Annotated in this window: 109 protein-coding genes (1 of these 109 running past the window's edge); 68 read left to right on the forward strand and 41 right to left on the reverse strand. The window is 63.9% G+C overall.

Annotated features, from left to right (window positions below):
• The 3 genes from KOM00_RS02705 to KOM00_RS02715 all read right to left on the reverse strand — a co-directional run.
• A protein-coding gene (locus KOM00_RS02705; RefSeq protein WP_216497297.1) for a sigma-54-dependent transcriptional regulator crosses the window boundary here: on the reverse strand, positions 1–98 show its 5' portion. The gene continues 1,318 nt to the left of window position 1, outside the view; 98 of the gene's 1,416 nt are visible here — the first part of the coding sequence; the start codon lies at positions 96–98; its stop codon lies beyond the left edge, outside the window.
• A 4-nt stretch (positions 99–102) separates the two neighbouring features.
• Complete coding sequence (locus KOM00_RS02710) at positions 103–2,415, reverse strand: hybrid sensor histidine kinase/response regulator (RefSeq protein ID WP_216497298.1); 2,313 nt, start codon at positions 2,413–2,415, stop codon at positions 103–105.
• Between the two features lie 210 nt (positions 2,416–2,625).
• Positions 2,626–4,032, reverse strand: coding sequence for a sigma-54-dependent transcriptional regulator (locus tag KOM00_RS02715; RefSeq protein ID WP_216497299.1), 1,407 nt, complete (start codon positions 4,030–4,032; stop codon positions 2,626–2,628).
• Between the two features lie 559 nt (positions 4,033–4,591).
• On the opposite strand from KOM00_RS02715, the gene KOM00_RS02720 reads away from it, so the two are divergent.
• From KOM00_RS02720 to KOM00_RS02760, 9 genes are all read left to right on the forward strand, one after another.
• Complete coding sequence (locus KOM00_RS02720) at positions 4,592–4,843, forward strand: hypothetical protein (protein ID WP_216497300.1); 252 nt, start codon at positions 4,592–4,594, stop codon at positions 4,841–4,843.
• 109 nt (positions 4,844–4,952) lie between these two features.
• Positions 4,953–5,339, forward strand: a complete 387-nt coding sequence (locus tag KOM00_RS02725; protein WP_216497301.1) for a response regulator — start codon at positions 4,953–4,955, stop codon at positions 5,337–5,339.
• A gap of 84 nt (positions 5,340–5,423) precedes the next feature.
• Positions 5,424–5,672 (forward strand): hypothetical protein, encoded by a 249-nt coding sequence (locus KOM00_RS02730; protein ID WP_216497302.1) that lies wholly within the window; start codon positions 5,424–5,426, stop codon positions 5,670–5,672.
• A 39-nt stretch (positions 5,673–5,711) separates the two neighbouring features.
• Positions 5,712–5,888 (forward strand): hypothetical protein, encoded by a 177-nt coding sequence (locus tag KOM00_RS02735; protein WP_216497303.1) that lies wholly within the window; start codon positions 5,712–5,714, stop codon positions 5,886–5,888.
• A gap of 61 nt (positions 5,889–5,949) precedes the next feature.
• A complete protein-coding gene (locus KOM00_RS02740; RefSeq protein WP_216497304.1) occupies positions 5,950–6,474 on the forward strand; it encodes a cytochrome c3 family protein in 525 nt (174 codons plus the stop codon).
• Between the two features lie 46 nt (positions 6,475–6,520).
• Complete coding sequence (locus KOM00_RS02745) at positions 6,521–7,438, forward strand: 4Fe-4S dicluster domain-containing protein (protein ID WP_216497305.1); 918 nt, start codon at positions 6,521–6,523, stop codon at positions 7,436–7,438.
• A complete protein-coding gene (locus KOM00_RS02750) occupies positions 7,435–8,790 on the forward strand; it encodes a polysulfide reductase NrfD family protein (RefSeq protein WP_216497306.1) in 1,356 nt (451 codons plus the stop codon). Before KOM00_RS02745 ends, KOM00_RS02750 begins: the two co-directional genes overlap by 4 nt.
• A gap of 123 nt (positions 8,791–8,913) precedes the next feature.
• Entirely contained in the window at positions 8,914–9,756 is an 843-nt protein-coding gene (locus KOM00_RS02755) for a cytochrome C (protein ID WP_216497307.1), read from the forward strand.
• A 34-nt stretch (positions 9,757–9,790) separates the two neighbouring features.
• A complete protein-coding gene (locus KOM00_RS02760; RefSeq protein WP_216497308.1) occupies positions 9,791–10,351 on the forward strand; it encodes a menaquinol oxidoreductase in 561 nt (186 codons plus the stop codon).
• Between the two features lie 9 nt (positions 10,352–10,360).
• Here KOM00_RS02760 and KOM00_RS02765 read toward each other — a convergent pair whose 3' ends face one another.
• The 3 genes from KOM00_RS02765 to KOM00_RS02775 all read right to left on the reverse strand — a co-directional run bounded on the left by KOM00_RS02765 (position 10,361) and on the right by KOM00_RS02775 (position 15,279).
• Positions 10,361–10,597, reverse strand: a complete 237-nt coding sequence (locus KOM00_RS02765; protein ID WP_216497309.1) for a hypothetical protein — start codon at positions 10,595–10,597, stop codon at positions 10,361–10,363.
• 141 nt (positions 10,598–10,738) lie between these two features.
• On the reverse strand, positions 10,739–13,210 hold the full coding sequence (locus KOM00_RS02770) for a molybdopterin-dependent oxidoreductase (protein WP_216497310.1): 2,472 nt from the start codon (positions 13,208–13,210) through the stop codon (positions 10,739–10,741).
• Between the two features lie 56 nt (positions 13,211–13,266).
• The gene (locus KOM00_RS02775; RefSeq protein WP_216497311.1) at positions 13,267–15,279 is read right to left on the reverse strand and encodes an FAD-dependent oxidoreductase; all 2,013 of its coding nucleotides are present in this window, start codon (positions 15,277–15,279) and stop codon (positions 13,267–13,269) included.
• A 362-nt stretch (positions 15,280–15,641) separates the two neighbouring features.
• Between KOM00_RS02775 and KOM00_RS02780 the strand changes: the two genes are divergently transcribed.
• Both KOM00_RS02780 and coaE read left to right on the forward strand, forming a co-directional pair.
• Entirely contained in the window at positions 15,642–17,279 is a 1,638-nt protein-coding gene (locus tag KOM00_RS02780; protein ID WP_216497312.1) for a DUF342 domain-containing protein, read from the forward strand.
• A 16-nt stretch (positions 17,280–17,295) separates the two neighbouring features.
• Positions 17,296–17,904: a dephospho-CoA kinase gene (gene coaE / locus KOM00_RS02785; protein WP_216497313.1), complete on the forward strand. Its 609-nt coding sequence runs from the start codon at positions 17,296–17,298 to the stop codon at positions 17,902–17,904.
• Positions 17,905–17,971: 67 nt separating this feature from the next.
• Here coaE and KOM00_RS02790 read toward each other — a convergent pair whose 3' ends face one another.
• A complete protein-coding gene (locus tag KOM00_RS02790; RefSeq protein ID WP_183345626.1) occupies positions 17,972–18,754 on the reverse strand; it encodes an IclR family transcriptional regulator in 783 nt (260 codons plus the stop codon).
• 326 nt (positions 18,755–19,080) lie between these two features.
• Here KOM00_RS02790 and KOM00_RS02795 point away from each other — a divergent pair, with 326 nt between their 5' ends.
• The 6 genes from KOM00_RS02795 to KOM00_RS02820 all read left to right on the forward strand — a co-directional run bounded on the left by KOM00_RS02795 (position 19,081) and on the right by KOM00_RS02820 (position 24,265).
• Entirely contained in the window at positions 19,081–20,706 is a 1,626-nt protein-coding gene (locus KOM00_RS02795; protein ID WP_216497314.1) for a sensor histidine kinase, read from the forward strand.
• Between the two features lie 186 nt (positions 20,707–20,892).
• Complete coding sequence (gene thiS, locus KOM00_RS02800; protein WP_216497315.1) at positions 20,893–21,102, forward strand: sulfur carrier protein ThiS; 210 nt, start codon at positions 20,893–20,895, stop codon at positions 21,100–21,102.
• A gap of 103 nt (positions 21,103–21,205) precedes the next feature.
• On the forward strand, positions 21,206–21,988 hold the full coding sequence (locus tag KOM00_RS02805) for a thiazole synthase (RefSeq protein ID WP_216497316.1): 783 nt from the start codon (positions 21,206–21,208) through the stop codon (positions 21,986–21,988).
• The gene (thiE, locus tag KOM00_RS02810) at positions 21,985–22,644 is read left to right on the forward strand and encodes a thiamine phosphate synthase (protein ID WP_216497317.1); all 660 of its coding nucleotides are present in this window, start codon (positions 21,985–21,987) and stop codon (positions 22,642–22,644) included. The genes KOM00_RS02805 and thiE overlap by 4 nt, the downstream gene beginning before the upstream one ends.
• Entirely contained in the window at positions 22,645–23,598 is a 954-nt protein-coding gene (locus tag KOM00_RS02815) for a TIGR01212 family radical SAM protein (protein ID WP_216497318.1), read from the forward strand.
• A 10-nt stretch (positions 23,599–23,608) separates the two neighbouring features.
• On the forward strand, positions 23,609–24,265 hold the full coding sequence (locus KOM00_RS02820; RefSeq protein WP_216497320.1) for a fumarylacetoacetate hydrolase family protein: 657 nt from the start codon (positions 23,609–23,611) through the stop codon (positions 24,263–24,265).
• A gap of 281 nt (positions 24,266–24,546) precedes the next feature.
• Here KOM00_RS02820 and KOM00_RS02825 read toward each other — a convergent pair whose 3' ends face one another.
• The 7 genes from KOM00_RS02825 to glyQ all read right to left on the reverse strand — a co-directional run bounded on the left by KOM00_RS02825 (position 24,547) and on the right by glyQ (position 34,557).
• Positions 24,547–26,775: a putative bifunctional diguanylate cyclase/phosphodiesterase gene (locus KOM00_RS02825; protein ID WP_216497321.1), complete on the reverse strand. Its 2,229-nt coding sequence runs from the start codon at positions 26,773–26,775 to the stop codon at positions 24,547–24,549.
• The gene (locus KOM00_RS02830; protein ID WP_216497322.1) at positions 26,772–27,602 is read right to left on the reverse strand and encodes a PstS family phosphate ABC transporter substrate-binding protein; all 831 of its coding nucleotides are present in this window, start codon (positions 27,600–27,602) and stop codon (positions 26,772–26,774) included. The genes KOM00_RS02825 and KOM00_RS02830 overlap by 4 nt, the downstream gene beginning before the upstream one ends.
• A gap of 201 nt (positions 27,603–27,803) precedes the next feature.
• Complete coding sequence (locus tag KOM00_RS02835; protein WP_216497323.1) at positions 27,804–28,253, reverse strand: YaaR family protein; 450 nt, start codon at positions 28,251–28,253, stop codon at positions 27,804–27,806.
• A gap of 84 nt (positions 28,254–28,337) precedes the next feature.
• Positions 28,338–28,538, reverse strand: a complete 201-nt coding sequence (locus KOM00_RS02840) for a cold-shock protein (RefSeq protein WP_216497324.1) — start codon at positions 28,536–28,538, stop codon at positions 28,338–28,340.
• Between the two features lie 159 nt (positions 28,539–28,697).
• On the reverse strand, positions 28,698–31,433 hold the full coding sequence (ppdK, locus tag KOM00_RS02845) for a pyruvate, phosphate dikinase (RefSeq protein ID WP_216497325.1): 2,736 nt from the start codon (positions 31,431–31,433) through the stop codon (positions 28,698–28,700).
• A 185-nt stretch (positions 31,434–31,618) separates the two neighbouring features.
• Positions 31,619–33,682 (reverse strand): glycine--tRNA ligase subunit beta, encoded by a 2,064-nt coding sequence (gene glyS / locus KOM00_RS02850; RefSeq protein WP_216497326.1) that lies wholly within the window; start codon positions 33,680–33,682, stop codon positions 31,619–31,621.
• Positions 33,682–34,557, reverse strand: a complete 876-nt coding sequence (gene glyQ, locus KOM00_RS02855; RefSeq protein WP_236026710.1) for a glycine--tRNA ligase subunit alpha — start codon at positions 34,555–34,557, stop codon at positions 33,682–33,684. Before glyQ ends, glyS begins: the two co-directional genes overlap by 1 nt.
• A gap of 263 nt (positions 34,558–34,820) precedes the next feature.
• On the opposite strand from glyQ, the gene merA reads away from it, so the two are divergent.
• Both merA and KOM00_RS02865 read left to right on the forward strand, forming a co-directional pair.
• Positions 34,821–36,227 carry a mercury(II) reductase gene (gene merA / locus KOM00_RS02860; protein ID WP_216497328.1) on the forward strand — a complete coding sequence of 469 codons (1,407 nt, stop codon included), beginning with the start codon at positions 34,821–34,823 and terminating at the stop codon, positions 36,225–36,227.
• 159 nt (positions 36,228–36,386) lie between these two features.
• Entirely contained in the window at positions 36,387–37,424 is a 1,038-nt protein-coding gene (locus KOM00_RS02865) for an HD-GYP domain-containing protein (protein ID WP_216497329.1), read from the forward strand.
• A gap of 6 nt (positions 37,425–37,430) precedes the next feature.
• Here the strand turns inward: KOM00_RS02865 and KOM00_RS02870 are convergent, their stop codons facing one another.
• The 5 genes from KOM00_RS02870 to def form a co-directional block, all read right to left on the reverse strand.
• Positions 37,431–38,297, reverse strand: coding sequence for an NlpC/P60 family protein (locus KOM00_RS02870; RefSeq protein WP_216497330.1), 867 nt, complete (start codon positions 38,295–38,297; stop codon positions 37,431–37,433).
• A 100-nt stretch (positions 38,298–38,397) separates the two neighbouring features.
• A complete protein-coding gene (locus tag KOM00_RS02875) occupies positions 38,398–39,321 on the reverse strand; it encodes a polysaccharide deacetylase family protein (RefSeq protein ID WP_236026711.1) in 924 nt (307 codons plus the stop codon).
• 46 nt (positions 39,322–39,367) lie between these two features.
• Positions 39,368–40,138, reverse strand: coding sequence for a DUF116 domain-containing protein (locus tag KOM00_RS02880; protein ID WP_236026712.1), 771 nt, complete (start codon positions 40,136–40,138; stop codon positions 39,368–39,370).
• Positions 40,128–41,084, reverse strand: coding sequence for a methionyl-tRNA formyltransferase (fmt, locus tag KOM00_RS02885; RefSeq protein WP_216497332.1), 957 nt, complete (start codon positions 41,082–41,084; stop codon positions 40,128–40,130). Before fmt ends, KOM00_RS02880 begins: the two co-directional genes overlap by 11 nt.
• Complete coding sequence (def, locus tag KOM00_RS02890; RefSeq protein ID WP_216497333.1) at positions 41,081–41,599, reverse strand: peptide deformylase; 519 nt, start codon at positions 41,597–41,599, stop codon at positions 41,081–41,083. Before def ends, fmt begins: the two co-directional genes overlap by 4 nt.
• A 272-nt stretch (positions 41,600–41,871) precedes the next feature.
• Between def and KOM00_RS02895 the strand changes: the two genes are divergently transcribed.
• Positions 41,872–42,072 carry a hypothetical protein gene (locus KOM00_RS02895; RefSeq protein WP_216497334.1) on the forward strand — a complete coding sequence of 67 codons (201 nt, stop codon included), beginning with the start codon at positions 41,872–41,874 and terminating at the stop codon, positions 42,070–42,072.
• Between the two features lie 9 nt (positions 42,073–42,081).
• On the opposite strand, the gene KOM00_RS02900 is transcribed toward KOM00_RS02895, so the two are convergent.
• From KOM00_RS02900 to KOM00_RS02910, 3 genes are all read right to left on the reverse strand, one after another.
• Complete coding sequence (locus KOM00_RS02900) at positions 42,082–42,693, reverse strand: flavodoxin family protein (RefSeq protein ID WP_216497335.1); 612 nt, start codon at positions 42,691–42,693, stop codon at positions 42,082–42,084.
• 108 nt (positions 42,694–42,801) lie between these two features.
• On the reverse strand, positions 42,802–42,963 hold the full coding sequence (locus KOM00_RS02905) for a hypothetical protein (RefSeq protein WP_216497336.1): 162 nt from the start codon (positions 42,961–42,963) through the stop codon (positions 42,802–42,804).
• 92 nt (positions 42,964–43,055) lie between these two features.
• Positions 43,056–44,657 carry a thiolase family protein gene (locus KOM00_RS02910; RefSeq protein ID WP_216497337.1) on the reverse strand — a complete coding sequence of 534 codons (1,602 nt, stop codon included), beginning with the start codon at positions 44,655–44,657 and terminating at the stop codon, positions 43,056–43,058.
• 118 nt (positions 44,658–44,775) lie between these two features.
• On the opposite strand from KOM00_RS02910, the gene KOM00_RS02915 reads away from it, so the two are divergent.
• The 13 genes from KOM00_RS02915 to KOM00_RS02975 all read left to right on the forward strand — a co-directional run bounded on the left by KOM00_RS02915 (position 44,776) and on the right by KOM00_RS02975 (position 56,132).
• Positions 44,776–45,129, forward strand: coding sequence for a VOC family protein (locus KOM00_RS02915; protein ID WP_216497338.1), 354 nt, complete (start codon positions 44,776–44,778; stop codon positions 45,127–45,129).
• On the forward strand, positions 45,126–45,698 hold the full coding sequence (locus KOM00_RS02920; RefSeq protein ID WP_216497339.1) for an SH3 domain-containing protein: 573 nt from the start codon (positions 45,126–45,128) through the stop codon (positions 45,696–45,698). The genes KOM00_RS02915 and KOM00_RS02920 overlap by 4 nt, the downstream gene beginning before the upstream one ends.
• 239 nt (positions 45,699–45,937) lie before the next feature.
• The gene (locus KOM00_RS02925) at positions 45,938–47,242 is read left to right on the forward strand and encodes a pyridoxal phosphate-dependent aminotransferase (protein ID WP_216497340.1); all 1,305 of its coding nucleotides are present in this window, start codon (positions 45,938–45,940) and stop codon (positions 47,240–47,242) included.
• A 257-nt stretch (positions 47,243–47,499) separates the two neighbouring features.
• Positions 47,500–48,330, forward strand: a complete 831-nt coding sequence (locus KOM00_RS02930; protein ID WP_216497341.1) for a CheR family methyltransferase — start codon at positions 47,500–47,502, stop codon at positions 48,328–48,330.
• Between the two features lie 43 nt (positions 48,331–48,373).
• Positions 48,374–49,660, forward strand: a complete 1,287-nt coding sequence (locus KOM00_RS02935) for a methyl-accepting chemotaxis protein (RefSeq protein ID WP_216497342.1) — start codon at positions 48,374–48,376, stop codon at positions 49,658–49,660.
• Positions 49,657–50,109 (forward strand): chemotaxis protein CheW, encoded by a 453-nt coding sequence (locus tag KOM00_RS02940; RefSeq protein WP_216497343.1) that lies wholly within the window; start codon positions 49,657–49,659, stop codon positions 50,107–50,109. Before KOM00_RS02935 ends, KOM00_RS02940 begins: the two co-directional genes overlap by 4 nt.
• Positions 50,109–50,474, forward strand: coding sequence for a response regulator (locus tag KOM00_RS02945; protein WP_216497344.1), 366 nt, complete (start codon positions 50,109–50,111; stop codon positions 50,472–50,474). Before KOM00_RS02940 ends, KOM00_RS02945 begins: the two co-directional genes overlap by 1 nt.
• Positions 50,475–50,477: 3 nt before the next feature.
• Positions 50,478–52,109 carry a chemotaxis protein CheA gene (locus tag KOM00_RS02950; protein ID WP_216497345.1) on the forward strand — a complete coding sequence of 544 codons (1,632 nt, stop codon included), beginning with the start codon at positions 50,478–50,480 and terminating at the stop codon, positions 52,107–52,109.
• A 63-nt stretch (positions 52,110–52,172) separates the two neighbouring features.
• Positions 52,173–52,772, forward strand: coding sequence for a chemotaxis protein CheC (locus KOM00_RS02955; protein ID WP_216497346.1), 600 nt, complete (start codon positions 52,173–52,175; stop codon positions 52,770–52,772).
• A gap of 118 nt (positions 52,773–52,890) precedes the next feature.
• A complete protein-coding gene (locus tag KOM00_RS02960; protein WP_216497347.1) occupies positions 52,891–53,598 on the forward strand; it encodes a LolA family protein in 708 nt (235 codons plus the stop codon).
• Between the two features lie 182 nt (positions 53,599–53,780).
• Positions 53,781–54,266: a YajQ family cyclic di-GMP-binding protein gene (locus KOM00_RS02965; protein WP_216497348.1), complete on the forward strand. Its 486-nt coding sequence runs from the start codon at positions 53,781–53,783 to the stop codon at positions 54,264–54,266.
• A 16-nt stretch (positions 54,267–54,282) separates the two neighbouring features.
• A complete protein-coding gene (gene rimO / locus KOM00_RS02970) occupies positions 54,283–55,629 on the forward strand; it encodes a 30S ribosomal protein S12 methylthiotransferase RimO (RefSeq protein WP_216497349.1) in 1,347 nt (448 codons plus the stop codon).
• An 83-nt stretch (positions 55,630–55,712) separates the two neighbouring features.
• Positions 55,713–56,132 (forward strand): TraR/DksA family transcriptional regulator, encoded by a 420-nt coding sequence (locus tag KOM00_RS02975; RefSeq protein ID WP_015721986.1) that lies wholly within the window; start codon positions 55,713–55,715, stop codon positions 56,130–56,132.
• Between the two features lie 207 nt (positions 56,133–56,339).
• Here KOM00_RS02975 and KOM00_RS02980 read toward each other — a convergent pair whose 3' ends face one another.
• The 5 genes from KOM00_RS02980 to KOM00_RS03000 all read right to left on the reverse strand — a co-directional run bounded on the left by KOM00_RS02980 (position 56,340) and on the right by KOM00_RS03000 (position 62,624).
• Positions 56,340–57,332 carry a 4Fe-4S binding protein gene (locus KOM00_RS02980; RefSeq protein WP_216497350.1) on the reverse strand — a complete coding sequence of 331 codons (993 nt, stop codon included), beginning with the start codon at positions 57,330–57,332 and terminating at the stop codon, positions 56,340–56,342.
• Between the two features lie 177 nt (positions 57,333–57,509).
• Positions 57,510–58,277, reverse strand: a complete 768-nt coding sequence (gene ttcA, locus KOM00_RS02985) for a tRNA 2-thiocytidine(32) synthetase TtcA (protein WP_216497351.1) — start codon at positions 58,275–58,277, stop codon at positions 57,510–57,512.
• A gap of 50 nt (positions 58,278–58,327) precedes the next feature.
• Positions 58,328–59,014: a nitrite/sulfite reductase domain-containing protein gene (locus KOM00_RS02990; RefSeq protein WP_216497352.1), complete on the reverse strand. Its 687-nt coding sequence runs from the start codon at positions 59,012–59,014 to the stop codon at positions 58,328–58,330.
• Positions 59,015–59,081: 67 nt separating this feature from the next.
• Positions 59,082–60,977, reverse strand: a complete 1,896-nt coding sequence (locus tag KOM00_RS02995; protein WP_216497353.1) for a bifunctional homocysteine S-methyltransferase/methylenetetrahydrofolate reductase — start codon at positions 60,975–60,977, stop codon at positions 59,082–59,084.
• Complete coding sequence (locus KOM00_RS03000) at positions 60,978–62,624, reverse strand: putative manganese-dependent inorganic diphosphatase (RefSeq protein WP_216497354.1); 1,647 nt, start codon at positions 62,622–62,624, stop codon at positions 60,978–60,980.
• Positions 62,625–62,773: 149 nt separating this feature from the next.
• Between KOM00_RS03000 and KOM00_RS03005 the strand changes: the two genes are divergently transcribed.
• The gene (locus KOM00_RS03005; protein WP_216497355.1) at positions 62,774–63,385 is read left to right on the forward strand and encodes a DedA family protein; all 612 of its coding nucleotides are present in this window, start codon (positions 62,774–62,776) and stop codon (positions 63,383–63,385) included.
• A 93-nt stretch (positions 63,386–63,478) separates the two neighbouring features.
• On the opposite strand, the gene fsa is transcribed toward KOM00_RS03005, so the two are convergent.
• Genes fsa through folK form a run of 3 tightly spaced genes read right to left on the reverse strand, consistent with a single transcriptional unit; the run spans position 63,479 to position 64,878 of the window.
• The gene (gene fsa / locus KOM00_RS03010; protein ID WP_216497356.1) at positions 63,479–64,123 is read right to left on the reverse strand and encodes a fructose-6-phosphate aldolase; all 645 of its coding nucleotides are present in this window, start codon (positions 64,121–64,123) and stop codon (positions 63,479–63,481) included.
• A 19-nt stretch (positions 64,124–64,142) separates the two neighbouring features.
• A complete protein-coding gene (locus KOM00_RS03015; RefSeq protein ID WP_216497357.1) occupies positions 64,143–64,379 on the reverse strand; it encodes a YHS domain-containing protein in 237 nt (78 codons plus the stop codon).
• A gap of 10 nt (positions 64,380–64,389) precedes the next feature.
• The gene (gene folK / locus KOM00_RS03020) at positions 64,390–64,878 is read right to left on the reverse strand and encodes a 2-amino-4-hydroxy-6-hydroxymethyldihydropteridine diphosphokinase (RefSeq protein ID WP_216497358.1); all 489 of its coding nucleotides are present in this window, start codon (positions 64,876–64,878) and stop codon (positions 64,390–64,392) included.
• Positions 64,879–65,087: 209 nt separating this feature from the next.
• On the opposite strand from folK, the gene KOM00_RS03025 reads away from it, so the two are divergent.
• Together KOM00_RS03025 and KOM00_RS03030 are read left to right on the forward strand one after the other, a co-directional pair.
• The gene (locus tag KOM00_RS03025) at positions 65,088–65,573 is read left to right on the forward strand and encodes a tetratricopeptide repeat protein (protein ID WP_216497359.1); all 486 of its coding nucleotides are present in this window, start codon (positions 65,088–65,090) and stop codon (positions 65,571–65,573) included.
• Positions 65,574–65,659: 86 nt separating this feature from the next.
• A complete protein-coding gene (locus KOM00_RS03030; protein ID WP_216497360.1) occupies positions 65,660–66,058 on the forward strand; it encodes a secondary thiamine-phosphate synthase enzyme YjbQ in 399 nt (132 codons plus the stop codon).
• Here KOM00_RS03030 and thiL read toward each other — a convergent pair.
• Genes thiL through KOM00_RS03045 form a run of 3 tightly spaced genes read right to left on the reverse strand, consistent with a single transcriptional unit; the run spans position 66,055 to position 69,921 of the window.
• Entirely contained in the window at positions 66,055–67,035 is a 981-nt protein-coding gene (gene thiL / locus KOM00_RS03035; protein WP_216497361.1) for a thiamine-phosphate kinase, read from the reverse strand. The genes KOM00_RS03030 and thiL overlap by 4 nt on opposite strands.
• A complete protein-coding gene (lon, locus tag KOM00_RS03040) occupies positions 67,032–69,470 on the reverse strand; it encodes an endopeptidase La (RefSeq protein ID WP_216497362.1) in 2,439 nt (812 codons plus the stop codon). The genes thiL and lon overlap by 4 nt, the downstream gene beginning before the upstream one ends.
• Positions 69,471–69,480: 10 nt before the next feature.
• On the reverse strand, positions 69,481–69,921 hold the full coding sequence (locus KOM00_RS03045) for an Hsp20/alpha crystallin family protein (protein WP_216497363.1): 441 nt from the start codon (positions 69,919–69,921) through the stop codon (positions 69,481–69,483).
• A 320-nt stretch (positions 69,922–70,241) separates the two neighbouring features.
• Between KOM00_RS03045 and KOM00_RS03050 the strand changes: the two genes are divergently transcribed.
• Positions 70,242–72,167, forward strand: a complete 1,926-nt coding sequence (locus KOM00_RS03050; RefSeq protein WP_216497364.1) for a tetratricopeptide repeat protein — start codon at positions 70,242–70,244, stop codon at positions 72,165–72,167.
• Positions 72,168–72,394: 227 nt separating this feature from the next.
• Here the strand turns inward: KOM00_RS03050 and KOM00_RS03055 are convergent, their stop codons facing one another.
• The 4 genes from KOM00_RS03055 to mqnB all read right to left on the reverse strand — a co-directional run bounded on the left by KOM00_RS03055 (position 72,395) and on the right by mqnB (position 77,040).
• Positions 72,395–72,847, reverse strand: coding sequence for a septal ring lytic transglycosylase RlpA family protein (locus KOM00_RS03055; RefSeq protein ID WP_216497365.1), 453 nt, complete (start codon positions 72,845–72,847; stop codon positions 72,395–72,397).
• Positions 72,848–72,953: 106 nt separating this feature from the next.
• Positions 72,954–75,152 (reverse strand): PAS domain S-box protein, encoded by a 2,199-nt coding sequence (locus KOM00_RS03060; RefSeq protein ID WP_216497366.1) that lies wholly within the window; start codon positions 75,150–75,152, stop codon positions 72,954–72,956.
• A 73-nt stretch (positions 75,153–75,225) separates the two neighbouring features.
• Entirely contained in the window at positions 75,226–76,083 is an 858-nt protein-coding gene (locus tag KOM00_RS03065; RefSeq protein WP_407931674.1) for a 1,4-dihydroxy-6-naphthoate synthase, read from the reverse strand.
• Positions 76,084–76,299: 216 nt separating this feature from the next.
• Positions 76,300–77,040 (reverse strand): futalosine hydrolase, encoded by a 741-nt coding sequence (gene mqnB / locus KOM00_RS03070; protein ID WP_216497368.1) that lies wholly within the window; start codon positions 77,038–77,040, stop codon positions 76,300–76,302.
• Positions 77,041–77,536: 496 nt separating this feature from the next.
• On the opposite strand from mqnB, the gene gspC reads away from it, so the two are divergent.
• The 21 genes from gspC (at position 77,537) to KOM00_RS03175 (ending at position 96,181) form a co-directional block, all read left to right on the forward strand.
• The gene (gene gspC, locus KOM00_RS03075) at positions 77,537–78,436 is read left to right on the forward strand and encodes a type II secretion system protein GspC (RefSeq protein WP_216497369.1); all 900 of its coding nucleotides are present in this window, start codon (positions 77,537–77,539) and stop codon (positions 78,434–78,436) included.
• 66 nt (positions 78,437–78,502) lie between these two features.
• Positions 78,503–78,883 (forward strand): four helix bundle protein, encoded by a 381-nt coding sequence (locus KOM00_RS03080; RefSeq protein WP_216497370.1) that lies wholly within the window; start codon positions 78,503–78,505, stop codon positions 78,881–78,883.
• Between the two features lie 32 nt (positions 78,884–78,915).
• On the forward strand, positions 78,916–80,844 hold the full coding sequence (gene gspD / locus KOM00_RS03085; RefSeq protein ID WP_216497371.1) for a type II secretion system secretin GspD: 1,929 nt from the start codon (positions 78,916–78,918) through the stop codon (positions 80,842–80,844).
• A gap of 16 nt (positions 80,845–80,860) precedes the next feature.
• On the forward strand, positions 80,861–82,423 hold the full coding sequence (gspE, locus tag KOM00_RS03090; protein WP_216497372.1) for a type II secretion system ATPase GspE: 1,563 nt from the start codon (positions 80,861–80,863) through the stop codon (positions 82,421–82,423).
• A complete protein-coding gene (gene gspF, locus KOM00_RS03095; protein ID WP_216497373.1) occupies positions 82,404–83,606 on the forward strand; it encodes a type II secretion system inner membrane protein GspF in 1,203 nt (400 codons plus the stop codon). Before gspE ends, gspF begins: the two co-directional genes overlap by 20 nt.
• Before the next feature lie 38 nt (positions 83,607–83,644).
• Positions 83,645–84,088, forward strand: coding sequence for a type II secretion system major pseudopilin GspG (gene gspG / locus KOM00_RS03100; protein WP_275423218.1), 444 nt, complete (start codon positions 83,645–83,647; stop codon positions 84,086–84,088).
• A gap of 95 nt (positions 84,089–84,183) precedes the next feature.
• On the forward strand, positions 84,184–84,705 hold the full coding sequence (locus KOM00_RS03105; RefSeq protein WP_239027591.1) for a prepilin-type N-terminal cleavage/methylation domain-containing protein: 522 nt from the start codon (positions 84,184–84,186) through the stop codon (positions 84,703–84,705).
• Positions 84,702–85,046 (forward strand): prepilin-type N-terminal cleavage/methylation domain-containing protein, encoded by a 345-nt coding sequence (locus KOM00_RS03110; RefSeq protein ID WP_216497374.1) that lies wholly within the window; start codon positions 84,702–84,704, stop codon positions 85,044–85,046. Before KOM00_RS03105 ends, KOM00_RS03110 begins: the two co-directional genes overlap by 4 nt.
• On the forward strand, positions 85,036–85,677 hold the full coding sequence (locus KOM00_RS03115) for a type II secretion system protein GspJ (protein WP_216497375.1): 642 nt from the start codon (positions 85,036–85,038) through the stop codon (positions 85,675–85,677). Before KOM00_RS03110 ends, KOM00_RS03115 begins: the two co-directional genes overlap by 11 nt.
• On the forward strand, positions 85,674–86,603 hold the full coding sequence (gene gspK / locus KOM00_RS03120; protein ID WP_216497376.1) for a type II secretion system minor pseudopilin GspK: 930 nt from the start codon (positions 85,674–85,676) through the stop codon (positions 86,601–86,603). Before KOM00_RS03115 ends, gspK begins: the two co-directional genes overlap by 4 nt.
• On the forward strand, positions 86,603–87,892 hold the full coding sequence (gspL, locus tag KOM00_RS03125) for a type II secretion system protein GspL (protein ID WP_216497377.1): 1,290 nt from the start codon (positions 86,603–86,605) through the stop codon (positions 87,890–87,892). Before gspK ends, gspL begins: the two co-directional genes overlap by 1 nt.
• A complete protein-coding gene (locus KOM00_RS03130; protein WP_216497378.1) occupies positions 87,889–88,431 on the forward strand; it encodes a dehydroquinate synthase/iron-containing alcohol dehydrogenase family protein in 543 nt (180 codons plus the stop codon). The genes gspL and KOM00_RS03130 overlap by 4 nt, the downstream gene beginning before the upstream one ends.
• Positions 88,432–89,268, forward strand: coding sequence for a type II secretion system protein GspN (gene gspN / locus KOM00_RS03135; RefSeq protein ID WP_216497379.1), 837 nt, complete (start codon positions 88,432–88,434; stop codon positions 89,266–89,268). It abuts the gene before it with no gap.
• A 118-nt stretch (positions 89,269–89,386) separates the two neighbouring features.
• Complete coding sequence (locus tag KOM00_RS03140; RefSeq protein ID WP_216497380.1) at positions 89,387–90,121, forward strand: amino acid ABC transporter ATP-binding protein; 735 nt, start codon at positions 89,387–89,389, stop codon at positions 90,119–90,121.
• 178 nt (positions 90,122–90,299) lie between these two features.
• On the forward strand, positions 90,300–91,118 hold the full coding sequence (locus KOM00_RS03145) for an ABC transporter substrate-binding protein (protein ID WP_216497381.1): 819 nt from the start codon (positions 90,300–90,302) through the stop codon (positions 91,116–91,118).
• Between the two features lie 311 nt (positions 91,119–91,429).
• Positions 91,430–92,302, forward strand: coding sequence for a cytochrome C (locus KOM00_RS03150; protein WP_216497382.1), 873 nt, complete (start codon positions 91,430–91,432; stop codon positions 92,300–92,302).
• A gap of 110 nt (positions 92,303–92,412) precedes the next feature.
• Positions 92,413–92,808, forward strand: a complete 396-nt coding sequence (locus KOM00_RS03155; protein ID WP_216497383.1) for a DUF948 domain-containing protein — start codon at positions 92,413–92,415, stop codon at positions 92,806–92,808.
• Positions 92,809–92,813: 5 nt separating this feature from the next.
• On the forward strand, positions 92,814–93,128 hold the full coding sequence (locus KOM00_RS03160) for a YtxH domain-containing protein (protein WP_216497384.1): 315 nt from the start codon (positions 92,814–92,816) through the stop codon (positions 93,126–93,128).
• Positions 93,129–93,226: 98 nt separating this feature from the next.
• Positions 93,227–94,573 carry a YhjD/YihY/BrkB family envelope integrity protein gene (locus tag KOM00_RS03165; protein WP_216497385.1) on the forward strand — a complete coding sequence of 449 codons (1,347 nt, stop codon included), beginning with the start codon at positions 93,227–93,229 and terminating at the stop codon, positions 94,571–94,573.
• 33 nt (positions 94,574–94,606) lie between these two features.
• Positions 94,607–95,938 (forward strand): penicillin-binding transpeptidase domain-containing protein, encoded by a 1,332-nt coding sequence (locus KOM00_RS03170; protein WP_216497386.1) that lies wholly within the window; start codon positions 94,607–94,609, stop codon positions 95,936–95,938.
• Positions 95,939–95,944: 6 nt separating this feature from the next.
• The gene (locus tag KOM00_RS03175; protein WP_216497468.1) at positions 95,945–96,181 is read left to right on the forward strand and encodes a CxxCxxCC domain-containing protein; all 237 of its coding nucleotides are present in this window, start codon (positions 95,945–95,947) and stop codon (positions 96,179–96,181) included.
• Here the strand turns inward: KOM00_RS03175 and KOM00_RS03180 are convergent.
• Positions 96,178–96,891, reverse strand: coding sequence for a UDP-2,3-diacylglucosamine diphosphatase (locus tag KOM00_RS03180; protein WP_216497387.1), 714 nt, complete (start codon positions 96,889–96,891; stop codon positions 96,178–96,180). The two genes, KOM00_RS03175 and KOM00_RS03180, sit on opposite strands and share 4 nt — an antisense overlap.
• A gap of 75 nt (positions 96,892–96,966) precedes the next feature.
• On the opposite strand from KOM00_RS03180, the gene KOM00_RS03185 reads away from it, so the two are divergent.
• From KOM00_RS03185 to KOM00_RS03205, 5 genes are all read left to right on the forward strand, one after another.
• Positions 96,967–97,401, forward strand: a complete 435-nt coding sequence (locus KOM00_RS03185; RefSeq protein ID WP_216497388.1) for a UPF0158 family protein — start codon at positions 96,967–96,969, stop codon at positions 97,399–97,401.
• 125 nt (positions 97,402–97,526) lie between these two features.
• On the forward strand, positions 97,527–98,027 hold the full coding sequence (locus KOM00_RS03190) for a rhodanese-like domain-containing protein (RefSeq protein ID WP_216497389.1): 501 nt from the start codon (positions 97,527–97,529) through the stop codon (positions 98,025–98,027).
• Positions 98,024–98,485, forward strand: coding sequence for a MauE/DoxX family redox-associated membrane protein (locus KOM00_RS03195; RefSeq protein ID WP_216497390.1), 462 nt, complete (start codon positions 98,024–98,026; stop codon positions 98,483–98,485). The genes KOM00_RS03190 and KOM00_RS03195 overlap by 4 nt, the downstream gene beginning before the upstream one ends.
• A 65-nt stretch (positions 98,486–98,550) precedes the next feature.
• Entirely contained in the window at positions 98,551–99,168 is a 618-nt protein-coding gene (gene plsY / locus KOM00_RS03200) for a glycerol-3-phosphate 1-O-acyltransferase PlsY (protein WP_216497391.1), read from the forward strand.
• A gap of 230 nt (positions 99,169–99,398) precedes the next feature.
• Entirely contained in the window at positions 99,399–100,421 is a 1,023-nt protein-coding gene (locus KOM00_RS03205; RefSeq protein ID WP_216497392.1) for a peptidylprolyl isomerase, read from the forward strand.
• A gap of 61 nt (positions 100,422–100,482) precedes the next feature.
• On the opposite strand, the gene rpoH is transcribed toward KOM00_RS03205, so the two are convergent.
• Positions 100,483–101,334, reverse strand: coding sequence for an RNA polymerase sigma factor RpoH (gene rpoH, locus KOM00_RS03210; RefSeq protein WP_216497393.1), 852 nt, complete (start codon positions 101,332–101,334; stop codon positions 100,483–100,485).
• Between the two features lie 215 nt (positions 101,335–101,549).
• Between rpoH and KOM00_RS03215 the strand changes: the two genes are divergently transcribed.
• On the forward strand, positions 101,550–102,623 hold the full coding sequence (locus KOM00_RS03215) for a branched-chain amino acid aminotransferase (RefSeq protein WP_216497394.1): 1,074 nt from the start codon (positions 101,550–101,552) through the stop codon (positions 102,621–102,623).
• A 181-nt stretch (positions 102,624–102,804) separates the two neighbouring features.
• Here KOM00_RS03215 and KOM00_RS03220 read toward each other — a convergent pair whose 3' ends face one another.
• On the reverse strand, positions 102,805–103,371 hold the full coding sequence (locus KOM00_RS03220; protein WP_236026713.1) for a hypothetical protein: 567 nt from the start codon (positions 103,369–103,371) through the stop codon (positions 102,805–102,807).
• A 244-nt stretch (positions 103,372–103,615) separates the two neighbouring features.
• On the opposite strand from KOM00_RS03220, the gene clpB reads away from it, so the two are divergent.
• From clpB to glgA, 4 genes are all read left to right on the forward strand, one after another.
• Positions 103,616–106,207, forward strand: coding sequence for an ATP-dependent chaperone ClpB (gene clpB / locus KOM00_RS03225; RefSeq protein ID WP_216497395.1), 2,592 nt, complete (start codon positions 103,616–103,618; stop codon positions 106,205–106,207).
• A 120-nt stretch (positions 106,208–106,327) separates the two neighbouring features.
• Positions 106,328–107,182 carry a DNA-binding protein gene (locus KOM00_RS03230; RefSeq protein ID WP_216497396.1) on the forward strand — a complete coding sequence of 285 codons (855 nt, stop codon included), beginning with the start codon at positions 106,328–106,330 and terminating at the stop codon, positions 107,180–107,182.
• A gap of 165 nt (positions 107,183–107,347) precedes the next feature.
• Positions 107,348–108,607: a M48 family metallopeptidase gene (locus KOM00_RS03235; RefSeq protein WP_216497397.1), complete on the forward strand. Its 1,260-nt coding sequence runs from the start codon at positions 107,348–107,350 to the stop codon at positions 108,605–108,607.
• An 88-nt stretch (positions 108,608–108,695) separates the two neighbouring features.
• On the forward strand, positions 108,696–110,258 hold the full coding sequence (glgA, locus tag KOM00_RS03240) for a glycogen synthase GlgA (protein WP_216497398.1): 1,563 nt from the start codon (positions 108,696–108,698) through the stop codon (positions 110,256–110,258).
• Between the two features lie 854 nt (positions 110,259–111,112).
• Here glgA and KOM00_RS03245 read toward each other — a convergent pair.
• Positions 111,113–113,155: a sodium-translocating pyrophosphatase gene (locus tag KOM00_RS03245; RefSeq protein WP_216497399.1), complete on the reverse strand. Its 2,043-nt coding sequence runs from the start codon at positions 113,153–113,155 to the stop codon at positions 111,113–111,115.
• Positions 113,156–113,193 lie beyond the last annotated feature (38 nt).

Raw genomic sequence — 113,193 nt, forward strand, 5'->3', positions numbered from 1 at the left:
GTCATAGCGCAGCTCGTTTCGTGCCCGGCACGCTTGCCCACCAGGGACATGGACTGGCAGACAGTCTCCTCGTCGTCGATGATCAGGATCTTCGCCATCTCCTCATGCCTCCCCGGCCGGTGCCATTACCCGGTGTATCATCGCCGTCATCTCCTCGCGGTCCAGCGGCTTGTAGGCCACCTCGCGGACCCCCGCCTGCTCCGCCTCCTCGCGCTGTGCGGTACGGTCCACCCCCGATCCCAACCCGGTGCAGAGAATGACCGGCAGGTCGGAGCGGACGGCGACGAGTTCGCGGGACAGCTCGATCCCCGTCATGCGCGGCATGGTCTGGTCGGTGATGACCAGGTCCACGCCTCGCGGGTCCGCGCGGAAGATTTCCAGCGCCTCCATGCCGTCGCGGCCGGTAACCACCTGGTACCCAAGCCGCTCCAACATCTTCTTCCCGGCAAAGACGACATCCTCCTCATCGTCGACAAAGAGGATCCTGCCGCTGCCGGCCACCGGAACTTCCTCCGGCTGCAGCAGGCAATCCTTCTGCACGGCGGCGGTCCGGGGCAGAAACACCTCGAAGGTGGCTCCCAGCCCTGGCCTGCTGCTTACCGTGATCCCCCCGCCGTGGTTCCTTACGATGCCGTGCACCACCGACAGGCCGAGCCCGGTACCCTCGTTGTGCCCCTTGGTGGTGAAGAAAGGATCGAAGATCTGCTCCATGGTCTTCTGGTCCATGCCGTGCCCCGAGTCCTTGACCGTCAACTTCAGGTACGGTCCGGGAGGGAGATCGGGTGCGCCGAAGGAATCGGCGTCGAGATTGGCGTTTTCCAGCGCCAGCTCGAGGGTCCCCCCCTTGAGCCTCATGGCATGGCTCGCGTTGGTCACCAGGTTCATGATGATCTGGTGGATCTGGGTCGGGTCGGCCATGATCATGCCGAGGTCCGGTTCCAGATGCGCGTGCACCGTTATCGAGGAAGGGATCGACGGGCGCATCAGGTTCAGGCACTCGCTCATGATCGACTCGACCTGGACCGGCTGCCGCTCCTGCTCCCCCTTGCAGCAGAAGGTGAGGATCTGCTTCACGAGCTTGCGCCCCCGGTAACTCGACTTCAGCACCACGTCCAAAAGCTCGCGCAGGGGGCTTTCCGGCGCCACGTCGTCCCGCGCCATCTCGGTACAGGTGATGATGGAGGCCAGGTTGTTGTTGAAGTCGTGGGCGATGCCGCCGGCCAGGGTCGCGATGGCCTCCATCCTCTGGGCCTGGCGCAGTTGCCGCTCCAGTTGCAGTTCGTGGGTCACGTCGCGCACCAGGGCGGCGTGGTTCTTCACCGCACCGCAGGTATCCGAGATGGACCAGAAGGTGATGTCGATCTCGTAGCACTCCCCATCTTTGCCCTTCTGGATAAAGTGCCCCCCCGTCCGCCGCTCCCCCTTGGTCAGGTCGGCCCACACGAAACGATAGAGCTCCACGCCGCCGTCGCCGTCGCCCAGAGCAGCGACGTTGCGCCCGACCACGCACTGGGCGTCGTGCCCGGTGATGGTCTCGATGGCCGGGTTCACGTACTGTATCAGCCCGTCGCTGTCGAAAAGGATGAGCCCTTCCTTGGACTGTTCGATCACCGAGGCGAGCAGCATGATTTCCTGTTCCGCCTTCTTGCGCTCCACGTTCATGCGCAAGGTCGCGATCCCAAATGAGAGATCGTCCGCCAGTTGCTCCAGGAGCTTGACCTCCTGTTTCCCGAAGGCCCGCTTTTCCCCGGCGAAGATCACCAGCGCTCCCAAGGGGCGCCCTTCGTTTATCAGCGGCAGAGATATCGACGCGGCGAAGCCATGTTTCAGCGCCTCCTCCCGCCACAGGGTCCAACTGGCATCGTAGCGGATATTCTGGGCGATGCGCGTGGTGCCGGTCCTGATGGCGGTGCCGGTGGGGCCGCGCCCCCGGTCGATGTCCGCCCAACTCATGTCCAGCTTGGTGAGGTAGCCCCCTCGGTCGCCCCACTGCGCCACGGGGCGCACCGTCTTCCAGTCGTCATGCACGGCCATCCCCACCCAGGCCAGCTTGTACCCCCCAGTCTCGACGATGGTGCGGCAGACGTCCTTCATCAGCTGCAGCTCATCCGTGGCCCGCACCAGAGCCTGGTTGCAGCCGCTGAAGGTCTTCAGCGCCCGGTTCACCCTGAACAGCGATTCCTTGCCGCGCACCACGTCGCCTTCACTGCGGCTGATCAGGAGGTAAAGCAGGGCAGCCGTGGCAAGTATGAAGAAGGCATGGTTCAGGGTCTCCACGGAAGTGTACATGAAGCTTTTGTGTGCCAGCACGGCGGGGAACAGGCAGGAAGCGGCGCCCCAGAGGACACCGACTACGGCATAGACGATCGTGATATTGAGGGGGGTCAGCTTTCTTTCACTGTTGATCTGTTTCATGCACGCTCTCCCCTGCCGTTCGCGGCCGTTAAGAGAAACCCGCATTGAGTTTAACACATTGGAAAAAGCTCGCCATGAGTCTGCGCAGAATTAAAGAGAAGAGCTGTGAGGAAGTCAGGGGAAAAGCGGCGACGCAGAAACAGCATCTGCCGCGGTGGTAGCTGTCGGGGGGAGCGTCTCGTGCAGCGACGGGAGACCGGCCGGGCTACCCTACCGCCCGAAATAGTCCTTAACGGAGATGCCCAACCGCTTCAACATGGTCTGGAAATTGGGGCGCAGCATGCCGGTTTCCTCGGCGGCGCGGGAGATGTTCCAGTTGTTGCGCTTCAAGGCCTGAATCACGAACGCTTTCTCGACGTTCTCGACGGAGCGGTCGCGGATGTGGCGCTTCATCTCCTTGAGGGCCTCGGCGCTGGTCGGGACGAAGCCGTCGAACCCGGTGCTGCAGACCTCGGCCGCCTCGCCCAATTCCAGATTTTCCTTCTGGATCACGTCCCCCTCGCACAGGACCACCGCGCGCTCGATGGTGTTCACCAGTTCGCGGACGTTGCCCGGGTAGGCGTAGTTCTCCAGAAAGTGCATCGCCTCCGGGGAGATGCCCCGCAGGTCCTTGCCGACCTCCTCGACGAACTTGTGCATGAAATGGCGGATCAGGAGCGGAATGTCCCCTTTACGCTCGCGCAGCGGGGGGAGTTCCAGGGGGATGATGTTGAGACGGAAAAAGAGGTCTTCCCGGAACTTCCCCTCGGCCACCATGGTCTTCAGGTTGCGGTTGGTGGCGGCCACGAGGTGGATGTTGAAGGAGACCGGCTGGGTGCCGCCGATCGGGGTGACCTGGCGCTCCTGCAAGACGCGCAAGAGTTTCGCCTGGGTGGAGAGGCTGATGTTGGAGACCTCGTCGAGGAAGAGCGTCCCCCCGTCGGCGACCATCAACAGGCCCATCTTGGTCTGCATGGCGCCGGTGAAGGAACCTTTCACGTGGCCGAAGAGCTCGCTTTCCAGGAGGTTTTCCGCCAGCGCGGTGCAGTCGACGGCGACGAAGGGCTGGTCGCGCCTGGAACTGTGCTTGTGGATGGCGCGGGCGGCGAGCTCCTTGCCGGTGCCGCTCTCGCCGGTGATCAGGACGGTGCTGTCGGTGGAGGCGACCTGGATGATGCGGCGGTAGACCTTCTGCATCTCCCGACTTTCCCCGACGAAATCGTCGAAGCCGTGGTGGCAGTCGATCTCCTTCTTCACCACGATGTCTTCCACCGTGGTCTTCTTCTGTTCCAGCGCGAGGTGTACCTTCTCCAGGATCTGCTCGGGCGTGAAGGGCTTGACGATGTAGTCGACGGTGCCGTTTTTCATCGCCTCGACGGCGGTCTCCACCGTGGCGAACCCCGTGATCATGATCACCGGAGTGTCCGGCTGCAGTATCTTGACCGCGTTCAGCACCTCGAACCCGCTCATGCCCGGCATCTTGAGGTCGGTGATTATCAGATCGAACTGTTTCTGCTGCAAAAGCTCTATGGCAGCATGCCCGTTCTTGGCGGCATCTACGGTGAAGGAATCTCCTTCGAGAATTCGTGACAGGCCATCCCTAATAACAGACTCATCATCAACGATAAGAATATGCATAGAATCACCATGTTATATCCAGCTATAGATGCACCGCGCCTATCGGTTTTTCGAGCCCGCTGAAGCAGGACGGCCCCACGCGTCATCCTCTGCCATTGAGAGGCTCCCACGACGGAGTCCGCCCGCTGTATCAATAGCCCACAAAGGGTTCTCTGTCAACAAAAAGACATGAAAATACTTTCACTGCATTGCCTGTGACTGAGCTGCCGTTTCGCCTCCGGCTGCGGCCGACGACCGACCTTGAGCGCGCCAATGCACCCGGATTTATTAGTGTATGCCGGAACAATACACCGCGCCCCGCCCCCTTGTACGCCGAAATCATTGCGTTTTTCCTGACCGCCGCAACAAGCCCGCTCCTGGGGGAGCCGCGGCATGTATAGGGCGGCTATACATTGGACCGCCCCGGCCGCCCCCAAGAGGAAACGCATCCGCCAACAAACACACGGAAAACCAGCAACTTATAACTTTTTCTCGCGGATGGCACGTTGGATGCTTAGTAAGGTCATCAGGCAGGTTAGCTGACCAGGTTCGCAGGCACACCAAAGGAAAGGAGACTATCATGAAGGTTCTAACCGTAACGACAGCCTCGCTGGTGATGGACGGAACCCAGGCTATGGCATCTCCCGCCGCAACGGAAAGCGCGGGGCTCGGGCTGGGCGCGATCGTCTTTATCGCATTCGTAGCCATGATGATCCTGTTTCAGCTGGTCCCCGGCCTCACGATGTTTTTCCGTATCTTCAAAGGGATCTTTTCCACCGAAGCCGAGCGGCGCGCGAAAGAGGCTGCCAAGAACAACAGGACCAGCCTATGACCGCTGGCCGGCTGGCGGGGCGGGACTTCCGCCGGCGCGCCCCCGGTGTCGGCGGTGCACAGCCAAGCTACAGCGGAACCGATGCTCCCAGCCGTGTGAGGGTAAAGCTATGCAAGGACTTCTCATCGTGGACGAAGACATGGACTGCAGAAAACAGATGGCCGAGATGTTCATCGAGTCCGGCTACAACGTGATCGTCACCAACTCCATAGAAAGCGCCCTTTCCGGGATCCTGAAAAGAACCGCGCAGGTGGTGCTCCTGGGGACCAAGTTCGACGAGTTCTCGGCATCGGAGATCATCCCGCTGCTGAAACAGTGCAACCGCAAACTGTCAATCATTCTCATAGCCGCCGGCACCTCGCTGCCGCTCTCCAGAAAGCTCAGGAGCGAGGGGATCTTCTATCACGCGCTGAAACCGGTTAATGCCGAGGACCGCGCCGAGATCAGACAGGCAGTTCAGTGTGCCTTCGACAGCCTCAAGTTGCAGATGGCCTAAGGGTAACAAAGGGGGCAGGCACCGGGAGGCCCCGAAGATAAAACGACCGAGTCTTTCACATCAACGCCCCAAAAGGAGAAAACCATGAAAACCAAGATGCGTCTGCCAGCCTTAGTGAACACAGCCGTTGTTTTTCTCATGACGACAGCCAACGCTTTCGCCGCCTCGACCAGCAAGGTCTTCGTCAGCAAGATGGGGATCCTGCTTTTCCTCGGTTTCTGCGCCCTGGTGCTGGTGGTCCAGCTGATCCCTGCCCTGATCACCCTGTACGGCATGCTGAAGGGGATCGGCAAAGAGCAGGAAAAATCCCCCTCCCGCGTCAAGAGCCACTAGCGGCGATGGAATTCAACCTGATCGCAAAGGAGCCAAGCCATGACACTGGACACCATAGGACAGATAAAGGAAGTCTTCACGCTGGTCGACTTCTACCAGTACATCAAAGGAGTGGAGTACCTGATCTGCGTAGCCTTCTTCATCGGGTTCCCCATGTTCTACCGCTACCTGCACAAGCGTGAGCAGGAAGAAGGCAAGGAAGCGGCGCGCCACTAGCATCGGACCAGGCAGCAAGGGAGTGAGCCTCCCCACTACTACAGAGCCAGGAGAACATGACATGTCCTCTTACAAACATCTTATAGTTGCCGCGCTTTCCATAGGCGCCATCTCGGTGTCCTCCCCTGCTGCGCTGCAGTGCGCACCGGTGCCGGACTCCATCACCTTGAACCCGAACGGCAAGCTGTTCAGCCCGTTCACCTTCAACCACAGCAAGCACATCCAGTCGATCAAGGAATGCGCGGACTGCCACCACCACACCACCGGCACCCTGGTCCTGGACCCCAACTGCGTGCGCTGCCACCAGAACTCGAGCCCGACCGCCGTCGTCTCCTGCAAGGGGTGCCATTCGGCCACCCCGTTTTCCCCGGAGACCCTGGCCGCCAAGCGCGCCGACAAGCAGCGCTACCACCTGGACAAGATGGGACTCAAGGGGGCCATGCACCAAAACTGCATCGGCTGCCACACCAAGGTGGGCAACGGCCCGACCGGGTGCCAGGACTGCCATCCGCGCACCAAAGAGGGCGCCGCCTTCTACAGCACGAACCGCAAGGGAGCCAAACCCGCCCATGCAGAAGAGGAATGAGATGCACCAACTACAGCAGCTCATCATGAATTGAGGAGGAACGCTGATGAAACGAAGAAACTTCCTGAAGGCGTGCCTGATAGGCGGGACCACGATAGCGCTGGGCAAGACCAACAAGGGTTATGCCAGCGGTTCCTTTGAGGGATACCCCGAAGCCATGGGCGTCCTGGTCGACACCACCCGCTGCATCGGCTGCCGCAGCTGCGAGGCTGCCTGCAATAAGGAACAGAAACTGCCGGAACCGGATACCTCCTTCGACGATCCGTCGGTATTCGAACACGACCGGCGCCCGACCGCGAAGGCCTACACGGTGGTGAACCGCTACCAGAAGGAGCAACCGTCGGGACCCGTGTACCGCAAGGTGCAGTGCAACCACTGCAACGAGCCCGCCTGCCTCACCTCCTGCTTCGTGAACGCCTATACGAAAACCCAGGAAGGGGCGGTGATCTACAACTCCAAGGTCTGCGTCGGCTGCCGCAACTGCATGATCGCCTGCCCGTTCAACGCACCGGGCTACGACTACGACAGCGCGACCAACCCGGTCGTCAAGAAATGCATCCTGTGCTACGACACCAGGCTCAAGTACGGCAGGCCCCCGGCATGCGTCGAGATCTGCCCCCAGGAGGCGCTCACCTTCGGGCACCGCGCCGACCTGATCAAACTGGCGCACGAGCGCATCCGTGCCACTCCCGACCGCTACGTGGACCACGTCTACGGCGAGAAGGAGGTCGGCGGGACCAGCTGGCTCTACCTGGCCCCGGTCGGGTTCGACAAGCTGGGCTTCGACACCACGCTGTCAAACGATCCCATCATCTCCAACGTGAAGGATTTCCTCGGCATGGTGCCGATGGTGCTTTCCATCTGGCCGGCGCTGTTCTCCGGCATCCACCTGCTCTGCAAGAACCAGGAGCACGGTGAGCATGGGCATGATACCGATTCCAACCAGGAGGATACCAAGCCATGAAAAAAATGATCCAGCACGGTTTGGCAATAGTGGACTCACCCTACGACGATGAAGGCAAGAAGCGCACGCTGGTCAACAAGCTCCTCTTGGGGCTCACCCCGAGCCAGTACCTGCTGCAGGCCTTCCGGAACCCCTTCAACTGGATCCTGGCGGCGATCTTCGCCATCGGCATCCCGATCCTGATCGGCCGGTTCTTCTTCGGGTTGGCCTGGGCCACCAGCGGCTCCAACGACTACCCCTGGGGGCTGTTCCTCGGTTTCGGCCTCTTCGCCATGGTGCCGCTCTCCTCCTCGGGCTTCCAGCTGGGGACCGCCTGCGAGATCTTCGGCAGGCACGACCTGGAGCCGATCGAGCGCCTGGCGCTTCTGAACGGCCTGTTGGGCTACTTCTTCGCGGTCATGTACCTCCTGGCGGACCTTGGCCAACCCTGGCGCCTCCCCTACCCGATGGTGGTCTCCTTCGGCCCGGCCGCGGTCCTGTTCCTGGTCGCCTGGCACGTCGCCACCTACCTCTCGGTGCAGGTGGCCGAGGTGTCGACCGCCTTCTTCGAGTGGATCGGCTTCCCTGCCGGCAAGCGCGCCATCCGCAAGATTACCCTGGGACTCACCGTTTCCGGCATCATCCTGTCGACCCTGCACCAGGGGGCGCTGGGTGCGCTCTTCACCTACGCGCCGGGCAAGGTGCACCCGCTTTGGTACTCCTCTTCGTTCCAGTGGCTGCACTTCTTCGTCTCCTCGCTGCCTGGCGGCCTGTGCATGGTGATCACGGTGAGCACCATCGTGGCCAAGACCATGGCATGGCGCGGCGACAGCCGCTTCCACGAGAAACTGGACAAGGTGACCGTGTCGCTCGCCAAGGGCGCCTGCATGGGGATCGCCACCTACATCACCATCAAGCTGATCGGCATCGCGCACGACAACAAGTGGGCCTACCTGGACACCGGCTGGGGGCAGTGGTTCATGTTCGAGATCATCGTCGGCTTCATGCTGCCGCTCACCCTGATGACCTACGGCGTGCACACGAGGAAGATGGCCATCGTCCGCATCGGCGCCTTCATGACCGTGTTCGGCGTGGTGCTGAACCGGGTCAACACCGCCATGATCACCTTCAACTGGAAACTGCCGCACCGCGAGATCCCGCCCTGGCGCGAGGTGATCATCAGCCTGACCATCTTCGCCACCTACATCGTGGTTTACCGCTTCATCCTGTACCGGCTCCCGATCCTGTACAAGTGGCGCCGGCAGGAGCAGGAGGAGACCGTGCCCGAGGCGGTGCCTGCAGCGGCGCGGGGCCGGCGCGAGGCGAGCACCGTACCGGTGGCGAGCTACAGCCGCATGACCAAGCTGGACTGATGGGGAAAGGATGTCGGATGGGGCGCCGGTCTCAGGCCGGCGCCCGGCAGGCTAAGAGGTACGTGCGGCAATAGCAGGGCTGACGGCGGCAGCAAGCCGGCGACCCAGATTGGAGATGGAGCCATGTTCGACAAGATCGCAGGAAGGGCCTTGGTTCCCGTAGGGATAGTGGTTACCGGATTTCTGGTGGTCTGCTTCGTGCTCCTCTACGCGGCCATCAAGCAGGTGGTGATCCGCGATTCCATCACTCAGGCGAACAACCTGGCCGGCGTCGTGCTGAAGTCCACCCGTTACGCCATGATGAAGTCGGACTCGGAGCTGAACAGCGCCATCATCCGCAACATCAGCGCCCAAAACGGCGTGCAGCACGTGCGCATCTTCAACAAGAAGGGGGTGGTGGCATTCTCCTCGAAACCCGAGGAGGTGAACCGCCAGGTGGACAAGAAGGCGGAGGGGTGCGTGGTCTGCCATGAGAAGGCGGCGCCGGTCACCACGCTTGGGACCATGCAGAAAGCGCGCACCTTCAAGAACACCGCCGGGGAGGAGATCCTGGCCATCACCGCGCCGATCTACAACGAGCCCGAATGCGCCAACGCCGCCTGCCACTTCCACCCCGCCGAGCAGCGGGTACTCGGAACGCTGGACATCGGACTGTCACAGGAGGCGACCCTGCACTCACTGGCGCTGATCCGGATGCAGATGCTGATCTTCTCTATCCTGACCCTGTTCCTCACTATCGCAGGCGTAATCACGCTGCTAAAGATGATCGTGCTGGTTCCGATGAGGAAACTGCAGGAGTATACTGAGAGGGGCCAGGAAGGAAACGGCACGTCTCGGCCGCCGAATCTTCCCTATGAGCTTGACAAGATCGCCCAATCTTACTACTTTATCAGAGCCAAATTAAACGAAATTGAGCAAAAGCCATTTCAGACGACGGAGAAAGGTCCCGTCTGCCAACACAAGTGAACCATTTCTGCGGCTGAAAGTAAGCGAGCGATCGATGGAGCAGGCGGAAAACAACAAGACGGGGACCATGGGGGAACGGGCGCGTGACGCGCAGGGGGAGTTGCGCCAGGGACTTCTGGACGAGATAGGGCGCCTGAAACGGTTCTCCAACCGGGGACTTTGGGCGCTTTCCCTGTTCCTGCTCCTGAGCACCGCCGCCTGGCGCGACTTCTGGTTCCTCCCCAGGCCGCAGGAGGTGGTGGCGACACTGGGGGCGGCGCCCAAGCCCCTCATGATCAGCCTGGTGCTGGTGCTCTACACCTTCTCCGCCATCATACTGAGCCTCTCCCGCATGATGGGCGGCGTGCGCCATCCAAGCAGCTTCTGCCACGTCGGCTACCTGGCCGGCTTCTACCTCTTCTACTACTTCGCCGAGGCGCTCCAGGACAACTACTGGGCCGTCTTCGGTGCCGGCTTCACCATCCTCTGCCTGGAAAGCTACCGGATCTGGACCTTCTGCAGCGACCAGATCGGCAAGCGCAGCGAACAGCTCGCCTTCTTGGAGCGAAACGGCAGGATGCCCCCTGAAGAAGACGAAGAGTCCCTCTACGACTGACCTCCCGCCTCAGTTCTCCGCCGCGCTCAGCTTCTCGTAGCTGCTGCAGGGCTGCCCGGTCTTCATGCGCGGCACGTCCAGCACCGTGTAGATAGTGCAGCGTCCCTTCTCGTGCAGCTTGCAGTCTTCGTAGCTGCAGACCATGTAGGCACGGTCGTTGGGGCCGGTGAGCATCTGCTCCAATTTCTCGGCGATCTTGTCGTTCTTTCCCGCCAGTGCCGCTATCTGAGCAAGTTTGTCGTCCATGGGCATCTCCCCTTGAGAAACAGCTGGCTATCGGACCGCCACTGAGCCCGAAGACTAGCATCATACGCGCCGGGCCGCCATAAAAAAAAGGCCCCGTACCATCGGACGGGGCCCCTTCGTCAGTCACGCCGTCACGGCGGGTTACGCTTTTTCAACCTTCACTTCCACCAGGTTGCAGTTCCCCTTGAGCAACGCGTTGGCGTTCAGGTCGCGGAAGTGCGAGGGGGCGAAGAGGAGCCCCGGCTGCAGCTTCGCGCTGATCTTCGCCGCAGCGGTAAGGGCGCCGTTGCCGGAGCTGAGCTTCACGCTCGCCCCTTCGGCGATCCCGAGTGCCGCCGCATCGGAGGGGTGAAGTTCCACGAAACCGGCAGGCGCCACGTCGAGGTTGGCGTCGGAGCGGGTGGTGGAGGTGCCGTTATGGAACCCGATGGGGCCGACCAGGAGCTGGAACTTCGCCTGGGCGGGTGCCGCGGGCTTGGCGACCGGCGCCAGGGGGGCGTCGGTTCTGGCGGCGCTCCCACCCTTGATGACGCCGTTGCGGGAGCCGTCGAAGGGCTGGTACCCCTTGGCCGAGCCCTTGATCTCCGCCATGAGGCCGGCCGGGGTGATCGCCTGGGCGTTGTCGGTCAGCCTGCCGTAGAGATCGGCCAGGATGGCCCAGTCTTCCCTGGCCTGGCCAGGGGCGTCGACGGCCTTGAAGATGGCCTGTACCCGGTTGTCCAGGGAGGTGAAGGAACCGCTCTTCTCGGCGGCGGCACCTGCCGGGAGCACGACGTGGGCGTAGTCGAGGGAGTCCCCCTGGAAGACGTCCTGCACCACCAAGAGTTCCAGTTTGCCGAGCGCCTTGCGGATGCGCTGGTTGTCCGGGAGGCCGGACAGGTCGCAACCCAGGAGGTAAAGGGCCTTGATGCTCCCCTTCTCGATCCCCTCCACGATGCCCCAGATGTCCTTGCCGTCGCCGCCCGGGGCGACCCCCATGTCCAGCATGCCCACGGTGTTGTTCTTGGCGTCGATCGGGAAGATGCCTCCCCCCTGCTCGCTTGCCGAGCCGGTGATGACGGCGAGGTCGGCCAGGGCCGCGATCTTCCCGGAGGCGTCGGCGCTCCTGATCAGGTCGGCGCCGAAGACGATGGCCACGCGGCTCATGCCGGCGAGCTGCCGCACCGCGTTCTCGACCGCGGCCACGGTGACCCCGGCCTGCTGGCAGAGCTCGTCCATGGAGAGCTGGGCGAGCCCTTCCTTGATACCCTCGGCCCCGGCCGGAAGCGCTACCCCCGCCTCGATGAGCCCCTTCATCAGTGCGTAGATGACCTGGAGTTCGGCGCCGGGGAGGTGCTTCAGGTGCGCGTTGGAGAACTTCCTGAGTTTCACGTCGCGCATGTTCACCAGCACGAGACGTGCGTCCTTCTTGGTGGCTGCCTTGATGACGCGGTATTCGGCGCCGGTCGCCTCGGCGTTCAGGTCACAGCCAAAGACCAGGATGGCCTGGGCCTCGTCCAGGGCGTCCAGCTGTTTGCTGGCCCCGGTGAAGCCGAAGCGCCTGAGCATCTGGGCCTGGGCTTGCGCGAAGCCAAGCCCGGCCTCGGAGTCGAGGTTGGAGCTCCCGAGCGCCTCGCGGAAGAGTTTCTGGAACAGGAAGCTCTCCTCGTTGGTCACCCTCGGGGACCCGATCCCCGCCACGGCCTTGCCGCCGTCGCGCGCCACGATCTCCTTGAGCTTCGCGGCCGCGGCGGAAAGGGCGGTATCCCAGTCGGTCTTGGCGAGCGCCCCGGAGTCGCCGCGCAAAAGCGGATCGGCGAGCCGCTCCAGGGAGTGCAGGTAGCGGTAGCCGAAGCGGCCGTTGATGCAGAGGTTGCCGTTGTTGTAGCTGTCGTCCTCGCTGGTGACCCGCTCAACGCGGCCCTCCTTGGCGTGGTACTCGATCTGGCAGCCTGCGCCGCAGAAGGCGCAGACGCTGGGGATGCGGTTGAAGGTCCAGGGACGCCCCTTGAACTTGAAGGGCTTGGTGATCAGCGCGCCGGTCGGGCAGGCCGCGACGCAGTTGCCGCAGAACTCGCAGTTGAGCGGCTTGCCGTCCACCGTGTCGATGATGGCGTCCTCACCCTTGTTGACCACCTCGATGGCGTCGCAACCGACGATCTCGTGGTCCACCTTCACGCACTTCTCGCACAGGATGCAGCGGTTGGGGTCGCTTTCGATGAGCGGCCAGTCGTAGCGGATCGCCTTGCGCTCCAGGATCGCCGAGTAATCCTGCTTGGTCGCGTTCAGCGCGTAGCAGGAATCCTGCAGGTCGCACTCGCCGCCGGCGTCGCAGACCGGGCAGTCCAGCGGGTGGTTCACCAGCATGAGCTCCATGATCTTGCGGCGGGCTTCCCTCAGGGCCGGCGTGTCCGTGGTGACCTCGATCCCCTCCTTGACCGGCGTGTTGCAGGCGGTCATGGTACGCTCCACACCCGCCACCTCCACCGCGCAGACGCGGCAGGCGCCGGTGGGGGAGACCTTCTTGAGCCAGCACAGCGTCGGGATGGTGATCCCTACCGTGGCTGCGGCCTCCAGTATGGTGGTACCTTTCTCGACCTGCACGCTTTTGCCATCAATGGTTAAGCTGACCATATAAAAACCTCAGTATTCGGTGTGATGAATTGCAATAGGTCCGGGCGCTGCCGCCCCTAGACGGCCACCATGGCGACCCGGTAGCAGCGCAGGCACCTCTCGGCCTCCCGCACCGCCTGGCTGTTGGCGTAGCCCAACTCCACCTCGCAGTAGTTCTTGTAGCTCGCCCTCTCCTTGCCGTGCACCTCCTTCTGGTGCTCGCGCGAGGCGCCGTCCAGCCACTGCACGTTCTCGTTCTTGTCGTAGACGCCGAAGTAGGTGAGGATGTCCTCCATCCGCTCGTCGTCGGTGAGGTCGACGCCCTTTCCTTCCAGGTAGCGCTGGATCACCTTGGCGGCACGGTGGCCGTTGCCGACGCAGGCCACGACGGTGAGCGGGCCGATCTCGGCGTCGCCCGAGGCGAAGACGCCGTCGCAGTCGGTGATCAGGGTCCTGGAGAGCATGTTGCCCATGCCGTCCTTCAGGTCCTTGCCGTCGTGCCCCTTGAGCGGCACGTACTTGGTGACGATGGTGCTCCACTTGGTGGTGTCGATCCCCGCGTCGGCCGGGATGAAGGAGAGGTCGGCGTCCTGGCCGATGGCCGGGATGATGGTGTCGCACTCGATGATGAACTCGGAGCCCGGCACCGGTTCCGGACGGCGGCGCCCGGAGGCGTCCGGCTCGCCGAGTGCCATCCTGATCAGCTCGACCCCGGTGACCTCGTTGTTCTCGTTGGCGATGACCTTGGTCGGGAGCACCTGGAACTCGAAGCGTACCCCTTCCTCGTCCGCCCCGTCGACCTCCCAGACGTCGGCCGGCATCTCGTTGCGGGAGCGGCGGTAGACCAGCACGCTCTCCTCGGCCCCCTCGCGCAGCGCAACCCTGACGCAGTCGATAGCGGTGTTGCCGCCGCCGACCACGAAGACTTTCTTGCCCATCCCGGTGGGAAGGCCCAGGTACACGTTTCTCAGGAAGTCGATGCCGCCGGTCAGGAAGCCCTTGTACCCCTTGTCCTCCCCCTCGACACCCATCGGCTTGGAGCGGTGCGCGCCCGGCGCGAGGAGCACTGAGTCGAATTTCTGCCTCAGCTCGTCGAGGGTGATGTCCTTGCCCACCCGGGTGTTGTAGATGATCTCGACGCCCAGTCCCTGGATGATGTCGATGTCGCGCTGCAGCAGGTGGCGCGGCTGGCGGTAGGGGGGGATGCCCACGGCGACCATGCCGCCGCCCAAGGGAAGCGCTTCGTAGATGGTGACCGGGTACCCTTCCAGGGCCAGGTAATAGGCGGCGGCGAGACCGGCCGGACCCGCGCCCACCACGGCGACCTTCTTGGACTGCTTCGCCTTGGGAGCCATGGGCGGGAGGTGGCCGTGCTGCCATTCGTAGTCGGAGGCGCTGCGTTTGAGCACCATGATGTTGATCGACTCGTCCACGTTCTTCCTGCGGCAGGCGGTCTCACACGGGTGCGGGCAGACGCGGCCGCAGACCGAGGGGAGCGGCATCGACTCGCGGATGGTCTCCAGCGAATCGCCGAAACGGTAATCCTTCACCGACTCGATGTAGGCGGGGATATCGATGTGTGCCGGGCACTTGTCCATGCAGGGCGCGGTGTACTTCTCGATGTAGCGGAATTCCGAGGAGAGGCTCTTGGCGCCGCGGATGTAGTTCACGAAGGCATCGCGGAAGTGGGTGACCGCGTCGATGACCGGTACCGCAGAACTCGGGCAGAGGGTGCACTTGCAGTGCGACAGCACGCTCCCGACGTCGAGGATGGTCTCGAGATCCTCTTCCTTGCCGCGCCCCTCCATGATCCCGGAGAGGGCGTCCATGATGACACGGGTCCCCTTCTTGCCCGGGGTGCACTTGCCGCAGACGTACTTGGTCTGCACCCGCTTCATGTACTCGGCGACCATGGCAGGGATGTCGACATCCTTGTTGTACAAAATGATGCCATCCCAGCCGAGGAAAGCCGAAAGCGGCCGCTCTCCGTCGTAGGTGGCGGGCAGTTTGAAGGAGACATCCTTCTTCTCGCCCCCCTTGCGGTTATCAACTATGTTTCTGCCCCAGCTGGAAAAAACTACCTCTGCCACTTAGGCCTCCGAAATAGCTGTAAAATTGGCCGCATTATCGGCTAAATATTTACATTTATTAAGTAAATTGTCCGGTGCACATTGTATACAGTATCCAGTTTTTACCACATCACTCAGCTCTAATCAAGCGAAAAATCATACGGATTATCGCTGTGGTAGGCCGTATACGACAAGTGCCGATCGCGGCGCCGGACGCTCGTTGCCATAGCTGCAATTAATGGTTGTTTTTGTCGCCGTTAGGTCCTAACATCGCCCCCGGCACGGCGCGGCGCCCCCCTTAAAGAATTTAACTTTTCGCTGGAGACGCCGATACTTAATCTGGAAGCGCCCATGAAGACCCTGTGGGCGTCACCGGAGGGGTCATGGAGACCGACATTCTCGACGGCACCGGATTGAAGCTGCAACTGAGCCCGGACCAGATGTCCCTGTTGGCGCAGTACACCCCGGTCACCCAGCGGCGCGTCCTGGACGCAGGGCAGCTGCGCGAGGCGATCGAGGCGCTGGGATACGGCGAACTCTTCGTCTCCCAGGACGCCCTGGAGCAGCTGCTGCAGCGCTGCGCCGTCTCCCCGGCCGCCTTCACGCTGCAGATCGGCGAGCGGCGCGACGCCACCCTCGCCCTGCAGCTCTCCGACGACATGATGAGCGCCACCCTGAGCATCCAGCCGGCCTTCGGCGGGCGCAGGATCACCCGCGAGGAGGTGGAACAGGCGCTCTCCCGCGCCGGGGTGGTCTGCGGCATCCTGTACGACGAGATCGAAGCCGCGGTCCAGGCGGGCCAGGCGAGCAAGCTTGTGATCGCCCAGGGGACCGCGCCGCTCCCGGGGGAGGACAGCCAGTTCATCAGCCTGATCCCCGAGATGGCCACCCAGATGCCGCAGCTCTCAGACGACGACACGGCCGACTACCGCAACCTGGGCGACATCGTCAGCGTGAGCCTCGGGGACCCGCTCTTGCGGCGCACCCACCCCACCACCGGCGTCCCCGGGGTAAACCTCTTGGGGGTGGAGCTCCCCACCAGTGACGGGGTCGACATCCCCTTCGCGGAGAACCTTACCGGCATCGCCTGCGACCTCACCGACTGCGACCTCCTGGTCGCTGCCATCTCCGGCTACCCGGTCATCGTGCCGCACGGCGTCATCGTTGAGCCCGTGTTCAAGCTGAAGCGGGTCGACCTCTCCACCGGCAACCTTCACTTCAAGGGATCGCTGGAGATCTCCGGCGACGTCTGCGAGGGGATGGAGGTCACCGCCACCGAGGACATCACCGTTGGGGGGGTCGTGGAGGCAGCCCGGGTCAAGGCGGGGGGAAACATCATGATCCAGGGTGGGGTTATCGGTCACGGCAAGGCAGTACAGCCCGGGACGATGGTGAGCCGCCAGGAGATGGCCCAGCTGGAGGCGGGGGGGGGCGTAACGGTGCAGTTCGCCGAGAACGCCGCCATCAGCGCCGGCGGGGACATAGTGATCCGGGAGCTCGCCATGCAGAGCGAGCTCACCTCGGGGGGAAGCATCCTCGTCGGGGAGACGGGGGGGCGCAAAGGGCACATCATCGGCGGCGTCTGCCGCGCCGTCTCGCTGGTGCACGCCGTGGTGATCGGCTCCCACGCCGGGGTCCCCACCGTCATCGAGGTGGGGGTCGACCCCGCCCTAAACCGCAAGCTGGAGACGGTACAGGAAAACCTGGCCGAGAAGCAGCGCCAACTGGACGAGCTCACCAAGACCCTCGCCTACGTCAAGGAGAACCCCGGCAGCATGGAGGCCGGGCTTTTGAACCTGAAGCAGCGCATCTACACCAAGTGCCAGGGGGAGCTGGCCGAACTCACCGGCGAGAAGAAACGTCTGCAGAAACGGCTGGAGATCAATGCCCAGGCCAGGGTGGAGGTGGAGCGCGACGCTTTCCTGGGCGCGCAGATCAGGATCGGCTCCAGCACCCTCCTCGTCGAGGAGGACCTGACCAACCCGACCTTCACCCTGGGCGAACAGGGGATAGCATACTGAGCAGCAAGGGAGCGGCATGCGCATCATAGGACTCACCGGGGGGATCGCATCGGGCAAGACCAGCGCGGCGCACCTCTTCGAAAAGCTGGGAGCGGCAGTTGTCGACGCCGACCAACTGGCGCGGGAGGTAGTGCAGCCGGGCGAGGAGGCCCTGGCGCAGATCGTGGCGAGCTTCGGGGACAAGGTGCTCAACCCCGACGGCACCCTGAACCGCGCCACCCTGGGGGAGATCGTGTTCGCCGACCCGTCGGCGCGGCGCATCCTGGAGGGGATCACCCATCCCGCCATCAGGAAACGGGCGGAGGAGAAACTGCAGCGGCTCAGGGAGGCGGGGACCGGCACCGCCTTCTACGTGGCCCCGCTGCTCTTCGAGGCGGGAATCACCTCGCGGGTCCACGAGGTATGGGTGGTCTACCTGGACCAGGAGACCCAGCTGGCACGCCTGATGGCGCGCGACGGCCTCTCGCGGGAGGCGGCCCTCTCGCGGATAGCGTCGCAGATGCCGATGGAAGAAAAGAAAAAGCTGGGGAGGATCGTCATCGACAACCGCGGCAGCAGGGATGAGCTGGAGGCGCAGGTGCTCAAGCTGTGGCGCGAGGAGATAGCGGACCGGACCAAGGGGTGAGCCGGGACGAAAGCGAAGAGGTACGACGAAAAAGGCCCCCGCTTGCGGCGGGGGCCTTCCTTTTTTGCTATTTGTGGTACCCCAGCTTGTGGGAGATCTCCTCGCCGGAGCGGATCACCAGCGGGATCAGTTCCTTCTCCAGGCGCTCGTCGGTGAAGCGCATCGAGGGGCCGGAGATGCTCACCGCGCCGATGATGCGGCGGGTGTAGTCGCGGATCGGGGCGCCCACGCACTTCACGCCGACATCCATCTCCTCGTCGTCGATGGCGTACCCCTGCTCGGCGATCACCTTGAGGTGCTTCTTCAGCTCCTCGCGGTCGGTGACCGTCTTCGGGGTGTAGCGCTTCATTTCCTTGGTGGGGAGGTAGTTCTCCAGCTCCTCGTCGGTCATGTAGGCGATCTGGACCTTGCCGGCTGCGGTGCAGTAGGCCGGCAGACGGGCACCCACGCGCGGCACGACCCTGACGGTCAGGTCGGTTTCCACCACGTCCAGGTAGACGATGTGGAACTCCTTGAGGATGGCGACGTAGGTGGTCTCGTTGCACTCCTTGACCAGCGCCTCGAGCACCGGGCGGGACTGGCGCAGAAGACCCATCTGCTTGATGAAGGTCTGCCCCAGCTCCAGGGTCTTGAGCCCAAGCCGGTAGTTCTCCGTTACCTTGTTCTGCTCTATGTAGTTCCGCGACTCCAGGGTAGCCAGAAGGCGGAAAACGTTGTTCTTGTGAAGCTTCAGCCTCTTGCTCAGCTCGGTCACACCCAGTTCGTCCACCTCGTCATGGAACTGTTCCAGGAGGTCGAGTGCGTGGGAGACGGCCTGAATGATGTACTCAGATTTCTCTTTTTTCGCCATTGGCTGCACCTATGAATATCAGGAAAAATTTCAAACAATATTAACTAGGCCATTTGACAAGCCGTGTCAAGAAAATTAATCGCTTGATAAACCCTTTTAATGTGTTTAAACTCGCCCTACCGCTTCTCCCCGGAAGCCGCCCCGCAAGAGGTGCGGTAAAACAGCTTCCACTGGTAAAGTCGGCAGGATGCGACTCCGGATAGTGTCATACACGCAAAATATAGAATTATGTTCTAGAAATGTCAAGCAACAAGACGTTCGCAGCGATGCGATCTTGACGGTCTGGCGCCTGGGCATCGGCGCCGGCAAATCGGCGGAGAGCGACCGTGCGCCTCAACCTGATTTCCAAACTTGCCCTGGCCTCCGGGCTGGTGCTTTTGTGCACCATGGCCCTGTTCGCCTACCTGAACCTGAGGAGCCTCAAGGGGCTGCTGCTGCAGGAGGCGATCTCGGAGGCCGACCGCATCACCGAGACCATCATCCGCACCACCCATAACCAGATGCTCCGGGACGACCGTCCCCTCTTCTACAAGACCATCGAGGAGATCGGCAACCAGCAGGGGGTGGAGCGGATCCGGCTCATCAACAAGACCGGGCGCATCATCTTTTCCACGGACGACTCCGAGACCGGGACGGTGCTCGGCAAACACTCCGAGATCTGCGCGGTCTGCCACGGCGGCCCCGAACTCCTGCTCACCGCCTCCTCAAAGAACCGCAGCCGCCGCTTCTATGGCAGTTCCGGCGCCGAGTTCCTCGGTATCACCAACGCCATCTACAACGAGGAGAGCTGCTACACCGCGAGCTGTCACTTCCACCCCGAGAAGTTCAAGGTGCTCGGCGTGCTGGACGTGGTGGTCCCGCTGGACCGGATGCACTCCCTGTTGGATGCCTACCGCGGCCGGATGCTGTTCCTGACCCTGCTCCTCATCACCCTCACCTCGCTGAGCCTTACCTTCTTCACCCAGAAACTGGTGAACCGCCCGGTGCGTGAACTGTTGGAGCACACCCAGATGCTGTCGCGGGGGGAGTTGGACGGGCTGGTGCACAGTTTCGCCAACGACGAGATGGGGGAACTGGCCGACTCCTTCAACACCATGACCCTCAACCTGAAGAAGGCCCGGCAGGAGCTGGAGGGATGGGGACGCGACCTCGAGCAGATGGTGCAGCAAAGGACCCAGGAGATCACCCGGATGCAGGCGCAGTTGATCCGCTCCGAGAAGCTCGCCTCGCTGGGGGAGCTCGTGGCCGGCATCGCCCACGAGATCAACAACCCGCTCACCGGCATCCTGGTCTTCGCCTCCCTGATCCAGAGCAACCCAAGGCTCGACCCGGTCCTGAAGAACGACATAGAGACGGTGCTCAGGGAAACAAAGCGCTGCGCCGGCATCGTCAAGGGGCTTTTGGAGTTCGCCCGCTGCGCGCCGCCGCAGAAGACCCCCTGCTCGCTGAACGAGATCTCCGACGCGGCCCTCGAGCTGGTCAGGCACCAGATATTGTTCCAGGACGTCACCATCGCCCGCAACTACTCGGGCCGGATCCCGGCGCTTTTGCTCGACCCGAACCAGATCGAGCAGGTACTGGTGAACATGCTGGTCAACGCGGGGCACGCCCTGCGCGGCGAAGGGATGGTCATGGTGGTGACCGGCGTCGACCCGGTGCAGGAACTGGCCTTCATCAGGATCAGCGACAACGGCTGCGGCATCCCCGAGGCCAACCTGGGCCGCATCTTCGACCCCTTCTTCACCACCAAATCCAACAAGGGGACCGGCCTCGGGCTCTCCGTCTCCTACGGCATCATCCAGGAGCACGGCGGGCGCATCGAGGTGCAAAGCGAGGAAGGTGCCGGCACCACCTTCACCATCCTGCTCCCGGTCCCGCAAGCGGACGCCCCCCTCCCCCCCCTTCCGGATCCGAAGGGCGCCGGGCTTCCGGCCGGGCCGGAGACGGCCTGAAGCCGTATACAATACGGGCTTTTCCCCTCGACGCTCACCCTCCCGGCGCCCCGCACCGGGCGCAACTGCGCGGAAGAAAACGATTGACAGCGGGGGGCCGTATTGTTAGTTTACGTTCGGGCCACGCCCGGCTCGCGCCGCACCCCGGCATGGCCGGCCCCAACGTCACGCAGTACCGGAGCAGCAGTGAACATCACCACCAACGGCGAAGCCGTATCGATCGATCCCCTCACGGTTCAGCAGTACCTGGTCTCCCTCGGCATCGACCCGCGCCGCGTCGCGGTCGAGCTGAACCTGGACATCCTTCCCAAGGCGCAGTACGAGACCACCCTGCTCAAGGAGGGGGATGCCCTGGAGATCGTCCATTTCGTGGGAGGGGGCGCCGGCCGCGGCTAGGCGGCTCCCGCGGCGGGCCGCCGGCCCGTCTCCCGCTCACCTTGAGGCCCCGCAGCAGCCGGGCCGACCATCTAGACAAGTCGCTACCGATTGGAGAACAGTGATGCCCGTAACAAACGACAAGCTCGTCATCGCAGGACGCGAATTCGACTCCCGCCTCATGGTGGGGACCGGCAAGTACGCCGATTTCCAGCAGATGGTGCGCGCCATCGAGGTGTCCGGCGCCCAGATCATCACCGTGGCGGTGAGAAGGGTGAACATCTCGGACCGGAGCAAGGAATCCCTTTTAGACCACATCGACCTGAAGAAATATACACTGCTCCCCAACACCGCCGGCTGCTACAACGCCGAGGACGCCATCCGCACCTGTCGGCTCGCCCGCGAGGCGGGGCTCTCCGACTTCGTGAAACTCGAGGTGCTCGGGGACGAGAAGACGCTCTTCCCCAACAACGAGGAACTCCTGAAGGCGGCCAAGGTGCTCATCGCGGAAGGGTTCACCGTGCTCCCCTACACAAGCGACGACCCGATCATCTGCAAGAAGCTTGAGGACATGGGTTGCGCCGCGGTGATGCCGCTGGGCGCTCCGATCGGCTCCGGCCTTGGCATCCGCAACCCGTACAACATCCAGATCATCCTGGAGACGGTCAAGGTCCCGGTGATCGTGGACGCCGGCGTGGGCACAGCCTCCGATGCGGCCATCGCCATGGAGCTTGGCTGCGACGGCGTCCTCATGAACACCGCGATCGCCGGCGCCCAGGACCCGGTCGCCATGGCCGAGGCGATGAACCTCGCGGTCAGGGCGGGAAGGCTCGCCTACCGCGCCGGGCGCATCCCGAGGAAGCTCTACGCCAGCGCCTCCTCCCCCCTGGCGGGTCTCATCGCGTGAAAGGGCTCGACTCCCCCTGGATAGACTTCAACCTCTACCTGATCACCGGGCGCGGCGAGACCCTCGGGCGCAACCTGGAGTTCGTGGTAGAGGAGGCGCTCAGGGGGGGAGTGCGCGCCGTGCAGCTCAGGGACAAGGGGAGCAGCACCAAGGAGCTCTACGAGACGGCCCAGGAGCTGCGCCGCCTCACCTCGCGCTACGGCGCCAGGCTCTTCGTGAACGACCGCGTCGACGTGGCGCTGGCGGTGGACGCCGACGGGGTCCACATCGGCAGCTCCAGCCTGCCGCTTTACAAGGTGCGCAGGCTCCTGGGTGAGCGCAAGCTGATCGGGGTCTCCTGCCACAACCAGACCCAGGCCATCACGGCCCAGGAGATGGGGGCCGACTTCATCACCTTCGGCCCGGTCTACTACACCCCCAGCAAGGCCGAGTACGGCGAGCCGGTGGGGCTGGACAAACTGAACAAGGTGGCGCAGATGCTGCAGATCCCGGTGTTCGCGCTGGGGGGGGTGAACCTCGAGAACTGCGCCGAGACTGTCGCTGGTGAGGCGCGCGGCATCGCCCTCATCTCGGCCATCCTTTCCGCGGCGGACCCGCGCGACGCGGCCAAGAAGCTCCTGGCCCTGCTCCACCCGCTCGAGGAGCACAACGACTAGATGACTGCCGGCACAACCATCCATAGCGAGCTTCGCATCAACTCCTACGGTTCCTACTTGAGGCGCCGCTTCGGCTGCCGCGTCAGCAAGGTGAACGTGGACGGGGGCTTCACCTGCCCCAACCGCGACGGCAGCCGCGGCACCGGCGGATGCATCTACTGCGACAACAGCTCCTTCTCCCCCAAGGAGACCCAGCCCCTGATCCCGATCGAGGAGCAGATGGCCGCCGGGATGGAGTACCACCGCAGCCGCCTCTCCAGCGACAAGTTCATCGTCTACTTCCAGAAGTACACCAACACCTACGGCCCGGTGGAGAAGCTTGCGGATCTGTACCGGCGTGCCCTGGCCCACCCCGACGTCCTGGGGATCTCGGTCGGCACCCGTCCCGATTCGCTCACCCCCGCCGCCATCGAGCTTTTGACCGACCTCGCGCGCGAGCACTACGTCTGCGTGGAGCTCGGCCTGCAGTCCATGGACGACGCCATCCTCACCCGGATCAACCGCGGCCACACCCTGGCCGAGTACCTCGACGCGGTGCAGCGGCTCTCCGGCCGCGGCCTGGATATCTGCACCCACCTGATCTACGGCTTCCCCGGGGAGACCAGGAGCGGCTTTTTGAAGACTGCGCGTCTCATCGCCGGGCTCCCCGTCAACTCGGTCAAGCTGCACCAGCTGCACGCGGTGGAGAACACAAGGCTCGCCCAGATGTACCGGGACGGGAGCTGGCAGCCGATCGGCATCGACGAGTACGTGGCGACCGCCTGCGACTTCCTGGAGGAACTCCCGGCGCGGGTCACGGTGCAGCGGCTCTACGGCTCGGCCCCCCTTTCCATCCGGGTCGCGCCGAACTGGAACCTGAAGAACAACCAGATGTGGTACGCCGTGATCAACGAGCTGAGAAGGCGCGGCAGCTGGCAGGGATGCCGGCTCGCCAGCGAGGTCAGGGCGGCCTGAGAGGAGAACCATGAAGACGGCACAACTGGTCGGAAGCGCGGAACCGGTGAGGATCGGCAAGATCCTCTGCATCGGGCGCAACTACGCGGACCACATAAAGGAACTGGGCAACGAGGTACCGGAGCGCCCGGTGATCTTCACCAAGCCCGCCACCTGCGTGATCGGCGCCGGCGAGGAGGTGGTGATCCCCTCCTACTCAAGCGACTGCCACCACGAGGCGGAGCTGGCGCTTCTGATCGGCAGGAAAGGGAGCAACATCCCCCCCGAGCAGGCACTCTCCCACGTCGCGGGGTACGCCGTCGCCATCGACCTGACCCTGCGGGACGTGCAGGCGGAGCTCAAGAAGAAGGGGCTTCCCTGGGACATCGCCAAGGGGTTCGACACCGCCTGCCCCCTCTCCCCCTTCGTCCCGGCGGAGCAGGTGGCCGACCCGCACCAGCTGCGCATCACGCTCACCGTGAACGGCGAGAAACGCCAGGACGGCGGCACCGAGCTCATGATCCACCGCATCCCCGAGCTGTTGGCCTACCTTTCCTCCATCTTCACGCTGGAGCCGGGGGACCTGGTGCTGACCGGCACGCCGGCGGGGGTCGGCCCGATCAAAAGCGGCGACCGCGTGGTCGCCGAGATCGCCGGGGTGGGGAACATCGCCGTTTCGGTACGCTAGCAGTCCAGACCATAAGGAGGTTTGCCAATGACGAACGAGAAAAGCTGCCCGGATTGCCAGGGGCTCATGATCCTGATGCCGGGTTGAGGTGGCCTCTTCTGGCGGTGCCAGAAGTGTGGCAAGAAGCTTCCCCTGAGCGGAGACAACTCCAAAGGGTGCGGCTGCAGTTAAAGAAAGGCCCCTCTCCTCTCGGGAGAGGGTGCAGCGGAAGATCATCGCTGCCGGGAAAGAAGAAAGGGGGCTCGAACGAGCCCCCTTTTTCCGTCCCCCCCCCGGCCGGTTCAGACCGGCACCGCCGGTGCCCCGGCGCCCCCCGTCCAGACCGATCCGGCCTCCTCCCGCATCCGCTCCTCCCGGAGCACCTCGAGCAGACGCTCCTCGGAGAGCGGGCGGTGGTAGTAATACCCCTGCAGCTCGTCGCAGCCGCGCTGCGCCAGGTATTCCGCCTGTTCCCGGCTTTCCACCCCTTCCGCGATGACGTGGAGTTCCATCGCCTTGGCGATCCCGATGATGGCGTCCACGATGGCGCGCTCGTCGGGGAGCTCGCAGACGTTCTTGATGAAGGCGCGGTCGATCTTCAGGTGGTCGATGGGGAAGTTTTTCAGGTACTGCAGCGACGAATAGCCGGTGCCGAAGTCGTCGATGCCGATGGAGACGTTGAGCCCCTTCAGGCGGCAGAGCTTGGCGATGGTTTCGTCGACGTTCTTGATGAGGCAGGTCTCGGTGAGCTCCAGCTCCAGCAGTGCCGGGTCCACCCCGCTCTGCTCCACCACCTCCTCGACGGTGCGGCACAGGTCCCCGCGCACAAACTGGCGCCCCGAGATGTTGACCGACATCCTCAACGGCCGGCACCCCGCCTCCTGCCATTGCCGCAACTTGAGACAGGCGGTGTTCAGCACCCAACCTCCCAGGGGAATGATGATGCCGGTCTCTTCGGCCATCGGGATGAAGGCATCCGGCATCACCCTCCCCTTTTCCGGGCTCATCCAGCGCACCAGCGCCTCCACCGCGGCGATCCGCCCGCTGCGGGCGTCCACGATGGGCTGGTACTCCAGGAAAAACTCATCGCGGTCCAGGGCCATCCAGAGGTCGAATTCGAGCCGCATGCGGTCCTGCAGCTTCTGGTTCATCTGGGCGCTGTAGAAACAGAACTCCACGTCCGGCCGTTTTTTGGCGTTGTACATGGCGATGTCGGCGTTCTTCAGAAGGTTTTCCGGGGAAGTGCCGTCGTCGGGGTAAACTGATACGCCGATGCTCGCCCCAACGTAGACTTCCCTGCCGCTGACCTCGTAGACCGGGGTGAGGCGCCTGAGCAGGTTTTGCGCGATACAGCTTGCATTCTCCTCCTTGTCCAGGGTCGCCACCACCACGAACTCGTCCCCCCCAAGCCGCGCCAGGGTGTCCTTCTTGCGCACCGAGTTTTTCAGGCGGCGGGCCACCTCGATCAGTATCTGGTCCCCCGCCTCGTGACCGAGGGTGTCGTTGATAGGCTTGAAGCCGTTGAGATCGAAGAAGAGGGTGGCCATCTTGAGCCCCTCGCGCTGCGCCACGTCGATGGTATGCTCCATCCGGTCCAGCAGCATGCGGCGGTTCAACAGCCCGGTCAGGCTGTCATAGTAGGCCAGGGTCTCAAGCTGTTCCGCACTGCGCTTTTTCTCGGTGACGTCCTCCAAAAGGGTCGCCACCATCCCCTCACCCATGGGAAAGGTGTTCACGGTGAATACCCGTCCCGTCCCTTCCTGTTCCAGCTCCAGGCTCACCTCCCCCTGCAGCGCCCCTTGGACAGCCCCCCGCACCGGGGCGAAAAGCCCCCCCTGCAACTGGCGGATGCTCTTGCCGATGTCGTCCCGTCCGAAGCCGAACACCGACGCGGCCGCAGGGTTGGTGTCCGCCAGAACCAGGTCTGCCTCGCCCCCGTCTCCCGCGACGATCCGGTAAAGTGCCAGCCCCTCTTTGAGCGACTCGTAGACCGAACGGTACTTTTCCTCGCTCTGTTTAAGGCTGCGGTAGGCATTCTCGATGGCCCTAAGCGGCACGGTGCGCAGCCGGAAGAAGGTGAAGCCCGCGCCGATCGCCCCCAGGCAGAGCAAGAGCGCGGTCACCATGAGGGTCGGGGCCAGCGAGCGAGAGACCACAAGGACGGCCACCCGGTGCCCGGCGTCGTGGACCGGGAAGGATTTGGAAAGAATCGGCGGCAGCACCTTGTCCGAGCTCTCCGCGACCACCTCCCCTTTCAGGTTGTAGAGTACCCGCCGTTCCGTGGTCTGCGTCGAGCGGCGCGCCAGGAGCTCCTTCAGGCGCAGCTCTTCGAACTCCCACATCTTCGGGTTCGCCACCACCAAGGTGCCCACGACGCGCGCGTTGATCTCCCCCTCCGTTTCGATGACCCCGGTCATGTGCGAGAAGGCCATCACGAAGTAGATCGCGGGCGGCACCATCGTCAGCACGGCGGAGAGGATCCCCGCGGTGATGGTGGTGCTGCGGCGTATGGAGCGGCTGTGTTCGATCATTTCGCCTCGGTGATGAGGAGTCCGTGCTTGGCGGCGACGGCGCGCCCCTTCTTCGAGTAGAGGAACTTGATGAATTTAGTGACCGAGGCGGGGGCGTCCTTGCGGGTGACCAGGTACATCTCCTTGAGGTGGCGGTACCTCCCGGTGGCGAGGGTGGCGACGCTCGGCTGCACCCCGTCCAGCTTCAGGACGCTCACCGCGTTCGGCTCGGAAAGCGCCAGCGTCAGTGCCATCACGGCTACGGCCCCTTCCGTCTTCTTGACGGAGTCGAAGGTCTCGTTATCGGTTATGCCCACGAGCATGTCCTTGCGCGCGTGCGCCGCGGCCACCCCCCGGTCCATCTCCGGCGACAGGGAACGGGTCAGCTTGGTGTCCGTATCCTCGACCGGACGCAGCACCACCCGGACCAGCTCTCCTCCGGGCCACTTGGCGCTGCTGCCGGCGTACATCGCCGCCAGTTCCTTCAGCGTCACGCCGCTCGCCCGGACTCCGCGATTGGCGAGCACAGCCATTGGTGTCCGCCCCCACTCCTGCTGAACCAGCCCCTCCACGCTTTCGGCGGGTTTCAGCGGCCGGCTGGAAACGGCGAGATCGAGAGCGTTCCTGGACACGGCCTTGATGGCGGCGGAGCTCCCGAGGCTCTTCTCCATTACCACGACACATCCGCGGCTTTCCTTCTGGAATGCCGCCGTCAGCGGCTTTACCACCACAAGGCCGCTGCCGGTGCCGTTGATCCTGAGGGTTTCCGCGGCCGAGGAGGCCGGGGGGAACACGAGGGGGGAAAGGACGGCCACGACGGCCAATGCTGCCTGGACGAAAGACGGCATTGTTGTTCTCCTGTCAAACAGAATGGGAATGGGACCTGCGAGGGGCGCGGGGAGGTAGCGAAACGGCCACCGTCAATCCTAGCGTTATATCGGTTTTTACGATGTGATCTTAAGTACTATATACGGAAAATGCCATACAGGGGGGGGATGATGCGGGTGGCGAGAGAGCGGCGCGAGGCCCCGCGCTCGCAGGAGGGGCGGCTAGAGCAGGAAGTCGACCACCAGCCCCTTGATCTTGATGATCTGGGCAACGATCCTTATGTGGTCTTTCTGCTCCCGCATCACCAGGTGGTAGAGGAGGTCGGCCTCCTTGTCGATGACGGCGATCACCTCGTGGCTGCGGCCGGTGACCCCGCCGCTCAGCATCTCGATGCGGTAGGCCTCGGCGGAGACCTTGCGCGCCATGGTGGCGATCAGTTCCCGGAAGAGCTTGAAGTTGGCGATGGTCGGCTCCTGCTCCAGGACGTCCCCCGCCTTGTCGATCTCGTCCTTGAGGCGCTGCAGCTCCCCCTGGTACTCGGCGCTCGCCTTGGCGACCGCGGTCAACCGGCCGGCGAAGAGGGGAGCGCCGGTCCCGGCGACGCTCTTGGGAGCCGCCCCCTTCTCCTTCTTGGCTATGCTGCGGGAGTCTGATTTCTCGTTGATACGCATGCGCGGCACCGTTTGCCCCTGGTCGGGGCGGAACTAAAAAGGCCCCGAAAGGATTCGGGGCCGGACCTAGGCTCGGAAAGGAAGCTAGTTCTTGACGACGTTGGTGGCCTGCGGCCCCTTGGCGCCCTGGATCACGTCGAAGCTTACCGAGTCCCCCTCGGCCAGCGATTTGAAGCCGTCCCCCTGGATGGCCGAGAAGTGCACGAAGACGTCCCCGCCGTTATCCTGCTCGATGAAGCCAAACCCCTTCGCGTCGTTGAACCATTTCACCACACCGTTTGCCATTACTTTTTCTCCTGTGCTGCTGTTGTCGATTAGGGGGGGCGGCTCGATCCGCCCCCCCCTCTTTGCGTCTCAAGGACGCTATCCGCTAATACACGTTTACACCAAATGTGTCAAGCTCTCCGGCGTTCTCGCGACGCCCGTGCCGTGCCGCCTGCCGGACTAGGCGCTGGCCACGGGTTGCTGCAGGGCGTCACTTCCCTTTCCCGCTGCGCCCCCCTTGGCCGGAGCGGCCGCCTGGGCGTTCAGCGTGGCGTGGGCGGCGGCCAGGCGCGCGATGGGCACCCGGAACGGAGAGCAGGAGACGTAGTCGAGCCCGACCGAGTCGCAGAAGATGACCGAGGCGGGGTCGCCGCCGTGCTCGCCGCAGATGCCGAGCTTGATGTTGGGGCGGGTTGCGCGCCCCTTCTCGCAACCCATCCGGACCAGGGCGCCCACGCCGCTTTGGTCCAGGGTGACGAACGGGTCGTCCTCCAGGATGCCGTTCTCCACGTAGAAGGGGAGGAACTTGCCGGCATCGTCGCGGGAAAGGCCGAAGGTGGTCTGGGTCAGGTCGTTGGTGCCGAAGGAGAAGAAGTCGGCCTCGGTGGCGATGCTGTCGGCGGTGATCGCCGCACGCGGCAGTTCGATCATGGTGCCGATCAGGTACTCCACCTTCACCCCGTAGCGCTTCTGCACATCCTCGCAGACGGCGACCGCGTTGGCGCGCATGATGGAGAGCTCCTTGGTGACCGCCACCAGCGGGATCATGATCTCGGGGACGATCTGGAACCCTTCGTCCTTAACCAGCTCGCAGGCCGCCTCCATGATGGCCTGGACCTGCATGTCGTAGATCTCGGGGAAGGTGACGCCCAGGCGGCAGCCGCGGTGCCCGAGCATCGGGTTGAACTCGTGCAGGAACTCCACCTTGTGCTTCAGGGTCTGCACGGAGACCCCCATGGTGGCGGAGAGCGCCTCGATGTCCCTGTCCTCCTGGGGGAGGAACTCGTGCAGCGGCGGGTCGAGGAGGCGGATGGTGACGGGGAGCCCCTTCATCTCGCGGAAGAGCCCCTTGAAGTCACCCTTTTGCATGGGGAGGATCTTGGCGAGCGCCTTCTTCCTACCCTCGAGGTCGGCGGAAAGGATCATCTCGCGCACGGCGGCGATCCGGTCCGCCTCGAAGAACATGTGCTCGGTGCGGCACAGGCCGATACCCTCGGCGCCGAATTCGCGGGCGGTCTTGGCGTCGTGCGGGGTGTCCGCGTTGGCCCTGACCTTCATCCTGCGGAACTTGTCCACCCACGCCATCACGGTGGCGAAGTCGCCGCCGACGCCTGCGGCGACCATGGGGACGGCACCCTTCATCACCTCGCCGGTGGAGCCGTCCAGGGTGATCACGTCACCCTTCTTGATCACGCTGCCGTCCTTGGCCACGAACTGCCCCGACTGGTAGTCAACCTTGATGTCGCCGCAGCCGGCCACGCAGCACTTGCCCATGCCGCGGGCGACCACCGCCGCGTGCGAGGTCATGCCGCCGCGGGCGGTGAGGATCCCCTGGGCCGCGTGCATGCCATGGATGTCCTCCGGGGAGGTCTCGACGCGCACCAGGATCACCTTGTGGCCGAGCTTCGCCGCGCTCTCCGCCTCGTCGGCGGTGAACACCACCTCGCCGGAGGCCGCCCCCGGGGAGGCCGGGAGCCCCTTGGCGATCACCTTCTTCTCTGCCTTCGGGTCGAGGGAGGGGTGCAGCAGCTGGTCGAGCTGGTTCGGGGCGACGCGCAGGACCGCGGTCTTCTCGTCGATGAGACCCTCGGCCACCATGTCCACGGCGATCTTCAGGGCCGCCTTCGCGGTCCTCTTGCCGCTTCTGCACTGCAGCATGTAGAGGATCCCCTTTTCGATGGTGAATTCGATGTCCTGCATGTCCTTGTAGTGACGCTCAAGGATATCCCTGATATGCGCCAGCTGCTGGTAGCACTCGGGGAGCACCTCCTCCATGGAGGGGAGGTCGCCCGGCTTGTACTTGGCGCGGTTGATCGGCTGCGGGGTGCGGATGCCCGCCACCACGTCCTCGCCCTGGGCGTTCACCAGGTACTCGCCGTAGAAGTAGTTCTCGCCGGTGGAGGGATCGCGGGTGAAGGCGACGCCGGTGGCGCAGTCGTCACCCATGTTGCCGAACACCATGGACTGCACGTTGACCGCGGTGCCCCAGTCGGCCGGGATGTTGTTGAGCTTTCGGTAGGTGATGGCGCGCTGGTTCATCCAGGAGCCGAAAACGGCGCCGATGGCGCCCCAGAGCTGCTCCTTCGGGTCCTCGGGGAAGTCGACCCCGAGGGTCGCCTTGATCTTCGCCTTGAACTCGCCGACCAGCTCCTTCCAGTCGGAGGCCTTCAGGTCGGTGTCGAGGTGCACGCCGCGCGCCTCTTTCTTGCGCTCGAGGAGGTGCTCCAGCTCGTCCTTGTGCATCCCCATGACAACGTCGGAGTACATCTGCACGAAGCGGCGGTAGGCGTCGTAGGCGAAGCGCTCGTCGCCGGACTGGGCGATGATCCCCTGCACCGTGGTGTCGTTGAGACCGAGGTTCAGGATGGTGTCCATCATGCCTGGCATGGAGGCGCGGGCGCCGGAGCGGACCGAGACCAGGAGAGGGTTCTTGGCGTCGCCGAACTTCTTGCCCATGAGCCCCTCGACGCGGGCCAGGTTCGCCTCGACCTCGGCGGTCAGCGCGGCCGGGTACTGCTGGTTGTTCTTGTAGTACTCGGTGCAGACTTCCGTGGTGATGGTGAAGCCGGCCGGAACCGGGAGACCGATGGCGGTCATCTCCGCCAGGTTGGCCCCCTTCCCCCCCAGAAGCTCCTTCATTTTGGCGTTGCCGTCAGCCTTGCCCGCGCCAAAAAAGTAGACGTACTGCGTTCCCATGTGCACCCTCCTTAGATGTTGTTAATAAATTTGGAGCTTAAAGTATACACATAAACCGAAAAAGGCAAACAGCCGCCGGGAGTTGCACCCGGACGGCTGTTTACGTGAGCGTCAGATAAATCGTTGTGCTGCTGCGTTGGCCTGCTCCAGGGTGCCGCATCCCGGGTTCAGCTGTCGCAGTCTTTTCATGCCGACAACCTCGCGAAATCCGCCAGGCTCCCGAAGAGCCGCGCGATCGAGGTCAAAAGCGCCAGGCGGTTGCCGCGCACCTTCTCGTCCTCCGCCATGACCATGACCTTGTCGAAGAAGAGGTCGACGGCGGGCTTCAAGGTGGCGATCTCGGTGAGGGCGGCGAGGTAGTCGGCGCCGGAGAGTGCCGCATCCACCTTCTGCTTCACCTGCTGCTGCGCCTCGTAGAGCGCGCCCTCGGCCGGCTCCTGGAAGAGGTCGGCGGCTACCGGGGTGTCCACCCCTTCCTTCACGATGTTGCCGACGCGCTTGAAGGCGCCGGCCAGCGCGGCGAAGTCCTCGCGCTTTCTGAACTCGGCGAGTGCCTGGATCTTGGCGGCCGCCTCGACCAGGTCTTCGAAGGAGACGGAGACCACCGCGTCCACCACGTCGGAGGGGTAGCGGTCCGCCATCAGGTTCACGAAGCGGCCGCGGAAGAACTCGATGACGTCCTTGTAGACGTCCTCGACAGGGCGGGTCGCCTTGGCGGCGAGGAGTTCCAGGGATGCCCTCACGAGGCCGGAGACCGGCTCGCGGTACCCCTTGTCCAGGATGATGTTGATGATGCCCAGCGCCGAGCGGCGCAGCGCGTACGGGTCGGCGGAGCCGGTGGGGATAAGTCCCACGCTGAAGCAGCCGCAGATGGTGTCTATCTTGTCGGCGAGCGAAACGAAGGCGCCGATGTCGGAGGCGGGGAGCTCGCCGCCGGCCTGGGTGGGGAGGTAGTGCTCGGCGATGGCGTTGGCGACCGCCGCGTCCTCGCCGTCATGCAGCGCATACTCGCGTCCCATGATCCCCTGAACCTCGGGGAATTCACCGACCATGCCGGAGACGAGGTCCGCCTTGCACAGGGTGGCGGCACGGGCGGCCTTGTCGACCACAGCGGGGTTGTGCCGGGAGGCAAGCCCCTTGGCCAGCTCGCGGAAGCGCTCCATCTTTTCGTAGGAGGTGCCAAGCTTCGCCTGATAGACCACGCTCTTCAGGCTCTCGACGCGGGTCTCGAGCTTCACCTTGTGGTCCTCGTCGAAGAAGAAGCGGGCGTCGGAGAGGCGGGCCCGAAGGACGCGCTCGTTCCCCTTGACCACGACGGAGGGGTCCTCGGTCAGGGTGTTGTTGATGGTGATGAAGCCCGGCAGCAGTTTCCCCTGGTCGTCCACCAGGGAGAAGTAGCGCTGGTGCTCGCGCATGGAGGTGATGAGGACCTCGCGCGGCACGACCAGGAAGTCGGGGGAGAAGGTGCCGTGCACGGCGGAGGGGTACTCGACCAGGAAGGAAACCTGCTCGAGGAGCGCCTCGTCGGGGAGCACGTTCCCCTTGGCCTGGCGGGCCACCCGGTCGATCTCCTGGCGGATGATCGCCTTTCTCTTCTCCGGGTCGGGAATCACGAAGTGGCGCTCGCACTCCTCCAGGTAGTGGGCGAGGTCGCGCACCGGGAAGGTGTTGTTGGCCATGAAGCGGTGGCCGCGGGAGGCCGAGCCGCTCTCGATGTTGCCGAAGGAGAAGGGAACCACGGTGCCGCCGTAGAGCGCCACGATCCAGTGGATCGGGCGGGCGAAGCGGACGTCGAAGTCGGCCCAGCGCATGGACTTCTTGAAGGGGATGTTGCCGATCAGGCGGGGCAGCATCTCCGGGAGGAGCTCGGCGGTGTCGCGCCCCACCTCACTCTTGACCGCGGCGAGGTACTCCCCCTTCGGGGTCATGACCACCTTCAGGTCGGCGACCTCCACACCCTGACCGCGGGCGAAGCCCTGGGCGGCCTTGGTCGGGTTGCCGTCGGCGTCGTAGGCGGCGCTTTTGGCCGGCCCCATGGCGGTCAGTTCCGCGTCGGGCTGGCGCTCAGCCATCCCTTTCACCGCCAGCACCAGGCGGCGCGGGGTGCCGAGCGTCACGATCTCGCCGAACTCGATGCGGGCCGTCTCCAGCTCGCGCTTCATGAGGGCTTCCATGTCGGCCATCGCCTTGGGGACGAAGCCGGCCGGAATCTCCTCGCAACCTATTTCGAGGAACAGATCCTTAGCCATTAGCGACCTCCTTTCAGGAGCGGGAAGCCGAGCCGCTCGCGCATCTGCAGATACCCCTCGGCGCACAGGCGCGCCACGTTACGCACCTTGCCGATGTAGGAGGCGCGCTCGGTGACCGAGATGGCGCCGCGGGCGTCCAGGAGGTTGAAGGTGTGGGAGCACTTCATGACGTAGTCGTAGGCGGGGAGCACGAGCCCCTTCTCCACCAGGCGGACGCACTCATTCTCGTACATCTTGAAGAGGCTGAGCAGCATGTCGACGTCGGCCTCCTCGAAGTTGTAGGTGGAGAACTCGACCTCGCTCTCGTGGTGGATGTCGCCGTACTTGACCCCCTTGACCCACTCGAGGTCGTAGACGTTGTCCACGCCCTGCAGGTACATGGCGATCCTTTCGCAGCCGTAGGTGATCTCCGAGGAGACCGGCTTCAGATCGATGCCGCCGGCCTGCTGGAAGTAGGTGAACTGGGTGATCTCCATGCCGTCCAGCCAGACCTCCCAGCCAAGCCCCCAGGCGCCCAGGGTCGGGGATTCCCAGTCGTCCTCGACGAAGCGGATGTCGTGCTTGTTCGGGTCGATGCCGAAGGCGCGCAGGGAGTCGAGGTAGAGGTCCAGGATGTTCATGGGCGAGGGCTTCATGATCACCTGGAACTGGTAGTAGTGCTGCAGGCGGTTCGGGTTCTCGCCGTAGCGCCCGTCGGTCGGCCGCCTGGACGGTTCCACGTAGGCCACTTTCCACGGCTCGGGCCCGAGCACGCGCAGGAAGGTGGCCGGGTTGAAGGTCCCCGCCCCTTTTTCCGTATCATAGGGTTGCTGGATTACGCACCCCTGTCCCGCCCAATACCCCTGCAGGGAGAGGATCAGATCCTGAAATGTCAACACGCCGCCTCCGATCAAATCGTATATTTCAAGTGGTGCAGCTTTTTGAATAAAAAAGTTTACTGTATCCAAACAGTTAGGCTCGCCAGATTACAACAGCGCACCCGGCGCTGTCAAGGAATATCACCCGCAAACACAGTAAAAACGGGGCGCCGCGGGGGCGCCCGGGAGGGTGGGCGGCAAGGGGGAGGGGAAAATACCGGTGAATTCTCCTGTTTACCGGCCGCCGCCGGGACGGTAAACTTAGCGAGGGGGAAATTCACATGAGTACGACAGAGGAAATCGTCATATTAGGATCGGGCTCCACCGCCTTCGCTGCGGCGCTGAGGGCCAAGGAGCGCGGCGCCCGATCCATCATGATCGAGCGGAGCGTCCTCGGCGGCACCTGCATCAACTGGGGGTGCATCCCCTCGAAGACCCTGATCCACTGCGCCCTGTTCCGGCACGAAGCCGAGCTGGGCGAGCGGCTTGGCCTTGGGGTGCGCAGGGAAGGCATCGACTTCCCCACCCTGGACCGGCACAAGTTCGCCGTGGTGCAGGAACTGAGGCAGAAGAAGTACCTGGACGTCCTGGCGCAGCTTCCGGAGCTGTCCCTCGTCAAGGGGAAGGGGGTATTCGTCGCCCCCGGCAAGGTGCAGGTGGAGGACCGGGTCATCGAAAGCGACCGCATCCTGATCGCGACCGGCGGCCACCCGCGCGTTCCCGCCATACCGGGGCTGGAGCGGACCCCGTACCTGACCAGCAAGAGCGCGCTCCTCCTGAAGAGCCTCCCGGAATCGCTCACCGTGGTCGGCGGCGGGGTCATCGCACTGGAGCTCGGGCAGATGTTCCACCGGCTGGGGGTCCCGGTCACCATACTGGAGCACGGTTCGCGCGTGCTTCCCGCGGTGGAACCGGAGCCGGCACTTGCGCTGCAGCATGCGTTGGAGGGCGAGGGGATGAGGGTGGTGGTGGGAGCCGCGATCTGCTCGGTGGCGCGCGAAGGGGCGGGGGTGCGGGTCGAGGCGCTGGTCGACGGCGAGCCGCACCAGTTCTTCTCTCAGCAGCTCCTCTTGGCGGTGGGGACCGCCCCCGCCACGGAAGGGATCGGGCTGGAACGGGCCGGGGTGGAGCTTGACCCGCGCGGCTTCATCAAGGTCGACGGCGAGATGCGCACCACGGCGCCGGGCATCTGGGCGGCCGGCGACGTCACCGGCGGCATGCAGATCGCCACGGTGGGGGCGCGCGAGGGGATCGCCGCGGTGGACAACATGCTGCAGACCGGATGCCACTGCGAAGTAAACTACCAGACTTTACCGATGGCGATCTTCACCGATCCCGAGGTGGCCATGGTGGGCTACGGCGAGGGGGCGGCGCGCCTGGCGGGCTTCGACGTGGAGAGCCACACCATACCCGCCTCCGCGATACCCAAGGCCCACGTCACCGGGGCGCTGGACGGCGCCGTCAAGATCGTCGCCGACCGCGTCACCGACCGGATCCTCGGCGTCCATATCTGCCTGCACCGCGGCGCCGACATCATCAACGAGGCCGCCCTCGCCATCCGCTGCCGCATGACCGTGGCCGAACTCGCCGACACGCTGCACGTCTACCCCTCCATGGGCGAGGGGCTGCGCCTGTGTGCCCAAGCCTTCAACCGCGACCTCACCCAGCTCTCCTGCTGCGCCGAGTAGCCCCCTGAGCGGCGCCGGCCGCACCCTTCCCCCCCCGGATTAGCAATTGACAACGAATTCATGAAGAATTACCATGCTGCCGCGTCGGACCGCGCCTTGGCGGCACGACAAGCCGGTGCTTGCTTTTGTGCAATGAGTTATGAGCGGGGGGAAATGTCGATGGCGGCTGAAGTTCTTTTCGTGGATGACAACAAGCTGATCTTGCAAGCCTCCGTCGACCTGTTCAAGGCACAGGGGATCGAGCTGCTCACCGCCGGCGACGCGGCTGAGGCCCTGGAGCTGTTCCGGGAGCACGAGATCGCCGTGGTGGTCTCGGACAACCGCATGCCGGGCATGTCCGGCCTCGACTTTCTCTCCGAACTGCGCCAGCTTTCCCCGGACACCGTCAAGGTGCTCATCTCCTCCTACGTCGACCTCGCCACCGCGCTTGCCGCCATCAACAACTCGGAGGTGTTCCGCTACCTCTTGAAGCCGTGGAAGGAGCAGGAGATCCTGGACGTGGTACGGGAGGGGCTCAGGCGCTACCGGACCGTGCAGGCCATGAGGCGGGAGGACGAGGCGGTGCTGCGCTCCCTCGCCCAGACCATCGAGCTCAAGGACCCCAGCACCAAGGGGCACTGCGACCGGGTGGCGGTCTACGCCCTCCTGATCGCCGACGCGATGGGGCTCTCCAAGGACACCCTGCGCCAGATCAAGTACGGCAGCTGGCTGCACGACTGCGGCAAGATCGGCATCTCCGAGGTGATCCTAAACGGCAGCGGGCGCCTGAACGACGACGAGTTCGAGACCATGAAGCTGCACACGGACTGGGGCGCCGACCTTGCCGAGAAGGCGAGGCTCTCGGAGCTGGCCAAGAACATCATCCGCCACCACCACGAGAAGTACGACGGCACCGGCTACCCCTTGGGACTGAAAGGGGAGGAGATCCCCCTGGAGGCGCGCATCGTCTCCGTGGCGGACATCTACGACGCGCTCACCATGGACCGCTCCTACCGCAAGCGCTACCCCCTGGCCGAGGCCCGGGAGATGGTCCGCTCCATGAGCGGCGCAGCGCTCGACCCGGGCATCGTGGAGGTCTTCCTCCAGGTGGTCCCGCAGGGCCCCCTCCCCTCTTCCGAGGAAGTACTCGGGGACGCCCCGCTCGCTCATCCCGACCCGAAGCGGATCGACCTCAACCTCGTGCGCGCCCTGGCCTAGGGCGCCTCATCTCCCCCCGGCGGGGAACCATCTCCGCACCACGAAACTCTTCGCCCCGGCGCTCCCTTTCGGGAAGCTGTCCGCGGGCTTTCTCGTTTTCATGATCTGCCTGACGAGCTCCTGCCTGGGCGTGATCATCACCCCGCTCGGCTTCCCGCCGCACCCCATCCTGCTTTCGATGATCGATTCGTCGTCGAGCACCACCATCACGTGTCCGTTCCAGACTAGGAGGTCCAGTGGCTTGAGCTTGCGCGCGATCGCCTCGGCGGAGAGCCCCGCCACCGGGACCGCCTCGCCGTAGCCGATCAGGGTGGAGGTATTCCTGGGGGTGAAGCCGTCGGTAGCCTGGTAGAGAAGACCCGAGCAGTCCACCCCGGCCAGCGGGTCCCCGTGCGGGTAGTACTTGCGCAAAAGCGGAACGCCATCCTTCACGTTCCCTCCCCACACGTACGGTTTGCCCAGAGCCGCCAAAAGCCGTTTCTGAATCTCCGCCAGCTCCGGGAGGTGGCGCGGGCGGTCCTTGGCCGCCGCATCGGCCTCTTCTACGAAGCGGGCATCAACGTACAACCCGGTTTTGGAAGGATAGGGATAATCGTTGCTGGTCACCCGCAGCACCTTGACGCCGTTCTTCTCCAGCTCTCCCTCAACGGCGAACAGGGTGCCCGGCAGGGCGATGAACTCGATGGGGCGCACCCCGCGGCAGGGATCAAGCGCGACCTTACCGCCGAAGCTGCCGGCGAAGTCGGGGGTGTTGAGGACCGGGGCGAAGGAGACGGCGACTACCCGCTTCGGGGCGGCAGCGGCGGTTACGCGGGTGGAGAACGGGGTTACGGCAAGGGCAAGGGCTATCACCGCGAGCAGAAGAGTCTTCATGACCTACCTCGTGACAGGACCGGCGGGAGCGGCTTGGGCCGGAGCCCGGCCGGCGGGAACGCGGCGGGTGCCGCGGGTTGCGGCGCGGACGGAGCCGCGCTCAGTCGGCAAAGGCCGCGGCAAGCGGCAGGAGGTGCACCCCCACCCCCTTCAACAGCGGCAGCGCCAGCCGGACCCCCTTGGGCTCGTTGCCGTTGCCGTGCACCAGGATGAAGCTGCCGCGGCGCGGCTGCTCCCCTTTGGCGAGCCAGGCGTCGGCGCCGATCGGGACCAGGGAGAGCTCCGCCAGGAGGTTCATGGCGGCGCCGTCGGAAACAAGGCCGGGAAAGCGGAAAAAGGGGGAGGGAACCATCCCGCGGGAGAGGAGCTGCTGCTCCAGCTGCAGCACCTCGGCGCGCAGGTCGGTCCCCGGCGCCAGCAGGAAGTTCCCCGGAAGCGGCACCTTGGGGTCGTAGTGGTGGTGCCAGGAGTGGTTCACCCAGGTGACCGCGAGCCTCCCCGCGGCGACCTCCCCCTTCAGGTAGGCCACCTCCTCCGGGTGGCTCTCCAGCCACACCCCGGTGACCATCACCGCCACGGGCACCGCCTTGCCACGGGAGAGCGCCGCCGCGGCCTCGAAGAGCTCGCGCTCGAAGGGGCGCTTGGAGGGGCAGAGATCGACGGTGAGAAAGAAGCCGTCGGCAGCGGTCTCGGCGCGGGTGGCGCCTCCGTTTTGCAGCCGGTACGGGGGAGCGGTGTAGCGCTTCACCGCGCGCCCCAGCCGGGTGGCGTTGAAATCGCCCTCCCTTCGCGGGACCAGGTCGGCCGCCGGGAGGTCGAAGCTCTGCAGGGTGACGGGGTCGACGGCGAGCCGGTGCGGCACGCCATCCTCCTTAAAGCCCCTGATGGCCCACAGTTCCCGCCCCGAGCAGTCGGCGACCGGCTCGCGCAGCGCGCGGTAGTCGGAGATCTGCAGCGCGTGGGAAGAGCCTGGCGCCAGTATCAGGAGCGGGAAGAGGAGCAGCAGGCAGAACATAAGACGCATGGCGGACTCTTTGGCGGGGTGCGGCGTGCCGGAAGGCATGGAGGGGCTAGGCCAGCACCGAGCGGAGCGCGGCGTCGATCTTGTCGACGTCGACGCGGGTGTTGAAGCAGGGGCCGAAGGGGCGGTCGTTGAGCACCCCGATCACCGGCAGGGGGTAGCAATCCTTGATCCCCGAGGTGAGGTCGCGTTCGCAGGCGACGGCCAGGACCAGCTTGGGGCGCTTCTCGATGATCACCTTCCTGGCCAGGGTGCCGCCGGTCGCCACCGAGATGTCGACGTTGTACTTGCGGGCCAGGTCGGCGAGCCCCATGATGTCGCAGCGGCCGCAGCGCAGGCACTTGTCGATCTCCCCGGTGACCTTGATCTCGCACTCGGCGAGCTGCAGGCAGTGGGGGAGCAGGATCAGGATCCGGTCCGCCTTGATCTTCAGGCGCTGCGAAATCACCAGGGAGTTGTTCATGGCCACGAAGGACTGGCGGATGGTGTCCTTGGAGATGCCGCAGAGCTTGCCGATCTGCTCGATGAGCGGGAGCAGGAACTTGATCACGACCCCGCGCATGAACCTGGTGCCGAGGATGTCCTTGCCGAGCGCCGTGGTGAGCACCAGGAGGGCGGTCCCGAGGACCGCGATGCCGGAGAGGACGGCGAACACCATCCCCACCACGCGCGGCAGGTCCGGGTGGATGTTGGCCAGCCCCATGGTCGGGATGTACCACCCCAGGTAGATGAGCCCCACCACCAGAAGGCAGGTCACCCCCATGAGGGCCACGAAGAGTCGCTTCTGGGGCGGTTTCTGATAGGTTCCTTTATGCCCCAACTGCAGAATCCTTTTTGCCCAGCAGCGAGCCCGCCGGCACCTTGTAGCCGGCCAGGAAATCCCCGGCCGCCATCCGCTTCTTCCCTTCCAGCTGCAGCTCACGGATCACGAGGCTCCCCTCGCCGCAGGCGACCTCGATGCCATCGCGGCCGGCAGCGACCACCTCGCCGGGGGTCCCGGTTCCGGCGGCGGTCTGCACCTTGTACACCTTCAGGAGCTTGTCGTCGAGGAAGCTGAAGGCGCCGGGCCAGGGGGTCATGCCGCGCACCTGGTTCTTGATGTCACGGGCGCTCCTGGTCCAGTCGATGAGGCCGTCTTCCTTCTTCATCATGGGGGCGTAGCAGGTGAGCGCGTCGTCCTGCTTCTCGGGGGTGAGCTCGCCGGCGACCAGGCGGTCCAGGGTCTGGGCCAGGAGCTCGGCGCCCAGCTGCGACATCCGGTCGTGCAGGCTCTGGGTGTCCTCGTCCGGGTCGATCGGGGTGGCGCTCTTGAGCAGCATATCGCCGGTGTCGAGCCCCACGTCCATCATCATGGTGGTGACCCCGGTCTCGGTCTCGCCGTTTATGATGCACCAGTTGAGCGGCGCGGCGCCGCGGTAGCGCGGCAGGAGCGAGGCGTGCACGTTGATGCAGCCGTGCTTCGGGATGTCCAGGAGCGCCTTGGGGAGGATCTGGCCGAAGGCGATCACCACGATCAGGTCCGGCTCCAGGGCGCGGATCTCCTCGATCGACTCGGGCAGGCGCACCTTCACCGGTTGCAGCACCGGGATGCCGTGCTCCTGCGCCACCACCTTGACCGGAGGCGGGAGGGTCTGCTGCCCCCTCCCCTTGGGGCGGTCGGGCTGGGTGACCACGGCCACCACGTTTTCACCGCGTTCGATCAGGGTGCGCAGGGTGGGGCAGGCGAATTCGGGTGTCCCCATGAAGACGATACGCAAACCGGTCATCGTTGCTGCTCCTTTGCCTCTTCCTGGGCGCGCTGGTAGCGCTTGCGGAAGAGCCCCTTCTTGAGCGGGGAGAGGTGGTCTATGAAGAGGACGCCGTCCAGGTGGTCGATCTCGTGCTGGAAGGCGATCGCCAACAGGTCGTCGGCGCGGATCACCACCTCCTCGCCGTCCAGGTTCAGCATCTTCACCACCACGCGGGCGTGGCGGCGCACGTTGGCCGAGAACTTGGGCACCGACAGGCACCCCTCCTCCTCGTAGGCCTCACCTTCGGCGTGAACGATCTCGGGGTTGATGGCGACGATCAGCTCGGGCTGTTCGTCCTTGCACGAGACGTCGATCACCACGATGCGCTGGTGCACCCCGATCTGGGGGGCGGCAAGCCCCACCCCGGGGGCGTCGTACATGGTCTCGGCCATGTCGCGCACCAGCTCGCGGGTCTTTTCGGTAATCACGGTAACCGGCAAGGAGCGTTTCTTTAACTCCGGGTCCGGATAGGTCAGTATTTTTCGTACCATATGTCCTTCCTTTGGCTTTGGGGGCTATCCGGGTCACTATACTAAAGTTGTCGGGAAAAAATCAACGAGATACTCATGAGGGGAGGGAGCGCGCGAGGCTCATCGGCCGGCGCCTTCCCGCGTCAAAATCCCGTCAAAAGGGGCCGAAAGTCAAAAAAACGTCCGTCAAAAAGGACCCTTTCCCCGGATCACCGGCAACGATTTCGATGTGTTAGCGGGAGGGAACGTCTCTTGCTTGTCTCCAGGTTCGACAGTCGCAGCAGGAGGAAGGCATGACGCAGGAACCTATGGCAGCATCGAAGCATCTCACCGGAAAAACCGCACCCCCGGCAGCGCTCCTGGCGGCAGCAGCCGCCCTGCCGCACCTCCTGGCCCGGGGCAGGGCCGACGTGCCGTTGCGCACGCCCGCCAGGCGTCCGCGCCGCATCTGGGGGAGCGAGGACGGCTTCACCATGGCGGCCCCGCGCCGCTAGCCGCGGCAGCTACCTCCCCGTCGCCAGCTTCCCTCCCAAAAGGCGCGCCTTCGCCAGGACGCGCCTTCCCGCACACTGACGCTCCTCCCTGGCCGAAAGCCCCACAAAGATGGTCCCCATGCAGCTCGCCCCGAGCAGCTCCGCGCTCTGCCTGAGCATCTTCACGACCGGCGTGAACAGCCGGGCCATGAAGCCCGGCGCCGCGCTCGCCGCCACCAGCACCGCCCGCCTGGGCTTTTCCCGGCTGCGGACCTTGGGCGCCGGAGTGCCCCAGGGCCAGTAGGCGTAGCAGACCAGACGCTCCACGAACCTCTTGGTGAGGGCGGTGACCGCCCCGAAGTTGGTCGGGGAGGCGAGCACCACCCCCTGGCACCCCTCCACCAGGTCGAGCAGCCGCGCCATCTCGTCGGCGACCGGGCAGATGCCGCGCGCCCCTCCCGGCGTCTGGGTGCAGAGCCGGCAGTTGGTGCAGAACTCGACGTGGGTGTCCAGGAGGTAAACCTTCTCGACCTGTGCGCCGGCCGCGGCGGCTCCGGCCAGGACCGCATCCACCACCTGGTCGACCATGCCCCCCTTGCGGTAGCTTCCCACGATGGCGACCACCTTCACTGCGTCACCCATAACGCCTCCGTCAGCCCGCCTGCCCGTGGCACTCCTGTTCGCGGCGGCACCCTCACCCCTGCCCCATCCCGGAGGGCGAGGGGGAAATCGACCGGCGGCAAGGACTACTTACTTTGTTTCCGCATCCCGCGCCGCCTGTTCGGCCCGCGCCTTGCGCTCCAGCTTCCTTCTGCGGCGCCCCCCCAGGAATGACTCCTCGATCACTATGAAAACGAACAGCACGATGAAAAGGGCGAAGATGACGCCCAGGATCTTGAACAGCAGGGTCATGTTGCGCTTGCTCCTTAGCTTTGCGGTCGCCCGGGGAGCCCGGACCGGCTGGCTACTATACCGATCCGGAACGAGGTGTCAAGGCAAACCCGCTAGCCGTTGCCGGTGAGCTTCTTCCAGCCGCTGCCGGCCAGTTCCAGGACGCCGTCCATGGTCCTTTTGTAGAACTTCCTGACCGGGATGCGGTTCACCAGGATCTCCTCACCGCTGCGCTCGAGGCTGACCGGCTCCCCGGATTTCAGCTGCACGACCTTCTCGTAGTGCTCCCCCCCCACCCCGAACAGGAAGGAATAGCGCCGCCCCTGGGCCAGGCAGGAGACGATGATGATGATCCCCTCCGGGACGCCGGTCTTGAAGTCGAAGCGGGTGGTGGCTGCGACGAAGCGCCCCTCCACCGGCTCCCCGTTCAAGAGCTCGTTCAGGGTGAGGTTCTTGGGTTTCATGCGCCCCAGTGGAGGAAGCCCCCACGGTGAGAGTGCGGGGTGCGAGCGCTGGCGGTAGTGGCTGGTCCGCTCCAGGAGCGTCACCACGTTGTTGTTGATCGGCCCGCCGATGGAGTGGGCAAGCCCCATCTGGAAGCGCCCGCCGGTGATCAGGCGGTGGTTCTCCACGATCTGGATCATCCCCGTGGCCCCCAGCGGGTGGCCGCGCCCCTTGAGCCCGCCGGTCAGGTTGGTGGGGAAACTGCCGAACTCGCCGGTCAGCTCGTCGTTCAAGAGCGCCTCGACGATGCGGCGGCGCGGGACGAAGCCAAGGTCCACCATGTTGATGGGGCCGAACCCGTTGAAGGGGTCGTGCATGTTGACGTGGATCTTTCCGGCGAAGTCGGTGATCTTCCTGATGCCCGCCATGGCGTAGGCCTCGGCGGCGGCGCGGACCGTGGCGGGGAAGCTGTGGAAGTAGGGGCGGTCGGCGATGGTGGGGATGTCGGTGGCGCTCCCCACCCCCGAGACGATCACCTCGTGCGGCGTCGCCGACAGGAGCACCGCGGCGACCCCGTCGGACATGGGGCAGAAGTCGTGGTAGCGCAGGGGCCACCAGTAGCGGTAGTTCTTGCCGGTGACGATCTGGCGGTAGTACTCCTCGAGCGGGATCTCGAAGGAGAGGTGGGCGTCGGGGTTCCTGGCGGCGAAGCGGTGTGCCCTTTGGGTCAGAAGCGCGGAGAAGGCGGTCCACTCCTCGGTGGAAAGCCTGAGCCGCTCGATCAGCGAGCGGGCCACCAGCGCGCCGCAGGCGGGCATCGAGAGCCCGAACTCGGCCTCGTCCTTGTCGATCACCCCGGCGACGATGCGGGTCGCCTGCCCGGTGGAGACGTCGCTCATCTTCTGGATGCCGATGGCGAGCACGTGATCGCAGCGCCCGGAGGCGATCTGCAGGTAGGCGTACTCGAGCGCGGAGGCGCCGGAGGAGGAGGCCGTGTCGATCAGCACCGACTTGGCCCCGGAGATGCCGAGCACCCCGGCGATCTTGGCCGCGGTGTTGTCCACCCCGGAGAAGGCGACCGGGTTCTGGCACCCCACCACGACGGCGCCCACCTCGGAGCGGCGGATCCGGCTCCCGGCGAAGACCTCCCCCGCCTTTTCGGCCATCTCCAAAAAGCTCAGCGCCTCGCGCTCCCGGCCGTTGTAGCGCCCGACCGGGGCGAGGTACGAGGAGGCGACGTAGACCTCCCTGGGTTTGAATTGCTGCGTCACGCTTCCCCCCTGTAACGGGCGGCGCGTCGCCTTCCGGCGACGGATTAGCCTTGCCAGCGCCCGCCCACTCTGCTATCTATTAGAACGCTGTCACAACATATCATTCAAGGCGGTTTTCATGGTAGAGAAAATTAAGAATATCGTTGTATTTGTCAAGGACATCAAGGCCGCGCGTCGTTTTTACCGGGAGCAGTTAGGGCTCCCCGCGGGGCAGGAGACCGAATACATGATGGAGTTCCTCCCCGGCGAGGGGACCGCCCTTGGGGTGTCGCTGGCCATGCACGACGCGGCGCAGAAGCTGGTCGGGCGCCACACCGGCATCACCTTCACCGTGAAGGGGCTCGAGGAGCTCTACGCCCGGCTTACCCGGGAGGGAGTGCGTTTCACCGAGCCCCTGGAGAAGAGCCCGTGGGGCAAAATGGCGGTTGTCGCCGACCCGGACGGCAACGAGTTTGCCCTGGTGGAGATGTGAGATTCGTTTTAGCGTGCACCCTGCTGCTGGCCGGTGCCGGCTCAGCGGCAGTGGCCGCCCTCCCCGCCCCGCGCCCCTACAGCGGCTGCGGGGTGCTTATCCTCAGGCAGGGGGCGGGGTGGCAGCCGGAGAGCCTCGCGCTGTACCAGGAACCGGGCCTGCATCGGTTGGCCGAGACCACGCCCCAGGCGCTGCCGCGGCTCTCCGGCGACGACGCTGAGCCCCTTCTGGCGGCGAGCGAGCGGCGCGGCGGCTGGGTGCGGGTCGCGCTGGACGAGGCCGGGCGCCAGGGGTGGCTCGAAAAGGCGCGCGGGTGGGAGTACCGGGAGTGGCGCGACTTCCTGCCGGGGCGCACGGTGCGGCTTCTCCCCGGCCTGAAGAAGGAGTGGTACCAGTTGCGCCAGGCCCCCGGCGGCGAGCCGGCCCCCTCGGCGCCGCTCTCCCGGGACCAGGAGCTCAGGGTCCTTGAGGTGGCGCAGGAGTGGGCCCGGGTGGAGGCGCCGGCCGGGTGGCTGCGCTGGCGCGACCCCGACGGGAGGCTCACCGTCTCGCTGGCTGGAAGGCGCTGAAAAGAGAAAAAACATTGACATTGAATTCCCTGCATGCTATTTGAGGCGTCATGTATACTAACAGCGTTACATCACGTGGCACCGTCCACGCGGCAGCAGCGGCCAGACCTTTCAAGAGCCGCCACTGCTGATTAGAAAACAATAAATTTCTACTGAAGGCCGTGGGGGACCCCCGCGGCCTTTTTTTATACAAAAAACGGCTCTAGTCGCAGCAGATACATACCATCAGGGGGGAAAGAATGCGCAACGACATAGTTACTCCCGGCGCGGGAGAACTCACCTACGAAATCCGAAACATCGTCACCGTGGCCGAGAAGGTGCAGCGCCTCGGGGTGAAGATCAACTGGGAGAACATCGGGGACCCCATCGTCAAGGGAGAGACCATCCCGCTCTGGATGAAGGAGATCGTTGCGACCGAGGCGATGCACGACGAGAGCTACGCCTACTGCCCCACCCGCGGCGTGCTGGAGACCCGCGAGTTCATCTGCGAGATCACCAACAAGCGCGGCGGCGCGCAGATCACCCCGGACGACATCATCTTCTTCAACGGGCTGGGCGACGCCATCGCCAAGGTCTACGGGAACCTGAGGGCCGAGAGCCGCGTGCTGATGCCGTCGCCGACCTACACCACCCACTCCATCGGCGAGGCGGCCCACGCCAACGCGGTCCCGGTCTGCTACCGGCTGAAACCCGAGGACAACTGGTACCCCGACATGGAGGACCTCGAGTGCCACGTGAAGTACAACCCGCAGATCTCGGGGATCATGCTCATAAACCCGGACAACCCGACCGGCATGGTCTACCCCCCCGAGGTGCTGAAAGAGATCGTGGCCATCGCCAAGAAGTACGACCTGTTCCTGATCGCCGACGAGGTGTACAGCAACATCGTCTACAACGGCGAGCACACGGTACCCATCTCCGACGTGATCGGCGAGGTCCCTGCCATCGCCATGAAGGGGATCTCCAAGGAACTCCCCTGGCCCGGCTCGCGCTGCGGCTGGATCGAGGTCTACAACGGCGAGCGCGACCCGCGCTTCAAGAAGTTCGTCAACTCCATCCTCTCGTCCAAGATGAACGAGGTCTGCTCCACGACGCTGCCGCAGCGCTGCCTCCCCGCCGTGATGAAGCACCCGGAGTACCACAACTACCTGAAGGAGCGCATCGGCCGCTACGAGAAGATGAGCAACATCATGTACGACGCGCTCTCCCGGGTCCCCGAGCTGTCGGTGAACCGCACCAACGGCGCCTTCTACATGGCGGTTCCCTTCAAGCAGGGGGTGCTGAACCACACCCAGAGCCTGCCGATAAAGAACCCCGAGATCCGCGCGCTGGTGGAGGGGATCGTGAACCAGCCCGGCGTCGCGCCGGACAAGCGCTTCGTCTACTACATCCTGGCCCACACCGGCATCTGCGTGGTGCCGCTCTCCTCCTTCAACACCGAGCTCCTCGGTTTCCGCGTCACCCTGCTGGAGCGCGACGAGGAGGAGTGCCGCAAGATCTACCGCACCCTGACCGAGAACATCGCCGCCTACCTCGCCTCGTAGCCAGGTACGGCGTCCCCTCCCCTCTCCCTCCCCCCTTCCGGGGGGAGGGAACCTTCTCACCGCTTCTCCCCCTCCCCCCCTTTTTCTCCCCCACACCCCCTTTTTTGCCGCAAGTGGACGTCCTCATTGACTATCGAGCGGCAGTTATGCTATCCATGCTCCATTTGGGCAGCATCCTCACCACCTCAGGGGTTTCACGATGGCCTCGGTTGTACCGGAAAGAAGGCAGTCGGCGGCAAACGCCCGCGGCGCGGCAGATGCTTAGCGGCATAAGCGGCAGCGTCGAACCGGATATCGCCCCGGACACCTTCGAGGTCATCGGGCGCATCCTCAAGGCCCGCTCGGGGTTCACCCTGGACGGGTACAAGGACAAATGCGTCAAGCGGCGCATCCACATCCGGGTCCGCGCCACCCACTCCCCCTCCCCCGAGGCGTACGGCGAACTACTCACCCGCAGCACCGCGGAACAGGACCACCTGCTCCGGGTCCTCACCATCCACGTCTCCCACTTCTTCAGGAATCCGCCGGTTTTCGAAAAACTGGGCGCCGAGATCCTGCCGCAGCTGTTCGAGCAGCGCGACCAAATCCGGGCCCTGAGCGTCGGCTGCGCCGGCGGCGAGGAACCCTACACCCTGGCACTGCTCATGAAGGAGCGCTTTCCCGCGGCCATCGACGCGGGACGGGTCACCATCCTGGGCGTGGACGTGGACACGGCCATCCTGGAGCAGGCGCGGGAAGGTCTGTACCACCCGGACCGGCTGGCGGAACTCCCCCCGGGGGTCCTAGAGCGGTGGTTCGCACCCGAGGGGAGCCGCTACCGCCTCTGCCGCGAGCTCCGCGAGCAGGTCCATTTCGAACACGCCGACCTGAACCACCGGCAGGGGTGGGACCCCTGCGATCTCATCCTTTGCCGCAACGTGCTGATCTACTTCGAAAGGGAGCGCCAGGAAACCGTCCTGAACGGCTTCGCGGACGCCCTCTCCCCCGGAGGCTACCTGGTGCTGGGCAAGGCCGAGACCCTTTTCGGCACGGCCCGCAAGCGCTTCCGGACCATCTGCCCGGTGGAGCGGATCTACCGGGCCCTATGATAGCCCGACCGATTTTTTGAGCAGGAAAAGGAGCAATTCCCCCATGTACATCCAAATCGGCTACAAGTTCATCCTCGGCTTTCTGGCCGTCGTCGCCGCCGTCGTTTTCGTCCCTTCCGCGGTGCAGCTGCTGCAGTACTCCCCCGAGCTCACCAGCGTCATCTCCTACGTCGTGGCGCTCACGGTGGGGCTCATCCTGGGATCGTTCTTCTCCAAGAGCTTCACGAAGAACATCTCCCTTTTGACCGGCGCCACCGAGTCAATCAGCCAGGGGGACCTCTCCCGCGACCTCAACTTCCCGGCGACCCGTTTCCCCGACGAGACCCACTCCATGGCGCTCTCCATCAACACCATGCAGGAAAACCTGCGCGCCCTGGTGCGCCAGATCCGGGAGACCTCGGAGCGCGTCTCCGAGTCATCGCGCACCCTCTCCTCCAGCGCCCTGGAGATCAACGCCTCCACCGAGGAGGTGGCCCAGGCGATCGAGAGCATCTCCGGCGGAGCGGAGAACCAGGCGGAGATGCTTGCCAAGAGCGCCAAAGTGATCCACGAGATGGCGATCTCGGTCGACCTTGTGGCGCGCCGGGCCAAGGAGACGGCCAAGGCGGCGCGTGAGACCAGCCTCACCGCGCAGAAGGGGGGGGAGCTCGCCAACGACTCCGTCGAGCGGCTGAAGAGCTTCTTCGACTCCGTGGAGCTGATCAGCATGCAGTTCATGGACCTGAACGGGAAACTGCAGCAGGTGGGGAAGATCGCCGACTTCATCGTGGAAATGTCCCGCCAGACCAACCTGCTCGCCCTGAACGCCTCCATCGAGGCGGCCCGCGCCGGCGAGTACGGCAAGGGGTTCGGCGTGGTGGCCGAGGAGGTGAGAAAGCTCGCCGACGGCAGCGCCAAGAGCGCCACCGACATCGTGGAACTGATCGACCTGGTGAAGGTGGAGAGCCGCCGGCTGCAGGAGACCATCACCGACAGCTCGCGCGGCATCATCGTCGGGAAGAAGAACCTCGACGTCACCGCGGACGCCTTCAGGGAGATCCTGGCAACCGTCGTCGAGACCGAGAGGAAGGCCAATTCCATCGCCGACCTGTCCCAGATGCAGACGACCGGCGCCGCCAAGATGGTGAGCATGGTCGACGAGATCGCCAAGGTGGCCGAGGACAACGCGGCCTCCACCGAGGAGGTGTCAGCCGCGACCGAGGAGCAGCACGCCGCCATGCAGGAGATGGTGTTCCAGACCCAGGAACTCGCCCAGCTCGCCGGCGAGCTCCTGCGCTCGGTGGAGCGGTTCCAGGTCGAGCCGGAAACCGTGCCGGAGCCCGAGGCGTGACCCCGCAGCGCCTGCTTTTGTTCAGCGCGGCGCGTCAGCTCTTCGCCTTCAACCTGCAGGAGGTCTGCGAGGTGATGGAGCCGCAGCAGTGCTACCCCTTCGCCGGGGTGCCCCCCCACTACCTGGGGCTGATCAACTTCCACGGCAACCTGACCGCGCTGGTGGACCTGGCGAGCTACCTTGGCCTGCAGAGCCGCCCGCTGCCGGGCAAACTCCTGGTGATCGACACCAGGCTCGCCCACCTGGCCCTCAAGGTGGACGCGGTAGGCTCCATCCTCGACGCCGGGAGCATCACCGGCGCCAGCAGCCACGACGACCCGCTCACCGAGGCGCTGCTCGAGACGCCGCAGGGGAGCGTGCGCCTGATCCGGCTGGAGGCGCTCTTGAGCGGCCTGGAGCAGGAGCTGCAGGGATCCGTTCCCAACGATGCCAAACCAGGAGGTACCTGATGGCCTTGAAGGTCATGATAGTGGACGACTCCCTGTTCATGAGGAAAATGCTGCGCGACATCCTCGTGGAAGAGGGGTACGAGATAGCCGACGAGGCATCCGATGGCGTGGAGGCGGTGGCGAAGTACAAGGAGTGCCTCCCCGACCTGGTCACCCTGGACATCGTGATGCCCAACAAGACCGGAATCGAGGCGCTGCAGGAGATCATGGCCTACGACGCCGGCGCCCGCGTGGTGATGTGCTCCGCCATCGGCCAGGAGGCGCTCACCACGGCGGCGACCGTGGCCGGCGCCAAGGCGTTCATACTGAAGCCCTTCAACCCCGAGCTGGTGCTCCGGGTGCTCAGGGAAGTGGCCCAGGGGTAAACGATGGACATGTCGCAGTACAAGGCCCTGTTCCTCTCGGAATCCCGGGAGTACCTGCGCAGCATCGCCGAGCAGGTGGTGGCCCTCGAGCAGTCCCCCGCGGAGCGCAGCGCCGTCGACGCGCTGTTTCGCGGCGCGCACTCGCTGAAGGGGATGGCGGCCTCCATGGAGTACGGCGACGTGGTGGTGGTGGCCCACGGCATGGAGGACCTGATGGCGCGGGTGCGCGACGGCGCCCTCCCCTTCGACGCCGGGGTGGCCGACCTGCTCCTGGAAGGGGTCGACCTGATCGACGCGCTGCTTGACGACGTGGAGCAGGAGCGCCCCTCCACCCTCCCCACCGGCGACTACGCGCAGCGGCTGGCGATCTACACCCCGGCGCGACCGAAGGCGAGCCGGGAGGTCCAGGCGGAGCCGGAGCCCACCCACCCGGACGCGGCTGCGCCTCCCGCCGCCGAGGCGGAAAAGGCGAAGGAGTCGGCCGGCGAGGCGGGTGGCACGGTGCGGGTGAAGACCGAGCTTTTGGACCACCTGATCAACCTGACCGGCGAGCTGGTCACCAACAAGCAGCGCCTTTTGAACATCGGCCGGGAGCTCGCCTCACCGGCGCTCGACGACGCGGTCTCCGAGACGGCGAAGCTTCTGCGCGCCCTGCACGACGAGGTGATGAAGGTGCGCCTGATGCCCTTCGAGGCGATCAGCGACCGCTTCCAGCGCTCGGTGCGCTCGGTCGCCAAGAAAAGCGGCAAGGAGATCCATTTCGAGCTGACCGGGCGCGAGATCGGCCTGGACCGCGGCATGCTGGAGCAGCTGGTCGATCCCCTGAACCACATCCTCAGAAACGCCGTGGACCACGGCATCGAGGAGAGCGGCGAGCGGGAGCGGGCCGGCAAGCCCGCCAGGGGAACGGTGTGGCTCGCGGTGACCCGGGACCGGGACCGCATCCAGATCACCGTCCGCGACGACGGCCGCGGCATGGAGCCCAAGGCCATGATCGAGGCGGCCATCGCCAAGGGGGTTTTGTCCCCCGAGGAGGGCGAGCTGCTGTCGCCGGACCAGGCGCTGATGCTGTCCTGCATCCCCGGCTTCTCCACCGCGAAGGAGGTGACCGACATCTCCGGCCGGGGGGTCGGGATGGACGCGGTCAACGCCGCCATCCAGAAGCTCGGGGGGACCCTGGGGATTGATTCCGAGCCGGGACGCGGCACCACCATCACGCTCAGGCTCCCGCTCACCATCGCCATCATCCACGCCCTCGTGGTGCAGATCGGCCAGGTGAAGGCGGCCATCCCGGTGAACGCGGTGCAGCGCACCGTCGAGCTCTCCCGTGGCCAGATCGAGACCATGGGGAAGAGGCAGATGTTCCAATTGGACGGCGAGCCGATCCCGCTGCTGTCGCTGAACCGGGTGCTGGGGCTGCCGCTTGGTCGCTTTCCGGACGGCATCCTCCCCCTTTTCGTCACACAGGCCAAGGGGCGCCGGGTCGGCATCGTTGTGGACCGCCTTTTGGGGCAGCACGAGCTGTTCGTAAAGCAACTGGGGAGGCCGCTCTCCAAGATGGCCGGGGTAGCCGGGGGCGCGACCCTCGGCGACGGCGAGATCGTCGCCATCCTCGACCTGGCCGGGCTCCTGTGAACCGTTTCCCTACCCTCAGCCGCCGTCCCCCCCGCGGGGAACGGCTCATCTCCGGAGGCTAGCATGGCGCACCAAGACCTGCACGATGGCGAACTCAAGGCGCTCACCCAGGTGTGCAACACCGGCATGCAGCACGCCGCCGTCGCCCTGTCCCAGCTGATGGGGAAGGGGGTGAGCATCCAGGTGCCCCGACTCCAGGTGCTGGATGGCTCCGCCCTGCCCCACCTGCTCGAATCGCAGGAGGCGACAGCCCTGCAGTTGCAGATCCTCGGCAACGTGCGCGGCAGCATCATCATCCTCCTGCTCCAGGAAAACGCGCACCGCATCCTGGAACTGTTGCTCGGCAAACTCCCCAAGGAGGGGGAGCCGCTCTCAGAGATGGAGCGCGCCACCCTGATGGAGGTGGGCAACATCCTCGCCTCGGCCTGCCTCAACGCCCTGGGGAATTCGCTCAAGATGACCCTGCTCCCCTCGGTCCCCGCCCTGAGCACCGGACAGGGGAGCGACATCCTCGCCCGCGCCCTGGACCGGGGAGACGGCGATGAGGTGGTGGTGATGATGGACGCCATGTTCTCGGTCTCCGATTCGCTCTGCGGCGGGAGCATCTTCCTCATCCCCGCGCCCGCGTCGCTGGGGGTTCTCCTGGGCGCCCTGGAGCAATGAAAAGGTTGCACCTTACCCGGTTGTATGTCAGAATGCCCGGTCAAACTGCTGCTACTGCGGCACATTGAGGGTCCCGAGCACCAGCCCGAGACCTTCACTACTTTCAGAGGTCGAAGCCATGAAAATCGCCAGAACCGCCGTCTTGTGTCTCGCCCTGATCGCCCTCAACGCCGGCATGGCCCTCAGCGCCGAGCTCTCCCAGGTGGTGCGCACCATCGAGCAGGGGTACGGGTCGCTGAACGACCTGCAGGCCGACTTCAGCCAGAGAAGCAGCATCAAGGCGCTCAAGCGCGAGGAAAAGGGGGCGGGTGAGCTCCTCCTGAAGAAGGGAGGGGGCAAGGAGTCGATGTTCCGCTTCAACTACACCAAGCCCAAGCAGCAGATCGTCTCCAACGGCAAGAGCGTCTGGTACTACCTCCCGGACCAGAAGCAGGTCATGGTGATGGACCTGGCGCAGCTCCTCGAGGCGAGCAACGGCATCGCCATGAACTACCTCTCCGGGCTCGGGCAGGTCTCCAAGGACTTCAGCATCGCCTTCGCCGCGGAGCAGAAGGACAAAAACGGCAACTACCAACTGGAGCTCACCCCGCACAAGAAGAGCCCGGCCATGGCCAAGCTCCTTCTGACCATCTCCGGGGACGCCGTGGAGAGTTTCATCGCCAAGGGACATCCCGGCACCCCCTTCCCGGTGCTCTCCTCCACGGTGGTCGATCAGACCGGCAACGCCACCAGGATGGATTTCAGCAACGTGAAGACCAACCGCGGCATCTCCGGCGGCAAGTTCAATTTCAAGATCCCTTCGGGGGTGCAGGTCATCAAGAGATAGATAAAGCAGATAAAGACAAAGATTAAGAAGCAGACAAAGATAAAGATTTAGATTAAAAAAATACAAAGACTTTTCTTTAGTTTTACTCTGTCTTAATCTCAATCTTAATCTTAATCTGCCTTTAGGGGGTTTTACTCTGTCTTAATCTCAATCTTAATCTTAATCTGCCTTTAGGGGGTTTTATGCCGTCATTCGACATCGTTTCCAAAGTCGACCTGCAGGAGGTCGACAACGCCATCAACCAGACCGTGAAGGAGATCGGGCAGCGCTACGATTTCAAGGGGTCCAAGAGCGAGGTGACCCTGGAGAAGGAGAGCATCAAGGTCCTCTCCGAGGACGACTTCAAGCTGAAGGCGGTCATCGACGTACTGCAGTCCAAGTTCGTCAAGCGCGGCATCTCGCCCAAGGCGCTGCAGTACGGCAAGGTGGAGCAGGCCTCCGGCGGCATGGTGCGCCAGATCATCACCCTGCAGGTGGGGATCTCCAAGGAGAAGGCCAAGGACATCGGCGCCGTGATCAAGGAAACCAAACTCAAGGTACAGAGCCAGATCCAGGACGACCAGGTCCGGGTCACCGGCAAGAACATCGACGACCTCCAGGAGGTGATCCGGATCCTCAAAGGGAAGGATCTCGACATCGACCTGCAGTTCGTCAACTTCAGAAGCTGATCAAGAGGGGAATTTTTTGAACCAGAAGATTAAGGAAAAAGTGAGCCTGGTGAGCCTGGGCTGCCCGAAGAACCTGGTGGATGCCGAGGTGATGCTGGGCTACCTCTCAAAGGACGAGTACGAGGTCACCACCGACGAGATGCAGGCCGATATCATCGTGGTGAACACCTGCTCCTTCATCAAGGAGGCCAAGCAGGAGAGCATCGACACCATCCTCGACCTGGCGGACCGAAAGCACGACGCGCGCTGCAAGCTCCTCATCGTGACCGGCTGCCTGCCGCAGCGCTACCAGGAGGAGCTCGCCAAGGAGCTCCCCGAGGTGGACATCTTCATCGGCACCGGCGACTACCCCCGCATCGCGGAGATCGTCGCGGAGAAGAAGGGGACCGACGCCCAGCTCTGCTACACCGGCGACCCCAACTTCGTCTACAACGACGAGTTGCCGCGCCTGCAGTCCTCGCCGCACTACACGGCCTACCTGAAGATCGCGGAAGGTTGCTCCAACAACTGCTCATACTGCGTGATCCCGTCCCTGCGCGGCGCGCACCGCTCCCGCCCCTTCGCGACCCTCATGGCGGAGGCCAAGTCCCTGGTGGCGGCCGGGGTGAAGGAGCTCAACCTGATCGCCCAGGACATCACCGCCTACGGCAGGGATCTCCCGGAGCAGCCGAGCCTGGAGCTCCTGGTCCAGGAACTGGCCAAGCTCGAGGGGCTCAAGTGGATCAGGCTCCTCTACGCCTATCCGGACGGGGTCAGGGACTCGCTCATCGAGCTGATCAAGAACGAGCCCAAGGTGTGCAAGTACCTCGACCTCCCGATCCAGCACATCTCCGACCCGGTCCTGAAGAACATGAAGCGCAGAAGCGGCGAGGCCGATATCCGCGCCCTGATCGCCAAGCTGCGCAAGGAGATCCCGGACATCGCCATCCGAACCTCCCTCATCGTCGGCTTCCCCGGCGAGACCAACGAAGACTTCAAGACGCTCCTGCAGTTCGTCGAGGAGACCCGCTTCGACCGTCTCGGCGTCTTCTGCTACTCCCGCGAGGAGGGGACCCCGGCGGCGGAGATGCCGGACCAGGTCTCCGAGCGGGTCAAGCGCGAGCGCCACAAGAAGTTGATGCGGACCCAGGCCCGCGTCTCCTTCAAGCACAACCGTACCCTGGTGGACAGCGAGGAAGACGTGCTGGTCGAGGGGTACAGCGAGGAAACCGAGCTCCTCCTGAAGGGGCGTTCCTCCCGTCAGGCCCCCGATGTGGACGGCCAGGTGTACATAACCGCAGGCAACGCCAACGTCGGTGACATAGTCAGATTGAAGATCACTGACTCGTCTGATTACGACCTGATTGGGGAGATCATCGGCTAGGCTTTTAGTCTTGACATGGACCTCTATTGCTGTATTATTGCGTCGCTTTGCGGGACAATGAAAGATATGGAGACAGTTTATACATGACCGAAAAACCCGAAGAAATGAAAGCGATGCTCCTCAAAATGAAAGAGGAGACGCTTAAAGAGATTAACAAGACTGTCAAGTCCGGTTCCGATGCACCGATCAACGAGCCGAGCGGCGACATCTACGACCAGGCCTCCAGCGAGCGCGACCGTGAACTCGGTCTTTTGCTGGGCGACCGGGAGCGCGAGAAATTGCGCAATATAGACGAGGCTTTACTGCGTCTGGAAGAAGGCGAGTACGGCATCTGCGAGGAGTGCGAGGAAGAAATCCCCATCGGGAGGCTGAAGATCGTCCCCTTCGCCCGCCACTGCGTCAAATGCAAGGCGGACCTGGAGAAGCAGCAGGCACAGACCAAGCGCTTCGAAGAGGACAGGGCCTACCGCGAGATCTCCCTGGGCGAGGAAGAGGAAGGGTAACAGTTCACAACAAGGAACGGCGGCGGTGAGACGGGCATTATCCTTTTTCACCCGGCCGGTGCCAGAAATACCAAGAGGGGACGGTAGCGATACCGTCCCCTCTTTTTTTGTGGGAAACATGGGAGTTATGGGAATGATGGGAACTATGGGGACCCACCTGTAGGGGCGAATAACCATTCGCCCCCTCCCAGGTCGGCATCACCCTCGCTAGGGATGGTCCACCGGCGGTGCGGCGATCAGGCGCTGATAATCGCTCTTGCTGATGGAGCTGTGCCAGTGCCCGGTCGCCCTGCCGATCAGGGTCCCGCCGATGAAGAGCGCCACCACCAGGGCAGCGTACACCATCCCCGGCACCACCTTGCCGTTCTTCGCCTTCATTTGCAACGCCTCGGGCTTCGGGCAGGCGCTCACGCAACGCAGGCAGCCGACGCATTCCTCGGAGCAGACCCTTTCCTGGTGCATCACGTCGATGTAGGAGGGGCAGGCCTTGGTGCAGCCGCCGCAGGAGATGCAGGCGCTTTCGTTGCGCTGCACCTTGACCGGCGACAGGCGCGACACCAGGCCGAGCAGCGCGCCGTACGGGCAGAGGAAACGGCAGAACGGGTTCTTGAACAGAAACGAAAGGGCCAGCAGCACGCCGATCACCACGAGCGGCGTCCCGGAGAGGTTCACGAAGAAGTCGAGCATCTTCACGTCGGCCATCTTGTTGTAATCGCCGGTGATGAAGGAGGCGACGCTGTCCGGCGCCATGATCACCAGGATGGAGAACAGGAAGAAGGCGAGCAGCAGGTACTTGATCGGGCGCAGGAGCCAGTCCATCCAGAGCCAAACCTTGAAGTTCTTCCCGAACAGCTTCGTCCCCACCTTCCAGCAGACCTCGGTGATGGTGGATACCGGGCAGACCCAGGAGCAGAAGGAGCGCTTCAACAGAAGCGATACCGCGATGACGGTCAAAAGGACCACCAGCGCCGCCGGGTGCACGTCGTTGATGGTGCCCAGGGTCATCCACCCCTTGAGGCTCACCAAACCGGAGATGGGGAGGAAGGCCTCGACGCCGTCGGGACGCTCAACGAACGGGGTGGCGCCGCCGCTGCGGAAATGGAGCACGAAACGGTAGAAGGTTACCCCCAGGTAGAGGGAAAAGAGGAGAAAGCCCCACTGGACTGCGACCCTGACCTGCTGCACTTTTTTTTCTGCCATGAACCTCACCTTCTTTGCCTTGCGTTTGTGTTGCGACTTATTTTGTCACTACCACATGCTACCGTCGTATCATCAAGGAAAGCGGAGGTAGCATATGGAACCGATGGTCATAGGAGCTGTGGGAATCGTCGTCTACTGCGGGCACCTGACGGTGAAGGACATCATCGCCGATCTGCGTCAGGAAGGGATCCTGGTCAACCCCTTGTCCAGCAAGTGGCGCGGGTGCACGTTGGACAAGGCCTTCAAAAGGCTCTTCTTCACCAGGGGGTTGTCCCGCTCCAAGGTCTCCAATAACTCCTTCATCTTCTTGCGCTGCAAATCGGCGGTGCCGCAGACCGGGCAGCAGCAGCAGACCACCGGGAAACGGTTGTTGCGGGAGAACGGGATAATCTCCTTCTCGGGGACGTAGACCAGAGGCCTGATCACCGTGGTGACGCCGTTGTCGGCCAGCATGCTGGGCGCCATCGCCTTCAAGGAACCCACGAAGAACTGGTTCAAAAGGAGCGTCTCGATGAAATCGTCCATGTGGTGCCCAAGCGCCAGCTTGTTGCAGCCCATCTGCTGGGCGAGCGTGTAAAGCGTGCCGCGCTTCAACCTGGCGCAGATGGAGCAGTATGAGGAGTTGGGACGACGCTTCTCTGAGATGATGTCGTAGTGCTCGGTCTTCTCCATGTGGTAGGTGAAGCCGTGCTCCTTTAGATGCTCCTCGATGATGTCGGCGCGGTAGCCGCGATAGCCGGAGTCGATATTGATGGCGACCAGCTCGTAGCGCACCGGGGCGCGCCGGCGCAGCGTGTCCAGCATGTGCAGCATCGCGTAGGAATCCTTGCCCCCCGAGACGGCGACGGCGATGCGATCCCCTTCGGAGATCAGGCCGAAGTCGTGGATCGCCCTCCCTACCCTGTTCTTGATGCGCGTGAAGAGCGCGTCCTCAATGAGCGCCACGGCAACCTCCCGCGCGCAGTTCTCTGCCAGTCATGATTGCAGCTCTCATATCACTTCCCGACCGCGGCGTCCTGGCTGCCGAATACGGCCGCCCTGAATGCCTCGATCCCCTTCTCTTCGATCAGCCTACCCAGGCGCCCCTGCTGCGGGTCGTTCTTGTAGACTTCCACCACCCTGGCCACGATCTCCAGCACCTCTTCCTCAGTCTGGATGTTGTCCACCAGCAGCTCGGCCAGGCGCGGCCGGGGACCGGAGTTCCCCCCCACCAGGATGCGCCACCCCTTGTTATGGCCGACGATGCCGATGTCTTTCACGCCGGACTCGGAGCAGGCGAGGAGGCAGCCGGAAACGCCCATCTTCATCTTGTTGGGGAGCTCCATGGCATGGTAGATCTTGTCCAGCTTGAGCCCCAGCGAGGCCGAATCGAGGACCGCCCTCTTGCACCACTGGGTGCCCGGGCAGATCTTGATGCTCCTGACGCACAGGCCGATGGCCGCGCCGGGCGTCTGGGCGAGGTCGGCCCAGACCGCGTCGACATCCTCTTCCTTTACGCCGAACATGGCGATGCGCTGGGCCGAGGTGAGCTTCAGTTCCAGCTTGTACTTGTCGGCCACGTCGCAGATCTTTCGCAGGGTGGCGGTATCGGTGAAGCCCCCCGGGATGTGCGGGGCGATGGCGTAGGTCTCGCGGTCACGCTGCAGGATGGCGCCTTTTTCAAGCAGGTCCTTGGTGTTCATCATCTGCTCCTTTGTCTCGATTGAAATTGATGCAGGTCAAAAACCTTGAATATGGGAATGATGGGAGTCATGGGACCTGTGGACGCGGCGTGCGCAGGTCCTTGATGTAACGGACCAGTTCGACCGCGATCTCGTACTTGCCGAAGGGGGGGATCAGGTAGAAGCCACCGGCCTTGGCGCTGGCGGCTTCGATGAACTCCCTGGCGATGGCGAGCCCTTCGGCTACCCCCTCCTCACCGCTCTTGCCGGCCATACGCCTGCGGATCTCCTCGGGGATCACGATGCCCGGCACCTCGTTGTGCAGGAACTCCGCGTTCCTCCCGGAGACCAAGGGGAGCACGCCGGGGAGGATCGGGATGCCCAGGTGCGCGGTCTGCTCCATCATGTCTTCGAAGCGCACGATGTCGTAGATCGGCTGGGTCTGGGCGAAACGGGCGCCGTTGGCCACCTTCTTCGCCAGCCGCCTTACCTGCACCTCCATGCTCTGGGTGTTGGGGTTGAAGGCGGCGCCGACGGTGAAACCGGTGCCGGCGCCGATGGGGTTGCCCAGGGCGTTCACCCCGCTGTTCAGGTCGCTCAGGAGCTTGATGAGCGTAAAGGAGTTCAGGTCGAAAACGGAGGAGGCCCCCGCCTCGTCCCCAAGGCTCGCCGGATCGCCGGTGACCGCCAGGATGGAGCTGACGCCCAGGAGGCTCGCCCCCATAAGCTCGGACTGCATCCCGATCAGGTTGCGGTCGCGGCAGGTGACGTGCGCGATCACCTCGATCCCCACCTCGCGGCGGATCAGCGAGGCGAGCGCCAGGTTCCCCATGCGCACGCGGGCCAGCGGGTTCTCGGCCAGGTTGATGGCGTGGGCACCCGCCTCCTTCAGGGCGCGGCTCCCGGCCAGCACCCTGGCGCAGTCGAGCCCCTTGGGGGGATCTAGTTCGACGGTGATCACCGGCCCGGCGCCCCAGCCGTCGAGGAAGCTGACGGAAGGCTCCCCTCGCCCTCCGGGAGAGGGGGTGGGGGTGAGGGCTTCGCCCCCGGCAACCTCTTCGCTTCGTGGCACCACCCTCACCCGCCCTTCGGGCACCCTCTCCCGGGGGGCGAGGGGAAGATTCAGGCTCCCCTGCAGCCTCCCGGCCATCACCCGGATATGCTCCGGCGTGGTGCCGCAGCAGCCGCCGACAAGCGACGCGCCGGCGGCGACCAGCTCTTCGGCGCGGTCGGCGAAGTACTCGGGGGTGGTGCGGTAGATGTAGCGGCCGTCGAGGTATTCGGGGAAGCCGCTGTTGGGGTAGGCTGCCAGCGGGAGCGGGCAGACGGCAGCGATGCGCTTGACCGTGGCCAGCAGCTCCAACGGTCCGGCGCCGCAGTTGGCGCCCACGACATCGGCCCCGGCCGCGGCCAGGCGAAGCGCGGCGCTCTCGGCAGAGGTCCCCCCGGGGAGCCGCCCCCCTTCACCGAAAGCGAGGTTGGCGACGACGGGAAGCCCGGTCTCCTTGGCGGCCGCCAGGGCGGCCAACAGTTCGTCCAGCTCGGAGAAGGTTTCCAGGATCAGGAGGTCCACTCCCCCCTCGGCGAGTGCCGCCGATTGCACCCGGAAACAGTCGGCGACCTGCTCAGGCGACAGCTCGCTCTTGCCGCGCCCCAGCGGGCCGATGGAGCCGGCCACGAGCAGGTCCCGCCCGTCGACGGCGCTTCTGGCGATTTGTGCACCCTTGCGGTTGATCTCGGCAACCCTCCCCCCCAGGCCGATGGCGGAGAGCCTGGCGCAGTTGGCACCGAAGGTGTTGGTCTCGATGACCTGAGCTCCGGCGGCCAGGTACTCGCGGTGCAGCTCCAGCACCAGCTCCGGGCGCACCAGGTTCAGGTGCTCGAAGTTCGCCTCCGGCGCCACCCCCTTGGCGTAGAGCATGGTGCCGATGGCGCCGTCGCCGATCAGCACCCCTTGCGCGATCCGCTCCAGGAACTTCTTCATCTAGCGACCTCCCAGCACCTTGATCAGGTGCGGCACCAGCTGCTTCTTGCGCGACATGACGCCCTTCATCTCGAAAACGTGCGGCTCGGGCTGCGGGTACCCCATGAACCGGGTGAAGGCCTGCCCACCCTCCATGAGGAACATGGTGCTCTCGGTGGAGATGTCGGTGACCATGAGCCCGGCGAGCTCCAGCCCGTCCTTTTCGCGCCGCGCCGCGAGGGCCTTGCGCAGTTCGGCCTTCATCTCGTTGAACTCGGCGAAGCCGAAGACCTCGACCTGCCCGACGCCGAAGGTAAGCTCACCCTGGCTGAAGAGCTTGAAGTCGGAACCTATTACCCGCTCGGGGCTCCCGTAGCCGGAGAGCGCCCCCGACGCGGCGAAGATCTCGGCGCCGAAGGATTCCCAGTCGAGCCCCGCGACGGCGGCGAGGCGCGCCACGGTGGCGCGGTCCCTGGGCGTCGTGGTCGGGGACTTCAGGATCACGGTGTCGGAGAGGATGCCGGCCAGAAGGAGCGCCGCGATCTGGGCGGGGGGCTCCACCTCGTGCTCCTCGTAGAGCGAGGCGACGATGGTGCAGGTGCTCCCCACCGGGGCGGTGATGAAGGGGATCGGGTTGCTGGTGGGCGGGTTCCCCAGCTTGTGGTGGTCGATCACCTCGAGGATCTCCAGATCCTCGGCGCCGGGCACCGACTGGGAGAGCTCGTTGTGATCCACCAGGATCAGGGCGTAGGGGAGCGGCGCGAACAGTGAGGACTTGGTGGCGACACCGGCCAGGGTGCCGTCCTCCTCGAGCGCCAGCACCGCGCTCTCGCCCGAGTGCAGCAGCTTGTCCCGCAGTCGTCCCAGCGGCTCCCCCACCGAAACGCTCTCGAAGTTCAAAACGGCCAGCTCCAGCACCGGGGTGGCCAGCCGGGCCCGGGCAACGGTGGCCGCGGTGTCAAGCGGCGTGGAGAGAAGCGCGACCCCGCGGGCCTGCGCCAAACGCACCACGTCCTCGGCCACGGGGAGACCGCCGGTCACCACTAACAGGCGCACGCCGCGCTCGATGGAGGCCTTCTGGATCGAGGTACGGTCGCCGGTCACGACCACCAAGGTGGCGGGATCGAAGCCGGAGATCCGGTCCACGAAGGATTCCTCGGCCATGGCTCCCACGAAGAGGTGCAGGCTTTCCACGGCGGCGTCGGCGCTGCCGGCGAGGAAGCTCCCGGAGAGGCAGGCGGCCAGCGAGGCGAGCGAGGCGGAGACCAGCCGCAGCGAGTCGGCGCCGGTCACCAGCGAGCGCTCGGCGATCTTTCTCAGCGGGATGACGCCCTTGGGGACGCTGGCGGCGTCGAGCACCGGCAGCACCCTGATGGCGTTGTGGTGGAACTGTTCCAGCGCGGTCAAAAGCGGCGCGTCCGCGGCAACCGTGATAGGGGTGCGCTGGATCACGTCGCGCACCTTGGGGTGCACGTCGGCCAAGTACAAGGGCGCGTCGATGCCAAGCCGCCCCAAGAGCCAGGTGGTCTGGGGGTTCAGGTTGCCGGCCATGGCGGCGGTGACCCGCTCGTTCCCAAGCGCCCGCTTCAGGTGGGCGTAGGCGAGGGCCGAGGCGATCGAGTCGGTGTCCGGGTTTCTGTGGCCGATAACGAAAATCTGCTTGTCCATGTTTCCTTTCGTGTGCGTCCTGCGCGCGCCGGCGGGAAGGTCTTCCCCGGCCGCCTTCACGCGCGACGAAAAAAATTAAATTTGTCGTTTTTTTGCCGCGTGCCGTATAGAATGGCGCCGGCAAAGAACACGACAAAGGAGAGCAAGGCATGCATGCAGCGGTACAATGGCTGGTTGAAACCATAGGGGCGATGGGCTATCCCGGGATCTTTCTCCTGATGGCCCTGGAGAGCTCCGTCATCCCCATCCCCAGCGAGCTGGTGATGCCGCCGGCCGGGTACCTGGCCCAGCAGGGACAGATGAGCATGATCGTGGCCATCGCCTGCGGCACCGCGGGAAGCCTGGTGGGCGCCTACGCCAACTACTTCGCGGCGCATTACCTCGGGCGTCCGCTGGTTCTGAAGTACGGCAAGTACGTCTTCATAACCGAGGAGAAATTCGCCAAGGTGGAGCGCTTCTTCAAGGACCACGGCGAGATCTCGACCTTCATCGGGAGGCTGTTGCCGGTGGTGCGCCACCTGATCTCGCTCCCGGCTGGCCTGGCCGGGATGAACCACGTCAAGTTTTCCCTCTACACCCTGCTCGGCGCCGGGATCTGGGTCACCGTGCTCACCTTCATCGGCTACGTCATCGGGAGCAACCAGGAACTGATCATGCGCTACTCGCATCAGGCGCTCATCGGCGTCGTCATCGTAAGCGCCGTGATCGTCGCCGTGTACGTTCGCCTGCAGCGCAGAAACGGCGCCCAATCCCCGGAATAACCCCCACCATAAAGCAAGGGCGGGTCCAGGACCCGCCCTCAGTAACGCCTTTGTTACCCGAACCGCGGAAGGGAAAGCCTTCCGCTTAGCCTTCTACTTGGGAACCTTCTCCCAGTCTTCCAGGAACTTCTTGATGCCGGCGTCGGTGAGCGGATGCTTGGCAAGCTGCAGCATGACCGAGTAGGGGATGGTGCAGACGTCGGCGCCGATGAGAGCCGAGTTCAGCACGTGCACCGGGTTCCTGATGCTGGCCACGATGATCTGGGCATCCATGCCGTAGTTGTCGAAGATGGTCCTGATCTCTTCGATGATCCCCATGCCGTCCTGGGAGATGTCGTCCAGGCGGCCTACGAACGGGGAGACGTAGGTGGCGCCGGCCTTGGCGGCGAGCAGGGCCTGCATCGGGGTGAAGATCAGCGTGACGTTGGTCTTGATTCCCTGCTTGTGCAGGGTCTTGGTCGCCTTGAGCCCCTCCGGGGTCATGGGGAGCTTGATAACGATGTTCGGGTGGATCTTGGCCAGCTCGGTCGCCTCGGCGATCATGCCGTCATGCTCCAGGGAGATGACTTCCGCGGAAATCGGGCCGTCCACGCTCTCGGTGATCTCCTTGATCACTTCCTCAAAACGCCGGCCGCTCTTGGCGATCAGGGAGGGGTTGGTGGTAACGCCGTCCACCAGTCCCAGTTCGTTGGCCTCCCGAATCTCTTTAACGTCCGCTGTGTCGATAAAAAACTTCATCTTTCCTCCGGTTGAGTTGTTAGTGCCGCTGTTGCATCTCTTCGAATTTTTTCAAACAGTCCATGGAGCAGAAGTGATAACGCTTCCCCTCCAACCTGCCGACCACCGCGTCGGCCTCCGCTATGTACACGCCGCAGACCGGATCCTGAAAGGTCTCGGCGGCGGCAGGCTCCTTTTTCGCTATCTTTTCGGCCGATTTGCCGACGAACATGCGGTACACGAGGTACGCCAGCAGCGCCCAGATCAGAAACTTCACTCGTCCCCCCTCAAATCCTGACCACCTTCTCGGGGGAGGTCAGCTCCGTCAACAGTTCTATGATGCGCTTGCCCAGGATCGGGTGCACCAGGTCCGGTGCGATGTCGGACAGCGGCTGGAGGACGAAACGGCGCTCCGCCAGGCGCGGATGCGGGATGGCGAGTTCCGCGCCGTCGAAGACCAGCTCGCCGTAGAGGAGGATGTCGAGGTCCATGCTGCGGGCGCCCCAGCGCTCCGACGGCACCCGGTGGAACACTTCGGTCTCCAGCTTCTTAAGCCGCTCCAGAAGCTCCAGCGGCGCCAGTTCCGTGTTGAGGCGCACCGCGGCGTTGTAGAAGTTGTCCTGGGGCACCCCTCCGACCGGCTCGGTCTCGTAGAAGGGGGAAACGGCGGTGACCCTTGTTTGCGGCAGCTTGCCCAACTCCGCTACCGCCATCAGGAGCTTCAGCTCCCGGTCGCCGATGTTGCTCCCCAGCCCTATGTACGCGCACTGTTCCACAGCCGCAGATTAGAACACAAATCCCTTTTTTTTTCAACCCTGCCCGCCCGCGCCGCTAAAGCCGCCCCCGGTGCGGCACGGCCCGATTCGGGAGGTGTGTTTCTGAAGATTAGATGTTATAGTATACGATCTTAATAAGATTGCGCCCCACCGACGACCGCGGGCTGCGGCGACGACTCTAAGCGAGCGTGAGTATGAACGATGCCAAGATGAGCAAGTCTGATTTGTACGAAGCCCCGAAAGACAGCGGTCTGGACGAACTGGAGACCGAGGAACTGGTGCGACTGGGTGGCGAGGCCCTGGAGGCGCGCAACTTCGCCGCCGCCCACCGCTACCTCCATGCCGCCCTGCAAAGGCGGCGGTCCGCCGAGCACCTCTCCCTGTACGCCCTGGCCCTGGCCCAACACACCGGCAACACCAGGACCGCCCTCGCCCTGTGCCAGGAGGCGGTCAAGCAGGAGCCCAAGAACCCCAACCATTTTCTGCGCCTTGGGACCATCCACCTCGCCGCCGGGAAGAAGAAGGAGGCGATCAGGGCGCTGCAGTTGGGGCTCAGGGTGGGGAAAAGCCCCGCCATCAGCAGGCTCCTGCAGACGCTCGGACACCGGGAGAAACCGGTGCTCCCCTTCCTCGCCAGGGGGAACCCCCTCAACAAGTACCTGGGCAAGATACGGAACAGCCTTTTCAAGAAGTAGCCGTGTATCCCCCACGGAAGGGGAGGAGCGTCGGCAGCAGTTGGTCTCTAATTTTGCGATAGCTGCGAGCGCTAACGGAGGGACGGATGATTCAGTACCTGACGCTGAAAAGCAGGGAGAGAACGGAGCTGATCGACATCACCGCCAGGGTCGAGGAGCTGATCGCGGCCTCCATGGTGGGGAGCGGCTGCTGCGACGTCTTCGTGCTGCACACGACGGCGGCGGTCACGGTAAACGAGGGGGCGGACCCGGCGGTGAAACGGGACATCGCCAACTGCCTGGACCGGCTGGTGCCGGACGCGCACTACTTCACCCACGCAGAGGGGAACTCGGCGGCGCACGTCAAGTCGAGCCTGGTGGGAAGCTGCCAGCGGCTCCTGATCGACCGGGGCAAGCTCCTTTTGGGCACCTGGCAGGCGCTCTACTTCTGCGAGTTCGACGGTCCGAGGGAGCGGAAGGTGGCGGTGAGGATCAGCGCGGACTAGTCGGCGCCGAAGTGGTCGAAGCCGCGCCGCGGCGGCGTGTAGGATGAGCCGTCGGGGGCGACAAGCTCGATCCCGGTTCCGGCCTTGATCTCACCGATGACGGAGACGGGGAGGCCGACGGAGGCGCAGAGAGCCGCGACATCGGGCTCCCTCCCGGCCGGTATGCAGAAGAGGAGTTCGTAGTCCTCCCCCCCCGAGAGCGCCAGCGGGTAAGGATCGGCGCCGCACTCGGCGCGGTAGGCGTCCGACAGGGGGAGCCGCGCAAGCTCCAGGCGCGCCCCCACCCCCGACATCTCGCAGATGTGCCCCAGGTCCTGCAGCACCCCGTCGCTCACGTCGATCATGGCGGTGACGAGCCCCGCCTCGGCCAGCGCCACCCCAGCCTCGACCCTCGGGGTCGGGTCGAGCTGCCGCCGCACCAGGAAACCTTCCCGTACCCCGCCGAAAAGCTGCTTAAGCCCCGCCGCCGCGTCACCGACCGTTCCGGTCACGCAGACAACGTCGCCAGGCCGCGCGCCGCTTCTCTTCAGCACCAGCTCCGGGCGCTGCTCCCCGAGCGCGGTGACCGAGATGGCCACCCCCCCCTTGGAGGCGCAGGTGTCTCCCCCCACGAGCGTCGCACCGTAGCGGCCGGCCTGCTCCAGCATGCCGGCCATGAAGCCGTCCATGAATTCCAGCGGAACATCCTTGGGGAGCGCCACGCCGAGCAGGAAGTGGCGCGGACGCGCGCCCATGGCGGCGACGTCGGAGAGGTTGACCGAAAGGGATTTTCTGCCAAGGGTGAACGGGTCGCAGAAGGAGAGGTCGAAGTGGACCCCTTCCAGCAGCATGTCGGAGGTGATCAGGGTGACCTGCCCGGGGGTGGGAGACAGCGCCGCCGCGTCGTCCCCGATGCCCAGAAGCACCGAGGGTGACGCGGCGACGTTTGCTTTGATCCTGTCTATCAGGCCGAATTCGCCCAGCTCGGCCAGTTTCAAGCCTTGCCCCTCACCGGGGCCGCGACCGGGACGCGGGTCCTCACCTTGGGTTTGGGCGGCTCAGGCTTGGGCGCCTTGGGCGCCGGGGGCGGGAACTTCTCCAGGGCGACCGCCAGCACGTCATCGATGTTGGAGGCGGCGACGATCTTGAGCTTCTTGAGGATGGTCTTCGGGACGTCCTCGAGGTCCTTCTTGTTCTGCACCGGGATGATCACCGTGGTGACCCCCAGGCGCGCCGCGGCGAGGATCTTCTCCTTGAGGCCGCCGATGGGGAGCACCTTGCCGCGCAGGGTAATCTCGCCGGTCATGGCGACCTCCTTGCGCACCGGGATCCTGGTGAGCGCCGAGACCAGCGCGGTCGCCATGGTGACCCCCGCGGAGGGGCCGTCCTTGGGTATGGCGCCGGCGGGGACGTGCACGTGGATGTCGATGGTCGAGCTGAAATCCTCGGGGATGTTCAGTTCCGCGGTCTTGGAGCGGATGTAGGAAAGGGCCGCCTGGACCGACTCCTTCATCACGTCGCCCAGCTGGCCGGTGAGGGTGAGCACCCCCTTCCCTTTCATGACCGTCGCCTCGACAAAGAGCACCTCGCCTCCAACCGGGGTCCAGGCGAGACCGGTGACCACGCCGACCTCGTTCTTCTCCATCTCCTCCTCGCGCAGGAACTTCGGCGGTCCCAGGTACTTCGCAACGGTTCCGGCGGTGATGACGAACTTCTCCCCCTTCCCCTCGGCGAACTTCCTCGCCACCTTGCGGCAGACGCTGCCGATCTCGCGCTCCAGGTTCCTAAGCCCCGCCTCGCGGGTGTACTTGGCGATGATGGTGCGCAGGGCCTCCTCGGAGAAGACCACGATCTCCTCGGTGATGCCGTTTTCCTTCACCTGGCGCGGCACCAGGTAGCGCTTGGCGATGCCGAGCTTCTCCTCCTCGGTGTAGCCCGACAGGTTGATGACCTCCATCCTGTCGCGCAGCGGCCCCGGGATGGTGTCCATCTGGTTCGCCGTGGCGATGAACATCACGTTGGAGAGGTTGAAGGGGAGGTTTATGTAGTGGTCCGAGAAGCTGTTGTTCTGCTCCGGATCGAGCACCTCCAATAGCGCCGAAGAGGGGTCGCCCCTGAAGTCGGAGCCGAGCTTGTCCAGCTCGTCCAGCATGAAGACCGGGTTGTTGGAGCCGGCCTGCTTGAGCCCCTGGATGATCCTGCCCGGCAGCGCCCCCACGTAGGTGCGACGGTGGCCGCGGATCTCGGCCTCGTCGCGCACCCCCCCAAGGGAGATGCGCACGAACTTCCTCCCCATGGCGCGGGCGATCGACTTGCCCAGGCTGGTCTTGCCGACGCCGGGAGGCCCCACGAAGCAGAGGATCGGCCCCTTCATCTTCTTCTTGAGCTTTCTGACCGCCAGGAACTCGAGGATCCGCTCCTTCACCTTCTCCAGGAAGAAGTGGTCCTCGTTGAGGATCTCGGAGGCGCGCTTGATCTCCAGGGCGTCCTTGGTCGATTTCCCCCAGGGGATGTCCACCATCCAGTCCAGAAACGTCCTGAGCATCCCGGCCTCGGCGGCGTCCGGGTGCATCTGCTCCAGGCGCCCGAGCTGCTTCAAGGCCTCCTTCTCGACGTTCTGGGGCATCTTGGCGTTTTCGATGGCCTTTCTCAGCTCGGCCATCTCCTCGCTTCTGGCGTCGGTCTCTCCCAGCTCCTGCTGGATGGCGCGCAACTGCTCGCGCAGGTAGTATTCGCGCTGACTCTTACCCATCTCCTCCTTGGCGGCGGACTGGATGCGGGCCTGCATGTTGAGAAGCTCGCTCTCCTTGTTCAGGAGGTCGTTCACTTTCTTCAGGCGCTCCAACGGATCGATCACCTCGAGAAGCCCCTGCGCCTCCTCCACCTTGAGGCCGATGTTGCTGGCCACGAGGTCGGCCAGCGCCCCCGGCTCCTGCATGTTCTCGACGATGACCATCACCTCGGGGGAGACGGCCTTGCCGAGAGCCACGATCTTCGCCAGCTCTTCCTTCACGGTGCGGATCAGGGCCTCGGACTCCAGCGTGTTCTCCGGGGCCGCCGGCTCGATGATGCGGTCGATGTGCACCGAGTAGAAGGGCTTCTCGGCCAGGTACTCGGTGATGCGCCCCTTGGTGAGCCCCTGCACCAGGATCTTCACCCTGCCGTCGGGAAGCTTCAGCATGCGCATGATCATGGCGACGGTGCCGACCTCGTAGATCGCCTCCGGGGCCGGGTCCTCGTCCCCCACGTCCCTTTGCGTGGCGAGGAAGATCATGCGGTCTTTGGAAAGGGCGTGATCGACCGCCGCGATGGATATCTCGCGCCCCACGAAGAGCGGCAGAATCATGTAGGGATAGACGACCACGTCCCGTACCGGGAGCAGCGGCAGAACATCCGGTATATTAAGTTCTTCGGTCTCCTGCCTGTTTTCCATTTACCTCTCCTTACTGAATCGGGATCTCGCGGATGTGCGGCGTCTCCCCCTTGCGCCAAGGGAACTCGACCGTGAGCAGACCGCGCCGGTAACGCGCCTTTACCCCCTCCAGGTCGACGCCGGGAGGGACCTCGATGGCCCTGCAGAAGCGGCCGGTGCCGCGCTCAAGGCAGGTGTAGGTCGCCCCCGGATCCGCTTCGTCCCGTGCCGTCCCCTCCACCACCAGGGTGGAGCAGCACATGCTCAGGGTGATGTCGCTGCGGTCGCAGCCGGGGAGTTCCACTTCGACCACGAAGGAGCGGTCGGTTTCGTAGATGTCGACCAACGGGGACTGTTCCTTGTCGGTGAAGCCTTCCCGCCCCTCCAGCGTGGAGAGAAAACGGAAGATCTCGTCCATCTGCTGGCGGAACAGGTTCAGCCATTCCAAAGGTTCCTTGGGAATTACCGCCATCGCGCCCCTCTGTTGCCATGCTCTTAATGAAAAACCGGCCCCGTGGCCGGTGCAGATGATTTAACCATCTTTATCATGAAAGTCAAGGTAATCCGGCTTAACCTGGGAGCTCCCCTCGCCCCGCGCGGGTTTCCGGGTTCAAGCGCCCGGGATCCTTAATGATTACCGTTTTGGAATTGAATTTATTAGCGCCGATGTGTATAATCCGCCAACCTCACCGGGCCGCATGGCCCGGCAGTGCCCGGACTGCCCCGGGCCGAGCCCCCGGCGCGCCGCGACTGCGCCCCCACCACACGTTCTCTCGAATAAAAGGGCCCTACATGAAAAGATACGCAGCACTGTCATCGCTTCTGGCGATGACCCTGTTCAGCACCGGCTTCAGCTGGCCGTTCCCGGCGACCAACAGCTGCCTGGAGGCGAAGAAGACCATCCTGGAGCTGTCACCGCAGGCAAGCGAACAGAAGAGAAAGGATGCCGAAAAGCGCGTGGCGGAGCTTTGCCCCACCGGCGCTCCCGGCAAGTACTTGAAGGCGCTCGCCTTCGAGCGCAGCGGCAACGTCGACGCCGCCATCCAGGAGTACCGCGAGACCCTGGCGCTGGACCCCGACTTCTACCCGGCCAGCGGCAACCTGGGGCTCTTGCACCTGCAGAAAGGGGCCAGCGAGGAGGCGGCGGTCGAGCTCTCCCAGGGGCTCAAGACCGGCGACCCGCGCTACCACGGGGGGCTCGCCCGCATCCTGGCCCAGAAGGAGCTGCACCAGCTCGCCATCTTCCACTACACCGAGGCGCTGACGGCCCTCCCCGAGGACGCCTCCCTGCACACGGACCTGGCCGTTTCCTATGACGCGGTCGGGCAGAAGCAGAAGGCCGAGGACGAGTACAAAAAGGCGCTCGCTATCCAGCCGGGGAACGCCCGGGCGCGCCTGGGGCTCGGAGCCCTGCTACTGGCCCGCGGCGAGATCGACAAGGCGGTGACCGAGCTGAAACAGGCCGCCATCGCTGAGCCGGGGAACAAGGAGGTTCACCGCCTGCTCGCCGAGGGGTACGTCCGCAAGGGGGACCAGAAGAGCGCCGAGTACGAGCGGGTGCTGGCCGGCATCGCCCCCAAGGTGAAGGAGACGCCCAAGGTAGACCACATGGCCCTCGCCGATCAGTACCGCAACGCCAAGGACTTCGAGATGGCGATCAGCGAATATCGCCTGCGGATCGCGGAGGAGCCCGCCGACGCCGTGGCGCAGCAGCGCCTGGGCGACTGTCTGCTGGCGGTGGGGCGCGAGGACGAGGCGATGTCCTACTACCGCGACGCGATCAGGAGCAAGGGTGAGAACCCGCAGCTGCATCTGAACCTGGCCGGCATCTACGAGCGCAAGGCGCTCTTGGACGAAGCGGTGGTGGAATACCGCCAGGTGCTCGCCAGCACCCCGGACAACCAGCAGGCGCGCCAGCGCCTGGCCGAGATCTACACGCTGAGGGGAAGCTTCCCTCAGGCCCTGGAGCAGTACCAGGCGCTGATCAAGGCGAACCCCGGGGACGCCCCGACCCAGTTGAAGCTGGCCCGCGCCTTCGTCAACACCAAGGACCTCGACTCGGCCATCAGCGCCTACCAGGCGGCCATCAAGCTGGACCCGGAGTCGCTGGAAACCCACCGCGAACTCGCCAACCTTTTGCGCAAGCGCAACGAGATGGACCAGGCCGCCAACGAGTACCAGGAAGTGCTGCGCCTGAAAAAGGACGATCAGGAGGCCCGCACCGCCCTAACCGCCATCTACGTGAAGAACAAGAACTACGACTCCCTGGCCAAGCTGCTCAAGGAAGGGGTCGAGCTCTCCCCCAGCGACGCCAACGCGCATTACAAGCTGGGCCTGGTCTACGAGTTCCAGAAGAACTACACCGCCGCCACCGACGAGTACAAGGAAGCGGTGAAACTCAAGCCCGACCATGCCAAGGCGCTCAACGCCATGGGGCGCGTGCAGATGAAGGACGGCCACATCGCCGAGGCCAAGGAGTCGCTCGAGGCGGCGCGCAAGGCCGACCCGGACCTGGAGGAGGCCCAGGTCCTCTTGAGCAACATCAAGGACGAATTCAACCCCGAACCGAGAAGCTACCGCAAACACAAGGGGTCGAGCGGGAGCAAGGCGAAGAAGGGGAAGAAAGGGAAGAAGTCGAAGGATAAGGAGGAGAAATCCTCGAAGAAGTCCTCCTCCAAAAAGAAGAAGTCCTCGAAGAAGAAGCACAAGGAAGAGTAGCCGCCCGCGCGGGCAGCAGGATCCATAAAAAGGCAGCTCCCTGGAGGGGGCTGCCTTTTTCGCTGCCGGCATTCTTTCCCATAGTTCCCATAGTTCCCATAGTTCCCATAGTTCCCATAGTTCCCATAGTTCCCATAGTTCCCGCAGTCCCCGCAGTCGACCAAGAAAAAAGGCCGGGGGTAAGCCCCCCGGCCTTTTTCTCTGTTCGCCCAGATTGTATTTTGTTTCTAGGATTCGTCCTCGGTCAGCGGGATGATGGCCACCTTGGCCTTGCCTTCCCCGAGGAAACCCAGTTTCCTTGCCGCGGCCCGTGACAGATCGATGAAGGGGAACCCCTTCTTGCGGCAACGGTCGTTGATGACAACCGTGACTTCCTTGTCGTTGGCGAGATTCCTGACCAGAACCTTGGTCCCCAGCGGAAGACTCTGGTGGGCAGCGGTCATCTTTTCCGGATGATACCGCTCTCCCGAGGTGGTCGCTCTTCCGTGGAACTTCTTGGCATAGTAGGATGCTATGCCGACCAGTTTTTTCACCACCGACTTTTCTTGCGGTTCTGCCTTTTCTACTACCGGTTTTGCTACTTGTTCTGCAGCCAGCAGGGGAAGCGTGTGGATCGGGAGGAGCATCAGGGCCAGCACGACTATGCGCACCAACCTGCCGCTCCGCTCGGATGATGCCATGCGCACCTCCTTTGTTGGGCGAGGCATTCGTATAACATGCTCTAACCCCGAAGTCAAGTTCCAACGAACCCGCCCCCGGGTAACCACCTAATCTGCCGCCGTTTTCTTAGCCCGCGTTCGGCGCCTGGGCCGAGGCGTCGTCGTGGGGCTGCGCCCCCCGCTGCCGACGGCCGATGTTGGTCGTGTCGTTAATGATCACCACCTCGCGCGCGGAGCCGTCGACCTCGGGGGGGAAGGCGTGCCGCTTGACCACGAACCACTTGCCGCTGGGTTTGTGCAGCAGTTCGATCCCCGGGGACTCCAGGTGCTCCTTGAGACCTTGCTCCTCGAGGAAGGCAAGGCAGTCCCTGCCGACGATATCCCGGTGCGCCATGCCGGTGAAGGTTTCCACGGCGCGGTTGAAACGCCGGATTTTGCCGAACTGGTCAGCCAGGATGAACAGGTCGGAGATGCAGTCCATGATCTCTTCCCATTCGCGCCGGATACCTTCCATCTGGTGGAAGACGTTCTTCAACTCCTCGTGCTTCATGTAGAGGCGTGCGTCGCTCTCCAGCAGTTCGCGCTCCATCTGGCGCTGATCGGTGACGTCGCGGGAGATGGCGATCAGGCAGGCCTCCCCCTGGTACTCGATCACGTCCGCGGACCACAGGAGCTCGCGGATCTCGCCCGACTTCACCCGGAAACGCACATCCAGGTTGCGCACGTGTCCGTGCTCGTTCAACAGTTTGAGCATCACCATGCGGGCATCCTGGTCCGCCCAGAGCAGGAGCTCGGTGGAAGTCCTGCCGATGACCTCCTCCCTGCTGTACCCGGTGATCTCCTGGAACGCCTCGTTAACGTCGATGTAGGTGCCGTCCTCGGCGCGGGTGATGACGATGGAGTCCGGTGAGGCGTGGAAGGCCTTGGAGAATTTCTCCTCGGAATTGCGCAGTGCCTGCTCGGCCTCGATGCGCCAGGTGATGTCCTGGGCGGTCCCCAGCATGTGCAGCGGCCTCCCCTGGGCGTCGTAGGTCACCTCCGCCCGAGCGGAGAGGGTGCGCAGCGAGCCGTTGGGGAGCACGATTCGGTAGTCCAGATGGTAGGCCCTGCGGTTGTAAATGGCGTCGTTCACCGAGCGGATCACCTGCTCCCGGTCCTCGGGATGCACCGCCTGCAGCACCAGCTCGTGGGTCGGCACGAAGGAGGCGGGGTCGAGGTCGTAGATGCGGTACATCTCGTCGGACCACTCGAGCGTGTCGCTGCCGAGATCCCAGTCCCAGTTGCCAAGGCGCGCGATACGCTGCGCCAAGGCGAGGGTGGCCCGGCTTTCCCTGAGCGCCTCCTCGACCTCCTTGTGGGCACTGATGTCGACCAGGGAAAGCACCGACTGGTCCGTCCCCTCGATGGCGGCCCAGTTGCCGGCCATGGTCCTGGTTCCCTCCTTGCCCACGAGCTGCACCTCGAAGCTGCGACGCGGGGTCCCGGGGAGGGCGCTCTCGTCCGGGGCGGAAACCCCGTCGCTGTCGCAGCGGCCGATGAACTCGGTCCAAAGCCTCCTCCCCTCGAGTTCCTCGCGCGAAAGACCGGTCACCGCCTCGAAACCGCGGTTCACCATCTGCAGGGTGCCGTCGGGGAGGATGATGGCCATGGCGGTCCCGGTGTCCTCGAAGATGGCACGGTACCTCGCCTCGGACTCCTCCAGCCGCTCCTGCGAGATACGGCGAACCGTGATGTCGCGCGCGACGAAGAGCACCGAGCGGACCCCCTGTTCCAGCCCCCCGATGGGGTGCACCGAGATGTCCTCGTAGCGGTTCCTGCCGTCTTCGGCGCGGTAGCAGATCTCGCTGTTCATCGGGGATCCGCTGCAGGAGCAGTCTGAGATGAGGCTCATGATCTGGTCGGCAAGCCCATGCCGGGCCACCAGTTCGGCGAAGGAGTACCCTTGCGCCGCCTCTTCGGTCAGGGCGTAATTGGCGAGAAAGACGCCGTTGCAGTTGACGATGGTGTAGTCGGCCGTCTTGACGACGCAGATGGCGTCGCGGGAGGACTCCAGGAAGATATGGGAAAGGTCGTCGGAATGGCGCAGCGCCGTCTCCACCCTGCGGCCACGCTCGCACACCACGGAAAGGGAGGCGAAGAAGGCGCCGAGCAGGCAGGCGTAGAAGGTGCGCATCCAGATCTCGTAGGCTTTGGGCGAGTGGAGCTGGTGCAGAAAGGGGTCGCGCCCCATGATGGTAGCGTCAAGCAGCGCATCCCCCAGCCAGAATATGGCGATGAAGACTCCCCCCACCGCTATGTGCCGCTTCCAGTTGAACGGCTTGGTCATCCAAGATCCTCCACGATGCTAAGACAGCTCCTGCACCTTTCGGCGGGAAACGGCATAACTTTAGTTTTCCTGTTCAGGAAATGAGCAGCGGCTCCTGCCAGGGGGGGATGATCCCCGCCTCCGCCGCGCGCCCCAGCAGCAGGCGCACCGCCGCCTCCCCCTCGCTCCCCAGCCCGCGGGAGAAATCGTTCACGTAGAGCCCGATGTGGGCGTCGCATACCTCGTCGCTCATCTCCTGCGAGTGCGCGCGGATGTAGGGGCGGGCCTCGCCGGGGTGCCGGAAGGCGTAATCGACGCTCCGGGCTATCCCCTGTTCGAGCCTGAGCAGCGCCTCCCGCCCCAGGGAGCGCTTGGCCGCGATCCCCCCCAGCGGGATCGGGTGCCCTGTCTCCTGTTCCCACCATTCCCCGAGGTCGACCACCTTCTTGAGGCCGTACCCCTGGTAGGTGAAACGGGATTCGTGGATGATCACGCCGGCCGCCACCGAGCCGTCCGCCACCGCAGCCATGATCTCGTGAAAGGGAAGGTAGACGAAGTCGGTCAGGGAGGGATTGAAAAGCCGCAGCAGCAGCGCCGCGGTCGTGTAGCGTCCGGGAAGGGCGACCCGCTTGCCGGTGAGGGTGCCGGGGTCGAGGTCGTCGCGTGCCACGACCAGCGGCCCGCAGCCGCGCCCGAGGGCGCCGCCGCTTCTCAGGAGGAGGTAATCCTTCAGGATGTGCCCCAGGAGGTGGTAGGAGACCTTGGACACGTCCAGCACCGAAGCCAGCGCCATCCGGTTCAGGGTCTCCACGTCCTCCAGCTGCTCCCGGAACCGGAAGCCGCAGTCGACGCGCCCGTGGATCAGGGCGTCAAAGATAAAGGTATCGTTGGGACAAGGTGAAAAGCCCAGGGAAAGTACCGGAGCTGACTCCTGATCCTGATTATGTGACACTGCTGCATCCATGTGTTGCTCTAGCTCCCGATTTACAGTTACTGCAAGCGACTGCCGGCAATATGCGACACGCTCCGCAAGTTTTAAGACTCACCAATATACTATCAGGCTGGCTTCCGCGCAAGAAAAGCTTAACGAAATGGTCATAGTACAATTAGAAGTTCTGAAGGGAAGATCCCTTAGACTCGATCAGGCGGGGGAGAGCCGAAGCCCCGTTCAGTGGATGCCGGGCAGGACGGCCGCCTGCTCGAGGTAAACGGCGAGAAACCGCTGGACCTCTCCCACCGCACGCTTCAGATCCCAGCGCGAGAGGTCCCGGTCCTCCACCATGTTGCTGATGCCGCGGACCTCGAGACAGGGAACGCCGTACATGAAAGCCACCTGGGCCACGGCGGCACCCTCCATGTTCTCGCAGACTCCCGGGAAGCGCCTCAGCAGCTCCTCCCCCCGCCGGGCGGTGCCGGAGCAGGTGGAAACGGTGAGGAAAGGGCCCATGACGGCCTTGAAGCCGCCGGCTGCGGCGCGATCCAGGGCGCGACGCGCCACCTCCTGGTCCAGCGGGATCCGGTTGAAAAGCCGCTCGCCCCTCCCCTCGTACACGGGTAGGCCGATCAGGTCGAGCCCGCGCCATCCGGAGGGGGTCTGCACCCCTTCATCGGCGAGGCACTCGCTGTCGGCGACGGCCAGATCGCCCACAGCCAGGCCTGATCCGGCGAAAGCGCCGCCGCAGCCGGTATTAATGATGAGATCCGGGGCGTAACGCTCGCACAGGAGGGTGGCGGCCGCCGCCGCGTTGACCTTCCCTATCCCGGTCTGGGCGAAGAGGAGCTCCGCCCCCCCCTTCTCGGCGCGGTGAACGGGGAGGTGCCCCCCCCCTGGCAGCGCGGCTGCCGAGGTGGCGATCAGCAGCTCTGAGAGTTCCATCCGGGTCGATGCGGTGACGATGATGCGGCTCATGCGCTCTCCTGCAAAGTTTTTGGTGCGCGAGTGTAGCACAGCAGGGAAGCCGACTTCAACGCCTAGCGGCGCCGGGGAGTCAAATAACCGTCACACGTCAATAAAACGCTGCTTCCGCCCCCCCTCTCTCCGACGCGGCAACCGCCACCCGCGTCCCTCGCCCGGCGTCTTCATTGGAAAAAGTGCGGCAAATCATGCTCCATCTGTTACAATTGTTCCCGCATCCTCGCGCCAGATGCGGCGGCACAGCTTTTGCTGATACAGTGGCGCTTGATTAAGGTACGGGTACCGCCGGCTCTCATTTATCCGCTCTCCCCTCTCGTGAGCCGTTGACAACGGTGGTCCCGGCCTCGGGTAATGCCAAGGCATGGTGAGGGGGAAAAGGGAGCCGCCGGGATGCCGAGACCGGGGTCCCCGCACCCCCTTTTTTGTTGCATAAGTCAAGGGCATCTAATATATTCGCTCAGTTCCAACTACTCGCAAAGAAGGGTCTTTCATGCCGCGCTGGATTCTCCCCCTGAACATAACCCTCGGCCTGGCGATCACCGCAGTCGCGGCGCTCATCGCAGCGGATTTATTGAGCGTCAAGATCGCCGCCCTGTATCCCAGGAACGCCCAGAAGCAGGTCGCGGCGCAGGCTGCCGCAGGACCGGCCGCAAGCCAGGACCTGCTCAGCTTCGCGCCGATCCTGGAGCGGGGGCTGTTCGGCAAGGCGACCCAGGGAAAACTCACCCCGCTGCAGCAGCAGGCGGCCGCAGGCCCGGCTGCGGCGGCGCGTCCCGCCGCATCCGTCGGCGACCTGATCCTTCTGGGGACGGCGGTCGGCTCCTTCCGCGAGACCTTCGCGCTGGTGCAGAAGACCTCGAGCCACGAGGAACGGGTCTTCCGGCTGGGGGACACGGTATTCTCCTCGGGGCCGCTGGTCTCGGTGAAGAAGGACGTGGCCGAGATCCTGATCGGCGGCAAAAGGGTGAAGATACTCACCCCGATGGCCGCCGCGGCAGAGGCTGCGGCCGCCCCCGCGGCAGCACCGGCCGGCGTCGCCGGAGGTTCCGGCCTGGCCGCCCCCTCCGGCGGAGGGAACTACGTCATCGACCAGCGCGCGCTCAACGCCGCCCTGGACAACATCGGGCAGGCCATGACCGACGCGCGCCTGCTCCCCAGCATGAAGGACGGCAAGGTCGAGGGGTTCCGCGCCTCGGAGGTGAAGCCGCAGGGGATCTTCGGCACCGTCGGCATCAGAAACGGTGACGTCCTCCTGAGGATGAACGACTTCCCGATCGACTCGCCGGAGAAGGCGATCCAGTCCTTCGCCTCGCTCAAGGGGCAGAGCAGGATCAAGCTCGACCTGATCCGCGACGGCAAGCCCACTACGTTTACTTACGACATCCAATAAAGCAGGAGCAGATTAAGACAGAGATTAAGACTAAGCAGAGGCAATAGTCCAACGCATGAGGGCTCCATGTACCATAGTTTCAAAGACATGCCGGTTTGGCAGGACGCTATGGACGTGGCTGAGCGGGTGCACAAGGCAACGGAACATCTCCCCCGCAAGGAGGATTACGGCCTGACTTCACAGATTCGCAGATCCGCCCTCAGCATATCAGCAAACATTGCTGAGGCTTTTGGAAGAAAGCACCTGCTCGACAAGATCAACTTCTACTATCACGCCCGGGGTTCGCTTACGGAGACGCAAAACCACATCGAGTACTCGAGGAGGGTGGGGTACCTCACCCCGGAGGACGCCGATTCTCTCGACGGAGCTCTGAATAAGCTGTACCTGGAGATCAACAAGATAGTGGTAACTCTGAAAGAACTGCAGTCGGGTTTAACTAAATCTTAATCTTTATCTTAGTCTGCCTCTAGGGGGTTTCCTTGAAAAGAAGAGTTGCGCGCATCACTGCCATGCTCATGTTCCTGCTGGCTGCCCCGAATCTCGTCCTCGCCAAAGGGGTGGTGCTGAACTTCACCGACGTGGACATCGCCACCATGGTGAAATTCGTCAGCGACCTCACCGGCAAGAACTTCATCATGGACGACCGGGTCAAGGGGAAGATCTCCGTGTTCTCCCCGGCCAAGCTCTCCAACGAGGAGGCCTACAACGTCTTCACCTCGGTGCTGGAGCTCAAAGGGTTCACCGTGGTGCCGGCGGGCAAGGTGATGAAGATCGTACCGACCGCGGCCGCGAAGCAGGCCGGGATGAGGGTCCTTAGCGAAGGGGACAAGGGTGTGGTGAACGACAGCTACCAGGCCCGGGTGATCCAGCTCGAGCACGTCCCCCCCCAGGACGCGGTCACCTTCCTGCAGCCGCTGGTCTCCAAGGACGGGCAGATCTCGGCCTTCGGCGCCGCCAACCTGATCCTCGTGGTGGACTCCGCCTACAACATCCAGAAGATCCTCGGGATCCTCAAGCATATCGATACCGACCAGGTCCGCGAAGGTGCCGAGCTTGTCTTTTTGAAGAACGCGGCGGCCGACAGCGTGGCCACCATGGTCAAGGACTGGCTCTCCGGCAAGCAAAGCGGCAAGGCGGGCACCGCGCCGGGGGCCTCGACCGGCTCCGTACCCGTGGTCGCCGACGCAAGGCTGAACGCCCTGATCATCTTCGGCTCCGACAAGGACAAGGCCGACATCAAGAAGCTGATCGCGCTGGTCGACGTGGTCCCCCCCACCACCAGCAGCAAGGTGAACGTCTACTACCTGGAAAACGCAGAGGCGACCGAGGTCGCCAAGGTGCTGGAAGGGCTTGTGAAGGGAACATCCAGCGCGGCTCCCGCTGCCGCCGGCACCGCTGCGGCACCGCAGCAGGCGGTATTCGAAGGGGGCAAGATCACCATCACCCCGGACAAGGCCACCAACTCCCTGGTGGTCATGGCCTCCCCGACCGACTACCAGAACCTCCTGCAGGTGATCCAGAAGCTCGACAGAAGGAGCCGCCAGGTCTTCGTGCAGGCGATGATCGCCGAGGTATCGGTGAACCGGGCCAAGGACCTCGGGGTGCAGATCGGCGTCATCGGCGCCGCCTCCAACGGCACCGTGGCCACCATCGGCACCTTCGACCCGTTCGGCACCGTGGCCGGCCTCTCCACCACGGCCGCGGCGGCGAAAACACTTGGCATGGACGTGACCCTGGGCAAGATCAACGTCCCGGTGGTGCTGCAGGCGCTGCAGACCAACGGCGCCCTGAACGTCCTCTCCACCCCCAACATCATGACCAGCGACAACAAGGAAGCCGAGATCTTCGTGGGCGAGAACGTCCCCTTCGTCTCGGGGACCAACCTCACCTCGACCGGGCTCTCCCAGCAGTCCATCGAGCGGAAGGACACCGGTATCATCCTGAAGATCAAGCCCCAGATCAGCGAGGGGGAGTACATCAAGCTCGACATCTACCAGGAGATCTCGGCGGTGAAGGACTTCGGCACCGCGACCAGCCCGAGCCTCGGGAGCACCAAGCGCTCCGCCAAGACCTCGGTGGTGGTGAAGAACACCGACACCGTGCTGATCGGCGGCCTGATCCAGGACACCGACCAGGTGACCGAGAGCAAGATCCCGCTCCTGGGCGACATCCCGGGCCTTGGGTGGCTCTTCAAGACCAAAACAACAAAGCGTGACAAGACCAACCTCCTGATCATGCTCACCCCGCGCATCATCAAGGACGCGCGCGACCTGGCCGAGGTCTCGGTGACCCAGAGGAACAACTTCTCCGACGCCGTGAAGAACGACGCCCCCTTCAACCTGGAGCGCGCTCTCGAGGAAAAACCGAAGTCCGTGACCGCGGACAAGCCCGAAATTCGCAACCAGTAACGGCGGACAGACTCCCATGGCAGAAACGCTTGATCTAGAAAGCATAGCGGAACGTCTCGGCCTCCCCTTCCAGGCCGAGATCGACGACTCCAAGGTGGACGGCGCGCTGGTGACCCGGGTGCCGCTCAACTTCGCCCGCAACAACCTCCTGCTCCCGCTGCGCGAGGAACAGGGGACCGTGATCGCGGCGAGCGCAGACCCCGCCAACCTCCTCGCCATCGACGAGATGGCGGGGCTGTTCCAGCTCCCGGTCTCCACCGTGGTGGTGCCCCAGCCGGTCCTGCTCGACGCGGTGAACCGCCTCTACTCCCGGCTCTCCGGCTCGGCGCAGGAGGTGGTCGAGGAGCTCGAGGGGGAGGAACTCTCCACCCTGGCCACCTCGTTCAACGAGCCGCGCGACCTGATGGAGCTGACCGACGAGGCGCCGGTGATCCGGCTTTTGAACTCCATCCTGTTCCAGGCGGTGAAGGAGCGCGCGAGCGACATCCACATCGAGCCCTTCGAGCGCGAGCTCGAGGTCCGCTTCAGGATCGACGGCCTGCTCTACAAGATGCTCTCCCCCCCGAAGGTGATCCAGGAGGCGCTCACCTCCCGCGTGAAGATCATGTCGGGCCTGAACATCGCCGAGAAGAGGCTGCCGCAGGACGGCCGCATCCGCGTGAAGGTCGCCGGCCGCGACGTGGACATCCGCGTCTCGCTGATCCCGACCTTCTTCGGCGAGCGCGTGGTCCTGAGGCTTCTGGACAAACAGCGCGGCGTGCTCTCGCTCAAGGAGATCGGGCTCTCCGACAAGAACGACCTCCTCATGGAGCGGCTTTTGTCCCGCACCAGCGGCATCATCCTGGTCACCGGCCCCACCGGCAGCGGCAAGACCACCACGCTCTACGCGGCGCTCTCCCAGATCAACTCGCCGGAGAAGAACATCATCACCGTCGAGGACCCGATCGAGTACCAGTTGAAGGGGGTGGGCCAGATCCAGGTCAACCCGAAGATCGACCTGACCTTCGCCAACGGGCTGCGCTCCATCCTGAGGCAGGACCCGGACATCGTCATGATCGGCGAGATCCGCGACGCCGAGACCGCCGAGATCGCCATGCAGGCCTCGCTCACCGGCCACCTCGTGCTCTCCACCCTGCACACCAACGACGCCGCCACCGCGGTCACCCGTCTCATCGACATGGGGATCGAGCCGTTCATGGTGGCCTCCTCGCTCTCGGCGGTGCTGGCGCAGCGGCTGGTGCGCGTCATCTGCCCGCACTGCAAGGAATCCTACACGCCGGACCGAAGCTACCCGGGGGTCGAGCTCCCGCCGGTTCTCTACCGCGGCCGCGGCTGCGACAAATGCTTCAACCTCGGGACCATCGGCCGGGTCGGCATCTACGAACTCCTTCCCATCGACGCGGAGCTCTGCTCCATGATCATCCGCCAGTCATCCTCCGGCGCCATCAAGGAGTACGCCGTCTCCAAGGGGATGCGCACCCTGCGCGAGGACGGCCTCATGAAGGCGGCCCAGGGGATCACCACCATCGAGGAGGTCCTGCGGGTGACCCAGGACGACTATGCCGACCTTTCGCTATAGCGCATTCAACCAGAAGGGGGCCGAGGTCGCCGGGACGGTGGACGCCGCCAGCGAGAGCGAGGCGCGGCTCCAGTTGAAGCAGAAGGGGCTCTTCGCCAAGGAGATCGCCCCCGCCGCCGAGGCCGGCTCCCGCTGGTCGTTCAACTCCGGCGTCAGCGTCCCCGACCTCTCCCTCGCCACGAGAAGGCTCGCCACCCTCCTCGGGAGCGCCGTACCGGTCTACGAGGCCGTCGCGACCCTGTGGGAGCAGGAGGCGCCGGGCGAGCTGAAACGGGTGCTCGGGCGGGTGCGGGACCGGCTCGCCGAGGGGCAGGGGCTCGCACAGTCGCTCGCCGCCGAGCCGCAGGTCTTCTCCGAGAGCTACATCGGCATGGTCGCCGCAGGCGAGGCAAGCGGCGCGCTCGAGGTGGTGCTGGAGCGCCTGGCCGAGTTCCAGGAGGACCAGGCCGAGGTGAGAAGCCGGGTCATCACCGCCCTCATCTACCCCGCCATCATGGTGGTGGTCGGTATCGGCGTCATGATGGTGCTCCTTGGCTTCGTGGTCCCCAAGATCTCCGCCGTCTTCGAGAGCAACAAGGCGACCCTCCCCCTGGTCACCGTCCTTCTGATCAAGGCCAGCACCCTGGTCAGAAAGGGATGGTGGATCATGGGCGCGCTCGCCTTGGGCGCCGTCGCGGCCTGGAAGCGGGCGAAGGCGAACGAGGAATTCCTGCAAAGGCGCGACCGGTTCCTCCTCAAGCTCCCCATGGCCGGCCAGCTCTGGCGGCGCCTGGTGCTGTCCCGTTTTGCCAAGGTGCTCGGCCTATTGCTGCAGAGCGGGGTCCCCATCATCAAGGCGATGGAGATCACCGGCGAGGCCGTGGTGAACCGGGAGTACAAGTCCTTCCTCGCCCAGGCGCGCGAGACGCTGATCCAGGGGGGAAGCCTCTCCGCGACGCTGAAGGCGAGCCCCCTCTTCCCGCCGCTTCTGACCCACATGACCGCCGTGGGGGAGAAGAGCGGCGAGCTGGACGCCATGCTGATCAAGGCGGGCGACGCCTTCCAGAAGGAGTTCAACGCGCAGGTGACCCGCTCCATGGCGCTGCTCGAGCCGATGCTGATCCTGGGCATGGGGCTCACCATCGGCTTCATGGTCATCGCCGTGCTGCTCCCCATCATGCAACTGAACCAGTTGGTCAAATAACTGAAATGACACCATTCCATACTTTGCGAGGTCTATCCATGCTGAAGACAATGAAAGACAGCCGCGGTTTCACCCTGATCGAACTTATGGTGGTCATCGTCATCCTGAGCCTTCTGGCCGTCCTGGTCGGGCCGAAGATCATCGGCCGCAGCGACGACGCCAAGGTAGCCGACGCCAAGGTGCAGATCAGGAACATCGAGACCGCGCTGAAGCTCTACAAGCTGGACAACGGCAACTTCCCGACCACCGAGCAGGGGCTGCAGGCGCTGGTCACAAAGCCGACCACCGGCAAGATCCCGAACAACTACAAGGCGGAGGGGTACCTGGAGAACAAGAACGTCCCCAAGGATCCCTGGGGCAACGACTACCTCTACCTCTCCCCGGGCGAGCACGGCGATTACGACCTCTCCTCCTACGGCGCGGACGGCGCCCGCGGCGGCGAAGGGAAGAACGCCGACATCGAAAGCTGGAGCATGAAGTAGCGTGCAGGGGAGTGGACACACCGCCCGGACTGTAGGGGCGAATAATCATTCGCCCCGCCTCATGGTGCACAAGAGGAAAGACCCGTTTGGGACCTGTGAGTAAAGGCAAAAACCAAGAGCGCGACCACGCCGGCTTCACCCTGCTTGAGCTGATGGTGGTGATCTTCATCATCGCGCTGGCGGCGGGGATCGTGCTGCCGCGGCTCCCCGAGCCCGAAGCGACCCGCCTGAAGAGCTCGGCGCGCAACCTGGCCAGCGGCCTCAGGTTCCTCAACGACCAGGCCATCGTCACCAAGAAGGTCTACCGCCTGCACCTGCAACTGGGGGAGAACACCACCCGCATCACCGAGCTATCCCCCTCCGGCGAAGAGCTGCAGCCGGGGGACCAGTTCATGGGGAGGCGGCTCATCGAGGAAGGGATCGACATCGAGGATGTGAACCTGCCCACCCAGGGGGTCGTGACGGAGGGTGAGGTGATCATCCCCTTCGGCCCCGGCGGGGTGGCGGACGGGGTGACCATCCACCTGAAGGCGGGGGAGAAGCATTACACGGTCACCGCGAACCCTTCCGGCGGCAAGGTGACCGTGCAGGACGGCTACCAGGAGGTGAGCTCGTGAGAGGTTTCACGCTGCTCGAGGTGATGATAGCGCTCGCCATCACGGCCGGTGTGCTCCTCACCGTGATCTCCTCGGTGAACCACCACCTGGCCACGATCTCGGCCGATACCGAGGAGACCACGGCCGTGCTGCTGGGGCGCGCCAAGCTGGAAGATCCCGAGTTCGCCAAGAAGAGCGACACCAAGGGGACCTTCGCCCCCGATCATCCCGACCACAAGTGGGAGCGCGAAATAACCAAGACAGAGATCCCGGGCCTGAACATGATCCGATTGACCGTCATCTGGGCCAACGACACAAAAAGGCTGTCGCTTGTGCAATACGCACCGCAAAATGCGCAATAACAAGGGCTTCACCCTCATCGAGCTCCTGATCGCCCTGGCGCTTCTGGTGATCCTCGCCGGCGCCCTGTACGGCACCTACTTCTCGGTAGTGGCGGCGCGCGAAAAGGGGGGGACCCGGATGGAGGAGCGCCGGGAGCTCTCCGCGACGCTCGGCAAGCTGCACGATGAGCTGACCTCGGCCTTTTTCAGGATGGCCTCATCAACCACCGGTACGACGACACCCGCGGCAACGACGCAGCGGTTCCATTTCGTGGTCGAGGACCGGGACAGCTTCGGCAAGCCAGCCTCGCTGCTCCAGTTCACCGCGCTCACCCCGCCCCGCATCGACCCGTCGCCGGCGTCCGACCTCATGGTGGTGCGTTACTCGGTGCGGGAAAAGGAGGAGGACCAGATCCTCACCCTGGTGCGCGAGGCCCGCGACCTTTATCTCGATGCCAGCGTGGCGTCGGTCCCCTACCCCGTCATGGACCGGATGGAGGGGTTCCTGGTCGAGTGCTGGGATGGCGGCAAGTGGGTCAAAACCTGGGACACGGCGCTCAACAACAAGCTGCCCAACAAGGTAAGAGTCACGATAACGGCCAAGGGAGGCGAGGTCTTCAGCACCATCGCCACCCTGAGGAAGACGCCATGAGGGGGGAAAGGGGATTCGCCCTCGTCATAGCGCTCATCGTGACCACGCTCCTCGTGGCGCTTCTGGCCGAGTTCGTCAACGAGGTCTACGTCGACACCTCGCACAGCCACAACTTCGTCGCGTCCCAGCAGGCAGGCATCCTGGCCGAGTCGGGCGTCGCCGGAGGGATGAAGCTGCTGCAGGTCTGCAGCACGCTGCGGCTTGGGGAGCAGTACAGCTCTCTGCTGGAGCCGTGGGCGAAGCCGCAGTCCCTGGACGCGGGCAACGGCACGGTTACCGTCACCATCGAGGAGGAGAGCGGCAAGTTGGACCTTAACGCCGCGACCTCGCAGACCGGGACGCCGGACCCGTTCCAAAAGGATGCGCTGCTGAGGCTTTTCGACAACCTGAAGCTGTCGCGCGATCTTTACGACCCGCTGGCCGACTGGGTCGACACCGATGACACGCCTCGCCCAAACGGCGCGGAAAAGAACTATTACGGCACCCTCAAGCCCCCGCACCTGGTGCACAGCGACAAGCTGGACACCCTCGAAGAGCTCGCTCTGGTCAAGGGGTACACCCCGGAGGTGCTGGCGAAGCTGCGCGGCCTGGTGACGGTGTACGGGGTCGCCAACGGCACCGCCGCACAGATCAACATCAACACGGCCCCCAAAGAGGTCCTCATGTCGCTTGACGACCGCCTCATGACCGGGGACCAGGTGGCCCAGATCCTGGAGTACCGTAAGACCAAGGTGATAAAGACGCTGGCCGATGTCTTCGGAAGCTCCACGCTCACCCAGGCTCTATCCTTAAAAGTAGGATTCAAGGGATCCATCTACCGGATCCGTTCCGAGGGGAGGGTGGGAGAGAGTGTACGTATTGTCGAGGCCGTGGTGACCGACGTGGAAGGCACCTCGCCCAGGATCCTTTATTGGAGAGAATATTGATGGACATGCTGATCGTACAGCTGAAAAGGACCGAGCTGGTCCTGGCCAGTTTCAGGGCCAAGAAGGGTGGAGCCTCCTTCCTCTCCGCCGAGCGGCACCCGCTTCTGGGTGAGGAGGGGGAACTCTCCCGCATCCTTTGCGGAAGCTCGCTGGCGACGGGAGAACACCGGGTGGTACTCGCCCTCCCCCCCTCCACGCTGTTCATGAGGGAGCTGGAGCTCCCCATCAGCGACCGCGCCAAGGTGCGGGAACTCCTCCCGCTGGAATTGAAAGGGGAAACGGCGCTCGATACCGACCAGCTCGCCTTCGACGCCCTCCCCCTGTCCGGCGGCAAGGTGCTGGCGGTCTGGGGCAGGATCCAGGAGCTCTCCGAGAAGATCGAGATCCTGAAAGAAGTCGGGCTCGAGCCGGAAGTGGTCACCGCGTCCCTGTTCCACTGGGACAAGCTGGCGCCCGCCGCCGGGACCGTGGCGGTGAGCGACGGCGAGGCCGTCGCCGCCTACAGCGACGGAGCCCCCATCTACTTCCGGGCCCTCCCCCCCGGCGCAAGCGAAGCGGATCTGCAGCGCACCGTCGCCGCCCTGGAACTCTCACGCGACCTGCGGGTTGAACGCGTGATCTCGCACACCCCCGGGAAGCAGGAGGAAGCCACCGTCTCCCCCTCCACCAAGGGGCTGTTCGAGGCCTTCGGCGACGACCCGCGCGCCGCGCACGATCTGGCCGGCGCCTACGCGCTGGCGGCAGCCGTGGCCGACAATTCCGCCGTCAACCTGCGCCGCGGCCCGCTCGCCTACACCGCCGCGACCGAGAAGCTGTACCAGCGCCTCAAGGTGAGCATGATGCTGGCCGCGGCCCTCGTGCTCCTCATCTTCGCCGAAAGCGGCGTGCGCTACTACCTCGTCAAACGCGACCTCGCCTCGCTGGACCGCACCATCACCGGCATCTACAAAGAGGTGTTCCCGACCCGGAAGAAGGCGGTCGACGAGGTCGCCGAACTCCGCTCCGAGATCAAGCGCCTGGAAGGTGCCAAGACCTCGAGCAACGTGCTGAAGCTTTTGAGCGACGTGGCCCAGGTCAAGGGGGAGGACGTCTTCGGCATCTACGAAACTGAGATTGCCGGTTCCGACGTCCGCCTGAAGGGGGACGCCAAGAGCATCCAGGCCGCCGGCGAGCTGAAGAGCCGCGCCGCCGCCATCCTCGAGGGGGCAGAGGTGGGCGAGACCAAGTCCCGCCCCGACGGCAGCGTCACCTTCACCCTGAGCGGGAAGATGAAGGGGGTGACCCGATGAACCGCGAAGAGATGATCAACCTCCTGCAGGGACTGGACAACCGCACCAGGCAGCGCATCGGCGTCGCCATCGCCGTGGTGCTCGCCATCGTGGTGCTCCTCTCGGCCGTGAACAGCAGGATCTCCGCGCTGGAACACAAGCGGACCGCCCGCGAGGCCGACATTGCCGAGCTGATGCGCCTGAAGCTCCGCTACCAGGAGGCGAACCAGGGCGCCCAGCGCCTGGCCAACCGGCTCATGGCCACCAAGCCGGACGACTCCCCGGCCAAGATCGTGGAGGAGATCGGCATCAAGGGGCGCGCAAGCCAGATCAAGTCGGTCAAGGGGGATGACATCCCCGGCTACGTCGAGGATGCCGCCGAACTCCGCATGGAGGGGCTTTCCGCCAATGAGGCGGTCAACCTGATCTACCGTTTGGAAAAGGGGGCGCGACCGGTCACGGTCAAGAAGGCCCTGATCAAGCAGAGGTTCGATGACCCCTCCAGGCTCGACCTCACTCTCACCATCGCCCTGATCAAGCCGGCACCGGTGGGGAAATAGATGAAGAAACGCACCCTTTACCTCGCCTGCGGCGTTCCCGCCACGCTTTTTTTGTTCCTGCTCCTGACGCTGCTTTTCACCCCCAACCACGCCATCAAGGGGGTGCTGGTCCGGGCAGCAGAAAACGCCGGGTACACCCTGGAGTGCACCGGCTTCGGCAAGAGCTTCCCGCTGGGGCTAAAGGCCGACAAGGTCGAGCTCGGCTCCGAGAAGGGGGCCATCCTCAAGCTGGGGCAGGTGAAGGTGCGGCTGGAGCTGCTGCCGCTTCTTACCGGCAAGGCGCGCCTTGCCTACCGCTGCAGCATCGGCGCGGGGGAGGCCGCGGGGGAACTCGACCTCGGCAGGAGTAAGGGGTGGAGCATCCAGTGCCGCGGAGTCCGGCTCGAGGACATCCCCTTCTTCAGCACCGTGGCCGAAGCCAAGGTGAGGGGGGAGCTGAAGCTCAACGGCAAAATGGAGGCGAACAAGGGGGGAGGCAGCGGCGACCTGCAGCTGGAGGTCCGCGCCGCCGAGGTTGCCGGCGTGAAGATCGGGTCCATGCCGCTTCCCGATGCCTCCTACCGCGAGGTGCGCGGCGCCCTTAAGATCGACAAGGGGCGCGCCGTTTTAAAAAGCTTTACCTTAAACGGCGACGGCATCTACGTCCGCCTCTCCGGCGACACCGTTTTGGGAAACCCGGTCGGCGCGTCGCCGCTCAACCTGACCATGGAGATGATGCCCAAGCCCTCCTTCCTGGAGCGCCAGAAGTTCGTGTTTTTACTGCTCACCAAGTACCAGAGTTCTCCGGGGGCCTTCAAGGTTCCCATAGGCGGGACCCTGGCCCACCCATCGCTGTAACTTTTTCAGAACGAAGTTTGACAACATCGAAAATTGGGTTGCATTTGCCGCGCCTGTTACTTAAGATGAGAGTAATGAGAACAGGGTGGTGCAGGTCTTAACCGTGCAGGAGCAACCCATGATCGAATTCAGAGGCGTCCACAAGTGGTTCAAGAAGCTGCACGTGCTGAACGACATCAACCTCCACGTGAAACCGGGGGAGGTGCTCGTGGTGTGCGGCCCCTCGGGCAGCGGCAAGTCGACCCTGATCCGGACCGTGAACCAGCTTGAGCCGATCGACCGGGGCACCCTGATCGTCGACGGCAAGGACCTGAGCGACAAGAAGCTCGACATCAACAAGCTGCGCGCCGAAGTCGGTTTCGTGTTCCAGCAGTTCAACCTCTACCCTCACCTCTCCGTACTCGCCAATATCACCCTGGCCCCCATCAAGATACGCAAGACTCCCAAGGCGCAGGCGCAGGAGCAGGCCATGGCGCTTCTGGACCGGGTAGGGCTTTCCGAGAAACGGGACGCCTATCCCGCGCAGCTCTCCGGAGGCCAGCAGCAGCGCGTCGCCATCGCCCGGGCACTGGCCATGAAGCCGCGCATCATGCTCTTCGACGAGCCGACCTCCGCGCTCGACCCAGAGATGATCGGCGAGGTGCTCGACGTCATGCAGAAGCTCGCCCTGAGCGGCATGACCATGGTCGTGGTCACCCACGAGATGGGCTTCGCCCGCGAGGTTTCCCACCGGGTGGTGTTCATGGACCAGGGGACCATACTGGAGCAGGCCGCTCCCGAGCAGTTCTTCAAGAACCCGCAACACGAGCGGGCACAGCAGTTCCTGAAACAACTGCTCTCGCCCATGCACTGACCTAACTGCCGTTCTACGTGCTACGTTCCACGTTTACTGCTTTCCTCCGCTCATCCGGCGACAGTTTTTCGTTCGACAAGCTGCAAAGCCTGAACACTCTGATATAATCGCGTACGTTTTAACGTAGAACATAGAACTTAGAATGTAGAACGATTTTCATTCCCAAGGAGGAAAACTGATGAAAAGACTGTTGACGCTGTTCGCTGCTGTTGCCCTGGTCGGCATCATGGCCCACGCCGCGCTGGCCGCCGGGGACACCCTGGCCGAGGTGAAGAAGAAAGGGGTCCTCGTGGCCGGTGTGAAGGATTCGCTCCCCCCCTTCGGCTACGTGGACGAGAAGACCCGCGAGATCGTGGGCTACGACATCGACTTCTGCAGGTACATCGCCAAGAAGCTCGGCGTGAAGCTTGAAGTGAAACCGGTCACCTCGGCGTCGCGCATGCCGCAGCTCATGGAAGGAAACATCGACATCATCGCCGCCACCATGACCAAGAACCCGGAACGCGCCAAGCAGATCGACTTCAGCCACACCTACTTCCTCACCGGCCAGAAGTTCATCACCAAGAAGGGCGCGGTGAAGAGCCTCAAGGACCTGGAAGGGAAGAAGATCGGCACCGCCAAAGGGTCGACCTCGGAACAAAACGTGGCCAAGGCGATCCCCACCGCCACCATCCTCTCCTTCGACGACTACCCGCAGGCGTTTCTGGCGCTGCAGCAGGGTAAGGTGGCGGCAGTCACCACGGACGAGTCGATCCTCGCCGGCATCCTCGGCAAGGCGCCCAACAAGAACAGGTTCGAGATCCCCAACCTGCAGATCTCCGAGGAGCCCTACGGCCTCGGCATGCGCAAGGACGACAAGAACTTCGTCGCATTCGTGAACAAGACCCTGCTCGAGATGGAGAAAAACGGCGAAGCCAAGAAGATCTTCGAGAAGTGGTTCGGCCCGAAGACCGCCACCCCGCTCAAGCGCACCTTCAAGATCACCGCTGACAAGTAGCCTCCCCGCTTTCGGCCTCCCCCCCGCCGGGGAGGCCGAAACTTCGTTCACCCCGCCGCAAACATCGGTATCAGATCAACAAACAGTGTAAAAAGTGCGCCAGGCTGGTTCTTTATCGACACATCTCTCTTTGTCGGCGCTCGCCCGGATCTCACCCTTACCGTTATCGGTAAGGATGGACTGTAGTTAGCGCGGTGACGATGCTGGATCAAGGGGTCCGTTTCAGTGCCTAAACCCTTGACAATTCACCTCAAGACGTTATATAAATCCATGCTTAAAATTAACTCTGTTTTAATACCAAGGAGGGGGCAATGAGAGTAGCAAAACTTTTCAACCTTGTATCGGCCCTGGCGCTGTTCGCATTCGTGGGAACTGCAGCCGCAGCCGATCCTGCACAACCTACGGCGGTGCTGAGCAACACGGACTGCGTGAAGTGCCATGAGCAGCCGCCCAAGGATATCGCAGCTGCCGGCGGCAAGCACAAAACCGAGGTGACCTGCCAGGACTGTCACGTCGGCCACCCGCCCAAGGTTAAGAAGCCGATCCCGCAGTGCAGCCAGTGCCATGAAGGCAAGCCGCACTACAAGCTCCAGGGCTGCCTCGGCTGCCACTCCAACCCCCATACTCCGAAGAACATAAAGTTCGGCAACAACGTCACCGATCCGTGCCTGACCTGCCACACCGGCCAGATCGAGCAGCTGCGTTCCTTCAAGAGCAAGCACTCCGCCCTCAACTGCTCCTTCTGCCACAACGTACACGGCCGGATTCCGGACTGCACCCAGTGCCACAAGTCCCACTCCAGCGAAATCGTGCAGAAGGACTGCAAGGTCTGCCACCAGGCCCACAAGCCGGCTGACGTGACCTACAAGTCCGACACCCCGTCCAAGTTCTGCGCCGCCTGCCACAGCAAGGCGTTCAAGCTGCTGACCTCCAGCACCGCCAAGCACAGCAAGCTCGCCTGCGTCTACTGCCACCAGGCCAAGCACAAGATGGTGCCGCAGTGCACCCAGTGCCACGTCAAGCCGCACCCGGCCGCCATCATGGCGAAGTTCCCGAAATGCGGCGAGTGCCACAGCATCGCGCACGACCTGAACCGTTGGGGCGACGCGGCTCCGGCAGCCCCGGCAGCGGCTCCGGCCAAACCGGCTGCTCCGGCCAAGCCGGCCAAACCGGTCAAGAAGTAATACTCCTGCAGCAAATCGGGGAGGCCCTGTGCGGCCTCCCCGACCTTTTTACCCCTCCCCAGTTTCCAAGCCTTTGAAGAAAACAGTTCGCCCAGTACCAGGAGGATCGCATGCTTTTTCTACAGATAACCTCGGCAGTGACGGCGCTGACCCTCGTCGTGCTGGCGCTGTGCCTGATTCCGGTCCTCACTGAACTAAAAAAGGCGGCAATCGCACTGCAGGGCGCCGCGGACCTGCTGCAAAAGGAAGTGACGCCGCTAGTCAAGGAACTGCGTGACACAGTGGCGGATGTCCAGGTAGTTACCGGTGCCGCGGCTGCCAACGCGGACGGCGTGAACATGCTTTTAAGCGAGCTCGGCCACGCCGGACACAACATACGCATGATCAACAAGGTACTTGGGATCGCGTCTGACATCGTGACCAACTCCTCGGTCTGGATGGCCGGTGCCAAGGTTGCAGGCAGATACATTGCTGATAGAATAATCAAAACCAAAATTAGGGGGTGACCGACATGTCAAAAGATAAAGATATCGGGACCGGTACCATGCTGCTTTCCTTCCTGGCCGGTGCTGCCGTCGGGATCGGGGCAGCCCTGCTCCTCGCGCCGAACACCGGCGAGGAACTGCGCGGCAAGATCAAGGATCTGGCCGACGACGCGGTGGACAAGATCAAGGAATACGCCAGCGAGGCGCAGGACAAGATCAGGTCCAGCTACGAGGACGGCAAGGATCTGGTGCTGGAGAAGAAGAACATCATCTCCTCGGCCATAGAGGCCGGCAAGGAGGCGATGGAGCGGGAAAGGGAGAAGCAGAAGCCCCAGGCCTGATCCCCGCGGACTCCACGTAAAAGCCCACCTCAGGTGGGCTTTTTTTCTTTGCGGCGGATTCATGCGCCCCCCGCACGCCGCAACAGGTGCCACAGCTTATGAACGGTTCATCAAACAGCAAGAAGAAGTTTTCCCCCGGCATGATCTGGCAGTACGACCCTACAACCATCGGGGGGTGGCGGGGCAAGGCACTCGGGATCCTGCAGTTCACCGGCTTCGCCTTCACCAACTTCATGGCCAACAACTCCCTCCTGCGCGCCACGGCCCTCTCCTTCACGACACTTCTGTCCCTGGTGCCGCTGCTCGCCCTCGCCTTCTCGGTGCTGAAGGGGCTCGGCGCCCAGAACCGCCTGGTGCCGCTGATCCTCAAGCAGGTCACCGCCGGCAACGAGGAGGTGGTGAACCGGGTCATCTCCTACATCGGCAACACCAACATGGGATCGGTGGGGGCGATCGGCCTCGCCGCGCTCCTCTTCACCGCGATCAGCATGCTGGGGAGCATCGAGGAGGCCTTCAACGTGATCTGGGGGGTGCCGGAGACCCGCACCTTCTACCGCAAGTTCAGCGACTACCTGAGCGTCCTGGTCAGCGCACCGCTTTTGCTTCTGGCCGCCACCAGCATCACCACCACGCTGTCGAGCAAGTGGCTCACCAGCTGGATCATGGAGTGGACCTACCTGGGGGACCTGTTCCTGTTCACCCTGGGGCTCACCCCGTACCTCGTGGTCTGGGTCGCCATCTTCCTCCTCTACGTCTTCATGCCCAACACGCGGGTCCGCTTCGACTCGGCCCTGATCGGCGCGATCCTCGCCGGCACCCTCTGGCAGTTCGCCCAGTGGGCCTACATCCACTTCCAGGTCGGCGCCGGCAACTACAACGCCATCTACGGCACCCTGGCGGCGCTCCCCATCCTGATGGTCTGGATCTACGTGAGCTGGATCATCGTCCTGTTCGGCATGGAGGTCGTGGCGGCGCACCAAAGCCGCGGCACCTTCCGGCGCGACATACGGGGGCGCGAAATAAGCCACGAGCTGCAGGAACTGGTGGCGCTGGCGGCGTTGCGCCACATCGCGGAGGCCTTCTACCGCGGCGACCCCGCCTGGGGCGAGCAGCACCTGGCAGGAAAGCTCGGCATCCCCCTGCGCATCGTGCGCAGCACGCTCGAGCACCTGCGCGAACAGGGGTTCATCGTGATGGCCGGGGAAGGGCGCGGCGGCTACTACCCCGCCCGCGACCTGAACCAGGTCTCCATCGCCGACGTACTCCTCTCCCTGAGAAAGCGCGGCGCCTCGGCCGCCATCTCCGGGGAGGAGCTGGCCGAGGGGCTCCTGAACGAATCGGAAGAGGCCGTCGCGGCGGCCCTGGGAGGGGTGACCCTCAAGGATCTGGCCTTCCCGGAAATGCACCCGCACGGCGTTGACAAAGGGGACGCAGTTGACATATAGTGGCCCGATTCAACAGACGGTCAGAAGCGGGATATGCAAGATTTAAAAGACATCGACAAAGAAAAACACGGCAGACGACTCGGCAGGAAAAAGGCACAGGACGGGCGCAACGTCTTTCGGCAGATCGAGGAGACCAAGCCTGAGAAGAAGCGGCTCAAGATCATACTGCCGGCCATCGCGCTTTTGCTCGCCTCCTACCCCTTGATCTCCCTCTTCGGAACTCCCCGCGCCAAAAGCGCACCTGCGGCAGAGCCCCCGGCCGCCGTGTCCCTGGGCAAACTGGACCAGGGGGGCGCCTTCAAGCTTGCCGCTGATGCGTACTCGAACGCCCAGGTGCAGGGTGGGAAGTTCACGGCACCCCTGCCGCAGGGGGGGCAGGTGACCTACGGCATCGACGAAGAGGTCCAGAGAAGGATCGAGAAACTCTTCAGCGACTACAAGGTCCCCTACGGCCTCTTCGTCGCCCTGGAACCAAAGACCGGGCGCATCCTCGCCGCCGTGTCGCACTCCGCGTCGCAGCCGGGGTGGGAAAAGGGGGCGAACTACCACCTCTACCCCATGGCGTCGCTCTTCAAGATCGTGACCGCGACGGCGGCCCTGGAAGAGAAGAAGGTGGGGCCGGACACCATGTTCGCCTTCAACGGCAAGCTCACCTCGGAAAGCCCGAAATACTGGCGCGTAAGGCCCGGCCGCGGCAACCAGCAGATGCCGCTTTCCCTCGCCATGGGGAAATCGGTGAACCCGGTGTACGGCAGGCTGGCCGGCGAAGTGGTCGGGCGTGACCCGCTGCTCCTGTACGCGGGGAGGTACGGCTTCAACCACCCCATCGTCCCCGGCTCGCCGATCGCCGCCAGCACCGCACCCGTTCCGGGAACCGTCGACGAGCTGATGCGCATGGGCGCGGGTCTCAACCGGGAGGTCAAGATCTCCCCCTTCCATGCCGCCGCCATCATGGCCACGGTGGCCAACGGCGGCGTCATGATGGCGCCGTCACTCGCCAGCGAGATCCGCGACGCCAAGGGTAACGTGGTGTTCACCCAGAAGCCCCAGGTGCTGCGCACCGTGATGACGCCGCAGACGGCCAGCGCCCTGGCCCACATGCTCGCCACCACCGTGGAGAGCGGCACCTCCCGCCGCGCCTTCCACGACCGCAGGGGGAGAAGGATGCTCGCCTCGGTGCGGATCGCGGCCAAGACCGGCTCCATCGACGGGACCGATCCCGCCGGGCACTACAGCTGGTTCGCCGCCTATGCCCCGATGGAGGACCCGCAGATCGCCCTGGCCGCCCTGGTCATCAACGAGAACAAGTGGCGCATCAAGGCGACCTCGGTGGGCGAACAGGCCCTGGAGGCGTTCTTCAGGTAGGTGGAAATGCAATGCTCGGGATGCGGGACCTGTTGCGTCGCGCCGGACATCAGCTCTTTGGACAAGAAGGTGGGAGAGAGGTGCCGCCACCTCTCCGGTGAGCAGCGCTGCCTGATCTACGACGAGCGCCCGGCCGTGTGCCGGGGTTACCGCCCGGACGAGATGTGCGGGTTGATCGCCGCGCCGACCCTGGAGGAGCGGGTGGCGAATTACCTGGGGCTCTTCGGGTTGCAGCCGGACTAGGCGAAGCGCTCCAGGGTGAGCCCGGCGTCGGTCCACTGGGCGTAGGAATAATGGGTGATCCAGTCCCCCAGGGAGACGAACTCCCTCCCATCCTCCCGCAGTTGCATCGGGATATGGAAGTGGCCGGTGACGACCAGATCGCAGCCGGCTGCGAAGCGCTCGCGGGCGAAGGTTTCCAGGATGGCGGGGTAGTCCCAGCGTTCCTTGCGCGAGACATGCTGCCCGCTCGAGCGCCGGGACATGGTGGCGGCGATCCGGTCGGCCAACCGGCGCGGGAAAACCGGCACCAGCGCCCGCACCAGGGGGGCGTGCAGCACGAAGCGCAGGGCCCGGTAGCGGTAATCGGCACGGTTGATCTGGTCCCCATGGCACAGGCAGACCCTCCTGCCGTCGAGCTGCAGTTCCGCGGCTCCGGCATGAACCTCGGCCTGCAGCTGCTCCCTGAAGAAGTCCCCCAGGTGGAAGTCGTGGTTCCCCTCGAAGTAGACGATGCGCACTCCGCGCCCCCTCACCCGCTTAAGGCACTCCACGATTTCACGATAGTGGGCGTACACCGGCCGAGGGTTCCCGATCCAGAACTCGAAGATGTCACCGAGCAGATAAAGGGTGTCCGTGTCGGTGGGGAGCGTGTCCAGGAAACGGACCAGGGTCCGGTAGTTCCGGTCCTGCGGGCTCCTCAGGTGGGCGTCGGCGATGAAAATCTTGCGCATTCGCGCAATATATACAAAAATACGGGGTTGGTAAAGGGAACAACCTTAACCTCAACCTGTTTTTAAGAGGTACCGATGCACGCACTACGCAACCTGGAGATCGTCTGGGAAGACCTGATGGAGGCCTTCGAGAACGGCGACCCGGACATGATCTACTTCCTGGACCGTGAGACCGGCGAGGTCTTTTCGGTTCCGGCCGAATACGAGGACGAAAGTTTCTGGGAAGAGGTGGCCTCTCAGGAGGAGCGCTTCCTCGAGGTCCCTCCCTTCGACTACGGGCAGGAGCGCCAGCTGGTGCACGCCTTCATCCAGCGGCTGACCAACGAGAGCCTCAAGGGGATGCTGGCGCGGGCCTTCAGCGGCAAGCAGTCCCACGGCAGGCTGCACGAGATCCTCTCCTTCTACCCCGAGGAACAGGAGCGCTTCCAGGCGATCAGGGAGGCCTTCCTCACCGACCGCGCCGCCCAGTGGCTCGAGGAGCACGACATCTACCCCCCCGAACGTTTCTAATATGCACCCAAGGGGCGCCCGGTTGACCTGGACGCCGCTTTTGCGTAACATCTCTCAGGTGGCTACTTCAACCAGGGACTGCCGCCGGCCCACGCCGCCGACCGCCCCCCCATCCGGGTCTGGACATGGCACAGAAAAGCTCGCTCAAAACCGTCCTCGAGATCGCCGTCATCGTGTTCGTCTCGGCGGTCTTCGGCATCTTCTGGAACAGGACGCTCCTGGCCGACGCCTGGCGCGGCGCGCCTGCTGCCCCGCAGGCTGCGCCGGCCGCGCAGCAGGCGGAGGCGCTCCCGATGCCCATCGGTCTTGCGCAGGTGAAGGAGCTGCACGACTCGGGACAGGCGGTGCTGGTTGACGCCAGAAGCGGCGCCAGCTTCGCAAAGGAGCACATCTCCGGCGCACGTTCCCTGCCGCTTGAGGAAGCGACCCGGCAGCGGACGCCGCAGCTCGAGGGGGTCGCCAAAGACGCCGTTGTCATCGCCTACTGCAACGGCTTTTCCTGCCACGACAGCATGGACCTGGGCAAGCTCCTGATCAAGGCGGGTTACGGCTCGGTCTACGTCTTCGAAGGGGGACTCCCGGAGTGGCGGGACTCCGGCTACCCGACCTCGGGAGGAGCGCGATGAAACTCTTCCACGCCCGCATGATCCCCGTGGCGCTCCGCGTCGCCCTGGGCGCCATCTTCATCTATGCCGCTGTCCCTAAGATCGCCGACCCCGTTGCCTTCGCCGGCAGCGTGGCCGCCTACCGCATCCTCCCCTACTTCTGGAGCTACCTCACCGCCGCTGTGCTTCCCTTTCTGGAGCTGCTCTGCGGGGTGCTCCTGGTCTGCGGGGTACGGGTCAGAAGCGGCGCGCTGATCATCGGCGTGCTGAACCTCGTCTTCATGGTAGCCCTCGCCTCCGCCATGATCCGGGGCCTGGATATCGACTGCGGCTGCTTCCGCCCGGAAGGCGCCAAGACCGCCCCTTGGGTCGCGCTGTTGCGCGACACCCTCTTCCTCTTCATGACTGCCATCGTTATCCGGCACGAGCGGCTGCAGGTGCGCTCCCCCCTCCCGGAGCGCACCGCCTTTCGCGACTGAGGGCCAAACGCCCTCCCCACCCTTCGACACCCCACGGCTTGCAGTTTGAGTGGAAATACTGTAGGATGCGCCGTTGTTTCATTAAGTACCGGGAGAACGCTTTGAACGAGATTCTGCTCCTGGTCGGCGCGTACCTGCTCGGCTCGGTACCGACCGGCCTGCTTCTGGCCCGGAGCATGGGCATCAACATCAGGGAATGTGGCAGCGGCAACATCGGCGCCACCAACGTCTACCGCACCGCCGGCAAAAAACTGGGCATCATGACCCTGGTCGGGGACTGCCTCAAGGGGGTGATCCCGGTCCTGGTCGCACAGGCGCTGGGGCTCTCTCCGGTGTGGGTCGCGGCCATCGGCCTGGCCGCCTTCCTCGGCCACGTCTACACCGTGTTCCTTGGCTTCAAGGGAGGGAAAGGGGTCGCCACCGCGCTGGGCGTGCTGCTGGGAACCGCACCGCTGGCTGTGCTGTTCGGAATCGCCGTTTTCGCCGCCGTCCTGTACAAGTGGCGCTACGTCTCCCTGGCCTCCATCAGCGCAGCCGCCTGCATCCCCGTGCTGGCCTGGGCCACCTGCACACCCCGCGAAACCATCGTCATGGCCTTCGTGATCGCCGTGATCGTGATCCTAAAGCACCACGAAAACATCGCCAGGCTGCGGGCCGGCACCGAGAACAAGTTCAAGGCCTGAGCCCGTCTCCTCGGGACCCTCGCTTCTCCCCCCCTCCCTGCGCACCGTTCGCCGGATGGGTCATTTGCACCTGCAAGTGACCCATCTTCACCCACCCTCCCGCGGCAGCCTTCGGCACCTCCACGCTAACACCCCGTAATACCCCGTTTGCTTCACGGCGTGCACGACAGGTATGCCTCTTGCTGTCTGCATGGCGTAGACGAACGTCGGCGCGTGTGTGGAGGAAGTGCATGTCCCATTGGAGAAGAGTGACCGCTGCGGCGGCCGCGATACCGCTCCTGTTTATAAACCTGGCAGCCTGTACCCCATCCGATCAAACGCAGCAATCGAAGGCCTCGCCCCCTCCCCAGCAAGGTTCCCCGAGCGACCCTGTTCACCGGGTAAACGGAAGGGCCATCACACGCGCAGAGCTGGATCGCGCGGTGAGAAGCCTCGTCGAGACAAGGCGCTTGCACCATCCGCCAAGCGCAGAGGAACTCGGCGCGCTGAAAAAGGAGGCGCTGGAGGGGCTTATATCCAAGGAGCTTTTGTACCAGGCCGCGCAGAAGTCGGAAGTCAAGAACCTGGAGCAACAGGTAGCGCAGGCGATCGCCCTCGACCGCGCCAGGTACCGGGGCGGCGAGGCCTATGCCAGCGAGATGAGGAAAGCCGGTCTCACCCTGCCGCAGATGGAGCAGTTGGTGCGCAAGGAGCTGGTGATCGACCGCTTCCTGGAGAGCAAGTTCGGAGCCCGGATCACCATCGGCGCGGACGAGGCGAAAAGCTTCTACGAGACCAACCGGGAACGCTTCAGGACCGGGAGCAGCGTCAGGGCGAGCCATATCCTGGTGACGGTTGCCGAGCGTGCCCAGGAGCAGGAGAAGGAGCGGGCACGCGAACGGGCGGAAATCCTGCTGCACCGGGTACGCGAGGGGGAGAATTTCGGGATACTGGCGGAATCGCACTCGGACTGCCCCAGCAAGGCCCGCGGAGGAGATCTCGGCTTCTGCAAAAAAGGGGAGCTCGATCCGCCGCTGGAGCAGGCGGTGTCCGCGCTGAATCCGGGGGAGATCAGCGACCTGGTGCAGACCAGGTTCGGGTTCCACATCCTGAAGGTGACCGAGCGGCGTGCCCCGCGCCCGGAAAGCTACCAGGAGGCCGAGGCGGAGATCTACGCCTGCTTGAGGAGGGAGAAGATGCGGCGGCTGGTGGCGGAGTATGTGGCCGAACTGCGCGCCAGGGCCAAGGTGGAACCGGTGGGCGCCGGGTCCTGAAAAAAAGAAAGGGCGTCTTCCCGGGAAGACGCCCTTTCTATAATTGCGATGCGGCTCGTGCTCATGCCGCCTGTTCCAGCACCAGCGGGGTCAGGAAGCGCTTCATCTTCTTCAGTGCCCCTTCCTCGATCTGCCGTACCCGCTCCCTCGAGATGGAGAAGTGGTCGGCGATCTCCTGCAGGGTGAGCGGCTGGTCGGCCGAGACCCGGCGCTCGATGACGAAGCGCTCCTTCTCGTTCAGCTGCTCGAGCGCGCTCGCCACGCTCCGCTCCAGCATGGTGGCCTCCTGGCGTTCGGCCAGCATTTCCTCCTGGTTCTGGCGCAGGTCGGGCAGGCTCTCGAGGAAGGTGGCACCCTCCCCTTCGAACATCTCCACGTCCAGCGAGAGTTCGCCCCTCAGGCGCTGTTCCATCTCCTGTGCCTCGGTGTCCTTCACGTCCAGCGAGATCGCCGCCGCGTGGAGGTCTCCCTCCCCGGTCATGTTGATGATCGCCTGCTTGGCCTGGTTCAGTTTGAAAAAGAGCTTTCTCTGCGCCTGGGTAGTGCCGATCTTCAGGAGGCTCCAGGCGGAAATGATGTGGTTTTGGATGTACGCCCTGATCCACCACACGGCGTACGAGATGAGACGGACCCCCTTGGCAGGGTCGAACTTGCGCACGGCCATCATCAGGCCGACGTTACCCTCCTGGATCAGGTCCAGCATCTTCATGCCGTAGGAGCGGTACTCCCCGGCGATCTTCACGACAAACCTGAGGTTCGAGGTGATCAGCTTGTGCGCTGCCTCCAGGTCCCCCTCGTCCCGAAACCTGTAGGCCAGATCCATCTCCTCATCCGCCGACAGAAGCGGAAAACGGTTGATTTCCGTGAGGTACAGGGTAAGGCTGTCTATAGGTACCGGCATTGCGTGTGTCATGTTGGTCTCTCCCTTGTGAGTGCTGGTTTTGCCTTCTGCTTGTTAGCACTCTCAACTCCTGAGCGCCAATAAATATATCAAGCGGCATGTAAAAAATCAAGGGGATGCCCCGTAATATAGGGGGTTAAATTACTTGCGCCTGCCGTCGCGAATGTGGTAAACGAAAAGATCCAAATAAGCGACGCCTGGCGCCGACAAACCGGAGGTTCTGCCACATGGAGATCAGGGTAATACCGATTAGCGAGGGGGAGAAGAAGGCCAAGTATACCGACGAGTCACAGCTGGGCTTCGGCAGGATTTTTACCGATTACATGCTGCTGGTCGAGTGGAAAGAGGGTCAGGGGTGGGTCGATGCGCGGATCAAGAAGTACGAACCGTTCCAGATCGACCCCGCGGCGCTCGTTTTGCACTACGCGCAGGAAATCTTCGAGGGGCTGAAGGCCTACAAGTGGGAGGACGGCACCATCGCGCTGTTCCGCCCGGAGATGAATGCACGCCGCTTCAACCACTCCGCCGAACGGCTCTGCATGCCCGAGGTCCCGGAGGAGCTCTTTGTAAAGGGGATCGAGCAGTTGGTAGCCCAGGAGAGCGCCTGGGTCCCCGGCAGTGAAGGGACCTCGCTCTACATCCGCCCCGCCATGATCGCCGTGGAACCGCACGTCGGCATCAAGCCCTCGGACCATTACTATTTCTACGTGATACTCTCCCCGGTCGGCGCCTACTACGCCAACGGCTTCAACCCGGTCAGGATCATGGTGGAGGACAAGTACGTACGTGCCACCCCCGGCGGCACCGGCGAAGCCAAGACCGGCGGCAACTACGCCAGCTCGTTGAAGGCAGGCCTCGAAGCGAAGAAGAAAGGGTACGACCAGGTGCTCTGGCTGGACGGCGTACACAAGCGTTACATCGAGGAAGTGGGCTCGATGAACATGTTCTTCGCCTACGGCGACACCATCGTGACCGCGCCGCTGGAAGGGAGCATCCTGCACGGCATCACCCGCGACTCGGTGCTGACCCTGGCCAAGTCCATGGGGCTCAAGGTCGAGGAGCGCAAGATCGACGTCAACGACCTGATGCAGGACCTGAAGAGCGGCAAGATCACCGAAGCCTTCGGCAGCGGCACCGCGGCAGTGGTGACCCCGGTGGGCACGCTCTGCTATGCCGGTGAAACCGTCCAGGTCGGCAACGGCGGCGTCGGCAAGCACACCCAGACCCTCTACGACACCCTGACCGGCATCCAGACCGGCAAGATCGAAGACAAGTTCGGCTGGATGAGGAAAGTAAAATAATGAAAAGGGGGCAGGCACCGTAAAGGTCCCTGCCCCCTTTCACTTTTCCCACCAAGTTACTTCTTCCCCGCAGCCTATCACGATCCGCATCACAGGATACCCTCCCCCCGGGAGCAGGCAGGGTGGGGCGCCGGCAACTGCGATCTCTTCACTTCGTTGTAACGCCCTCGCACGCCGAAATCTAAAACAGCTCCATCTGGCCGCTCAGGAGTTCACCGGGAGCCGGCGCCACCTTACCCGGCCCCTCGATCCCCTTCCAGGACTGGCCGCCCCTTATCATTTCCTGGAGCCACTTCTTGGGAACCGACCGGTAACGGCAACGTTTCAATGCACCAACGGTGATGGTGGCGGAGACGACCCCACGGCGGATGCGCGGCACTATCTCCGTTATCTTGCCTATGAACAGGAAGCACCGGGTCGCGTCTTTGTGCTCAAGGAGCACCTCGTCACCGATTACGGCGAGACAGATGGCGTGGTGGCGCTTGTTGTCCACGAAGAAACTGACGGCGCATCCCGGCGTGGCGACAACCGGTTTCGACAGCTCGTCGGCATCCCAGACCAACTCCTCGCCGTCATCCGGATCATCGTCGAGAAGTGCGTCCGGATCCTCGCCGTAGAATAGATGCTCGTCCTCCGCCAGGTCGAGGTCATCATCCAGCTCGTCTTCGGCCGTCGGCTCCTGCTCCAGCTCGGCATCCTGATTGCCTTCGGCGCCTGTTCCGTTATCGTTGCAATGCCACTTTGCCAACTCAGCTCCCCTGCAAGCCTCACACCCTTGTCACCGGCAGCTCGCCATCGTACATCCCGAGACTCCGGTGCCACGGCTCTGCCATATCGCTGCCGGATAATGCCATATCTTTTCGCGCACGACAAGCGTTGCCGCGATGGTGGTTCCTCCGCCGGGCCATCGCACGCCACGCTAAAAACCGCCCCCTACCTTGACACGCCCCCCTCCCCTCCCTATCTTCTTTTAAGACTTAGGAGGCAACCCCATGATTAGACCCGAAAAAATGACGGTGAAGACGCAGGAAGCCATCGCGACGGCGCACGAAAATGCCCTCGCCATGTCGGCCCCCAGCATAGAAGCGGAACACCTGCTGCTGGCCCTGGTCGACCAGGAGGGGGGCTTCGTGCCCGATCTCATCAAGAAGATCGGCGCTCCCCTCCCGCGCCTGCGCGAGAGCGTGGGCGAGGTGCTCAAGCGCCTCCCCAAGGTGACCGGCGGGGCGCAGGTCGGCCTATCGGCCGCTCTCAACCGCATCCTGGACCAGGCCCAGAAGGAAGCGGACGCGATGCACGACTCCTTCGTCTCGACCGAACACCTGCTGCTGGCGCTGGTCGCGTCCAAGGAGACCCCGAGCGGCCGGCTGTTGAGCCAAAACGGCGTGACCCGCGACGGCATCCTCTCCGCGCTCAAGGAACTGCGCGGCGGCGAGGCGGTCAACGAACAGGATCCCGAACAGAAATACCAGGCGCTGGCGAAATACTGCCGCGACCTGACCGACCTGGCCCGCCAGGGGAAACTCGACCCGGTCATCGGGCGCGATGACGAGATCCGTCGCGTGCTCCAGGTGCTCTCCCGCCGCACCAAGAACAACCCGGTCCTGATCGGCGAGCCGGGGGTCGGCAAGACCGCCATCGCCGAGGGGCTCGCCCAGCGCATCGTTTCGGGCGACGTACCCGAGACGCTCAAGGACAAGGTGGTCATGGCGCTCGACATGGGGGCCCTCATCGCCGGCGCCAAGTACCGCGGTGAGTTCGAGGAGCGGCTCAAGGCCGTGATCAAGGAGGTGGCACGCTCCGAGGGGAAGATCATCCTCTTCATCGACGAGATGCACACCCTGGTCGGCGCGGGTGCGGCCGAAGGGGCCATGGACGCCTCCAACATGCTGAAACCCGCGCTCGCCCGCGGCGAGCTGCACTGCATCGGCGCCACCACGCTCAACGAGTACAGAAAGCACATCGAGAAGGACGCCGCGCTCGAGCGGCGCTTCCAGCAGGTCTATGCCGGGGAGCCCAGCGTTGAGGAGACCATCTCCATCCTGCGCGGCCTTAAGGAGAAGTACGAGAACTACCACAAGATCAGGATCAAGGATTCCGCCATCATCGCCGCCGCGACCCTCTCGGACCGCTACATCACGGACCGGTTTCTCCCCGACAAGGCGATCGACCTGATCGACGAGGCGGCCTCCCGGCTCAGGATAGAAATAGATTCCAAGCCTACCGAGATCGACGAGATCGACCGGCGCATCATCCAGCTCGAGATCGAACGCCAGGCCATGCTTCGGGAGAAGGACGCCAAGGCGCTGGACCGCCTGAAAAAGCTGGAAGAGGAACTGGACGGCCTCAAGAAGCAGTCGGCCGAACTGCACGACCACTGGCATAAGGAGACCACCATCCTGAAGGAACTGGGCGAGCTCAAGCAGCGCAAGGAGGACAAGGCTGAGGAAGCCAAACGTGCCGAGCGCGACGGCCTCCTGGCCCGCACCGCCGAGATCCGGTACGGCGAAATCCCCGCCATCGAGAAGGAGATGGAGGACAAGCGCCTCACCCTTGAGCAGATCCAGAAGGAAGGGAAGATGCTTCCGGAGGAGGTCGACGCCGAGATGATCGCCGAGGTGGTCGCCAAGTGGACCGGCATCCCGGTGAACCGGATGCTGGAGACCGAAAGCGAGAAGCTGGTGCGCATGGAAGAGCGGCTTAAGAGCCGGGTGGTGGGCCAGGACGAGGCGCTGACCCTGGTGGCCAACGCGGTGCGCCGCGCCAGAAGCGGCCTCTCCGATCCGAACCGCCCCATCGGCTCCTTCATATTCCTGGGCCCCACCGGCGTGGGCAAGACCGAGACGGCCCGGGCCCTGGCTTCCTTCCTGTTCGACGACGACCAGGCCATCGTGCGCATCGACATGAGCGAGTACCAGGAGAAACACACGGTGGCCCGCCTGATCGGCGCGCCCCCGGGGTATGTCGGCTACGAGGAGGGAGGGCAGCTCACCGAGGCGGTGCGCCGACGCCCCTACTGCATCGTGCTCTTCGACGAGATAGAGAAGGCGCACCCCGAGGTCTTCAACGTCTTCCTGCAGATCCTGGATGACGGCAGGCTGACCGACGGGCAAGGAAGGACGGTCGACTTCAAGAACTCCGTGATCATCATGACCAGCAACCTGGGCTCACAGTGGATCCAGCAGTACGGCGCCACCGACTACGCCAAGATGCAGGGCGAGGTCATGGAGACGCTCAGGGAGGCCTTCAAGCCGGAGTTCCTGAACCGCGTCGACGAGATCGTGATCTACCACGCGCTTCCCCTGGAGCGCATCAAGGAGATCGTCTCCATTCAGCTGCAATCCCTGACCAAAAGGCTGGAGGAAAAGAGCATAGGCCTCGAGGTCACCGATCAGGCACGGGAGTTCCTGGCGCGGGAGGGGTACGACCCCGCGTATGGCGCGCGTCCCTTGAAACGGGCCCTGCAGCGCAAGATCCAGGACCCGCTTGCGCTCATGCTCTTGGAAGGGAAGTTCGGCCCCGGAGACACCGTCCGGGTCGATCTGGCAGGCGACGGAAACTCGCTGAACATCACCGGAAAATAGCGAATACGATAAGCGAAAATTAACAAATTGATATTTCATGCTTAAGCTGCTATCGTACCCGGCGCTAGGCTTCAGTTTTGCGCCGCTCAAGCGGCAATTCGATGCGGGGGAGAGTCTTAGATGATGCGTTATTCCACCATTATGTCCGTCCTCGTCACGCTGGCACTGCCGGTGGCCGGGACCTGTGCTGACGCACCCAAGGCGCCTGAAAAGGCAGATGCCAAAGTCGAAGCGGTCGCCGCGCCGAAGGCGCCTGAGAAGGCGGAATCCAAGGTCGATGCCATCACCAAGTCCATGTCCAAGAGCGACCACTCCATGATGATGGGGGGCTCGGCTCCGGCTGGGGCAGGGGCCGCCGAGATCAACCCCAACCCGACCGGCAAGGTCGTCGAGACCATGGTCGGGGGCGGCTACACCTACGCCAACCTCGAGGTGGCCGGCGGAACCAAGACCTGGGTTGCCTACCCGGTCCTCGAGACCCGCGTCGGCGACACCCTGTCCTTCCAGGGCTGCATGCCGATGACCAACTTCCAGAGCAAGACCCTGAAACGCACCTTCGACACCATCCTGTTCTGCAACGCGCCGAAAATCAAGGGTGGTGCCGCCAAGCCCGCCGCCAAGGAGGCCAAGAAGGCCGCTCCCGGCGAGAAGATCAAGGTGGAGAAGGCAACCGGCGCCAACGCCTACACGGTGGAGGAGATCTTCGCCAAGTGCGGCTCTTTGAACGGCAAGCAGATCGAGGTACGCGGCCAGGTGGTGAAGGTCGCCAGCGGCATCATGAGCAAGAACTGGCTGCACCTGCAGGACGGCACCGGCAACGACAAGAAAAAGACCAACGACCTCGTCGTGACCACCACCGACAACGCGGAAGAGGGGGATGTGATCACCGTTTCCGGCATCCTCGCCAAGGACAAGGACTTCGGCGGCGGCTACAAGTACACCGCCATCATCGAGAAGGGGAGCGTCAAGAAGTAACACGCCCCGCAGTCAAACCAGGGAAAGGCCCTCCGTCCACACGGAGGGCCTTTTTTAATAGCGCCCAAGGCTCTGATGACTACCCCGACACCAGCTCCTCACCCAGAAAGGGGGAGGACGGAAGGGGGGGGCAGAAGGTCAAGGAGCCGCCACGGGGAACGAGACATGTCTACCACAACTCTGCTGATCGCCCTCTACCTCACACGCTTCGCTGCGGCCTGCCTGCTGCGCTACCTGAACCTGCGCCACCTCCGGCGCTGCGGCTGCACCGTCCCGCAAGGGTTTGAAGACGCCGTCGACGCCGAGGCCCTCGCCAAGTCTGCAAGCTACACCCTGGCCCAGAGCCGGCTCGCCCTGGTCGATTCCGTCTACGACAGCGCGCTTTTGATCATCTTCATGTTCACCCCCTTGCTGCCGCTCTACGACCACTGGATCGCCTCGCTGACCGACTCCTTCGTGCTCCGGGGAGTGCTGTTCATGCTGGTCCTCACCCTGGTCCAGGAGGTGCTGGACATCCCCTTCTCGCTCTACAGCACCTTCCGACTGGAGCGGCGCTACGGTTTCAACACCACCACGCCGGGCCTCTGGATTTCCGACTTCCTGAAATCGACCCTGGTCTCGGCAGCCCTCACCGCCATCGTGATAAGCGCGGCGCTGCTGCTGGTCCGGCACTCGCCCGCGCTCTGGTGGCTCTGGGTCTGGGCCTTCTTCGCCATCTTTTCTATCGTCATGATCTACGTGTCCCCCTACCTGATCGAACCGCTTTTCTCCAAGTTTGAACCGCTGGGTGACCCCGATTTGGAAGAGGAAATCCGGGGCATGCTGCAAAAGGCCGACCTCAGGGTGAAGGACGTGCAGCAGATGGATGCCTCCCGCCGCAGCCTCCACTCCAACGCCTACTTTACCGGCATCGGCAGGGTGAAGCGGATCGTCCTCTACGACACGCTCCTGAAACAGATGGAGCGCCCGGAGGTCCTGGCCATCCTGGCGCACGAGGCGGGGCACTGGAAGAAGGGGCACATCTGGAAGCGGCTGGCGCTCATGGAGGCTTCCGCGCTGGCGCTCTTCTACCTGGTGCACCAGGTGATCGCATGGGGGGGGCTGCCGCAACTCTTCGGCCTCCCTGAGGCCTCGTTCCTCGCCCAGATCCTCATGGTGAGCTTCATCTTCTCCATCGTCTCCTTCCCGCTCACCCCCGTCGGCGCCTGGCTGTCGCGCCGCAACGAGTGGGAAGCCGACCGGTTCGCGGCTTCGCTCTCGGGCACCCCGGAAGCCCTCGCCTCGGCCCTTGTGAAGCTCTCAAAAGAGAACCTGGCCAACCTGCACCCGCACCCGTTCTACGCCGCCTTCTACTATAGCCATCCGCCGGTTGTGGACCGGGTGGCGGTGCTGCGCAGCATGAAGGTGGAACAAACGTCGGGATAATTAACACCACTTCATTGCGCCTCACCTCTTGATCTGGTATTTTTGGTAAGGCCTGACGCCACAAGACCCGCCACAGGAGCCGATCGAAATGCGTCTGAACATCCTGATAACCGCCTCCGAAGCGGTCCCGTTCGCTAAAGAAGGCGGCCTGGCCGACGTGGTCGGCGCACTCCCAAAGTACCTCGAGGCGCGCGGCCACGACGTTCGCGTGGTGATGCCCCGCTACTACAAGGTGGACCGTGAACGCTACCAACTGCGCCGGCTCCCCGGCGTGCTGGTGGTCCCCATGGGGGTCATCGGCAACATGTACTGCGGCGTGTACCAAGGTACCATGCCGGGTTCCAAGGTCCCCATCTACTTCCTCGAGCACGAGGACTTCTACGGGCGCGATTCCCTCTACGAGAGGGACAACCAGGGGTACCTCGACAACGACAACCGCTTCATCTTCCTCTCCAAGGCGAGCCTCGAGCTCTGCAAGATGCTCCAGTTCACCCCCGACCTGGTGCACGCCCACGACTGGCACACGGCGGCCGTGCCGGTGCTGATGAACACCTGGTACCGCCACGACCACCACCTCTCGCAGGCCGCCTCGCTGCTCACCATCCACAACATGCAACATCAGGGAAGCTTCTACGAGGGTGCCATGGACGTTCTCGGCATCGGATGGCACCACTTCACCTTCCTGGAACTGGAGATGGACAACCAGGTGAACCTCCTCAAAGGAGGGATCTACCACGCCACCGTGCTGAACACGGTCAGCGAAGGTTATGCGCGCGAAATCCAGACCGCCGAGTACGGCTGGGGACTGGAAGCGGTGGTGCGCCAGCGCTCCGACGTGCTCTCCGGCATCCTGAACGGCGTCGACTACCATGAGTGGAACCCGGAGGAGGACCGCCTCCTACCCGCCAACTTCAGCGCCCGGGACATGGGCGGCAAGGCCGTTTGCAAGAGGGAGTTGCAGCGCTCGCTGGGGCTTCCCGAGCGCGAGGACGTACCGCTGATTGGCATGGTGTCGCGCCTGGTCAAGCAAAAGGGGATCGACGTCCTGGCGCAGGCGCTGCCGCGGCTTCTCGAACTCGACATCCAGTTGGTTCTTCTCGGTGCCGGCGAGCCCTGGGCCCACTTCTACTTCGGCGGAATGGCCGCCGACCGCCCAGACCGCTTCGCCTGCCGCATCGGCTACGACAACAGCCTTGCCCACCGTATCGAGGCCGGCTGCGACTTTTTCCTGATGCCGTCCGCGTTCGAGCCCTGCGGTCTGAACCAGATGTACAGCATGCGCTACGGCACCCTCCCCATCGTGCGCGCCACCGGCGGGTTGGACGATTCGGTCGAGAACTTCAACCCGACGACCCGTAGCGGAGACGGGTTCAAGTTCTGGAACCTGGACGCCGGCGCCCTCTTCGACACGGTCGGCTGGGCGGTGCATACCTGGTACCACGACCCCGAGGGTATCGCGGCCTTGCGAAAAAACGCCATGGCCAAGAGGTTCACCTGGGAGGACGCAGCAGAGAAGTACGAACGCCTCTACCTGGAGGGGATGAGAAGGAAACTAGGCGAAGAGAGGTTCAGGCAGGTCGTGGCGGAGAGAACTCCCGCGAAGAAAAAAGCATCCCGCAAGGAAACAGAAGGATACCAGCCCCAGGCGTAGCGATGGGACGAAACGGTTTAGAGGTGACTCCTGCCGGAACGCGCGACGCCCCCCCCTGTCACAAGCGATTCTCGAAACCTTTCGCTGGAGCCTGGCAGGCGGCTACGCAATTTACGACGCCCCCCCGCTCTTTCCGTACACATCACCCTCCCTCCGGATGGTACACCCCAATTCCACTGAGGAATCCACCATTCCCGGCAAAACAGCGTAAGTCCCATCGCCAGTTTGCACTATTCCAAACGGATTAGTGCAAATCCCGTTTGAGATTTCACTATTCCCAACAAAATTGTCCAATTCCGGATCAGGTTTGCACTATTTCCAACAGAATAGTGAGATTCCGGATCAGATTTGCACTATTCCAAAAAAATAGTGCAATTCCGGATCAGGTTTGCACTATTCCAAAAAAAATAGTGCAATTTCGGATCAGGTTTGCACTATTCCAAAAAAAATAGTGCAATTCCGGATCAGGTTTGCACTATTTCCGGCAGAATAGTGAGATTTCCGTCAAGATTGCACTATTTCCGGCAAAATAGTGAGATTTCCGCCAAGATTGCACTATTTCCGCCAAAATAGTGAGATTTCGATCGAGACTTGACGATTGCATTGGACACCGACTATTTTCCGTGTAATTTCAGAATTTTAGCCGGGACCTTGCCAGCACCGGGCTCTCCCCTCGCCCACCGGGAGAGGGGAGGGGGTGAGGGTGCTCCGCCGTGCACCGCTTCTGCTGCTTGCGTCTCCCTCTCCCGGCCTTCGGCCACCCTCTCCCACCGGGAGAGGGGGTGAAGGCGGCCGCATAAAAAAAGGCGCCCCGGAAATCCGGGACGCCTTTTTCGCTTCAGCAAAAGCCGGTGCTACATCTTGTTCAGCAGCGGAACGATGAGCAGCGACACGATGTTGATGATCTTGATCATCGGGTTGACCGCCGGGCCGGCGGTGTCCTTGTACGGGTCGCCAACGGTGTCGCCGGTAACGGCAGCCTTGTGGGCTTCGCTACCCTTGCCGCCGTGGTAGCCGTCCTCGATGTACTTCTTGGCGTTGTCCCAAGCGCCGCCGCCGGTGGTCATGGAGATGGCCACGAAGATACCGGTGACGATGGAACCGACGATGACGCCGCCCAGGGCCTTGGGGCCGAGGGTGAAGCCGACGATGATCGGAGCGAGGATGGGGATGAGGCCCGGAACGACCATCTCTTTCAGAGCGGTCTTGGTCACGATGTCGACGCAGGCAGCGTAGTCCGGCTTGCCGGTACCTTCCATGATCCCCTTGATGGTGCGGAACTGGCGACGAACCTCGTCGACGACCGCGCCGCCCGCCTTGCCGACGGCTTCCATGCACATAGCGGCAAAGTAGTAGGGGAGCATGCCGCCGATGAACAGACCGACGATGATCTTCGGATCGGAGAGGGAGAAGGTCTTGTCGGCGATGGTCAGCTCCTGGACATAGGAGGTGAACAGGATGATGGCGGCCAGACCGGCGGAGCCGATGGCGTAGCCCTTGGTTACGGCCTTGGTGGTGTTGCCGACCGCGTCGAGCGGGTCGGTGACGGCGCGGACGGAGTCGTCCAGTTCAGCCATCTCGGCGATGCCGCCGGCGTTGTCGGTGATCGGACCGTAGGCGTCCATGGCGACGACGATACCGGTAAGGGAGAGCATGGAAACGGCGGCGATGGCGATGCCGTACACGCCTGCACAGTTGGAAGCAACCACGATCCCGGCAGCGATCACGATGACCGGAAGGGCGGTGGACTTCATGGAGACGCCGAGACCGGCGATGATGTTGGTGGCGTGGCCGGTCTTGGAGGCCTCGGCGATGTGCTTCACCGGAGCGTACTCGGTCGAGGTGTAGTACTCGGTGATCCAGAAGATGGCACCGGTGACGACCAGACCGACGATGGCGGAGATGAAGATGTTGGTTGCGGAGATGACCGCACCGTTGGCCTCGGCGAGGCCCTGCGGGAACATCTGCACGGTGACGAAGTAGAAGGCGATGCAAGCGATCACGCCGGAGGCGATGAGACCCTTGTAGAGAGCGCCCATGATCTTGCCGGAGGCGCCCAGCTTGACGAAGTAGGTGCCGATGATGGAGGCGATGATGGAGATGCCGCCCAGGATCAGCGGGTAGCTGACGGCGCCCGGGTTGCCGAAGCTGATGGCGCCAAGCAGCATGGCGGCGATCAGGGTGACGGCGTAGGTCTCGAAGAGGTCGGCGGCCATGCCGGCGCAGTCGCCGACGTTGTCCCCCACGTTGTCCGCGATGACGGCCGGGTTGCGCGGGTCGTCCTCGGGGATGCCTGCTTCGACCTTACCAACGAGGTCGGCGCCGACGTCAGCGCCCTTGGTGAAGATACCGCCGCCCAGACGGGCGAAGATGGAGATCAGCGAGCCGCCGAAGCCGAGGCCGACCAGCTGGCCGACAACTTCCTTGACCGGAGCGCCCGGCATGACCTGCTGTAGGAACATGTAGTAGCCAGCCACGCCCAGAAGGCCCAGACCGACGACCAGCATGCCGGTGATGGCGCCCCCCTTGAAGGCGACGTTGAGAGCCTTGTGGATGCCGGACTTGGCAGCCTCGGTGGTCCTCACGTTGGCGCGCACCGAGACGAACATCCCGATGAAGCCGGTGAGACCGGAGAACACGGCGCCGACCAGGAAGCCGACCGCGGTCTTCCAGCCGAGGGAGGCGAAGAGGGCCACGAACATGGCAACGCCCACCACCGCGATGATGGTGTACTGACGCTTCATGTAGGCGCCGGCGCCTTCCTGGATCGCGGAGGCGATCTGCTTCATCCGCTCGTTACCCTGGGGAAGCCCCAGGATCCACTGGGCCGAGATCAGGCCGTAGGCGACTGCCGCCGCGGCACAGACCAGGGCGAAGACTACTGCATACTGTTCCATTGAAAAAAATCCTCCTATTTAGATATGCCTCAAAAAAA

This window comes from Geomonas diazotrophica (genome assembly GCF_018919385.1).
Lineage (GTDB): Bacteria > Desulfobacterota > Desulfuromonadia > Geobacterales > Geobacteraceae > Geomonas > Geomonas diazotrophica.

Excerpts from the sequence above, each read along its gene's own strand:
- KOM00_RS02710 (WP_216497298.1), bottom strand. The coding sequence starts at position 2,415 with ATGAAACAGATCAACAGTGAAAGAAAGCTGACCCCCCTCAATATCACG.
- KOM00_RS02715 (WP_216497299.1), bottom strand. The coding sequence starts at position 4,032 with ATGCATATTCTTATCGTTGATGATGAGTCTGTTATTAGGGATGGCCTG.
- KOM00_RS02720 (WP_216497300.1), top strand. The coding sequence starts at position 4,592 with ATGAAGGTTCTAACCGTAACGACAGCCTCGCTGGTGATGGACGGAACC.
- KOM00_RS02725 (WP_216497301.1), top strand. The coding sequence starts at position 4,953 with ATGCAAGGACTTCTCATCGTGGACGAAGACATGGACTGCAGAAAACAG.
- KOM00_RS02730 (WP_216497302.1), top strand. The coding sequence starts at position 5,424 with ATGAAAACCAAGATGCGTCTGCCAGCCTTAGTGAACACAGCCGTTGTT.
- KOM00_RS02735 (WP_216497303.1), top strand. The coding sequence starts at position 5,712 with ATGACACTGGACACCATAGGACAGATAAAGGAAGTCTTCACGCTGGTC.
- KOM00_RS02740 (WP_216497304.1), top strand. The coding sequence starts at position 5,950 with ATGTCCTCTTACAAACATCTTATAGTTGCCGCGCTTTCCATAGGCGCC.
- KOM00_RS02745 (WP_216497305.1), top strand. The coding sequence starts at position 6,521 with ATGAAACGAAGAAACTTCCTGAAGGCGTGCCTGATAGGCGGGACCACG.
- KOM00_RS02750 (WP_216497306.1), top strand. The coding sequence starts at position 7,435 with ATGAAAAAAATGATCCAGCACGGTTTGGCAATAGTGGACTCACCCTAC.
- KOM00_RS02755 (WP_216497307.1), top strand. The coding sequence starts at position 8,914 with ATGTTCGACAAGATCGCAGGAAGGGCCTTGGTTCCCGTAGGGATAGTG.
- KOM00_RS02760 (WP_216497308.1), top strand. The coding sequence starts at position 9,791 with ATGGAGCAGGCGGAAAACAACAAGACGGGGACCATGGGGGAACGGGCG.
- KOM00_RS02765 (WP_216497309.1), bottom strand. The coding sequence starts at position 10,597 with ATGGACGACAAACTTGCTCAGATAGCGGCACTGGCGGGAAAGAACGAC.
- KOM00_RS02770 (WP_216497310.1), bottom strand. The coding sequence starts at position 13,210 with ATGGTCAGCTTAACCATTGATGGCAAAAGCGTGCAGGTCGAGAAAGGT.
- KOM00_RS02780 (WP_216497312.1), top strand. The coding sequence starts at position 15,642 with ATGGAGACCGACATTCTCGACGGCACCGGATTGAAGCTGCAACTGAGC.
- coaE (WP_216497313.1), top strand. The coding sequence starts at position 17,296 with ATGCGCATCATAGGACTCACCGGGGGGATCGCATCGGGCAAGACCAGC.
- KOM00_RS02790 (WP_183345626.1), bottom strand. The coding sequence starts at position 18,754 with ATGGCGAAAAAAGAGAAATCTGAGTACATCATTCAGGCCGTCTCCCAC.
- KOM00_RS02805 (WP_216497316.1), top strand. The coding sequence starts at position 21,206 with ATGCCCGTAACAAACGACAAGCTCGTCATCGCAGGACGCGAATTCGAC.
- KOM00_RS02815 (WP_216497318.1), top strand. The coding sequence starts at position 22,645 with ATGACTGCCGGCACAACCATCCATAGCGAGCTTCGCATCAACTCCTAC.
- KOM00_RS02820 (WP_216497320.1), top strand. The coding sequence starts at position 23,609 with ATGAAGACGGCACAACTGGTCGGAAGCGCGGAACCGGTGAGGATCGGC.
- KOM00_RS02825 (WP_216497321.1), bottom strand. The coding sequence starts at position 26,775 with ATGATCGAACACAGCCGCTCCATACGCCGCAGCACCACCATCACCGCG.
- KOM00_RS02830 (WP_216497322.1), bottom strand. The coding sequence starts at position 27,602 with ATGCCGTCTTTCGTCCAGGCAGCATTGGCCGTCGTGGCCGTCCTTTCC.
- KOM00_RS02835 (WP_216497323.1), bottom strand. The coding sequence starts at position 28,253 with ATGCGTATCAACGAGAAATCAGACTCCCGCAGCATAGCCAAGAAGGAG.
- KOM00_RS02840 (WP_216497324.1), bottom strand. The coding sequence starts at position 28,538 with ATGGCAAACGGTGTGGTGAAATGGTTCAACGACGCGAAGGGGTTTGGC.
- ppdK (WP_216497325.1), bottom strand. The coding sequence starts at position 31,433 with ATGGGAACGCAGTACGTCTACTTTTTTGGCGCGGGCAAGGCTGACGGC.
- glyS (WP_216497326.1), bottom strand. The coding sequence starts at position 33,682 with ATGGCTAAGGATCTGTTCCTCGAAATAGGTTGCGAGGAGATTCCGGCC.
- merA (WP_216497328.1), top strand. The coding sequence starts at position 34,821 with ATGAGTACGACAGAGGAAATCGTCATATTAGGATCGGGCTCCACCGCC.
- KOM00_RS02865 (WP_216497329.1), top strand. The coding sequence starts at position 36,387 with ATGGCGGCTGAAGTTCTTTTCGTGGATGACAACAAGCTGATCTTGCAA.
- KOM00_RS02870 (WP_216497330.1), bottom strand. The coding sequence starts at position 38,297 with ATGAAGACTCTTCTGCTCGCGGTGATAGCCCTTGCCCTTGCCGTAACC.
- KOM00_RS02875 (WP_236026711.1), bottom strand. The coding sequence starts at position 39,321 with ATGCGTCTTATGTTCTGCCTGCTGCTCCTCTTCCCGCTCCTGATACTG.
- fmt (WP_216497332.1), bottom strand. The coding sequence starts at position 41,084 with ATGACCGGTTTGCGTATCGTCTTCATGGGGACACCCGAATTCGCCTGC.
- def (WP_216497333.1), bottom strand. The coding sequence starts at position 41,599 with ATGGTACGAAAAATACTGACCTATCCGGACCCGGAGTTAAAGAAACGC.
- KOM00_RS02895 (WP_216497334.1), top strand. The coding sequence starts at position 41,872 with ATGACGCAGGAACCTATGGCAGCATCGAAGCATCTCACCGGAAAAACC.
- KOM00_RS02900 (WP_216497335.1), bottom strand. The coding sequence starts at position 42,693 with ATGGGTGACGCAGTGAAGGTGGTCGCCATCGTGGGAAGCTACCGCAAG.
- KOM00_RS02905 (WP_216497336.1), bottom strand. The coding sequence starts at position 42,963 with ATGACCCTGCTGTTCAAGATCCTGGGCGTCATCTTCGCCCTTTTCATC.
- KOM00_RS02915 (WP_216497338.1), top strand. The coding sequence starts at position 44,776 with ATGGTAGAGAAAATTAAGAATATCGTTGTATTTGTCAAGGACATCAAG.
- KOM00_RS02925 (WP_216497340.1), top strand. The coding sequence starts at position 45,938 with ATGCGCAACGACATAGTTACTCCCGGCGCGGGAGAACTCACCTACGAA.
- KOM00_RS02930 (WP_216497341.1), top strand. The coding sequence starts at position 47,500 with ATGCTTAGCGGCATAAGCGGCAGCGTCGAACCGGATATCGCCCCGGAC.
- KOM00_RS02935 (WP_216497342.1), top strand. The coding sequence starts at position 48,374 with ATGTACATCCAAATCGGCTACAAGTTCATCCTCGGCTTTCTGGCCGTC.
- KOM00_RS02945 (WP_216497344.1), top strand. The coding sequence starts at position 50,109 with ATGGCCTTGAAGGTCATGATAGTGGACGACTCCCTGTTCATGAGGAAA.
- KOM00_RS02950 (WP_216497345.1), top strand. The coding sequence starts at position 50,478 with ATGGACATGTCGCAGTACAAGGCCCTGTTCCTCTCGGAATCCCGGGAG.
- KOM00_RS02955 (WP_216497346.1), top strand. The coding sequence starts at position 52,173 with ATGGCGCACCAAGACCTGCACGATGGCGAACTCAAGGCGCTCACCCAG.
- KOM00_RS02960 (WP_216497347.1), top strand. The coding sequence starts at position 52,891 with ATGAAAATCGCCAGAACCGCCGTCTTGTGTCTCGCCCTGATCGCCCTC.
- KOM00_RS02965 (WP_216497348.1), top strand. The coding sequence starts at position 53,781 with ATGCCGTCATTCGACATCGTTTCCAAAGTCGACCTGCAGGAGGTCGAC.
- KOM00_RS02975 (WP_015721986.1), top strand. The coding sequence starts at position 55,713 with ATGACCGAAAAACCCGAAGAAATGAAAGCGATGCTCCTCAAAATGAAA.
- KOM00_RS02980 (WP_216497350.1), bottom strand. The coding sequence starts at position 57,332 with ATGGCAGAAAAAAAAGTGCAGCAGGTCAGGGTCGCAGTCCAGTGGGGC.
- KOM00_RS02990 (WP_216497352.1), bottom strand. The coding sequence starts at position 59,014 with ATGAACACCAAGGACCTGCTTGAAAAAGGCGCCATCCTGCAGCGTGAC.
- KOM00_RS02995 (WP_216497353.1), bottom strand. The coding sequence starts at position 60,977 with ATGAAGAAGTTCCTGGAGCGGATCGCGCAAGGGGTGCTGATCGGCGAC.
- KOM00_RS03000 (WP_216497354.1), bottom strand. The coding sequence starts at position 62,624 with ATGGACAAGCAGATTTTCGTTATCGGCCACAGAAACCCGGACACCGAC.
- KOM00_RS03005 (WP_216497355.1), top strand. The coding sequence starts at position 62,774 with ATGCATGCAGCGGTACAATGGCTGGTTGAAACCATAGGGGCGATGGGC.
- fsa (WP_216497356.1), bottom strand. The coding sequence starts at position 64,123 with ATGAAGTTTTTTATCGACACAGCGGACGTTAAAGAGATTCGGGAGGCC.
- KOM00_RS03025 (WP_216497359.1), top strand. The coding sequence starts at position 65,088 with ATGAGCAAGTCTGATTTGTACGAAGCCCCGAAAGACAGCGGTCTGGAC.
- KOM00_RS03030 (WP_216497360.1), top strand. The coding sequence starts at position 65,660 with ATGATTCAGTACCTGACGCTGAAAAGCAGGGAGAGAACGGAGCTGATC.
- lon (WP_216497362.1), bottom strand. The coding sequence starts at position 69,470 with ATGGAAAACAGGCAGGAGACCGAAGAACTTAATATACCGGATGTTCTG.
- KOM00_RS03045 (WP_216497363.1), bottom strand. The coding sequence starts at position 69,921 with ATGGCGGTAATTCCCAAGGAACCTTTGGAATGGCTGAACCTGTTCCGC.
- KOM00_RS03050 (WP_216497364.1), top strand. The coding sequence starts at position 70,242 with ATGAAAAGATACGCAGCACTGTCATCGCTTCTGGCGATGACCCTGTTC.
- KOM00_RS03055 (WP_216497365.1), bottom strand. The coding sequence starts at position 72,847 with ATGGCATCATCCGAGCGGAGCGGCAGGTTGGTGCGCATAGTCGTGCTG.
- KOM00_RS03060 (WP_216497366.1), bottom strand. The coding sequence starts at position 75,152 with ATGACCAAGCCGTTCAACTGGAAGCGGCACATAGCGGTGGGGGGAGTC.
- mqnB (WP_216497368.1), bottom strand. The coding sequence starts at position 77,040 with ATGAGCCGCATCATCGTCACCGCATCGACCCGGATGGAACTCTCAGAG.
- gspC (WP_216497369.1), top strand. The coding sequence starts at position 77,537 with ATGCCGCGCTGGATTCTCCCCCTGAACATAACCCTCGGCCTGGCGATC.
- KOM00_RS03080 (WP_216497370.1), top strand. The coding sequence starts at position 78,503 with ATGTACCATAGTTTCAAAGACATGCCGGTTTGGCAGGACGCTATGGAC.
- gspE (WP_216497372.1), top strand. The coding sequence starts at position 80,861 with ATGGCAGAAACGCTTGATCTAGAAAGCATAGCGGAACGTCTCGGCCTC.
- gspF (WP_216497373.1), top strand. The coding sequence starts at position 82,404 with ATGCCGACCTTTCGCTATAGCGCATTCAACCAGAAGGGGGCCGAGGTC.
- gspG (WP_275423218.1), top strand. The coding sequence starts at position 83,645 with ATGCTGAAGACAATGAAAGACAGCCGCGGTTTCACCCTGATCGAACTT.
- KOM00_RS03115 (WP_216497375.1), top strand. The coding sequence starts at position 85,036 with ATGCGCAATAACAAGGGCTTCACCCTCATCGAGCTCCTGATCGCCCTG.
- gspK (WP_216497376.1), top strand. The coding sequence starts at position 85,674 with ATGAGGGGGGAAAGGGGATTCGCCCTCGTCATAGCGCTCATCGTGACC.
- gspL (WP_216497377.1), top strand. The coding sequence starts at position 86,603 with ATGGACATGCTGATCGTACAGCTGAAAAGGACCGAGCTGGTCCTGGCC.
- KOM00_RS03130 (WP_216497378.1), top strand. The coding sequence starts at position 87,889 with ATGAACCGCGAAGAGATGATCAACCTCCTGCAGGGACTGGACAACCGC.
- gspN (WP_216497379.1), top strand. The coding sequence starts at position 88,432 with ATGAAGAAACGCACCCTTTACCTCGCCTGCGGCGTTCCCGCCACGCTT.
- KOM00_RS03140 (WP_216497380.1), top strand. The coding sequence starts at position 89,387 with ATGATCGAATTCAGAGGCGTCCACAAGTGGTTCAAGAAGCTGCACGTG.
- KOM00_RS03145 (WP_216497381.1), top strand. The coding sequence starts at position 90,300 with ATGAAAAGACTGTTGACGCTGTTCGCTGCTGTTGCCCTGGTCGGCATC.
- KOM00_RS03150 (WP_216497382.1), top strand. The coding sequence starts at position 91,430 with ATGAGAGTAGCAAAACTTTTCAACCTTGTATCGGCCCTGGCGCTGTTC.
- KOM00_RS03155 (WP_216497383.1), top strand. The coding sequence starts at position 92,413 with ATGCTTTTTCTACAGATAACCTCGGCAGTGACGGCGCTGACCCTCGTC.
- KOM00_RS03160 (WP_216497384.1), top strand. The coding sequence starts at position 92,814 with ATGTCAAAAGATAAAGATATCGGGACCGGTACCATGCTGCTTTCCTTC.
- KOM00_RS03165 (WP_216497385.1), top strand. The coding sequence starts at position 93,227 with ATGAACGGTTCATCAAACAGCAAGAAGAAGTTTTCCCCCGGCATGATC.
- KOM00_RS03170 (WP_216497386.1), top strand. The coding sequence starts at position 94,607 with ATGCAAGATTTAAAAGACATCGACAAAGAAAAACACGGCAGACGACTC.
- KOM00_RS03175 (WP_216497468.1), top strand. The coding sequence starts at position 95,945 with ATGCAATGCTCGGGATGCGGGACCTGTTGCGTCGCGCCGGACATCAGC.
- KOM00_RS03180 (WP_216497387.1), bottom strand. The coding sequence starts at position 96,891 with ATGCGCAAGATTTTCATCGCCGACGCCCACCTGAGGAGCCCGCAGGAC.
- KOM00_RS03185 (WP_216497388.1), top strand. The coding sequence starts at position 96,967 with ATGCACGCACTACGCAACCTGGAGATCGTCTGGGAAGACCTGATGGAG.
- KOM00_RS03190 (WP_216497389.1), top strand. The coding sequence starts at position 97,527 with ATGGCACAGAAAAGCTCGCTCAAAACCGTCCTCGAGATCGCCGTCATC.
- KOM00_RS03195 (WP_216497390.1), top strand. The coding sequence starts at position 98,024 with ATGAAACTCTTCCACGCCCGCATGATCCCCGTGGCGCTCCGCGTCGCC.
- plsY (WP_216497391.1), top strand. The coding sequence starts at position 98,551 with ATGCGCCGTTGTTTCATTAAGTACCGGGAGAACGCTTTGAACGAGATT.
- KOM00_RS03205 (WP_216497392.1), top strand. The coding sequence starts at position 99,399 with ATGTCCCATTGGAGAAGAGTGACCGCTGCGGCGGCCGCGATACCGCTC.
- rpoH (WP_216497393.1), bottom strand. The coding sequence starts at position 101,334 with ATGACACACGCAATGCCGGTACCTATAGACAGCCTTACCCTGTACCTC.
- KOM00_RS03215 (WP_216497394.1), top strand. The coding sequence starts at position 101,550 with ATGGAGATCAGGGTAATACCGATTAGCGAGGGGGAGAAGAAGGCCAAG.
- clpB (WP_216497395.1), top strand. The coding sequence starts at position 103,616 with ATGATTAGACCCGAAAAAATGACGGTGAAGACGCAGGAAGCCATCGCG.
- KOM00_RS03230 (WP_216497396.1), top strand. The coding sequence starts at position 106,328 with ATGATGCGTTATTCCACCATTATGTCCGTCCTCGTCACGCTGGCACTG.
- KOM00_RS03235 (WP_216497397.1), top strand. The coding sequence starts at position 107,348 with ATGTCTACCACAACTCTGCTGATCGCCCTCTACCTCACACGCTTCGCT.
- glgA (WP_216497398.1), top strand. The coding sequence starts at position 108,696 with ATGCGTCTGAACATCCTGATAACCGCCTCCGAAGCGGTCCCGTTCGCT.
- KOM00_RS03245 (WP_216497399.1), bottom strand. The coding sequence starts at position 113,155 with ATGGAACAGTATGCAGTAGTCTTCGCCCTGGTCTGTGCCGCGGCGGCA.